Here is a 114,333-nt window from a genome sequence, read left to right as displayed (position 1 = left end):
GGAAGCGTTGCCCAGCCGCACGGTTTCATGCAGTGCAGCCAGGGCCATGGGAACGTTCAGGTCATCATCCATCGCGGTGCCGAAGGCTTCCGGCACCGCGGTGGCTGCGATCGCCTCGGCGGCGGCACCCAGGCGGTAGCGCGCATTGGAGATGAAGGTATCCACGCGTTCCACCGCTGCCCCGGCCTCGGTCAGCGAGTCCGGGCGGTAATCGAGCATCGAACGGTAGTGCGCCTGGCCCAGGAAGTAGCGCACCACGCGGGCATCGGCCAGCGCTAGCATTTCCTCCGGGGAGATGGTGTTGCCGATGGACTTGGACATCTTCTCACCCTCGTAGGTGACCATGCCGTTGTGCATCCAGTAGTTGGCGAAGCCGTGGCCTGCCGCATTGGACTGGGCCATCTCGTTCTCGTGGTGCGGGAAGCGCAGATCCAGTCCGCCGCCGTGGATGTCGAATGCGCTGCCCAGGTATTTGCCGGCCATCGCCGAGCACTCGAGGTGCCAGCCCGGGCGGCCGCGTCCCCAGGGGCTGGGCCAGGACGCGGTCAGCGGATCGGTATCTTTGTGCCCCTTCCAGAGCGCGAAGTCGCGTGGGTCCCTCTTGCCGCGCGGATCCGAATCCGGGGCGTCCTGCATGTCGTCGACCTTCTGGCGGGTCAATGCACCGTACTGCTCATAGGAGCGCACATCGAAGTAGACATCACCAGAGCTGTCGGCTGCCGGGTAGGCGTGGCCTCGGTCGATGAGCTGCTCGATCAGCTCATGCATTTCGGTGATGTGCCCGGTCGCGCGCGGCTCATAGGTCGGCCGGCGCACGCCTAGCGCCTCGTAGGCAAGCGAGAATTCCTGCTCGAAGCGGTACGCCAGGGCGAACCATTCTTCGCGCGGCTTGTAATGGGCATCGGCTTCGAAGTCCGCGGCGAAGGAGTTCGCCGACTTTTCCAGGATCTTGTCATCGATGTCCGTGACGTTGCGGACGGTGGTGACGGCGAAGCCGCGGTATTCGAGCCAGCGCACCAGGATGTCGAAGACGATGGCACTGCGAACATGGCCCACGTGCGGCATGCCCTGCACGGTGGCGCCGCAGTAGTACAGCTTGACTTCGCCTTCCGCCAATGGCTGGAAGTCGCGTACGGATGCTGTTTTGGTGTCATAGAATCGCAGGCTCACGCCTTTAAGGTTATCCGATGGATGCACGCTTTGTGCTTCACTTGTGACGCTCTCGATGAGCTAAGCCCGCGGCAGCGCCGACGGGCCTAGTGCGAAACCGGATAGACCAGTGCGGTGGCATAGGCGGTCACGCCCTTGCCCTCCCCCTCGTACCCCAGCCCGTCGCTGGTAGTCGCAATGACGCTGACTGGGGCGCCGATCGCCGCGCTCAGCACCGCGTTGGCCTCTTCGCGGCGCGCGGCGAAGCGCGGGCGGCGGCCGACGAACTGCACCGAGACATTGCCGATCTCGAATCCTGCCTCGCGCACCAGGCGGGCGGCTTCTGCAATCAGGCTCACACCGCTGGCCCCGGCGAATTCCGGGCGGTCCACCCCGAAGTGCGTGCCCAGATCGCCTATGCCCGCTGCGGAGAACAGCGCATCGCAGGCAGCGTGCGCTACCGCGTCGCCGTCGGAGTGGCCGGACAGCCCGATGTCGTCCGGGAAGTGCAGTCCTGCCAGCCACATTTCGCGGGCCGGGTCGTCGCTGACCGCGTGGACATCGATGCCGTTGCCGACTCGTGGCAGGATCATGGCTTCTTCCTTTGCACTGGGGTTGCTGGCCAGGTGGCTTGCCGCGAGCTTGCCGGCGGCGTCGAGGTCTTCGGGGTAGGTGACCTTCAGTGCTTGCTGCGATCCGGGCAGCACCTGGACTTCGGCGCCGAAAGCCCGCACGATCGACGCGTCATCGGTGACCAGCTCCAGTTCGGCTTCGGTGCAGGAATCCAGCCGGGCGTGCGCCGCGCGCAGCAGCGCCGCGTCAAAGCCCTGCGGGGTCTGCACCGCGCGCAGGGTGGAACGCGCCGGGGTTTCCTTGATGATCTCGTCCTCGCCGGAGGCATCGGGCTGGACCACGCAGATGGTGTCGGTGACGTCCAATGCCGGAATCACCGCGCTGCACTGCTCATCGGCCAGGGCGTGCAGCACCCTTTCATGCAGCTCGGCCGGGGCGAAAGCGCGGGCTGCGTCATGGACCAGGATATTCGCGGCCTCTGAACTGGCGACGGCCAGTCCGGCGCGAACCGACGCGGCGCGGCTTGCACCACCGGGCACGGTACGGACCCGTTCCCCGTACTGGGCCATGGCTGCGGCCAGGCGCTCGTCCTTCGGCGGGGTCACCACAATGATTTCGGTGATCTGCCCAACCCCGAGGATCCGGTCCACTGCGTGTTCTGCCAAGGACTTCCCGGCCACCTGAACCATCGCCTTGGGAATTCCTGCGCCAAGACGGGTTCCCATACCGGCCGCAACTAGGATCAGGCTTGAATTTTGCGCTTCGCTTTGCTTCACAGCGCCCAGCTTATCGTGCCGCGTCATCCTGAATCGGCTGCTTTAACGCCAAAAGCCGTGAAACGCTTGGGAGCGTTTCACGGCGATGCGTTACCGGAACTGGGTTAGGCCGAAGCCAGAACCTCGTCCAAGAGGCCTTCCGCCTTGGCCTCGTCCAGATCCTTGGCCAAGGCCAATTCACTGATCAATACCTGGCGAGCCTTGGCCAGCATGCGCTTTTCGCCTGCCGACAGACCACGGTCGTTTTCTCGGCGCCACAGGTCGCGAACTACTTCTGCAACCTTGATGACATCGCCGGAAGCGAGCTTCTCGACATTTGCCTTGTAGCGGCGCGACCAGTTGGTCGGCTCTTCGGTAAATTCAGCACGAAGGACATCGAACACATGGTCCAAGCCTTCCTGACCTACCACGTCACGTACGCCAACAAGATCAACGTTCTCGGCTGGAACCTCAATGGTCAGGTCGCCCTGAGCCACCTTGAGCTTGAGATACATTTTCTCTTCGCCCTTGATCTTGCGCATCTTGATCTCTTCGATCATTGCGGCACCGTGGTGCGGGTAGACAACAGTCTCGCCAACCTCAAAAACCATGTGGATAAACCCCTTTCCCACGTCCTAGTCTACCATGTTTGCTATTCATGGCCTTGCGACTGTGCCCCATATAACCGCGAATTCATGCGGAATTGCCTCTTCCACTTGCAAGAGAAACATGCTATGAAGAAGATAAGGCAGTCGATTGCACACCTCCCCCTTTCCCAGCGACGGTTGTCTACAACTTGTCGAAAAGCGTGTGTTGCACGTCGCTAAATCGCGTCTTTGCGTGAAAAACAGCTAGGCTTAGAGGTAATCGTGGTCCTTTTCGCGGCTGCCCCTGCCCCAGGTGCAGCCGATTCAACCGGCCACGAACCCGAAGCAACTCATTATTCTCACCGAGGAGTTAGTGTCGTGATCACCGCACGCATGACCGCTGGACGTCGCATCGCCGCGTCCCTCGCTGTGGCTGCCCTGGCATTCGGTGTCACCAGCTGTGGCGCCATCAACGAGCAGGCCACCAACATGGACTACGCCGCCAGCGATGGCGTCAACGTCGATGTCGCAGACGCCAAGGTCCGCAACCTGATGTTCGTCACCAACAGCGACGACACTGAAGCCCGCCTGATCGGCTCCGTAATCAACGCCGGCGATTCCGCGCTGACCCTGTCGGTCAAGGCCGAGAACACTGCACCTGTCTCCATCCAGGTTCCTGCCGATGGCACTATCAAGCTTGAAGATGAAAAGAACGAGCAGATCATCAAGAACTTGGGCATCCCTGCTGGCCAGCACGCACCTTCGGTCTTCACCGTCGCCGGCGAGAACGTGGAATTCAGCGTTCCAGTAGTCGATGGCACCCTTGCCGAATACCGCGACTTCGTACCGGGCGGTGCCGATGAGTCGGTCACCGAGCACCTGACCCCGGAAGAGACCCACTCGACTTCGGGCCACTAGGCTCCGCAAGCCGAAACAGCAGCCCCGGACAGAATCACTGATTCTGTCCGGGGCTGCTGCCGTATCCGGGCTATTAGGCCTTAGACCACGAACTTGTAACCCAGTCCGCGCACGGTCACCAGGCGTTCGGGGACTGCCGGGTCAACCTCGATCTTGGAACGCAGGCGCTTGACGTGCACATCCAGGGTCTTGGTGTCGCCCACATAGTCGCTGCCCCAGACGCGGTCGATCAGCTGTCCGCGGGTGAGCACGCGGCCGGCATTGCGCAGCAGCATTTCCAGCAGTTCGAATTCCTTCAGCGGCATGGACACCTCGGTGTTGTCGACCGAAACCACATGGCGTTCGACGTCCATGCGCACCGGACCGGCAGTGACCACGTTGCTGATCAGCTCCTCGCCTTCGCCCTGGCGTCGCAGCACGGCGCGGATGCGGGCCAGCAGTTCGCGGGAGGAATACGGCTTGGTGACGTAGTCGTCCGCACCGAGTTCCAGGCCCACTACCTTGTCGATCTCCGAGTCCTTCGCAGTGAGCATGATGACCGGGACCTGGCTGTTCAGGCGGATCTGGCGGATCACCTCGGTGCCCGGCTGGCCCGGAAGCATCAGGTCCAGCAACACCAGGTCTGCGCCGTGGCGTTCGAACTCGGTGACTGCCTTCAGGCCGTCGTCGGCGATCCGGACTTCGAAGCCTTCGCGTTCGAGCAGGAAGGACAGCGGGTCTGAGAGCGACTCCTCGTCCTCAACGATCAATATGCGGGTCATCGGCGTCCTCCTTCACGATCGGACGCACTCGCCTCGATCGTTCGTTCCTTCATCGTCTGGCCGGCAAGCGCATTGCTGGTCGCCGGTTCTTCGTCCGCTAGGGGAAGTCTTAGGGTAAATGTTGATCCGTGGCCGGGCTGCGACCACAGGGACACTTCGCCGCCGTGGTTGGCCAGCACGTGCTTGACGATGCTCAGGCCCAGCCCGGTGCCGCCGGTCTGCCGCGAGCGTGCGGAGTCCACGCGGTAGAAGCGCTCGAACACGCGTTCCTGCTCCTCGGGCGAGATGCCCGGTCCCTGGTCGGTCACCGAAATCTGGGCGTAGCCATCGCGCTGGCGGATCCCCACTCCGACCGTGGTGTGCTCCGGCGAATAGCGGATGGCATTGTCGATCAGGTTGCGGATAGCGGTCATCAGCAGGTCCGCATCGCCCAGGATCGGCTCTTCGAGATGGCCGCCCACGGTAATGGTGATGCCCTTTTCCTCGGCAATCAGGTGGCTGCGGTCCACGGCTTCTGCCACGACGCTGTCGATATTCACTTCCTGGCCCTGCACGATCGCGTCGGATGCCTGCAGCCGGGAGAGCTCGATGATGTCCTGCACCAGGGCCGCCAGGCGCCGCGATTCCTTGTCCATCCGGGTGGAGAAGCGGCGTACCGCCTTCGGGTCGTCGGCGGCTTCGGTGATGGCTTCGGCCAGCAGCCCGATGGCGCCGACCGGCGTTTTCAGCTCGTGGGATACGTTGGCCACGAAGTCATTGCGCATCGCTTCGGTACGGGTGATTTCGGTGCGGTCGTCGGCCAGCAGGAGGATGTATTCGTCTCCCAGCGGAGCGACGCGCACGTGGACAATCAGCTGCCCGGCACCGAGCGTGGAGCGCTGCAGCTCGTACTGGCTTTCGGCAATCACGCCATCGGCGCGCACCTGGCGCACAAGCGAGAGCAGTTCGTTGTGGACCAGCGTGTGCCCGCGCACCAGCCCGTAGGCATAGGAGGCAGGGTTGGCCCGGACCACTCCGTCAACGTCATCGAGGATCACGAAAGCTCGCCCGATGACCGACAGGACGGCGGCCGCCCCCTCGGGGAGCACTGGCTCGTCGACTTGCGGCAGCTTCGAAGAGCGGGCCTGGGAGAGCCGGAAGGCGATGACGCCAACGATCCCCAGAGCCAGGCCGAGGACGCCGGCTATAAGAGTCGAGATCACTTCGTTCACATCTTTAGACTAGCTTCACCTGTGGGCGGCTCCAGCCCTAAATGACGTGTTTTAGTCGATTTCGGCGCGCTGTTCACCAAACGTTCACCTTTCGTGGCATATTCGTTAATCACCCGCTGACAAGCTGGAGCAAGACCCTCCACCATGCCACAAAACTGTCTCGTGGCGGGTGGCTGCCACGGCAGTCCACCATCCGGCATGGATACCGACACTCGAAAGGAACTGCTGTGCGTAAGGTATTTCAGGCAGACCTGCAGCAAATTGGCGAAGAACTCATTGAGATGGCCAACCAGGTAGCAACCGCAATGGACCGCGCTTGGGAATCGCTAGCCAACGTGGACGTCGATCTGGCACAGGAAGTCATTGCGGCGGACGCGAAGATCGACTTCCTGCAGAACCAGCTCGACGAACGGGCCATCGACACCTTGGCCCTGCAGGGGCCGGTAGCCAGCGACCTGCGCATGATTGTCGGTTCGCTGCGCATGAGCGCGTCGCTCGAGCGCATGGGCGATTTGGCCCGCCACCTGGCGCAGCTGACTCGTCTGCGGTTCCCCAACCCGGCGATCCCGGCCAAGATTTCCGACACCTTTGCCCAGATGGCAAAGATCGATATCGACATCGCCAAGGCGGTCGCGCGCCTGCTGGACACCCGCGATCTGAAGATCGCCACCGAAATCATCGAACTGAACCACGAGCTGGATCGTTTGCACTCCAGCGTCTTCACCCAGGTCGCGGCCGAGGACTGGGACGCCAACGCGCCAACCACCGTGGATGTGTCGCTGACCAGCCGCTACCTTGAGCGCTTCGGCGATCACGGCGTGTCCGTAGCCCGCAAGGTCACCTACCTGGTGACCGGCGAATGGGATCCAACCGAAATCTAGCTTCTCGGAGCATCGGCTCGATTGCATAGCCATGGCGCCTGCCATCCGGTACCAACGGATGGCAGGCGCCTTTTTTGTTCTTCAATTTTGCTTGGACGGGGCATGGGACTTCCGGCTGGGCGCTCCAGAGAGCACGCTGTGCGTCCTTGTTGGGCCCCGATGAGGAAGCTGGCCCAGCCAAGGATTCCAGCTCGTTAAACGGGCAGAGGGCTGCCCACCGATCGGTGGGCTGCCCTCTGCCCGTTCTCGGCGCACGAATGGCGCCAGTGTCTAGCGGGTTTCTAGCCTTCGCACTCGACGCAGAAGCCTACGTTGCCTTCTTCGCGCACCAGCTGCGAACGGTGGCGGATCAAGAAGCACGAGCCGCAAATGAACTCGTCGTCTTTCTGCGGAATGACCGTAACGGTCAATTCCTCGTTGGAGAGATCCGCGCCCGGCAGATCCATGCCATCGGTATGATCGGTCTCGTCGAGCTCGCGCACCACCGACTTGGCGTCCGGTGCGTTTGCGGACTTCACCGCATCCAGAGAAGCCTTGCGTGCCTCAGCAACGTCTGGGCGGACTTCATCGTAATCAGTTGCCACGAATTGCATTCCTAACGTGAGCCATTGAGCCTATTCGAAATAGGAGATTACAGCATACTAATGCCAAAAATACAATCGTGCGCAGTTGTTTCGCTCACAGCCGGATGCCTGGCGTTATCCCCGCGTTAATAAGCAGACGGCGGCTTCGCGATCACCGGCCCATGGCCGGTCATCGCGAAACCGCCGAAAAGCGTGTCCTACTTGCGACCTTGGTTGGCGACGGCCTTGATAGCGTCGGCCGCGGCCTCTGGATCCAGGTAGGTTCCGCCCTTGGTGATTGGCTGGAAGTTGTCATCCAGTTCATAGACCAGCGGGATGCCAGTCGGGATGTTCAGGCCGGCAATGTCTTCATCGCTGATGCCGTCCAGGTGCTTGACCAGTGCGCGCAGGGAGTTGCCGTGGGCGGTGACCATGACGGTCTTGCCTGCCGACAGATCGGCCTTGATGTTGTTCTCCCAGTACGGCAGCATGCGCTCCAGCACGTCCTTGAGGCACTCGGTACGCGGGGCGGAGTCGCCCAGCGCCGCATAGCGCTCATCATTGATCTGGCTGAATTCCGAGGAGTCGTCCAGTGCTGGTGGCGGGGTGTCGTAGCTGCGGCGCCATTCCATGAACTGCTCTTCGCCGAATTCGGCCAAGGTCTGCGCCTTGTCCTTGCCCTGCAGCGCACCGTAGTGGCGTTCATTCAGGCGCCAGTCGCGGTTCACCGGAATCCAGGAACGGCCAGCGGCTTCCAGAGCCAGGTTCGCGGTGACAATTGCGCGGGTCAGCAAGGAGGTGTGCAGCACCTCCGGCTTGTAGCCTGCTTCGGCCAGCAGCTGGCCGCCGCGGGCTGCTTCAGCACGGCCTTTCTCGGTCAGCGAGACATCGTACCAACCGGTGAACAAGTTCTTTTCGTTCCATTCGCTCTGTCCGTGGCGAAGCAAAATCAAAGTGTGGCTCATGGAATCTATCCTAACCAATGCGCAAGCCCACTCGCGCGAAAGTTAAGGCCCGTGGTTAAAGTGCGAAGACCTGCGCTCCGCCATCAAGCGGATGCAGGTCTTCGTGAAAACTTGGGTGCCTTGGCGCGGCCTAGTAGTTGTACCAGCCGCCGCCCTTGCCGCTCACTGCTGGCTTGACGTCCGCAAGGTACACGCAGGCGATGCAGGCGCCGATTAGCTGCAGGAAGCCGATTCCGCCCTGTCCAAGCATGCCCAGCAAGGCTACAGCGGTGCTGGCCACTGTCAGACCGAGCCAGAAGCCCTTGGTGCGCTTGCCTTCCTGGGCGAAGCGATCCGCGCCATGGCGCAGGCAATCAACCAGAGCCCAAACGGCGAGCGCCACGATGACAACGCTCAGGGCGATCATCATGTAGTACTCGATCAGTCGGGCTACGTGCATCATGTTCATGCCTTCACTCTACCTTTGCGACGCATTTGATGGGCACTGTGCCACGCGCGGAAATTGGCCCCGCGGCATCAGAGCCGGTCCAGGGCCTGCTTCAGATCTGCCCAGAGGTCTTCCACTTCTTCAATGCCTACCGACAGGCGGATCAGGCTGGCAGGGACGCTGGCCGGTTCGGAAGCGTGGCGTGCCCGCCGCTCGGCCAGGGACTCCACTCCTCCCAGCGAGGTGGCACCGGTGATGAGCGTGAATGCATCCAGCACCCGGTCGGCTTCTTCGGCAGAGCCGCCCGCTTCGAAGGCGATCACCGAACCGAACCCGCCCATGAGTTCGGCAGCGCGCGCGTGGCCCGGGTCATTGGCCAATCCCGGGTAGCGCACTGCCTGCACCTTGGGATGCGCCGCCAGCCGTTCGGCCAGCAGCTGGCTGTTCGACTGCGAGCGTTCAAGGCGTACGGCCATGGTGCGCACCCCGCGCAGGGCGAGGAAGGTATCCATCGGTCCGGCGATCGCGCCATGCAAGGTCCGGTATCCGTGCAGTCGGCTGTGCAGCTGTTCGTCGCTGGTGACCAGCGCGCCCATGATCACATCCGAGTGGCCCGAGAGGTACTTGGTCACCGAGTGCACGACAAGGTCGGCGCCGTGGACCAGCGGCTGCTGCAGCAGCGGGGTGGCAAAAGTGTTATCCACGATGCTCAGCACGTTCTTCGCTTTCGCGCCGGCCAGCAGTGCCGGCAGGTCTGCAACTTCCAGCATGGGGTTGGTCGGCGATTCCACCCAGAGCACATCGGCCCCATCCAACGCGGCGAGCACTTCGTCGGTGTTGGCAATGTCCACCGGGCGGATGCTCAGCCGTCCAGCTTCTTGCAGTTCCGAGCTCAGCGCCAGCGAACCGTTATAGGAATGCCGTGGCATCACCAGCACGCCGGCCTCTGGAACGAGGCTCAATGCCGCGGCAATAGCTGCCATGCCGGAGGAGAAGACCAGGGCCGGCAGGGTTGCCGCTTCGAGCTGGCCCAGCACTTCCTCGAAGGGATCCCAGGTGGGGTTGGAGAACCGCGCATAGACGCGTTCGCCGGGCGCCGCCTGGCCCTTGGAATGGTAGGTAGAGGTGAAGGTGACCGGGTGGTTGACTGGAACGTCGTAGCCATGGGCCGGACGCCCACCGGCAACGAGCAATGTCTTCGGGTCCCAGGCCGGGTTGGAGCCTTGTTCTGCGGTGCGGGGGTTCATGGAAAAAACTCTACGCTGGATCGGGTACGGCCAAACGGTGGATTTCACTACATTTCATGTGACTGATCCACCACACTTGACGTATTTCCAATGCCCAACCAGCCGTTGCAGTACGCATCTTTAAATGTCCTTGGATAGGCTAGTGGGGTGAGTAGAGATTCGAGTTCCCCAACCCGTGGCTTGTTCATCGTTTTCGAGGGCGGCGACGGCGCCGGCAAGTCCACGCAGGTCGCGCTGGCCAAGCAGTGGCTGGAATCCCGTGGAGCCAAGGTCGCCACGACCCGCGAACCAGGTGGAACCCAGATCAGCGAAGAGCTGCGTTCCCTGGTGCTTGACCACGGCCACGGCGACATCGATGCGCGTACCGAGGCTCTGATCTACTCGGCGGCGCGTGCCGCCCATGTCCAGCAGGTCATCTCCCCCGCGCTGGAGGCCGGAACCCACATCATCTGCGACCGGTTCGTCGATTCCTCGCTGGCCTACCAGGGCATGGGCCGCGAACTCGGAATTGATGCCGTCGCATCAATCAACGACTTCGCAACCGGCGGTTTGAAGCCAGATGCCACCATCATCCTCGACATCTCCGCCGAGCAGGGGCGCGCCCGGCGCATTGCGGCCAGCGGCGGGGTGGAGCAGTCGGATCGCTTGGAATCCGAGCCGGATGATTTCCATGAACGCATCCGCAACGCCTTCCTCGATTTGGCTGCCCGTGAGCCGCAGCGCTACCTGGTCCTGGATGCCACCGCCAGCGTGGAGCAGCTGCACCAATCGGTTGCGCAGCATCTGGCAGGCCTGCTGTGACCCGGCCGGTCTTCGCGGACCTCGCCGGGCAGGAACGCGTCATTGACACGTTGACCGCCGAGGTTGATCGCGGCAACCCCACCCATGCCTGGCTGGTAACCGGCCCCCCGGGTTCGGGCCGCACCACCGCGGCGCGTGCTTTCGCGGCGGCATTGCAGTGCACCCAGACTCCGGCCGGCTGCGGTGAGTGCGCCAATTGCAAAATGGTGATGAATTCGGAGCACCCTGATGTGTCCTTCGTTTCCACCGACAAGTTCGAGTACCAGATTGCCGATGTCCGCCACCTGATTACCCGTGCGCAGGAAAGCGCTGGCACCGGCCGCTGGCGCATCATCATCATCGAAGATGCAGACCGCATGTCCGAGCGCAGCACCAACGTGCTGCTCAAGGCCATCGAAGAGCCTCCAGCCAAGATGATCTGGATCCTCAGCGCCCCGTCTCCCGCCGATGTGCTGGTGACCATCCGGTCGCGTTGCCGCGCGGTAAACCTCTCCGTGCCTTCCACCCAGGACGTTGCAGATCTCCTGGTGCGCCGCGATGGGCTGGAACCGGATCAAGCATTGTTCGCTGCCCGGGTTTCGCAGTCGCATATCGGTGTGGCCCGCTTGCTGGCTCGTGACGAGCAGGCACGCATCCAGCGCGAGAAGGTCGTTACGCTGCCGCTGCGCACCACGACCTTGCCGCAGGCGATGGCGGCGGCCGCAGAAATCTCCAAGCTGGCCAGCGAGCGTGCCGAAAACATCACCGGCACCGACCTGCAGAACAAGATTGCCCAGCTGCGCCATGCCAATGGCTTGGGTCCGGAAGAGACCATCCCACCTGGATTGCGCGGGCAGTTCAAGGCGCTGGAGGATGATGCCAAGCGATTTGCCCGGCGTGCTGCCTTCGATGCCCTGGACCGGACGCTGACTGACCTGACCACCTTCTTCCGCGATGTCTTGAGCATCCAGCTGAAAACCGGTACCGAGCTGATCAACGAGCACCTGCGCGAGAAGCTGGAGCGGTTCGCTGCGGAACAGTCCAGCGAGAAGTCCTTGGCCCAGCTTGATGCCATCAATGAAACCCGCGGCCGCCTGGCCGCCAACGTCAACCAGCTCATGGCGCTGGAAGCGCTCATGACCCGTCTGCTGCCACAGCCCGGACGCCGCTAACCCATCCCAAGGAGACACGAACAGTGCCTGCACGCTCACCGATGAAGCGCTTGGCCGCAGTAGGGACTGCCATGGCTTTGGGCCTGGCAGGCTGCTCTTCCCCCACAGCGGATTCGCCATCCAGCGCATCGAATGCCCCGAAGCCCGCGCCGAACACCAGTGCGCCTGAAGGATTGGAAACCTTCTATACCCAAAGCCTCGACTGGGAAAAGTGCGGCAGCGTCATCGAATGCGCCACCATCCAGGTTCCGATGGATTACGACAATCCCGAAGGCGAGAGCATCGAGCTGGCCCTGAACCGCCGCGCCGTGGACGGGGCGACGCGCAATATCCTGGTCAACCCCGGTGGCCCTGGTGGATCTGGACTGGACATGGTGTCGTCCACGGTCCCGAGCATGTTCAGCGATGACCTGCAGCGGGCCTACAACGTCATCGGCTTCGACCCACGAGGCGTGGGAGAAAGCTCTCCGGTCACGTGCCAGAGCGCTGCCGAAACCGATAAGGGGCGCCAGGAAAACCTCCGTGCGTGGGTTCCTGAAGACCAGCACGAGATCATCGAGAGCACCGAGGACTATGCGGCTGACTGCGCGTCCAATACCGGCGAACTGCTCGACCACGTCGATACCGTATCGGCCGCCAGGGACATGGACGTGATCCGTGCTGTGCTCGGTGATGCGCAGCTGGACTACCTCGGTGTCTCCTACGGAACCTTCTTGGGCGCAACCTATGCTGACTTGTTCCCGCAGAATGTGGGGCGTTTCGTGCTGGACGGCGCCATGGATCCAACCTTGTCAGCTTCGGACCTCACCTTGGCCCAGGCGGTTGGGTTCGAGAAGGAAATCGACGCTTGGCTCGCCAGCTGCCTTGAAAGCGGCAATTGCCCGTTCACCGGAACCGTCGAAGAGGCCAAGGTGCAGCTGCAGCAGTTCTTTGCTCAGGTGGAGAACGAGCCGATGACCGCCAGCGATGGGCGAGTCGTTCCGATCATCGACTTCGTCAACGGCTTCATTTTGCCGCTCTACGATGATGCCAGCTGGTCCTATTTGACCGACGCCATGAACGCCGCGGTCAACGAAGGGAATGTAGACATCATCCTCAGCTTGGCGGATCTCTCGGCAGACCGCCAGAGCGACGGCACCTATGCTTCGAATTCGAGCGACGCCTACGTAGCCATTGATTGCCTGGATCGTCCAACGGACAGCAGCCAAGAAGCCATGCAGGCCGAAGCGACCGAGCTGATGCGTGCGGCTCCGACCTTGGGCAAGTATCTGGCCTACAGCGGCATCGCCTGCGAGGCCCTGGACTTCGAATCCACTGGCAAGCCTGAGGTGCTCGACGCGAAAGGCTCGAATGAGATCCTCGTCATTGGCACCGTCGGTGATCCAGCCACCCCATACAAGTGGTCCGAGGCCCTGGCCAAGCAGCTGGATAACGCGACCCTGCTGACCTATGAAGGCCATGGCCACACCGCCTATGGGCGTTCCAACGAGTGCATTACCAAGGCGGTGGATGAGTACCTGATCGACGGCAAAGTCCCCGAAGCCGGCACCCGCTGCTGATTGGGCCTGATGATGTCATCGCCGTTTTGACGTTCAGACAATTCCTCGGATAAAGTGACGTGGTGCCTGTTTGCAGGCACAGGCCTCCTTAGCTCAGGGGTAGAGCAGCTCCCTCGTAAAGAGCAGGTCGCCGGTTCAAATCCGGCAGGGGGCTCCACGTGAAGAAAACCCCGGAATCGCGAACAACTCGTGGTTCCGGGGTTTTCGCCATCTTCAGCGGTTCTTGCCAACTGGGTTCGGCCTTTGCACCCCACGGACTTCATTCGCGTCCCATATATGCCCCAACGACAACTTGGGATATGCGAACAGGCCCTGGTTCCAGATGAAACCAAGGGCCCGTTCTTGGGGTCGGTGTTCTATTCGAAGTCGGCGGTGGCCGGGTCAGCCGAGATGCGGCCTTCGGCGCCGCGATCCAGGGTAGCGATGGCTGCCAGATCTTCTTTGTCCAGCTTCACATTCAATGATTCGAAGTTCTCGACGATGCGCGATTCGGTGGTCGACTTCGGGATGACGACATTGCCTAGGGCCAGATGCCAGGCGATGACTACCTGCGCCGCCGATGCGCCATGCTTCTTGGCGATGTCCGCCAGTACTGGGTCGCTCAGCAGTTCACCGCCGTGGCCCAGCGGGGACCACGACTCATGCAGGATGCCGTGCTCGGCTTCGTAGGCGCGCAGCTCGGTCTGGGGGAAGTACGGGTGGGTTTCAACCTGGTTGATGACCGGGCGGACTCCAGTTTCGGTGTAGAGCTCTTCGAGTGCTTCCTTGGTGAAGTTGCAAACTCCAATGGACTTGGCCTTGCCGTCCTTCTGCAACTGGATCAGCGCCTTCCAGGTGTCCACGTAGGTGCCGCGCTTCGGCTGCAACCAGTGGATCAGGTACAGGTCGACGTACTCGAGGCCAAGACGCTGAAGCGAAGCATCCGCTGCGGCCATGGTCTTCTCATAACCCTGGTCCGAGTTCCAGACCTTGGTGGTGATGAACAGTTCTTCGCGCGGCACGCTGCTGGCGGCAACTGCACGGCCGACTCCAGCTTCGTTTCCGTAGATGCGCGCGGTGTCGATGTGGCGGTAGCCAGCGTCGATGGCCTTGCCAACGACCACTTCCGCGTCGGCGTCGGCGACCTTCCAGACGCCGTAGCCAAGCTGGTCGATGGTGTTTCCGTCAAGGAACTTCAGTTCAGGGATTGTTTGGGTCATGCAACTAATTTAGTTCACCGATGCGTGCGGCACGGCGAAAAACCACGCCAGCGATCGGGAAAACCCAATTATTCGCTGGAAGCGAGATTTTGCGCGGCCCGGCTGACGTCTTCTTCCACCAGCTTGGCCCGATGGCGCACCGCCTCGATGTCGATCGGCCGGCCGGCTTCCGCCTGCATCCGCATCATCGCGATCACCTGTGCGGTCGTCGCCAAATCGTTGGCCGCCTTGGTCAGCGAACGGTGCGCCGCCGAGGTCAGCTGCGGGATCGTGTCGTCATTGCTCGGGGTGATCCGCTGCGCCGCGCAGCATAGCTGGCGCACGGTCGGCAGGAGCACTGCCATCTCGTTGGCTTCCTTGACGAGCTCGTTGTACGCCTGGACATCAGTGATGCCTTCAACCACCTGGAAGACCCGGTCCAATGACCGCTGGAAACGGTCATGCGCGCGACGCCAGACGCCCTCGCCGAGTTCGCGAGTAGCAGCACGCTCAGCGCGCAGTCGTGAAAAGAACGCCATTACACTTCTCTGCCGGTGGTTTCCGATGGATTACTGGTTCTAGCCTACCGGGATCACCGCAGTGTTCCCGGCAACGCAGTCGACATAAAACGAAACCGGCCGTGAGGGCCATCCGCTGTCGCGGATGGCCCTCACGGCCGGTTCCAGTCGGGTTCAGCAGCAACGCCCCTCGGGGTTCTTTTCCTGCCAGTCGGTGTAGTCCTTCCAGAACTCACGCTCGGTCATCGGCTTGGCGCCGGGATGATTGCGTTCGTGGTGTTCCAGGTAGTGCTGGTACTTGTCGGCACCGAGCACTCCGTCGACAAACTTCTTGGCTTGCCCCAGGCGTTCCAAAAGCGTAGCCATGGCTAGTGGCCGCCGCGCTGGACTTGGGCTTCGGCAGGGACCTGCTTCCAGGCCTTTTCAAGCTCCTTTTCAGCAGGCGACGAGATCAAGCCGGCAGGTGCGTACATCTTCGATGGCACGGCCGGATCCTCGGTGCTGGTGCCGCCGCCGTTGCGCTTGGCCTTGATGGTTGCGACGACAGCCGAGACCAGCACGATCGCGGTCAGCAGCAGGAAGACCACGGACAGCCAGCCCTGGACACCGGTGTTGCGCACCACGGCCTCCATTGCTTCAACGCTGCCCGCCGAGCCGAGGAAAGTCTCGCCATTGGCCAACGCTTCCTTGTAGGCGTTGTGGTTCGCGAAGTAGCCGACCTTGGTGTCTGCGGAGAAGATCTTCTGCCAGCTGGCCACGAAAGTGATCACCACGGTGAAGGCCAGCGGCAGGGCGACAACCCACAGGTACTTGAAGTTGTTCTGCTTGGCGATGATGGTCATCACCACTGCCAGCGCAATCGCTGCCAGCAGCTGGTTGGCGATGCCGAACAGCGGGAAGAAGGTGTTGATGCCGCCCAGCGGATCGGTTACGCCGAGGATCAGGATGTAGCCCCAGCCGGCGACCATGATCAACGTGCACAGCCACACGCCCGGACGCCACGAGGTGTCCTTGAACTTCGGGATGAAGTTGCCGATGGTGTCCTGCAGCATGAAGCGTGCAACACGGGTACCGGCGTCAACCGCGGTCAGGATGAACAGCGCTTCGAACATGATCGCGAAGTGGTACCAGAAGCCCATCATCGCGGTGCCGCCGAACCACTGGTGCATGATGTGCGCAATGCCCACAGCCAGCGTCGGTGCGCCACCGGTACGCGAGACCACCGAGTTCTCGCCGACGTTATTAGCCAGTTCGGTCAGCTGGTTCGGATCCAGGCTGACGCCGGCCAAGCCCAGCGAGTTCACGAACACCGCGGCGGTTTCCACCGTACCGCCGGTGGCGGCAGCCGAGGAGTTCATCGCGAAGTAGATGCCGCGGTCGATGGAGATCGCTGCAACCAGCGCCATGATGGCCACCATGGATTCCATCAGCATGCCGCCGTAGCCCAGGAAGCGGGTCTGCTTTTCCTTCTCGACCAGCTTCGGGGTGGTACCAGAGGAAATCAGGGCGTGGAAGCCGGAGAGCGCGCCGCAGGCGATGGTCACGAACAGGAACGGGAAGATATGCCCGGCCACGACCGGGCCATCAGCTCGTCCGGCGAACTCGGAGAAGGCAGGAACATCGATTTCCGGGCGGACAACGATGATCGCCACGGCCAGCAGGGCGATGACGCCGATCTTCATGAAGGTCGACAGGTAGTCGCGCGGAGCGAGCAGCAACCAGACCGGAAGCACCGCGGCGATGATGCCGTAGATGATGATCGCCCAGGCGATGGTGGTGCGTTCCAGGTGGAAGAACTCGGCACCCCACGCGGATTCGGCAATCCAGCGGCCGGAGATGATCGCGAACATCAGCAGCACGAAGCCGATGACGGAGATTTCCAGGACCTTGCCCGGGCGGATGAACCGCAGGTAGATGCCCATGAACAGAGCGATAGGAATAGTCAGGCCCACCGAATAGACGCCCCAAGCGGACTCGCCCAGCGCATTGACGACCACCAGCGCCAAGATGGCGGTAATGATGATCATGATGGTCAGGGTGGCGATCAACGCGGCGGTGCCGCCGATCAAGCCCAGTTCCTCGCGAGCCATCTGGCCCAGCGAGCGTCCACCGCGGCGCATGGAGAAGAACATGACCAGGTAGTCCTGGACCGCACCGGCCAGCACCACGCCCACGATGATCCAGATGGTTCCGGGCAGGTAGCCCATCTGGGCTGCGAGGATCGGGCCAACCAGCGGACCGGCGCCGGCGATGGCCGCGAAGTGGTGGCCGAAGAGGACCCGGCGGTCGGTGGGTACGAAGTCGCGGCCGTTATTGACCGATTCGGCCGGGGTAGCGCGGAAATCATCCGGCTTGGCGATCTTGCGCTCGATGAACTTCGAATAGAAGCGGTAGGCAATCAGGTAGGTCGCGACAGCGGCAAAGACGAACCAGATGGCATTGATGGTTTCCCCGCGCGAGAAGGCGAGGATCGACCATGCGATGCCGCCGACCAGTGCAATGGCAACCCAGATGCCGATCTTGGCCGGAGTCCAGCGCTTTTCTTCGCGTTCGGCAACCTCAGGATCGACACCCGCTGGTGGCAAGGTATTTTGGGTCCTCAATTTGAGCAACCTCCTAGGAACGGTGCAAGTGATGTGAGTGACCAGTGGTTATTAAACAAGTCACGTTTTTAATGACTACGCAGTCACCTTACAACCGGTTCCCCCGTTGCATTAAACCTTTATGACAACTTTTCCGGTGTGTTCGCCAGAATCAAAGTATTCATGGGCGGCGGCCAGCTCCGCGAAGTCCATCGTCTTGGTGACATTCAGGGCCAGTTTTCCCTGTTCCAGCAGCGGCAGCACCTTGGTGGTGGTCTGGCGAACGATTTCCGCCTTTTCGCCCAGCGGGCGGGAACGCAAAGTCGTGCCGATGATCCGCGCCCGCTTGTTCATCAGCAGGCCCAAATTCAGTTCCGCCTTGGCACCGCCTTGCAAACCGATGACTACCATCCGCCCGCCGACGGCGAGCGCCTTGACGTTCTCCCCCAGGTACTTGGCGCCGACAACATCCAGGATCAGGTCAACGCCCCTGCCATCGGTCAGTTCCTTGATGCGGGCAGAAAAATCCTCTTCGCGGTAGTTGATCCCTTCATCGGCGCCGAGCGCACGGCAGTAGTCCAATTTTTCTGCCGACGAAGCGGTGACGATGACGCGGGCCCCGGCGGCCTTCGCGAGCTGTATGGCCATGGAGCCGATGCCGCCGGCACCGCCATGGATCAATAGCGTCTGCCCCTGGCCCAGTCCGCCTTCGATGAAGAGGTTGGAAACCACGGTGGCAGCGACTTCCGGCAACCCGGCGGCGTCGATGGTCGATACCGACCCGGGGATTTCTATGAGCAGCTCTGCCGGAACATTGACGTACTGCGCATACCCGCCGCCAGCGAGCAGGGCTGCAACACGCGTTCCGGGTTTCCATCCGCTGACGCCTTCGCCGATGCCCACGATGGTGCCGGCAACTTCCAGCCCAGGGATGTCGCTGGCCCCGGGAGGCGGCGGATACACGCCCTTGCGCTGCTGCACATCCGCGCGGTTCAGGCCGAACGCCTCGACTTTGACCAGCACTTCTCCCGCCGCGGCAACCGGAATTGGCCGTTGCACCAGCTCGAGGACTTCTGACCCACCGGCACCGTTGTAGATATAGGCGTTCATAACGTCGTTCATGGCCTTCAATTCCTTTCGAGCGGGGTTCATGCCGTATACTTTTTCGGGTTGGATGGTTGTCCGAGCGGCCGAAGGAGCTGGTCTTGAAAACCAGTAGGCGGCAACCCCGTCTCATGGGTTCAAATCCCATACCATCCGCGTTCTAAGATTTGGCGGGCTGATCTTCGGATCAGCCCGCCAAACTGCTTAATCCTGTTCTGCGCTCAACCCTCCGTTGCCGTTCAGCCCCGCTAGACGCGCCACTTCGTTCACCACGTTGGCCGCGTCGTGCAAGGTCCGGGCCGCAGGCCTGCGCAGGTCGCCAGCTTGGGCGGCAATTGCCGTTCCCCACTGCGCAGATGACAATTGCAATCCCAGCACAAACAGCCCACGGTGAGCCAGTCCCTCGCTGTTGACCAGACGGTATGGCTCGCCAACCACGTCGAAACCAGATCCGGGCAGGCTTTCGCCTTCCGCATTCTTCCACCTGTGCACGCGCGCCACATGATCACCCAACAGCTGCTTGATCAGCGCAGAGCTATTCTGCAAGACGCGGTTGCTCGGCATCATCGCCTCGCACATGGTCTTCGCGGTGTGCACCTCCGCATCGACCCACGGCGAGGATGCCGTGAACCGCTCCGACACCTCATCGAAGCCGAACTCCGGATCCGGGCCGACGAAGGAGACGATTCCCGCACGCGACAGCGCCAGCAGCTGCTCAATGCGTTCCAGCGGTGGACCGGATGACAACCCTTCGACCAATGGCTCGAAGTGCGCCTGGATTTCCTCGATGCGCGACTGCTCGTCGATCACGCCCGAAGCGATCAATTCCTTGATCAGCATGCGCCCGGCATTCATCGTCATGATCGCGCAGGACAACGGGTCGTCAAGTCCACCGGTGCTGTGCCGGGCATTGTCGACGAGGTAGTCGCGTACGCTCTGCTGGTACTGCTCATCGGAGTTGAATCCGACTTCCTCGAATGGCTTGGCCAGCTTTGGAACGTCGAGCCACTGCAGCTGCGGGAACTGCTCGATGAATTTGCGCAGTCCGCCAAGCCACACCTGGCTTCCTTCATGATGCTCGGCAGAGAGAATCGCTTCGAGCCGCTCAACGAACTCGCGCTCGCCTAAGCCATCAGGGGCGCCATGCACGCGGGCACAGCTGCTGTAGTAGGCGAACAGGATGTCGCGATGCAGTTTCGGCCAAATATGGCGTGAGAACACCAAGGACGCGGCAGGATTGGTGGCGCGGGCTTCGGCGAGGCGTCCAATCAGTTCCGGCGCGTCGAAGTAGCGAAGCTCGATTTCATCTGGAATGAACTGGTCCACCACTGGTTTGCCCCAGTACGGGGTTCCTCGCCGCGAAGCCACGATCAGTGCCGGCTCCCGACCTGAGGCAATGTATTCAAGGCGGTGCCCCGGCTCGGTGCTGGACTCGCGGAAGATTCCGCCACGGCCCGCTGTCAGCTCGGCCATGCCGTCGAAGAAATTCAACCCCAACCCGCGGATCAATGCCGGCTGGCCTTCCTTGAAGCGGGAATAGTCGAGGTCTGCAGGGACGTTCGGCGGCATGTAGGTCGCCCCTGCCTGCGCGGCTGCTTCCTCGAGCTGCTTCTGCCACGGGTTCAGCTCAGCCGGCTGGTGGCCCAGGGCCAGCACCACGGCGTCGGCGTCGAGCTGACGGGTTTCAGCACTGTCCTGGGCACTGCTGAAATCGACCTGGTAGGCGTTGCCTACGGGGCGGACAGCGATCACTTCTGCGGCAACATGCTGGATGCTGAAATTCTCGTGGGCGGCGAGAATGGAGGCGCTGCGGTCATAGACATGCTCAAGGTACTCGCCGTAGATTGCGCGTGAGGGATAGGTCCCGGGTTCAATCCGCTCGATCAGCTTGGCGTGCTCGTCGGTGAGTTTTCGTCCGTCGCCGCGAAGCTCCACGAACTGGCGAAAGCTCAGCCCCGGTTCAGCGCCTTCCCGTTCGGGGGCAACCGTCGGAAATGACGACGGGGTGTTCATCAGGAAATTCTGGGACTGCTTCGGGTTCCACACGTGGCCCGAACCCGGAGTGAATGGGTCGAAAACCGTCACTTTCAGGACGGTGCCTTGTTCCGGGAGGTTCAACGCCAAATTGGCGAGTCGTTCAACCACGCTGGTGCCGCGCGGGCCTGCCCCAACCAGGACCAGGCTGAACTCGTTCTTTGGTGCTGCTTTCTCGCTGTTCACTTCTCTAGGTTATTACCTTTGGACCACGTCATGGGCCAGGCGCATAGACTATGGCCATGACTGAGCATGTTTCTGAGGTTGCAAGCACCGATCCATATTCCTGGCTTGAAGGAATCCACGACGAAACGGCACTCGAATGGGTGCGGAACCAGACCCAGCGCACAGAGTCTGAACTCTACGACGGCACGTTCCACGCAAATGCGCAGCGGATCAAGACGGTTCTCGATGCCCAGGACCGCATTCCGATGGTGACCAAGCGCGGCGAGCACTACTACAACTTCTGGCGCGACTCGGCCCATCGCCTTGGGCTGTGGCGCCGCACCACTTGGGATTCCTACCTCAGCGACAACCCGCAGTGGGAAGTCCTGCTGGATCTTGACCTGCATGCGCGGCAGGAAGGCCACGAATGGCATTTCGCTGGTTCAGCACTGCTGCGGCCCGCCTCCGGTGATACGTATGAGCGTGCGCTGCTTCGTTTGAGCCCTGACGGCGGCGACCAAGTACGCATTCGCGAATTCGATCTGACGTCCAAGAGCTTTGTTCCCGACGGATTCGACCTTCCTGTTGCGAAGACCCAGGCCTCGTGGATTGACCGCGATACCTTGCTGGTCGGTTCCGCAAGCAGCGAGCAATACACCACCCGTTCAACCTACGCGAACACCTTGCGGCGGCTCAGCCGCGGCATGGAAATTGAACAAGCCCCAATTCTCTTCGAAGTCGACAAGGAACATGTCGCAGCATTCGGCTACTACGACTCGACTCCCGGATTCGAACGAATCGTCACCACCGACGCCATCGACTTCTACAATTCCACTGCCGGGGTCTTCATCGATGGGGAACACCATCGGATCGATGTACCAACCGATGTGCAGGTGAGCCTCCACCGACAGTGGGTCCTTTTTGCCCCGCAAACCCAATGGGAACACCAAGGCCAGCAGATCGCTGCCGGTTCATTGGCCATCGCCCGGTTGGACGCATTCCTAGAGTCCGGCAGCATCGAGAAGGTCCTATTCACCCCGGATGCGCACACGGCTCTGGAGTCACTGAGCTTCACCGCCAATTACCTGTTGCTCACCGTCTTGCACGACGTGGCTTCGCAGGTGCGCATCATCGATCTGGCAGACCAGTTCAGCCAGTCCAACATGCCGTTGGAGGATCCAATGCTCAGCGTCTCGGTGGGAGCTGTTGACGATGAAGATCCGGCGCACGGCGATGACTATTGGATGACCATCACCGGCTTCATCACCCCGACGACCCTGTTGCGCGGCACTGTCGGCGCCCAGGCAGAAGTTGTGAAGAAATCACCGGATCGTTTCGATGCCGACGGTTTTGAAGTCACCCAGCACTTCGCGACATCCGCGGACGGAACCAGGGTTCCCTATTTCCAGGTCGCGGCAGCTGATCTGGTGCACGACGGGAAGAACCCGGTACTGATGGATGGCTACGGCGGTTTCCAGCACAGCATGACGCCCGGCTACGCAGCGGCGATGGGCACCGGGTGGCTATCGCGCCGCACCGATGACGGCCGCAAGCCGGTATACGTCATGACGAACATCCGTGGTGGTGGCGAGTACGGCCCAGCTTGGCATCGTGCGGCGCTTCGTGAAAAGCGCCATCGCGCCTATGAGGACTTCGCCGCCATCGCCCAAGACCTTGTGGCCCGCGGGGTAACCTCCCGAGCGCATTTGGCTGCCACCGGCCGGTCCAATGGCGGATTGCTCATGGGCAACATGATCGCCGGCTACCCGCACTTGTTCGGCGCAATCTCCTGCGGCGTTCCGCTTTTGGACATGCAGCGCTATACCCAGTTGGCGGCCGGCCACTCCTGGATTGCCGAGTATGGCGATCCGGAGGTTCCCGGGGACTGGGACTTCCTGCGGACCTTCTCCCCCGTCCATCGGCTCACCGATCAGCCTCATCGAGTCGATGACTATCCGGCCTCATTGATTTGGACCACGACGTCCGATGACCGTGTAGGTCCATCGCAGGCACGCATCATGGCAGCGAAGATGATGGATCTGGGCATTGGCAACGTCAGGTACCACGAGCCGCAGGACGGCGGCCATGCCGGCTCAACGGACAACGAGTCCACCGCGAAAATGCTGGCGACCAGCTACGAATTCCTGTGGCGACAGGTGCGTTAGCTCTCTCGTTTTGGAACACGCACCCATCTTCAGGTAGGCTAGATTCTGCTGGAAACAGCGGATGGACACGTGCCAGAGCGGCCGAATGGACTTCACTGCTAATGAAGGGTCGGGCTAAAACTCGACCGGGGGTTCAAATCCCCCCGTGTCCGCCAAAAAACCCCTAGTCAACTAGGGGTTTTTTCGTTTCCAGGTCAAGGATAAGACCCGTGGGTCAAAACAGTCGGAATACTTCTCCATGCTGTTTTCGTAGCGAACCGCGAGAAATACTCAACACCGCTTGGCCACACCCAATGCAGGGCCAGATGGAGAACAACCGGTGCAGTTCAATTCACCGTCATTCGACATCAACTAAATGCCATGCGGAAGCCTATATTGGCCACAAGATTTGCTGTTTAAATTAGTCCAGCCCCCGCTGATGATGCATCAGCGGGGGCCAGGTGCGAGTTTTGCGCCAAGAAACAGAATCCCCATTCTGTTTCTTCAAGGACTTTCGATTCCCCAAAAACGATTGCCCAGCGTGAAACCTAAGCCTAGGATACGTCGTTAAACCTTTAACGCCTAGCAATTTTTCAAACTGGGAAAAGTATTTAATTTCTTCGTTCCACTTCTAATTTTGCTCTTCTGGTATTACAGTTGCCATTGGCTTATGCCAATCAAAGAATCACCAGTCAGGCATCGAGTTCGCAGCCCCCAAACGCGACCTCGAAATGGTGAAGCCCGTCAGTCTCCCCCAAAACTGGCGGGTTGCCTGCTTAACGAAGAAAATTCCCGACTGGCGCATTGAAAGTTGACCAGCATTTCGTAAAGTGGTCCGTTTCGGCAAACATGCCCTGGGAATCGCTAACAGTCGTTTGGCGCGCCTTAGGCACGTCCATGCGCCACCCGGGCACAAGTACACGTTGGGCATCCTAGGGCACTAGAAGCAATCACCCGAAGCGCCGGCCTGATTGCGGTGACGTTCTTTTTCGCCGTCGCACTGACCTGCAGTGCCAATAGCTTGCGAGCAGAAAACGCGAACGGGCGAGCACACCGCGTCGACTTCGGCCAGTTGCCGGTCCAGTCGGGGGCGCAAATGGCTGACCATCCAACGTCACTGGATTGCCGCTGCTAATCCTCGCGCTTCACGAAAGTCCGCAGCATGTTCTGCACGATATCTTCCGGCAACGACGTATGGCGGACGATAATTTCCGACATCCGTTCCAGATCGGTATCTGCGATGGCATCGAAGAGCGCTTCGCGTTCAGCTTCCGGAAGCTCGGCAGCATCAAAATGCACAGGGCCATCCGGTCCCTGGCCTTCAAAACGGAAGTCTGCGACATTCCCGTTGGCGTTCGCGCCAGACATTGGGGATGTGGAGATCATGCGTTCCAAATCCTCGACCGGCAGGTCCGTATAGCCGTGGAGAATCTTTGCCGCTGCTTCAAAGTTGGAATCCCGCAGCATCGAGAACAGCTGGTCGTATTCATTGGGCGGCAGCTGCTCGCTGGAAAACTCGCGACTCTCGCCATCAAGCTCAAATGCCATCTTGAAATGCGTGGCACTGGGTTCCTGGAGGGAACTGAACTGCTCGCTCCATTCCTGGGGAACAACCCAGGGATCATCGGCCGATGCTGGCGCTGACTCGGCAGCGGCAGTTGCCGCCGCTTCTCGATCTTCGCGCTCAACTTGGGCTTCGAGCTTCTCACCCAGGGCCTTGAGCTCGGTATCATCGTTCGGTATTTCCTTGGCAGGGGCAGTCTGCGGGTACTTGTCGAGGCTGCGGACTGCGATCACGCAATTCTTGACCGAGTCGCCGGTAGCCTCGCGGAAGTCCTTGACCGCGCCCATGATGTCGCCCTTGGCCAAATTGCGGTACACCGAATTGCGGGAAGCATCATCTAGTCTCGCGTTCGCGGCCTGTGCCGCCTCACGGGAAATCGCCTGCGCGATTTGCGCAGTGTTCTTCTTGCGAAGCGCTTGCAGACCGAAGTAGCCCAGGGCAATCACTGCAATGAGGACAACGAGCCAGATGAGAAATTCCATGCTTCCAGACTACTTCGTTTAACTGTGCGATTACCCAGCTACGCCCAAAGTGAAAGGCATGACACCCGGAGCGCCGGCGATCCGCAAAGCCCGTCCAGCCATCGCGATAGACCACCGCGAATCGACCAGGTCGTCAACGAGCAGCACCGGCCCTGGAGCATTGGCAATGAGCTGTTCAAGCTGGGTTGGAAGTTCGAACGCATCAGCTACCGCGGCAACACGGAAAGCCGAGTTTCCTCCGGGACCGTTCTGCGGTCCGGGACCGCGATATTCGAGCTGGCCCAGATAGCGCAGCCGACCTACTTCGGCCAGGCCTTGGGCCAGCGAGGTGATCAGCTGGGGGCGCTTATTCGATGGCATGGCCACCACACCCACCGGGCGTTCCTCCCAGTTCCATTCGGCCAGCACCTTGATGCAGGCCTCGAACATCGCCTTGTCGATCGGGTTGTCGGCAGGGTCGGCGAAGATCTGGCGCAAGCGGTTGCCCCAGCCGAGGTCGGTCAACCGGGCCAGCGCACGGCCCATGGCCACCTGCTCGTCAACAGGGATCTTGCCTTTGAGCGCGTAGCCCAGCCGATCCAGTCCGGAGGGGTACAGCTTGCGCGGCTCGATAGGCACACCCACCCGGCCCAAGGCCGCCTGCGCACTGTCCTTGGAGTCGTCGGGAATATGGTCGTCGAACCACACGCCGGCGCAGTTGTCGCACCGGCCGCACGGCGCGGACTGCGGGTCATCCAACGCATCGGTCAGGAACTGCATGCGGCAGCCACGCGTGTTCTCATAGCTGACCATGAGGTTCTGCTCATGGACCCGGCTCTGCGCCACCCGCTTGTAGCGATCGGCATCATAGGTCCACGGCATGTCCGTGCGCATCCAGCCGCCAGCCACGCGCTCCACTGCGCCGTCCACCGCCAGGACCTTCAGCAGCAGCTCAAGCGGCGAGCGCCGAAGGTTCACCGCGCTTTCCAACGCCGGGACACTCATCGCCCCGTCGGCCTTGGCCAGGGCCTCGAGCACCTGGGTGGCACGCTCTTGGTCCGGCATGGAGCTGGTGGCGAAGTATTCCCAGATTTCCGAGTCGTCGGGCCCGGGCAGCAGCAGCACATCCGCGTTGACGCTTCCACGTCCGGCACGGCCCACCTGCTGGTAGTAGGCCACCGGCGAGCTGGGCGCACCGACGTGCAGCACGAAGCCGAGGTCCGGCTTATCGAAGCCCATGCCCAAGGCGCTGGTGGCGATCAGCGCTTTCACTTCATTGTTCTTCAACGCCTGCTCAAGGCGTTCGCGTTCTTCCAGATCGGTGCGTCCGGTGTACGCGGCAACTTCGTGCCCGGCGTCCTTGAGCAGTCGGGCAATATCCTCTGCGCCAGAAACCGTCAGGGTGTAGATGATCCCCGAGCCCTTGAAGTCCTCGATGTGGCTGAGCAGCCAGGCCAACTGCATCCGCGGCGAAGCCAGGCGCAGGACACCCAGGCGCAGCGAGTCGCGGGCCAGGGTGCCGCGCAGCGTGAAGACCTCTTCGGTGCCTCCGGCCAGCTGTTCGGCCACATCCTGGACGACTCGGCTGTTCGCGGTGGCGGTAGTCGCCAGCACCGGCAGGCCCTGGGGCAACCGGGCAATCAGATCCCGGATGCGGCGGTAGTCGGGACGGAAATCGTGGCCCCAGTCGGAAATGCAGTGCGCTTCGTCGATCACCAGCAGGCCCAGGCGCTGCATCAGCATCGGCAACTGCTGCTCGCGGAAGGATGGATTGTTCAAGCGCTCCGGGGATACCAGCAGCACATCGAGCTCATTGCGCTGCAGCTTTTCGAGAATCTCGCGCCATTCGAGCACGTTGGCCGAGTTGATGGCCGAGGCGCGGACGCCCGCACGCTCCGCGGCCGCGACCTGGTCGCGCATCAGGGCCAGCAGCGGCGAAACGATCAGTGTTGGCCCGTAGCCCTGTTCGCGCAGCAGCAGGGAAGCGATGAAGTACACCGCGGATTTGCCCCAGCCGGTGCGCTGGACGACGAGTGCACGGCGCCGCTGGGCCACCAGCGCGCTGATCGCTTCATACTGTCCGTCATGGAACTGCGCGTCCGGGTTTTGCACCAGGGCGCGCAGCTTCTGCAGTGCCAGCGTTTTCAGATCCACTTGCGTTGAGCCATCCATGCCTCCAGTATTTCAGTTCCCGCCTACGATTTGGCTCGCGGCGCCCGCTGATTGTGGATGGGCTCTGCCCGGCGGAGGTGCGGCAAGGATCCATCAGCAGAAATGTTAGGCATTTCCCACCTGGATTGGCTTGCATCTCAATGATTTGAATCGGCCTAGCCGGTAGGCTGAAAGGCGTGAGTGAACAGATTGACCTGAATCAGAGCTTTAAGGCCTACGACGTGCGTGGCGTGGTCGGCGAGACCCTGGATGCCGAAGCAATTGAAGCTATTGGCGCCGCCTTTGTCGACGTGCTGTCGCTGTCCGGCAAGGACGTGCTGGTTGGCGGCGATATGCGTCCGTCCTCCGCGGAATTCGCCCAGGCCTTCGCCCGCGGCGCCACCTACCGCGGTGCCAACGTGGTCATGCTCGGATTGATTTCCACCGATGAGCTGTATTTCGCCTCGGGCAAGTTCAATGCCGCCGGTGTCGTCTTCACCGCAAGCCACAATCCCGCCCAGTACAACGGCATCAAGATGTCCAAGGCCGGCGCCCGCCCGATTTCCTCGGCAACCGGCCTTTTCGACATTCGCGATCTTGCCCAGCAGTACCTGGACGAGGGCCTGCCGGTCTCCGGCGATGCCCCGCAGGGCAGCATCAGCGAACGCGATGTGCTGGCCGGCTACGCAGCCTACCTGCGGGAATTAGTGGACTTGTCAGCCATTCGCCCGTTGAAGATCGTGGTGGACGCCGGCAATGGCATGGGCGGCATGACCACCCCTGCAGTCCTCGGGGGCACGGTGCTGGCCGAGTTGCCGCTGGAGATCATCCCGCTGTACTTCGAGCTGGACGGCACGTTCCCCAACCACCCCGCCAACCCGCTGGAACCGGAGAATCTCAAGGACCTGCAGGCAGCGGTGCTGGAGCACGGCGCCGACGTCGGCCTGGCATTCGACGGCGATGCCGACCGCTGCTTCGTGATCGACGAGCGCGGCCTGCCGCTGTCCCCCTCGGCCATCACCGCACTGGTTGCGGTGCGCGAAATCGCGCGAGTGCAGGCCGCCGGCGAACAATCCCCGGTGATCATCCACAACTTGATCACCTCCAAGGCTGTGCCGGAATTCGTCGCCAAGGCCGGCGGCACCCCGGTGATGACCCGCGTGGGCCACTCCTTCATCAAGGCCGAGATGGCCGCCCAGGGCGCGGTCTTCGGCGGCGAGCATTCGGCCCACTACTACTTCCGCGACTTCTACAATGCCGATACCGGGATGCTCGCCGCCATGCATGTGCTGGCCGCCCTGGGCGGGCAAGACCTGCCGCTCTCCGAGCTGGGCGCCGAATACGAACCGTACGTTGCCACCGGTGAAATCAATTCCGAGGTGGAGGACAAGGCAGGAGCCACCGCCCGCGTGGTGTCCCACTTCCAGGACCAGCCCGTGGACGTGACGACCATGGACGGCACGACCATTTCGGCGGCCGACGGAAGCTGGTGGATCAATCTGCGCCCGTCGAACACCGAACCGTACCTGCGTTTCAACGGCGAGGGCCGCACCGCGCAGATCATTGAGCCCATTCGCGATGCCGTGCTGGCTATCGTGCGTGAGAACACCGTCGCCAACTAGCAAAGGGAAGACATGAACCTCGAAGAACTGGATGAAGGCGTCAAGGACGCGCTGAACAAGGTCTTGGGCACCGCCCTGGGCGTAGCCCGCGAACAGCTCGAGGAGCAGGGCGTGTTCCTGCCTTTCGCCATCGCGCTGGAACCGCAGGAAGGCGAAGATGAGCCGGAGCTGCGCCTGATTGCGGTTCCGCCAACGGATGATCCCGAGGATCCGGAAGCCGACATCGACACCGAAGCCATGGTTGCCGACCTGATGCAGGTGCTGAACCAGCAGGGCACCCACTTCCAGGCCATCGCCGTCGCCTCCGACGTGCTGCTCCAGGACAATGACCAGGACGCCATCCACATTGTTGCCGAGCACCGCATCGGTGCCGCGCTGGCCATCGTGCAGCCGTACACCATGCCTGCCGAGCCAGGCGGAGAATGGCACTTCGATGAGCCGGCGGCGGAGTCGGCGGAAGCCATCTGGGCCAACGCGCTCTAGCCCGCATCGGGTGCTTTCGGGGTCGGCATAGTCACTATGCCGACCCCGAGGCGCTTTTCCCGCGTAGAGTGGGAAGCATGAAACTCAGTGCCTTCACCGACGTGTGCCTGCGGACCGTGATGGTCCTGGCAACTCCCGGCACCGGGCAACTGACCAGCCGCGAGATCGCCGATTCGGTCGGGGTTCCCTACAACCACGTTGCCAAGGCAGTGCTGGAACTGCGCACGCTGGGCATCCTGCAGGTCACCCGCGGCCGCAACGGCGGCGCCGCCTTGAGCGGAGAAGCGCTGGATTTTTCCCTCGGCGGGCTGCTGCGCAAATTGGACAAGCGCACCGATATCGTGGACTGCACCGATCATGACGCGCAATCCAACTGCCCGCTCTCGGGCAACTGCCGCCTGCGGGCGGTCTTCCGCCAGGCACGCGAAGCCTTCTACGCCTCGCTGGATCCGCTGACTATCAGGGATATCTGCCCGACGTCAGCAGCGGAGCCCATCACGCTGCTCCCCTTCCCTACGGTGCGCAGCATTTCCTAGTTCCACTTCACCCATGAAGTGATACCGGTCACTTCTGTTGCGAAACCGGCCAATTGATTTGCAATCCTTTTCTACTGAGCGTAGAAATGAATCATAAATCTTGTATTTCAGATACAAGTAATCACCTACGCCCAAGGAGACCCGATGCTGTCCACCAAGTCCTTCCCGGTCATTGAAGCCACGCTGCCGATCATCGCAGAGCGCATTTCCAGCATTACCCCGAACTTCTACAACCGCCTGTTCGCCGCCCACCCTGAACTGCTCGACGGAATCTTCTCCCGCTCGAACCAGAAGAACGGCACCCAGCAGCAGGCCTTGGCAGGATCCATCGCGGTCTTCGCAACCTACCTGGTCAAGCACCCGGGCGTCACCCCGGAAACCATGCTCGCCCGCGTGGCCCACAAGCACACCTCCCTCGGTGTCGTCGAGGAGCAGTACCCGATCGTCTACAAGCACCTCTTCGATGCCATCGCCGAAGATCTGGGCGATGCACTGACCCCGGAGATCGCCGAGGCCTGGACCGAGGTGTACTGGCTGATGGCCCATGCGCTGATCAAGATCGAGAAGGGCTTGTACGCGCAGCAGGCCAACGCCGAGATCTACACCCCGTGGAAGCTTGTCGAACGCACCGAAACCGGTGTCGATTCGGTCAGCTTCAGCTTCGAACCAGCTGACGACACCCCGGCAACGGTCGCCAAGCCAGGGCAGTTCGTTTCGGTCCGCATGCCGATGGCCGACGGCATCCGCCAGGTTCGCCAGTACACCCTGAGCGGCGATATCGAGCAGACCAACCGCCGCACCATCACCGTCAAGCTGGATGTGAACGGCGAATTCTCCCCGGTCATCCACAACGACCTGAAGCTCGGCGACGTGCTCGAGCTGTCGAATCCGTATGGCGATCTGGTCATCGATGAGGAGGGCGCGCCGCTGGTGATCGCTACCGCTGGCATCGGCTGCACCCCGAGCGCCGCCGCGCTGCAGACCCTGGCCGCACGCGGCTCCAACCGCAAGGTCACCGTGCTGCATGCAGACCAGGAAGTGGGTGCCTGGCCATTGCGTGAGCAGATGCTCGATTCCATCGCCAAGCTGCCCCAGGCCACCCTGGGCACCTGGTTCGAACGCGGCGAACTGCCGGAAGAGCTGAACGCCAAGGCCGGCTACATGGATCTGACCGATGCACTGGCCGAGGACGCCGAGGTGTACCTGTGCGGCCCGCTGCCATTCATGCATGCCGCGCGCAGCCAGGCACTGGAAGCCGGCATCCCAGCCGAGCGGATCCACTATGAGGTCTTCGGCCCGGATGTGTGGCTGGCCGCCTAGCATCCAGGTCTTGCAACTGCGCTGCAGGTGGAATCATGGGGGATCCACCTGCAGCACTTTTTTGCCGCTATTTTCCGGTATCCGCGGCAGATTCCGGGTGATCACCCTTCTGCGGGGCCTTCTTCTTGAAGTCGAGTTTCTTCGGATCCAGCTTCCGCGGATCGATTTTGCCGCCGAGCTTTCCAGGCTTCTTCGCCTCCGCCTCCTGGACTGGCGGTGCCGGCAGATAGGCATCGCGGTCTTCGGATTCCGGAGCTTCGGCAGGCTGCTCGGCTGGCGCAGCCTTGGCGCCGCGTGCCGGTTTCGCGGCCTGCGGGTCCACCAGGATCTGGTGCAGCCCTTCCTCTGAGATCCACTTGCGCAGCACCGAGTTGAACAGGATCGGGTTCTCGATGTTCCATTGGTGGTGCATGCCAGGGACCACGCGCGTGATCACCTGCGGGAGCTTGGCGCGCAGCGCCTCGAAGGATTTCTGCACCACCTTCGGCTCCTTGGCTCCGACCAGGGCCAGCACCGGACCTTGGTAGGAGTCGAGCTTCTCCGGAAGTCCCCCGGGATCCATCTCGTCCATGATGGCCCGCAGGTTCTCGGCCTTCAGTTTCACGCCATGCTCGGTGAACAGCTCCCGCTCGTCATCCACCATGCCGTAGGCTCCGGCCTGGAATCGCCAGTACCACTCGCTGCCGATGAGCTTGAGCTGCATCCGCTGGAAAGCCCTGGCCGCCTGGCCCACGCCGGTCACCGGTGTTCCGGTGATCATCACGGAGTCAACCAGTTCCGGATGCCGTGCCGCCACGTGCAGCGCGATGACGCCGCCGAGGGACATGCCCACCAGGTGCACGCCGCCTTCGGAAACTTCGTCGGCGATCAAGGCCGCGACGTCATCGGCGGCGGATTCCAGTCCTTCCCAGGTTTCCTCGAACCGGGCGCCGAAGGCCGGCAGGTGGAGGGTCAGGATGTTGTAGTCGCCAAAGGCCAGCACCTGCGGGTCCCAGCTCCAGTTGCCGACGTTTCCGCCATGGAGGAACACCAGCGTCTGCATCGAACGCTGGGCATCGTGATGCCGGCCGGGATGCACTTCGGGATAATCGGTGGCATCGCGTGATGCATCGCTTGTAGGGGTCTTGTTCTGGTCTTTGGCTGCAGTCATGGCAAGTACTCCAATACCGCGTCGAGCCATTCCAGCTCTGCGGCTTGTTGTCGGATTGCATGGTCAAGTGTGGCGGCCATCAGGAAGCTGCGACGATCCGCAGCGGCGCGCATGTCAATGCCTTCGCGCTGGGAGAGGTAGTCATCGAGGGTGTACTGCGTGGCTTGGCGGCGTTCCTCCAGCAGATTCTGGATCTCATCGCGCTCGAGTTCGGCGGCAAAGAACACCTGCCCCATGAAGGGGTCGCGTTCGGGAGACTGCACTGCCCCGGCAGAAAGCCACTGGGCCAAGGCCTCGCGTCCTGCTTCGGTGATGTGGTGCTCCTGGCGGTCCGGGTAGTTCGACTGCGCGACGGTGCGCACGGTGGCGTATCCCTTGTCCACCAGCTGCGCCAACGTGCGGTAGATCTGCGCCTTGTCCGCGTTCCAGAAGTGGTTGATAGAGGAGTCAAAGTGCTTCTTGAGCTCGTAGCCGGTCATGGGCGACAAGCACAGCAGCCCGAGAATCAATCGTGCCAAAACCATAGGGCAATCTTTTCACACATAGTTGATTTTGCACCCACTTCGGCCCGGCGTGTGGAAACTGTACCCAGATTGTGACAATTCCCTGGCTGCGCATGAAAATACCCCGGCCACTGGAATTCCAGTGGCCGGGGCGTTCCCAAGTGCGGATCTGCGGGAGAACCAGTTTTGCTAGGCGCTCAGGCGGGCCTTCAGGCCGTCGAGCTCGGCGCGCAGGGAAGCAGGCAGGGCGTCGCCGAACTTGGCGTACCATTCCTCGATGCCTTCGACTTCCACGGCCCATTCGTCCTTGTTCACAGCAACGGCCGCTTCGACGTCGGCTGGGGTGTAGCCTTCCAGGCCGGTCAGGTCCAGGGACTCGCCGGTCGGGACGTTGCCGATGATGGTTTCGCGGGCGTCAGCGGTGCCTTCGATGCGCTCGATGGCCCACTTGAGCACGCGCGAGTTGTCGCCGAAGCCTGGCCATGCGAAGCCGCCGTCAGCGGTGCGGCGGAACCAGTTGACCAGGAAGATCTTCGGCATCTGCTCCGGGTTGAGCTTGTCCGAGATCTTGTCCCAGTGGTTCAGGTAGTCGCCTGCGTTGTAGCCGATGAATGGCAGCATCGCCATTGGGTCGCGGCGGATCACGCCGGTTGCGCCGGCAGCGGCCGCGGTGGTCTCCGAGGACAGGGTCGAACCCATGAAGATGCCGTTGGTCCAGCTGCGGGCTTCGGTCACCAGCGGAATGGTGGTCTTGCGGCGGCCGCCGAAGAGGATCGCGTCGATCTTCACGCCGTTTGGCGAGTAGTAGTCGTCCGAGAGCATGTCGACCTGGTCGATCGGGGTGCAGAAGCGCGAGTTCGGGTGCGCTGCAGGACAGCCGGACTCCGGAGTCCAGTCGTTGCCCAGCCAGTCGGTCAGGTGCGCTGGAGCCTCGTCGGTCATGCCTTCCCACCAGACGCCGCCCTCATCGGTCAGCGCAACGTTGGTGAAGATGTTGTTGCCCTTGGAGATGGCGCGCATGGCGTTCGGGTTGGTGGACCAGCCGGTGCCTGGAGCCACGCCGAACAGGCCGTACTCAGGGTTGACGCCGCGCAGCTCGCCGTCCTTGCCGATGCGCATCCAGTTGATGTCATCGCCCAGGGTTTCGGCCTTCCAGCCTTCGATGGTTGGATCCAGCAGCGCCAGGTTGGTCTTGCCGCAGGCCGATGGGAAGGCCGCGGCAATGTGGTACGACTTGTTCTGCGGGCTGGTCAGCTTCAGGATGAGCATGTGCTCTGCGAGCCAGCCTTCATCGCGGGCCATGGCCGAGGCGATGCGCAGCGAGTAGCACTTCTTGCCCAGCAGCGCGTTGCCGCCGTAGCCCGAACCGTAGGACATGATGGCGCGCTCTTCAGGGAAGTGCACGATCCACTTGTCTTCGTTGCATGGCCATGGAACATCTTCCTGGCCTGGTTCCAGGGGTGCGCCGACCGAGTGCAGGGCCGGAACGAAGAAGGCGTTCTCGGCTTCCATCTTGCGCAGCACTTCATTGCCGATCTTGGCCATGATGCGCATCGAGGCGACAACGTAGGCGGAATCGGTGATTTCCACGCCGTAGGCAGGTACTTCTGCGTCCAGCGGTCCCATGACGAACGGGATAACGTACATGGTGCGTCCGCGCATCGAGCCATCGAACAGGCCGTTGAGCATGGACTTCATTTTGGTCGGGTCTTCCCAGTTATTGGTGAAGCCCGCATCTTCTTCCTTTTCGGAGCAGATGAAGGTGCGCTCTTCGACTCGGGCCACGTCCTTGGGGTCCGAGAAACCGGCGTAGGAGTTGGGGAAGTTCGGATCGGTCAGCTTGACCAGGGTACCGGCTTCAACCAGCTCGGCAGTCAGGCGATCATTCTCTTCGACAGACCCATCAACCCAATAAACACGATCCGGCTTCGTCAGTGCGGCAACTTCCTCGACCCAGGATGCCAACTTCGCGTGCGAAGTAGGTGCTGCGTCGATAACGTTCTGATCCGAGCTCGTGCTCATTATCCATTCCCTCCATTGGGCTGAACTTGCAATAAATCAAGGCTAGGGTGTGCTCGATGCCCGCGCCGTGTGATCGAAACCTCATGAAAGTGAAACCCCGGGGACCAAAAAGAGGAAACTCCCGTAATTCCGGGGGTTAGGCTAACCAGCGCACCCGCATTAAGTGACTAAGGTCACGTAGACCGGTACCCTTTCAATGTCTTCACATAACCTTCTGTTCACCTGGGCCCAGTAGCTTTGCCCGTCGATTTGTACAGCGCGAAATCGACCTGTATAGTTATTCGAGGTTCGTGAGAACGAGCTGGACAAAAGAATATGCGCCCATAGCTCAGCTGGATAGAGCGTCTGTCTACGGAACAGAAGGTCAGGGGTTCGAATCCCTTTGGGCGCACAAATTGAAATTCCCACTCGGTCGAGTGGGAATTTTTTGTTTCCCGCAAGGAATGAGCCGATGAACCACGTCGCCTTGGATGGCCAACTCAGCCTGTGCCCGTTGGAAATTGCCGACGCGCGGCAACTCGCCGAGGCCTACCGGCGCAATCGGCAGCACCTTCAGCCCTGGGAACCGGCCCGTCCCGCCGAGTTCTTTACCGAAGCCCATCAGGCGGCAAGCCTCGCCGCAGCCGCAGAAGCGCGGCGGAGCGGACTAGCCTTCCCTTTCGGACTCTTCGAGCACAAGAAGCTCATCGGTCGCTTCAACATCAGCGGCGTGGTCCGCGGCGCATTCCAAAGCGCCAGTTTGGGCTACTGGATCGATCATGAGCACACCGGCCGCGGCTTGGCTTCCCGGGCCGTGGCCAAATTGCGCACCGCTGCGCTCAACGACCTGGGGCTGCACCGGCTGGAAGCCAGCACCCTCCCCTACAATCGCGGGTCGCAGCGCGTTCTCGAGAAGAACGGCTTCGTCCGCATAGGGATGGCACCGAACTACCTGAAGATCGCCGGACTCTGGCAGGATCATTACCTCTACCAGGCGATCTTGCACGATTAGCAGGCTTCCAGCTCCGTCGATTCCGAAGTCGACTAGTTATTTTGTGAAACACCGCACTTTTGGCCGTTTTGGTTATTGCTCCCGGAAAATCTCGTGTAAAGTTATTCAAGTCGTCAAGACGGCAAGCAATTGAATAAGCGCCCATAGCTCAGCTGGATAGAGCGTCTGTCTACGGAACAGAAGGTCAGGGGTTCGAATCCCTTTGGGCGCACAAGTTGAAATTCCCACTCATTCGAGTGGGAATTTTTTTGTTATTCCTGCTGATTCAACGCAGGCACCGCGAGGGACTAGTGCGAGGCGCGCAGCACCAATTTCGTGTCCATGATGCTCCACTCGGGTACCTGTTCCCCGTTGATGCGCTTGATCAGCAGCTCCGCCATGATCTCGCCCTGGCGCTCCGGGTTCTGCGCAATGGTCGTCAACGGCGGGGTCGAGCTCCGCGCGAAGGAATCATCATCGACCGACGTGACCGAAATGTCCTCGGGAACTTTCACGCCGGCCTCGGCCAGGGCCTGCAGGGCGCCGAAGCCCATCTGGGCGCTGGCGGCAAACAGGCCGTCGACCGCGAGATTAGCATCCAGCAGCTGCTGCATGATCCGCCGTCCGCTCGCCGGGGTGAAGTCGCCGATCTCGATAGCTACAGGTTCCAGCCCGGCGTCCTCAACCGCCTGCCTGAAACCCACCAGCCGGTCCAGTCCCGCACCCATGTCCTGCGGCCCGGCAATCGTTGCCAGCTTGGTGCGGCCCTGGCCAATGACGACCTCCGTCGCCTGCCTGGCGGCGGCAATGTTGTCGATATCGACAACATAGATGTCCTTCTGGTCGGTGCTCATGGTGCGACCGCCATAGACCATGGGCAGCACGTTTCCGAGATCAGCATAGGAGCGGTCATCTGCGTGGTGCGAAAGCACCAGTGCGCCATCCACGTTGCCGCCTTGCAGGTAGCGGGTGGTCTTTGCCGGATCCGCTTCGGTGGACAGCAGCAAGGTGAGCATGAATTCGGTGCCGGCCAGGTACCGGGCCACGCCCTGGACCACCTTGGCGAAGTAGGGATCGGCAAAGAACTTCGCGGTGTTCTCGGGGACAACCAGTGCAACGGAATTGGTCCGGCCCTGCGCGAGGGAACGGGCAGCGCGGTTGGGCACATAATTCAATTCGCGGATCGCCAATTCAACGGCCTTGCGGGCCGCGGGCTTCACCCGATCCGAGCCGTTGACCACGCGGGAAACCGTGGCGCGCGAGACACCTGCGCGTTCTGCCACCAACTCTAGGGTCGGCTTCGGACTGCGCGCTTCGTGCATGCTCATGTTCTGTACCCAGGTGCCTTGCAGTAGTTCGTCGTGGAAACGCGATGGTGGCCCGCAGCACCGGCTGCGGGCTGCGGGCCACCATGCTCAGGTGTTATGCCATTGTACGGTTCGCGGCAATCAACCCCGCGTAGGTCCGGCCGCTATTCTTGATCGTCCGTTCCTGCGTCTGGTAATCGACGTGGATGATTCCGAAGCGCTTGGCGTAGCCCCAGGCCCATTCGAAATTATCCAGCAAGGACCAGAGAAAGTAGCCGCGGACATCCACGCCATCGCCGATCGCGCGGGCGACGGCATCGAGGTGGTTGAGGATGTATTCCTCGCGTTCGGTGTCTTCGATGGTTCCGGCCTCGGTGACCGTATCCGTGTAGGACGCGCCGTTCTCCGTGATGTACAGCGCCGGCATATTGCTGTAGTCGCGCTTCAGGCGGTTCAGCAGCACGCGCAGCCCCTCGGGATTCACCTCCCAGCCCATGGCCGTGCGCGGCAGGTCGCGGGCCGGGAAGCTCACGTACTCGCTGCCGACAAACGGCGAGGACTTCGGCGCATCGGTGGGCACGATGGCCGGCGGCTGGCCGGGTGGCAGCGGATGCCCCGAGACGTTGTCGTCGTGGTAGTGGTTCACGCCCAGGAAGTCGATTGGCTGCGCGATGATTTCCAGGTCCCCGGGCTCGATGGCTTCGGCCAGCCCCAGTCCCTTGACGTCCTCGAGCAGGTCTTCCGGGTAGGCGCCGCGCAGGATCGGATCCAGGTACATCCGGTTCCACAGCGCGTCGATGCGGCGCGCGGCTTCCAGGTCCACAGGATCTTTCGGGTCGTTCGGCACCGCGTTGGTCAGGTTCAGCGTGATGCCGATCTGCTCGGCGCCCAGTTCGCGCAGCCGGGATGCGGCCAGCCCGTGGGCCAGGTGCTGGTGGTGCACCGCGGCCAGCGCGGCCTCGGGCTCCTGGCGTCCCGGGGCGTGCTCGCCGGCGGCGTAGCCGATCAGCGAGGAGCACAGCGGTTCGTTGAAGGTCGTCCAGTGCTTCACCCGGTCGCCGAGCTTTGCATGCACCGCTTCGGCGTAGTCGAGGAACTTGTACGCGGTCTCGCGGTTGGCCCAGCCGCCGCGCTCTTCCAGGGCCTGCGGCAGATCCCAGTGGTACAGGGTCAGCCACGGCAGGATGCCGTTCTCCAGCAGCTCGTCGACCAGCCGCGAGTAGAAGTCCAGGCCCTCGGGGTTCACCGTGCGCCCGCCCGGAACGATGCGGGCCCAGCTGGTGGAGAAGCGGTAGGAGTCCAGGCCCAGTTCGCGCATCAGCTGCACATCTTCGCGGTAGCGGTGGTAGTGGTCCACCGCAACGTCGAGATTATCGCCGCCTGCGATGGCCCCCTGCTTGCGGGCGAAGGCGTCCCAGACGGAATCCTCCTTCCCGTAGGAGTGCGCCGCCCCTTCGATCTGGGCTGCCGCGGTGGCCGAGCCCCACAAGAAGTCCTTCGGCCATGCGAATTGCTGGGATAGGTGGTTCATCATCAGCCCTTTACAGCTCCTGCCATAATTCCGGATACAAGTTGCTTGCCTGCAAGAATGAAAAGCACCAGCAGCGGGATGGTCGCCATCAAGGCTCCGCTCATCACGATGGTGTAGTCAACGTATCGTGCAGACTGCAGCTGGCTCAACGCCACCTGCAAGGTCGGGTTCTGCGGCGCCACCAGCATCGGCCACAGGTAGTCGGTCCACGCGGTCATGAAGGTGAACAGCGACAGGATCGCCATCGCGGGCCGGGCCGCTGGAACACCGACATGCCAGAAGGTTCCGATCATGGAGGCGCCGTCCACTCGGGCAGCCTCGATGAGCTCGTCGGGGATATTATCCACCAGATACTGGCGCATGAAGAAGACGCCAAAGGCTGTCACCAGGGTTGGAATCATGATCGCTCCCAAAGAACCGGTCCACCCCAGTTCCTTCATCATCATGAACATCGGGATAATCCCGAGCTGAGTCGGCACCGCCAGTGTTGCAATGACAAAAACCAGCAGTCCCTGGCGCCCGCGGAAGCGCAGCTTGGCGAAGGCGTAACCGGCAAGGGTAGAAAACATCACCACCGAGAAGGTAATAACTGAAGAAACAATCAAGCTGTTACCCAGCGCAGCCCAGAACTCCACCGAGTCAAAGACCTCAGCCACGTTAGTCCAGAACTGTCCGCCCGGAAGCAGCGGTGGCCATGCCGAAGAAAAGACTGCACCAGTAGAAGAACCAATCACAAAGGAATACCACAGCGGATAGGTACTTCCGATAAGGAAGGCCAGCAGGATACCGTAGGTGAGAAATCCTGGACGCCGGTCGGCAGAAAAGTTCTTGTTTCGGGCCTGGCGCATCAACTTGGGTCTAGCAGTTGATTGCAAGGTAGCGTTACTCATCGTTGGCACTTTCTCTGAGTGAACCGGAAGGATGGGATTTGATACGTTTGGCTTTTCGGCCTGGAATCCGTCGAGGTCCGCGCTTATCTGAAGACGAGGCGATGGTGCCGGAGATCAAGAAGTTGATCACTCCGATCACGATGATGATCAAAAACAGCATCCAAGCCACGGCCGAGGCCCGCCCAAAGTCCCCGCGGTTGAAGGCCAGATCCCACAGATAAAGCACCGTGGTTTGATACTGCCGATCAGGTCCGCCCGGAACCGAACTACTGGGGTTAAAGAGTTTGGGCTCGGTAAAGATCTGTAAACCGCCGATGGTCGCTGTGATGATCACGAAGATCATGGTGGGACGGATACTTGGCAGGGTAATGGAGAAGAAACGGCGAATCATTCCTGCCCCATCGATCGCCGCCGATTCGTGTAATTCGCGAGGTACGGCCTGCATGGCCGCCAGCAAGATCAACGCGTTGTACCCAGTCCAACGCCAGTTCACCATGGTGGCAATAGCCATGTGGGAGGGGAACACATCGGTTTTCCAGGCAATCGTGTCCAGGTTCAGTGCACCGAGCAGGTTGTTGATCAGTCCGTATTTCTCGTCGAAGGCAGTGGAGAAGATCAGCGTGACAGCCACCGGAGTCACCACGTAGGGAACCAGCACGCTCATCCGCCAAAAAGTTTTGGCCCTGATATTTTGATCAAGCATCGCTGCGATGAAGGTGGCGACCACCAGCTGCGGGATCGCAGAGAGCAGGAAGATGCTGAAAGTGTTGAACAGCGAATTCCAGAACAGCGGTGAGGCTAGTTCTGCCTGGTAGTTTTTCAGCCCCACCCAGTCACCGGCTCCACCTAGCAGGTCCCAGTCGTTGATTGATACCACGAAGGTGTAGATCAGTGGGAAGAGCCCAACCAGCGCGAAGAGGATGAAAAAGGGCGAGATATAAAGGTATGGGGAGTACTTAAAATCCAGTCGGCCACGCAGGTGCTGGCGTCGCATTTTGCGTTCTGCCTTGGCTTCCTGCAGCCTTTCTGGGGTGGGCGTACTGGGTTTTTCGGCCCGTAGTTTCGGCCGTGACATGGGTGTCGTGGTGCTCATCGGTGTCTTCTTTTCTGCTGCAGTTGCGCTCTGTGGGGCCAGGTCAGTGATGAACGCTGACCCCACAGGGCGCTATGTCGGCCAATCCGATTACTTGATTTCCAGTTCCTGCAGCGTTGACAGAGCCGTGTTCCACGCGGTGTCCCCGTCAGTGCCCTTGTCAATGGCGATAGTTGCTGGACCGAAGACCTGCTCCTGAATCACCGAATCATCCGCGCCCTTGTACTGTGCCTTTACGCCCTCGGCACGGTTCGAGAGAATTTCACCGATCGGTGCACCATTGAAGAACTTGGTCAGGTCGTTCTCACCGGTCACAGCCTTGGACTTCTGTGCTTCGATGTTGCTTGGGAAGGCTCCTGCTTCTTCGAAGGAAGTCGCCTGCGAGGTGGCGTTGGTCAGGTACTGCGCGAGCTTGGCCGCCTCAGCGGGATGCTTGGAAGTGCTTGGCACCGTCAGGAATGCACCGCCCCAGTTGGCTGCGCCGCCAGGGAAGACATCGGCAAAGTCCCAACCGTCCGATGCGTCGCCACCGGCGCCTTCAACCTGACCCTTGACGTTGCCCAACATCCAGCCTGGGCATGGCATCACTGCGAAGGAGCCGTCGACAAATGCTTGTCCCTTGCCCCAGTCCCATTGGGTCTGCGCCGAGGACAGGCCCTTGGACGCTGCAGCCGACAGTTGATCCCACCGCTCACGCAGTGCCGTGTTTCCCTCAATGTTCAGTGAGCCATCAGCCTTGTAGTAGCCTTCATCGAGCTGGTTGACCATGGCGTTCCAGACGAAGCCGGACTGGTCATAGAAGGCCTTTTCGGTTTTCTTCACGTAGTCCTCGCCCACGGAGAAGAAGTCATCCCACGTCGAGTCGGCGCCGCCGAAGAGTTCTGCAACCTGTTCACGATCGCTGGGCAGACCGGCTGCCTTGAAGAGCTTGCTGTTGTAGCACAGGCCCATAGGTCCGATGTCGGTGCCGTAGCCGATGGTGCGACCATCGGCGTCGGTGGCCTGCTGTACTTTCCAGTCCACCCAGTCGCCGGCGATATCTTTGGCACCGTATTCGTTGAGGTCGGTGAAGCTATCTGAAACGGTCATGACTTGGCCGAGCCAGCCTTCTTCCACAGCTTGAACATCCGGCAGGCCTGCGCCCGCGGCTTGTTTGGTTTTCCAGTCGGTCAGTGCGTTGCCACCGGTGTCGATGTTGGTGGCTTCAATGGTGATGCCTGGGTTATCGGCTTCGTACTGCTTGTACAGAGAATCCAAACCCTGGGTGCCGAAGGTGGTGATGGTCAGGGTGACAGGATTATCCGCGGAGGCTGGCTGGGCGGCGTCCTTGCTATCGCCCGATGCGCAGCCTGCTGCGAGCAGGGCAATACTTGAGCTCAGGGCTACAACCTTGGCTAGCCGAGCTGTTTGTGAGGGGTTCACGGTGACTCCATTCAAGTCTTGTTTGTGCGAGTGAGGTGAGACCAACATATTTTGAGAGCGCTCTCAAAATGTGGCAAAAATATGAGGGTTCTTCCTGAACCCCATTTGCCATAGCAATGACAGCAACTCCGCTTAGCTATTTTGTGAGCGCTCTCACAAAACTTCTTCCATAATTCTCCACAATAGATTCTGCTTGTCAACCCTTAACGAAAGAATCGGCCAGACAACTGCCCCATTGGGAGTTGCCTGGCCGATAAAACTAGCTGAAACTAGCCCTTCTTGTTCAACTGCAATCCAACCAGAACCGGATCATGATCCGATGAACGGTACTGGTTCGAGCTAAACAGGTTGGTGATGTTGTAGTTGTAGCGGCTGTATTCATAGCCGACGGATTCGATGGCGTTGATATTCCAGATATCCTGGCCGGTGACCTTGGAAGCCAGCTCTGGGGAAGCCAGAATATGATCCAAGGAACCGCTCAGCCCACCATAAACGTAGCTCTGCGAGTCAGCCTTGGCACCGAGATCAACGTAGCCCGCCTCGGCGAGCACTCGAATTGGATCTTCGGCAGCGTAGGAATTGAAGTCGCCAGCGAGCAAGACCTTCTGGGTGTTGCGTGACTTCTTCAGCTGATCAGCAAAACTGACCAGCGCCTTAGCCTGATCTACTCGATCGGCGTTCCAGGCACCCTGGCCATCGCCGGAGTCAGCGTTGCCCGAACCGTCTTTCGGGTCTGAGCCCTTCGACTTGAAGTGATTGGCTACGACCACAAAACGAGTCTTCTGATTTCCGCCGACCTTCTGGAAGGCTTGACCCAGTGGTTCGCGCGCATTATCAAAGGCCTCGTCTTCGAGAATGACCGATTCGCCGATCGGCTTCACAGCTTTGTTGCGGTAGATGATCGCGGTGCGGATCACGTCTTCATCAGCCGGGGTAGCATCCGGGCTTGGGACAAATTTCCAGATCTTTGAACCGGCTGCCGAATTCAACTGATCAACCAGATGAGCTAGGGCAGCATCACGATCCTGACCAAAACGGGCCGAGTTTTCAATTTCTTCAAGTACCACGACATCCGCGGTAAATTTGCTCAACGCAGCAACAATTTTGGACTGCTGACGTTCAAAACTGGCCTGGTTGGCAGCTCCACGAGCGTCGCATCCTCGACGGACGGTCACTGGATTACCTTCGCGGTCCGAGTAGTAGCTGCAACCGGAAAGTTCATCGCCGGTAGTGGTGAAGTAGTTCAGTACGTTGAAGCTGCCTACGGACACGTTGCCGCCGACATCCTGTGGGGCACTATTATCGATCTGCTCAAAGTGCAAGGCGATATCTGCGTCATCGGAGCCGATCACCTGCCCCTGAGGCTGTAGTCGCCACAGGTCATACCGGTAGTCCAGAATCATCGGTCCGGTGAAAGTGGCTTCCGCTCCAACACTGACGCGATGGGCAGAATCAATATATGGCAGGGCAACGGTGGTGTTTTTGGCGGTGCTGAAATTCAAGGTGGCACCATCGTCCACCACGATCGAGCGCTGCTCGTTTTCTTTCCCTAACTCAGCGGCCTGCGCACTGCCCGGAGCAAAGACGTCGGTGGGCTGACGCAGCAGCTTTTCGCCTGGGAGGATCGAGCTTGTTCCCATGGCTAGGGTCAGTTCACCATATTGGTTCAGCGAATAGTTATCCGAGACAGTGAACTCACCCTGAGGTTCAATGAGCATGGATTCGATCTGCTCGCGCCCGGCTTCGTCGCTAGGCAAGGTGATGGCCAATGGCTTAATGCTTTCGGCCGGCTCACTCAGGGACTTCACACTCTGGGCTTTGATCTGGGTGAGCCCGTAGTACTCACTGACCGTTCCAGAGACCTGCAGGTGGTCCCCGACCTCAACTGAAGCTACATCGTCCGGGGCGTAAATGAACACCGCCGAGCTTCCTTCTGTTGGAATCTGTGCCCCACTACCGGCGCTTTGTAGGTAGAATCCGCGAATTCCACCCTCTGCATAGGCGGCGGTCACCACGCCACGCACGGTGGTCTTTTGGCCGACCAATGGGGAGGTATCCCCCGTACCTTGCACCTGCTCGATGGGGGTGATCTCCACCGTGTCAGCCTGAGCTGCGGTGAAGGTGGATGCAACAACAGCCCCGGACAGCAGAACTGCCGCAATACTGGTAGTTCGTCTCTTGCTCATAGTTTCCCTCGGTTGATGATCGTTGGGCGGTAGTCAGAACCGCCAATGGCGACTAGGCTTCGAGGTAATCAGAGCTCAGTGAACTACTCGTGAACTCCACACCGCGTTTATAAGGCTTAGCCAAGAACCATCCAAGAGCATCAAGCGGTTTACGTCTAGACGTGATTAAAGGAATATTTTCCCTATTTGAACTGACCGGTCAGTTCAATTAGTCTTGTTTTGTGCTTATCGCAGATTCAGTTTCCGTCAAGGGACGCCACGATTTACTGGTGTCCCCCACCTCGCTTCAAGTAACTCGCGGAGAGGTACACCTTGTGGTGGCCGACCCGCAAATCTCACGTACCGCCTTGGCCCTAGCCCTGAGCGGGCGCATGAAACCATCTACGGGGACCGTCTCGTGGGGTCACGCTGACTCCCTGAAAACCCTGCGCCAGCACACTGCCCTCCTGGATTCTCCAGAGGTCAACGAACCTGAATCACATATGAAGGTCCGCGATCTCATCGCCGAAGACCTCGCCCTTCTGCCGGGCCCGATCTGGAAAAAACCACGCAATAAAAAGTGGACGGCACTGCACGGATTCGATGATGTGGCCAAGGATTGGGCAGATTCCCTAGATCCCGCCCGCCGGTTGGAACTGCAACTTTTACTGGCCGCAGAAGACTCCCGCATCGAACTTATAGTCCTTGACTCCCCTGATCGCCACGACATGCAAGATGATGTCTGGCTGGATCTCCTGCTTGAATTTGCTGGCTCGAACCGCGCATTCGCGATCGTCGCCATTGTCAGTAACGCCCCTTACGAGTGGGATGGACCGATCACTTACCTGGGATCCAACGAGTACGAAGAATTTGAATCACCGGAAGAAGCCACCGCGCTCATCTCCGGAGAACCTCTGGTTGAAGAGCCAGAAGAACCCGAAGAAGTAGAAGAGCCAGAAGAGCCCGAAAATTCTGAAGCGCCTGCAGAACTAGAGGAACCCGATAAAACAGAGGTTTTGTCGCAAGAATCTGTTCAAGATGAGCTGGATCTAGACGTTCCAGAAACAGTGGAGCCCAAGTCCGCGGAGCAAGAATCCACACCGGCAGAACACAGCGACGCAGTACCAACTGTCGCAGAGGATAGCGACGCGAAGGAAAAAGAATGACCACTTTGCAACTTGCGCTCTCCGAGCTAAAGCGCATGACCCGTGGCACCCTGCCAAAGCTGGCGCTCATCGCGGTGACCTGTGTACCTCTGCTTTATGGTGCCCTCTACCTCTACGCCAACTGGGACCCCCAGGGAAACTTAGACAAGGTCACCGCGGCCGTCGTTAATCTCGATGACGGCGGGGAAAAGGACGGCAAATTCACCCGTGTCGCCGACGATGTCGTTGAGAACCTCGAAGACGATGGAACCTTCAGCTGGGCGCATCTCGATTCGAGAGACGAAGCCGCCGACGCGGTGGCCAGCGGCAAATACGCCTTCGCCCTCGTTCTACCCGATAATTTCACCGCTGCGCTGCTGTCCCCCGGCGACTTCAAAGATGCCAGCCAGGCCAATATTGAGTTGCTGACCAATGACGCGAATAACTTCATGGTCTCCAACTTCGCACGGACCCTGACCACCTCGGTGCGCACTTCGGTCTCCGAAGAAGTCGGCACCGAAACCGCGTCGGCGATGATCGCCGGCTTTGTAGACATTCACAGCTCTATGGATAAAGCCGCGGACGGCGCACAACAGCTCTACGACGGCACGATCACCCTAGGTGATGGCATCGTGACCCTGGCCGATGGCACCACCAAGCTTGTTGATGGCAGTAGTGAACTCTCCGACGGTGCTGTCCAGCTCAAGGATGGAACCAGCGAACTTTCCAGTGGCCTTTCTCAGCTGGTCACAGGTCAGAAGAAACTGCTCGATGGCAGCAATTCTCTGGCCGATGGCACCGGAGAGCTAGCCACCGGTGCAGATACGCTCAGCGATGGTTTGAGCGCCATGAAATCCAAGACCAAGACCCTGCCAAGCTCGGTCAAACAGCTCAACGATGGCGCCCAGAGCGCCAAGAGCGCTGCCGACCAGTTGGCCACCGGCGCACGTCAAGTCGCCGATGGAAATAAGCAGCTCTCCGACACCGCCGATGACGCCATCTCGGTGATCAACGAGCTGCAGGACGAAACCGACAAGCAACTGCAGAACGTCAAGACCGATACGCAGGCCGAGCTGGACAAGCTGGTGGCCGACGGTGTGTTGACCCAAGAGCAAGCAGACACCATCAAGTCCAAGGTCAGCGATAGCGTGGAGAACTCGACGCTGAGCAACACCTTGAAGAACAAGGTGGACAAGGTCAACACCGGCCTTGCAGGACTGCAAGATAACCTGCACACACTCTCGGATGGTGCCGACAAGGTCGCCGATGGTAACGAACAGCTAGCTACCGGTCTGGGCACCCTTGCCCAGGGCACCAAGACGCTGAACGCTGCGGTACCAAGCCTCGTGGACGGAATTTCCTCGGCCGCTGACGGCTCAGCGAAACTTGCCACCGGCGCGGACAGTGCCCACGACGGTGCCAAGCAGTTGGCCGAAGGCCAGAAGTCCGCACTGACCGGTGCGACCCAGGCCTCCGAGGGTGCCAAGAAGCTGGATTCCGGAGCCGGTTCCCTGGTGACCGGCGCCGACCAGCTCCACAGCGGTTTGGTCCAGCTTTCCGATGGTGTCGGCGATCTGTCCGACGGTACCACCAAGCTCCAAGATGGCTCCAACGAGCTGGCCACGGGCCTGGATGACGGCGTCAAACAGGTTCCTAACCCCGATAAGAAGACCAGTGAAGAGCTCTCCGATGTGATCGGTAACCCGGTGACGGTGGAGAACACCAAGCAGTCCGAAGCCCAAGTCTATGGTGAGGGTCTAGCCCCATTCTTCATGACGCTGGCGACCTTTATCGGTGTACTGATCCTCACGCAGGTGATGCGCCCCATTACCAAGCGCGCACTGCTGTCCAACGGCAGCAACTGGAAGATCTCGCTCGGTGGTTGGATACCATTCGCGGCCGTTGCCGTGATCCAGACCAGCTTGCTCTACGCAGTGGTGCACTTCGGACTGGGTCTACACACGGCGCACCCATGGATGGCATGGTTCCTTCTGGTACTCGCCGCCCTGTGCTTCAGCGCCCTCATCCAAGGCTGCTTCGCCCTGCTAGGAACTGCCGGCAAGTTTGTGGTGCTCGTCTTGATGGTGCTTCAGCTGGTCACCGCCGGCGGTACCTTCCCGTGGGAGACCCTGCCAGCGCCATTGCACTTCCTGCACCAGATCTTGCCGATGGGTAATGTGGTCGTCGGACTGCGTCACCTGGTGTACGGAGCGGAATTGAATGTGCTCTCCGCGGTCGCAGGCTCATTGCTCATCTACACCGCCATTGGACTAGTCTTGAGTATGCTTGCGGTACGCAAGAACAAGACTTGGCGCCTGGCAACACTGCAACCGGAGCTGAAAGAATGACAACGCTAACCGGCCAGCGCCGCCGCGTGCGCGCCACGGATTCGAAGGAAAAGCTCTTCGAAGCGGCCATGAGGCTGCTCGGTTCGCGCTCCCCCGAGTCCGTCTCGGTGGACGAGATCGCCGCGGCCGCCGGCGTTTCCAAGGGCACCGTCTACTACAATTTCGGTTCCAAGGACGAGCTGGTCAGCCAGCTGCTCAGCTACGGCGCGCAGAAGCTCATGGGCGAACTGGCACGCGTTGCTTCCGCGGAAGACCCCTACCTGGCGCTGCGCCAGATGCTGGAATTCGCCATGGATTTCGTGGCCAGCTACCCGGCCTTCGCCCATCTGTGGATGCAGGAGCAGCTGGATGCCGACACCGCCAATGCATTCGCCGGGACCCCGCTGAATACGCAGGTGACCGGGCTGATCATCGAGGTCCTCGAACGCCTCGTGGTGCTCGCCCCGGAGCAGAAGCTGTCGGTAGCCACCAGCATTTTCGGCGCCGCCTTGTTCACCGCCCGCATGCGCGCCTCGGGACGGACCGATCTGGACCGCGAGCAGACGGTGCGCGCCGTGCTGCTCACCGTGGACGGGCTGCGTGCCACCCGTCCACCAGCCAGCAATTAGGCCCGCGCTTCCCAGCTGGCGGTTTCGCTGATGCCCGGCAGTTCGCCGCTGAAGATCAGCACCCCGGGATAGTCGTTGAGCAGTTCGGCCACCGTGGCATAGGCAGCATCGGGCAGGCGGGCCAGCAGCGAATCGAGCACCAGCAGCGGCGGTTCGCGCAATAGCGCCCGCGCCACCAGCAGCGAGGCCTGCTGCGCGGAATTCAGCGGTTCTCCGCCCCGGCGCAAGCGGGTTTCCTCCGCATCGGGCAGGTGGGCCATCTGCAGCCCGCAGGTTTCCGCCAGTGCCACTGCCTTGCGCAGCGACGCGCCCGGATGGCGGTAGCGCAGCGCGCGGGCAACGCTGCCGCGCTCGGGAACCATGGACTCCAATGCGGCGCCGATCAGCTTGCGGCGGCCGGTCGCAGGCAAATCCTCGCTTCGCCCCTCGGCGATCCACACCCCGGCCTGCGGGTCGGCGTCATGAGCCAGGCTGCCGGTGGCGATGGCCGCGAGCAATGCGGCGCAGTCCCCCTGGTTTCCGCGCACCGCGATGCGCTGCCCGGGCTGGGCTCGCAGCATGGGAAACTTCCCGGCCATCGATTCCGGAAGCTGGATGCGCACTGAGGACGGCTGGAGCATCAGCTCCTTCGCATCGCGGGTGCTCGCCGGCGATGCTTCGCTGGCCTGCCAGCGTTCCTGCTCGGCCAGCAGCGGCGCGATGATGCGCCGGCCGGCCTTGTAATTCTGCCGGTACTCCACCACGCGGCCCCACTCGCCCAGGGTTCCGGCGCAGATTCCCATCAGCGTCAGCGCGGTCGCCACGGCGGCTGCCGGAAGCTGTGCCTGCGCGGCCGCGGCCACGAGAAGCGCGGTACCCAGCAGCGGAATGGCCAGCGCCCCGCCGCGCAGGGCCGCGGCGAACCGGGCGCGATGCACCGACGCGTCAATCACCTTCTGCGAGGTGTCCTGAACCCTTTGCACTTCCCGCTCGATGCCGCCCCCGGCGGCAATCGCGGTCCGCGCGGCCACGGTATCGGCAATGCGCGCAGCCAGGTTCCCGCGGTGCCGGCGCAGGGTCCGGGCGCTGAGGAACGTCCCGCCGGCCAGGCCCGCCAGCAGGATGCCTTCCAGCACCAGCGTCGCGCCCAGGCTGAGGGCCAGCAGCGGATGCAGGAACCACAGCCCCGTGCCGCTGACGATCAGCAGCGGCAGGCCGGCCACCAGCGGGACCATGCCCTGCACAATCCAGTTGCGGATCGAGGACAGGTCGTTGGTGGAGCGGGCAATGGTGATGCCCATGGACGGGCCGCGGGCGCTGCGCAAAGCGTGGGCCACCAGCCCGCGGCGCAGCTGGGCCACATAGTGCTGGCCCAGCTTCTCGGCCAGCACCCGTTCAGCGTATTTGGCCAGGAAGAAGCAGCCCACCAGGCCCAGCACCGCGGCTAGCGCCCCGGCGCTGAGGCTGGCCGAGAGCTGCCCGATCAGCCAGCCAATGGCAATCGAGAGCAGGCCGGCGAGAATGCCTAGGCTGAGCAGTCCGGCCAGGAGCATCCGCCGGCCGGGCGCCACCAGTGGCGGCAGGCGCTCGGGCTGGGCCACCGGCGCGGCGGCGGTCTTCTGGTCCAGCATTGCGGCTCCTAGCGGGTTGGCAGCAGCGCGGCGGCAACCTCGGCCTGGCACAGGTCGAAGGTCCCGATGACCGGGGTGGCCAGCTGCGCCTGGGCTTCCTTCGCGGCCAGCGGGGAGGCGGTGAGCACTCCGGACACCGCGGCAACATCCAGGCCTGCTTCGCGCAGGATGCGTTCGCCGGCCAGCGCGCCCAGCGCGTCCTGGGCGCTGAACAGCACGCGGTCCACGTGCTCGGAGAAGACCGGGTCGAGCAGCAAGCGGGAGGTCTCGCCCTGGAACAGGCCGTCGGCGATCTCGATGACCACTGCGTCCGCGCCGGTGGCGCTCTGCTCGCGGATCATCGCCACCAGCAGGTCGCGGACGGTTTCGTAGTCCAGGCGGTAGGTGGTCGGGAAGCCGAAGTCGGTGAAGTCGCAGACACTGAAGGCGCCGGCATCGGTGAACAGGTCCGGGTCGTTGCCTGCTCCGGTGCCGGTGGCCTTGCCTGCGGCAACTGCCATGCCGGAGTTGACCAGGCCGTTGACCAGGCATCCGAGCGTGGTGGACTTGCCGGAGTTCATCGAGGTGCCCAGCACCGCGATCACCGGCGGGCGCTGGGCGCCGGCCTGCGCCGGGCGCGGGGAATCGTCCTCGATGCCCAGCGGTGCGAAGTCCGCCAGGTTCACGACCTTGCCGTGGCGCATCAGCAGGCCGGTTGGCTGCAGCTGGGTCGCCATGTCGATCGAGGCGTGCTGCTCGATGACTTCGCTGGCGACGCCGCCGCCGGCCACCAGCTGGCAGGGGCCCAGGTTCTGCGGCACATGGGCAAGGAACTGGTCCGGTGCGTAGCGGTCGCCGTAGGCGACCATGATCTCCTGGCCGACGAACATCAGCTGGCGGCGGGAAACCGGGGACTGCAGGCGCGTGTGCTTGCCCAGCTCGGTGACGGTGGCAATCACGACGTCGCCGGCACGAGGCGCCATGTTCGCGCGGCGCACGACCTGGAAATCCTGGGGGTTGCGCTGCAGCTCGGCTGCGACAAAGCGGGTGGTGTAGGCGGCGCGGATGGTGCGAGCACGCTGTGCATCGATCTGCTGCTGCACTTCATTGCGGGCTGCGGTGGTCTGCGTTGGAAGCGATTCTGCGATGATGGCCATTTGCCTGTTCCTCTTTCACTGTTTCCGGCCTGCGTTTGCCGTGCGCCGGTGCTGGCTGTGCTGCCAACGATTCCTAGTGAAACGAGCAATAGTGAACTCAAAGTGAACGGTTCATGAGACGACGAGGTGGATTCGATGAGAGGGTTATCATCTGCTTCTCATACATCCAGATCATCACTTATTTACATGCTGACTAGTGCGTTAGAAAAATCTTGATGAGACTTCTCTCATGCAGGCCGAGGTGCGGTGAAATGCGTGACGCGCGCATCACGGGCATCCAAATGCGAGTACGGGTGCGAAGTTTCCAGCACCGTGGTTCCCAGGGTCGGATAGTTCATCGCCAGCTCGTAGACGGCTTCTTCATCCGAGTCCATAGCGGCCAAGCGCAACGCCAATTCCTGCAGCACCGGCTGATGCCCGATCACCAGCAGGCAGCTGACCGTATCCGGGACCTCATTGATGATGGAGCACAGCTGGGAGACGCCCGCGGTGAAGATGCGCGAGTCGATGTAGGGGGTTGGACCCTTTTCACCAAGCTCGGACAGCACCCACGCGCAGGTGGCGCGCGCACGCAGCGCATCGGAGCAGATGATGTAGTCCGGGATCAGGCCATTCTCTACAAGCCAGGCTCCGGCGGCGGGAGCCTCGCGGTGGCCGCGGGCTGCCAGCGGCCGGTCGTGATCCGCGACGCCTAGCGGGTAGTCGGCCTTGGCGTGGCGCATCAGAATGAGCTTGCGGGAGTGAATGGTGTTCATTGTCCAAGCTTAAGACAGCAGTGGCGGGCAAACCGAACCCGGTTTGCCCGCCACTGCTGGCAGCAACTGCTAGATGGAGTATTCCGGAGCAGCCCAGACGACCACTTCTGGGTGCTCGTAGAAGCGGTAGCCCTGGCCGCGCACGGTTCGCACGGTGTTGGCCAGGCGTCCCAGCTTCGAACGCAGGCGACGGATATGCACGTCGATGGTGCGTTCATTGGGGACTTCTTCGGCGTTGCGCCACAGGTTTTCCAGCAGCTCTTCACGGCCTACGGTGCGGGTGCCGTTTTCCACGAGGAAGTTCAGCAGCTCGAATTCCTTGAAGGTCAGGTTCAGGGTTTCGCCATCCAGGTAGACTTCGCGGCGCGAGAGGTCAATCAGCACACCCGATGGGCGCGGGGTGGACGGGCGGGCTTCAGCGCGAGGCCGACGGGAAATCGTCGGGTCGCCCAGTGCCTGGCGAACAACATCGATTGGCTCGCCCTGCGCACTGGTTGGTGCCAGCGCTACGGCGGCGTGGGTCTGTGCCTGCGGCGACAGGGTGGCCAGGAAGGCGCGCACCTGGGTGGCAAGCTTGCCCAGCGAGGTGCCCTGCGCCTGGGCTGCGGTTTCATCCAGGCCTACGTAGAGCACGAAGCCGCGTGCTGAGGTATCGGCGCTCGGCTGGCCGGTTGGCTGCACTGGAGCCTGAGCTGGCTGATGCGATGCATCACGAGTTTCATGAACATTGGAAACTGCGCGCAGTGGGCGATAGCCCGCTGGTGCATAGTTGCCAGAAGCTGCACGCTGGGCAGCTGCTGCGCGGTTCTGCGCATTGCGAATTGAAACGTGGACGTATCCGGAACCAGCCGACATAATCTTTTTCCTCTTTTAGTGCGAAGGCCAAGTGGTTTGGCGCTCATGCTTCGGGTTTTGCTTGCGCTGTCCGCGGCCTTCGTCCACGTTCAGCAGTTGGGTTTCCCGTCAATAACACCCAAAATCCGGATTGCGAATCACTCGCAATTCGATCTGGACGCCAAGGACGCCGAGCATTCGTTGAGAACAATCACGGGCAATTCGAGGTCGTTATTCGAGGTGCCTTTGCTGTTCTGCGCCGTACTCACACCTCTAGTTTCCTCGTAACATTGACAACTTGCAAGTAACAATGGACACCCATGTCCACATAGTGAGACGAATGTTTCCAAACGTGACGCACGCCACTTTAGGCAATTCTGGACTGTCTAAGCGCTTAACTAAACAATATGCTCAAGCTATCAATTGAACTTCGTCATTTCGCCTAGTCCATTCAGAGGCCTGAATATCCATTCATCACTCCCGCTTGTCCACGCTTCAATCATTCGTCGTTCTTAGGGGTTGACCAAATTAACCACTATCGGTTTCGGTTTTCTCCGCATAAAATCGACTTGCAGTCATAGCTTGCACACAGCAAAAACATATTCTCGGCCCATGGCAATAGGACAAGCTGATAAACATGAATGAATCTCGATTTTCACCTTCGCAATTGCCTCGGCTGACCCACCCTGACGGCACGGCAATCAAAGTTCTCGTGGTCGATGATGAACCTTCGCTGGCAGAATTGGTCGCCATGGGAACCCGCATGCTCGGCTGGGAAGCCACGATGGCCCACGATGGGCCGGAAGCCGTGGCGACCGCCCGCTCCTTGGCCCCTGACGTCCTGGTCCTCGACTGGATGCTGCCCGGATTCGACGGCCCGGAAGTGCTGCGCAAGGTGCGCACCCATTTCCCGGAGATCCCAGTTCTCTTCCTGACCGCCAAGGACGCGGTCGAGGATCGCATCGAAGGCCTGGGCGCGGGTGCAGACGACTATGTCGCCAAGCCTTTCAGCCTCGAAGAGGTCTTGATCCGGTTGCACCGTCTCGTGGAACGTTCAGGCGCGGCCACCGCAGATTCCGCTGAACTAGTGGTCGGCGACCTGGTGCTGAACATGGACTCGCACGACGTATCGCGTGCAGGCCGCGAAATTTCGCTGACCGCCACCGAATTCGACTTGCTCAGCTACCTGATGAGCAATGCCCGCCGAGTGGTGTCCAAGTCGCAGATCCTGGACAACGTCTGGCACTACGATTTCGACGGGCAGGCGAACATTGTCGAGTTGTACATCTCGTACCTGCGCAAGAAGATCGATGTTGATGCTGAGCCGATGATCCATACCGTGCGTGGTGTCGGCTACGTGCTGAAGCCGGCTGCATGAGCTTCTTTTCCCCGAATACCAGGGTGAGCTCGCCGCACGCGCTGCAGCGCAAGCTGCTGCTCATCCTGCTGACCTCGGTCACCGCAGTATCCGTATTGCTCGGCCTGCTCTACAACGCCGGCATGCGCCAGACGTTGATGGACCAGCTCAACAGCCAGCTGCGGCTCACCACCGAACGCGCGCTGAATTATTCGCAGGGCGCGCCAGCGGTGAACTCCCGGTTGGATGCTCCGGGCCAGTCAGCCGGCACGCTGACCGCCCGATTCGTCGACAAGTACGTCTTCAACGGCGGCGTGCTCGATGAACGCACCGGCGAACTGAAGCAGCTGAGCCAGGAAGACGCCATCCCGATGGTGGATCTCGAATTGAGCACGCTGCGTGCCGGCGGGCAGTTCAAGCCGGTACGCGCCCATCTGACCGTGGGTGACTACTACCTGGTCGCAGTCAAGGACTCCGGCTCCAACGGCATCCTGATCGTCGGCTTGCCCCTGCACGGCACCGACCTGGCGCTGCGCGGCATGGCGTGGCTGACGCTGTTCATTGCCTTGATCCTGATCGCCGGTGCAGGCCTGGCCGGCTCATGGCTCATCTCGCGTTCGCTGGCCTCGCTCAAGCGTGTGGCCGCCGTGGCAGGTTCGGTCGCCGCCGAAGATCTCGATTCGGGCAAAGTGGACCTGACCCAGCGCGTGCCTGCACGCGATGCCATCCCCGGCACCGAGGTGGGCAATGTCGGCAATGCGCTGAATGCGATGATCAGCAACGTCGCCACCGCACTGACCGCCCGCGAGAAATCCCAGGCCCAGATGCGCCAGTTCGTCGCCGATGCCTCGCACGAGCTGCGCACGCCGCTCTCGGCGATCCGTGGCTACACCGAACTGCTCTCCGCTACCGAGCATTTCTCTCCTGACGGGCAGCGCTCGGTGGATCGGGTGCTGCAGCAAAGCAGCCGGATGAGCTCGCTGGTGGAGAATCTGCTGCTGCTGGCCCGTCTGGATGAAGAGAATGCTTTCAAGCGCAGCAAGATCGATTTGTGCTCGCTCACCGCGGATATCACCGAAGACTTCAAGCTCACCGCGAGCGACCACCATTGGGAGTTCGACTGCCAGGCGCCGCAGACCTTCGTCTACGGCGATTCGTCCTCGCTGCGCCGGGTGATTACCAATCTCCTGGCCAATGCACGCAAGCACACGACCGCCGGGAACACCGTCACCGTATCGGTGGACCGCGACGAGGACGCCGATGAAGCCGTCATCCGGGTGCACGACACCGGCGAAGGCATTGCCCCCGAATTCCTGCCCCGGGTATTCGAGCGTTTCACCCGAGCCGACAAGGCGCGTTCTGGCTCCGATGGCACCACCGGGCTGGGCCTGCCGATCGCCAAGAGCATCGTCGAAGCCCATGGCGGCAGCATTACGGTGGCGTCCACGCCAGGAGACACCGTCTTCGAGGTCCGCCTGCCACTGGACGAACCCGAAACCGATGAAGAAACGCCGGAGGCTGCGGTGTAATCACCGCAGCCTCCGGGCGCAAGGCTTAGCTGATGCTAGGCAATCGGCGGGGTCACGCCATACAGGCGGTCGCCGGCATCGCCCAAGCCTGGGATGATGTAGGACTTCTCGTTCAGCTTCTGGTCCATCGCCGCCAGCACGATGTGCACGCGGTCGTCGCCACCGTGGATTTCCTTCAGGCGCTCGACGCCCTCAGGAGCTGCGATCAGGCAGATGCAGGTGACGGATTCCGCGCCTCGCTCGAAAATGAACTTGATGGACTCGGCCAAGGTGCCGCCGGTGGCCAGCATCGGATCCAGCACGAAGACCTGGCGACCGGTCAGGTCGTTTGGCACGCGGTCGGCGTAGGTGATGATGTCCAGGGTTTCCTCGTTGCGGGCCATGCCCAGGAAGCCGACTTCAGCGGTTGGGACCAGGCGGGTCATGCCTTCGAGCATGCCCAGGCCTGCACGCAGGATCGGGACAACCAGCGGGGTTGGCTTGGCAATCGAGGTGCCGGTGGTGGTGGCGACCGGGGTCTGCACCTCAACGTTTTCGGTTTTCACCTCGCGGGTGGCTTCATAAGCCAGCAGGGTGACCAGTTCGTCGGTCAGCTGGCGGAAAATCGAGGAGGGGGTGTTCTTATCACGAAGAACCGAAACCTTGTGTGCCACCAGTGGGTGGTCGACTACCTGTACGCGCATAAGTAGAAATCTATCAGCACCGCCTCGGCCAAATCGAGAGAAATCCTCGATTTCACGCTGTTAAAGGTCTTTGGTGTGCCCAAGGAAACAGCAAACTTCAGTGCAGTGGGCGGTGATCCACGCTCCCGGAGCCCGGCAGCCGTCGCAAAACACGTAAAGTGAAAGCACTATGGTGCACGAATTTGATGCTTGGATGGACCTCGCCTTGGCTGAAGCGCGCAAAGCGCTAGCCACCGATGACGTGCCCATCGGCGCCGTTATCCTCTCCCCCGAAGGCGAAGTGCTGGCCACCGGCCGCAATGAGCGCGAGGCCGTCAAGGACCCTACAGCGCATGCCGAGGTGGTCGCCATCCGCAATGCGGTCAAGGCACTGGAAGCCACAGGGCAAGACGATGGCTGGCGCCTATCGGACTGCACGCTGGTGGTGACCTTGGAGCCCTGCGCCATGTGCGCCGGGGCCATCGTCCTTTCGCGCATTCCCAAGCTGGTCTTCGGGGCCTGGGACGAGAAGGCCGGGGCCTGCGGCTCGGTTTTCGACATCGTCCGTGAACCGCGCTTGAACCATTGGGTCGAGGTGTACTCGAGGGTCAAGGAAGACGAATGCGCAGAGCTGCTGCGTGAATTCTTCCGGGGCAAGCGCGGCTAGGAGCCGACGTTGATGTGTTTCGGAACACTTCAAGCCAAAAACAGCGTTCTCGTTTTTGTTTTCACCTGATGTTCGTTATAGAGTTATCAGGTCTGGTGACGTGTCCGAGCGGCCGAAGGTGCAACACTCGAAATGTTGTGTACGGTAACCCCGTACCGTGGGTTCAAATCCCACCGTCACCGCCAGAAAAACCCCGGTAATCAGTGATTACCGGGGTTTTGCCTTGTCTAGCGCTAGTTCGCGAAGGTATCGGTGAGCTTGCCCTTGGCATCCCACAGTGCCAGCGAATCACCGGCATTGTTCAAGATGCCCGGACCGTCCACGTAGAAAGCTTCGTCGCTGTTGGTGCCCGGACCCGAGTACACGCGCAGCTGCTCGTCTGGCTCTAGCTCGTATCCCTGGCCGATTTCCAAGATGTTGTTGGCGGCATCGCGAATGATGTAGCCGCTGACATCGATGGTGCGTTTGCCGGTGTTCTCCAGGATCACGTGCTCGCCATTTTCCGGAGCGACGTCGTTTCCAGGCACGTCGTTGACCACGTCGGCAATCACCACGCCGTTGTTGGCCGGGAAGTCCTTCTGTCCACCGATATGGCGGTTAATCTGTGTTGGGAAGTCGCCGGTGATCCGCTCGACGCCCAGAGCCATGGCATCGTCAGCAGCTTCGGTGGCGTTGACTGTGTAGACGCCCAAGCCCAAGCCTGCGTCCTTCACGCGCTGGGCACCGGCGGCATCAAGCGTGCGGTAGTTGGTGCCGAAGGAATCAGCGTAGGTCGCGTAGTTTGCCAGTTCCGCGGCAGTTGGCACGGTTCCCGTCAGCTGCTGCAGAGGCACTTCCGGAGCCAATTGGGCGAACATCTGGTTGGATGCCGCGTCGAAGCTGAGCACCTCGATCTTGTTCGCGTCGGCGAGCGCCTTCCACTCCGGATCCTCGGCCAGCGCGTCCGCTACCAGCTTCTCCACGCCTGGGGACTTGGCCGGATCCTTGATTTCGATGAAGACGCCGGTACCGCCGGCCAGTGCACCTGGGACCTCATCGAAATGGGGAATCTTGGTTCCCTTGAACTCGTCCGAGAAGTAGGAACCGGCATCGAGCTGCTGCAGTTCGTCCCAGGTGAATGACGTGATGGGGTCATTCACGCGGTCAGGGAATACCTCTGCCACGTTCGTGGTGCGCGAAGGAGTTCCGTCATGGAAGATGAACGGCACCCCGTCCTTGGACAGCTGCACGTCGATTTCAATGAATTCGGCGCCAGACTGGCTGCCTGCCTTGATGGCTGGCAAGGTGTTCTCCGGAGCCACACCGGCTGCTCCGCGGTGGCCGATGATCAGTGGATCGGAACCAGTCGGTTCAATCGGTGCGGCTCCTGCAGGAGCGGCCAAGGTGAAGGCCAAAGCCAGGGTTGCTGTGCCGAGGATGATTTTGCGCAGTTTCATGGAGCTCTTCCGTTGGTGTCATTGATGTACACCGGCCATGCTTCCGCTCGCTGATGACGGCGGCGGCACACTGAGCTAAATCAGAGATTAACCTTTGCTACTCAATCTCATGCAAGCTGAACTGCGTTTCCAGATTCGTTCCATTCAATTCAAGATAGATTTGCCCCTCGGTCACCGAGACGGACATGGTGTTGCGGCGTGTCAGTGCCTGGGTTGCCGCATCGACGAACTGGGGGTCGAAGGAACGCACCATGATCTGTTCCGACTGGTGGATCGTCTTTCCACGCCAGGAGGCCAGAAGCTTGGCAGGGTCGCGATGCGTGTAGACGGCGGTGCGCCCTGCCCGCTTGCTTCCCGTATGCAGCCGCTGGGCATCAGGAGCACCCACTTCAATCCACGCGGTGATCAGGCCGGTCAGATCCTTGACCAAGATGGCAGGCTCTTCCCCGGTGGAAACTCCGCCGGCCGAGAAGGAGATGCCTTCCTCGTATTCGAGGCAGTATGCCAGCACGCGGGTAACCAGATAGGCATCGGTTTCCGAAGGGTGCTGCGCAACCCGCAGGGAAAGATCCTCGTACACCCCGCGATCCACATCAGCAAGCTGGATTTCAAAGGTGTGCATAGTCGCGCCGATAGCCATAGTCATCGAGTTTACCGCGAATGCCATGGCCCGTCCGACGAGCAGCCGGCTTTCTAGGCTTTCGCCCCGCGGCTTCGAACTACGAAGAAACCTGCCAGCGAAGACAAGCTGGCCACGGCTGCAACTATGCCAACCAGCAGATTCCCGCCAATTGATAGTATCGAAAACGCAGCAAAAAGGATCGCGGAAACAATGAACAGGGTTTTCATAACTAGACCCTAACTGACCCAGCGCGCAAATGATTGATCTATCCAGCAGGTGGGAACTTTCCATCCAGGTCTTTGAGCCATTGGCCAAAGAGCTCAACAGCATCGGGCATATAGCTGCCGGGATTCCGCTCAATGTCTGCCAGCAGCTCACGATGCTCCATCCAGCGTCCGCTAGCGACTTCCTCAGCTTGCAGGCTGAGCTCCCCGCGGGCAACCGTCCAATACCGAAAAGCCCGGTACCGGGTATGCGCATCTGCGTAGTTCTCTGGTTCCAAGCGCACGAGCTCACTGTCGATGCCCAATTCTTCCTGGGCTTCGCGTATTGCTGATTCGTCGGGATCTTCGCCTGCTTGAATCACACCGCCAGCGGTGAAATCGAAGAGTCCGGGGTACACGTCTTTGGTCATCGTGCGCTGATGCACAAAGACCTCGCCCTGCGGGTTGAACACCAGAATCCCGGTAGCGCCATGACGCAGATTTTCCGCTCTGACGCGTGAGCGCGGGGCTTGCCCGATTACCTGCCCGTGCTCATCAAATAACGCTGCTTGTTCTTCCACGATTCATTTTCCATCACGGGCCCTGGTGCCGCGCAGCATGCCGGCAACCACCAAGGCGAAAGTTCCCACGAGCACCAGCAGCCAGAGACCTAAAGCGTAGGAGTTGGATTCGGCATGGTAGGTGGCGCCCATGGCCAGCGGCGGGAAGTAACCGCCCAGGCCACCGGCAGCCGCCACGACACCGGAAACGGCGCCAACCTTTTCCGGAGGTGTCGACGGGCCTATCCAAGCAAAGACCGCGCCCATTCCAAGGCCCATGGCCGAAGCCATCAAGATGAAGGTAACACCGGTCAGGATGCCTTCAGCAGGTTGCTGTCCAACAATATAGGCGAGCGAAACGATGCCGGCCAGCGAGATCAGCGCAATGACTTTCGGACCGAATTTGTCGGCCAGCACGCCGCCGACAGGTCGAGCAATCACTGCGGCCACAGCAAACAACGCCGTACGGGTACCGGCACCGATCGGGTCGACATTCTCCGGGTAGATGGTCATCAGGTATTTGGGCAAGAAGGTCGAAAATGCGACAAAACCGCCAAAGACTATTCCGTAGAGGAAGGACATTTCCCACGTAATAGCCAGCTTCAATGCACCGAAAACCTTTGGGAACAGCGGTTGGCTGCTCGGCTTCCATGCCGGAGACTCGCGCATCAAGAACCACACCAGGATCGCGGCGGCGAGCAGAAGACCGGCCAGGAACAGGTGGGTTCCCCAGTAGCCGAAATCTTGCAGCAGACGAGGTGTCTGGAAGGCCGAAATGGCGGTGCCAATCATTCCCATGCCAAAGATGCCGTTGGCGAAGCCGCGCCTATTGGCCGGATACCAGGCACTGGCGAAAGGGACGCCCACTGCAAAGATCGAACCGCCAACACCAAGGTAAGTTCCTGCGATAATCAACAGCGCAAAACTGCCTATGCTGCCGGCGAGCGCCACCAGCAGCACCGCCGGAATCGTCGCCAGCAGCACGGCGGTGAACATTTTCCGGGCACCAAAGCGGTCGGTCAGCGCACCGGTGAAAATGCGTCCGATAGCGCCTACGAGCACCGGTGTTGCCAGCATCAGGGACACCTGTCCCTCGCTCAGATCCATCCCCTCGGCATAGAAACGCTGGATCGGTGAAATCAGCATCCATGCCCAGAAGCCCACGGCGCTTGCGAAGGTGGCCAGCAGCAGTTGGAAGAACCCTCCCCGCAAATCGGGCTCATTCACAGTGGTGTTTGCGTCAGATCCTGCGCTCATTGGACCCCCTGGTCGCACGGTTCAAGTAACGTCGAAGAGCCTTTTAAGCCAGTAGTATATTCCTTTCCATCACGGAATTGGAAGAGTTGATCCGGTTAATTATTTACCGAATGACAGGGAAAAACATTAACGGATAATTCTGGAAAATACTCTTGAAACTCGCGATCCAAAAGACGAAGCTAGGGATACTAGCCACAGTTGGAGGAGATCCGGCAATGAGCGATAGTCCAAACCACACTCAGCCTGCCACTGATGGACCGATTGCTGATTCACTGCTTTCGATGGGAAAGTTCCTGCGCCGCGGTGACACCAGTGACGACCTGCGTGCCATGTTCCTCCAGGGAGGGCGCAAGGGCGATGTCTTCTACCGGGACCGATGGTCCCATGACAAGGTGGTGCGCTCGACCCACGGGGTGAACTGCACCGGCTCCTGCTCCTGGAAGGTCTACGTCAAAGACGGAATCATCACTTGGGAAACGCAGCAGACCGACTATCCCTCGGTTGGCCCGGACTCCCCCGAATACGAGCCACGCGGCTGCCCGCGTGGCGCGGCGTTCAGCTGGTACACCTACTCCCCGACCCGCGTGCGCTTCCCCTACATCCGCGATGTGCTCGCCGAGCTGTACCGTAGCGCGAAGCAGGAGCACCCGGATCCGGTCGATGCCTGGGCATCGATTGTCGAGGACCCTGCCAAGGCCAAGCGCTACAAGAAGGCCCGCGGCAAGGGCGGGCTGATCCGCACCACCTGGGATGAAGCACTGGAAATCGCCAGTGCGGCGCAGGTCTATTCGGTGAAGAAGTACGGGCCGGACCGCATTGCAGGCTTCTCCCCCATCCCAGCCATGTCGATGGTCTCCCATGGGGCCGGCTCGCGCTACATGAATCTGGTCGGCGGCACCATGCTCTCCTTCTACGATTGGTACGCAGATCTTCCGGTCGCCAGCCCGCAGGTCTTCGGCGACCAGACCGACGTGCCGGAATCGGCCGACTGGTGGAACTCGCAGTACCTGATCATGTGGGGCTCCAATGTGCCGGTGACCCGCACCCCGGATGCGCACTTCATGGCCGAGGCTCGCTACAAAGGCACCAAGGTGGTCACGGTATCACCGGACTACACGGACAACACCAAGTTCGCCGACGAATGGGTGGCCCTGCAGCCCGGCACCGATGCGGCGTTGGGCTTGTCCATGGGGCATGTGATCCTCAAGGAGCACTACGTCGACAAGCGCACCAAGGCCTTCGAGGACTACATGCTGCGCTTCACCGATTCCCCGTTCCTGGTGGAAATCGATGCGGCCACCGGCACCCCGGTGCCTGGCAAGTTCCTCACCGCCACCGACCTCGGGCTGTCCGAGGAACAGAACGCCGACTTCAAGCCTGCCCTGCTGGACATGGATGGCAACGCCCGGGTTCCGCGCGGCACCCTGGGCCACCGCTACTCCGAACAGGACAAGGGGCAGTGGAATCTGGACCTGGGCGATATCACCCCTGCCCTGTCGGTCATGGACCTGGAAAGCTGGGATGGCGCAACGGCAGAAATCAACCTGCCGCGCTTCGATCTGGCCCCGGAGGCCGGCCAGGAGCATGCCGGAGGCTCGGGCGTCGTGCAGCGTGGTGTCCCGGTGGTGCAGCTTGCCGGCAAGACGCTGACCACGGTCTTCGATTTGATGCTCGCCCAGTATGGTGTGGGCCGCGAATCCCTTCCCGGCCAGTGGCCAACTGATTTCATGGACGCCTCCACCGTCGGCACCCCGGCCTGGCAAGAAGAGCACACCGGGGTCCCGCCAGAGCAGGCCATCCGCATTGCCCGCGAATTCGCCGATACCGCAGAGAAATCCGGCGGCCGCTCGATGATCCTGATGGGTGCCGGCACCAACCACTGGTTCCATTCGGACACGATCTACCGCACCTTCCTGGCGCTGACCATGATGACCGGCTGCCAGGGCGTGAACGGCGGCGGCTGGGCGCACTATGTGGGCCAGGAAAAGGTCCGCCCGCTCACCGGCTACCAGCAATATGCTTCGGCCGGAGACTGGAACCGCCCGCCGCGCCACACCATCGGCACCGCCTTCTGGTACCTGGCAACCGACCAGTGGCGCTACGACGGCCTGCCGGCCAACCAGCTGGCCTCGCCGCTGGCCAAGGGCCAATTCGACGGGCGCACCACCGCGGACTGCCTGGTCGAGTCGATCAAGCGCGGCTGGATGCCGGACTACCCGACCTTCAACCGCAATCCGCTGGACCTGGTGGATGAGGCCGAAGCGGCCGGCAAGGATCCGGCGGCGCATGTCGTCGATTCGCTGAACGACGGCTCGCTGTCCTTCGCCTGCGAGGACCCCGACGCTCCGGAGAACTTCCCGCGGGTCGTGCTGATCTGGCGGGCTAACATCCTCGGCTCCTCCGGCAAGGGCAATGAGTACTTCCTCAAGCACCTGCTGGGCACCGATGCGTCGGTACGCGCCCCGGAAGCTGCCGTTGGCCACCGCCCGGCGGACATCGCCTGGCACGATGAGGCGCCGGAAGGCAAGCTGGATCTGCTGGCCACCGCGGATTTCCGGATGACCAGCACGACGCTGTTCTCCGACTTGGTCTTCCCGGCGGCCACCTGGTACGAGAAATACGATTTGTCCTCGACGGACATGCATCCGTTCATCCACTCCTTCAACCCGGCCATTGCTCCTCCATGGCAGACGAAGACCGACTTCGAGCTGTTCGGGTCCATGGCCAAGCGCTTCGGCGAGTACTCCGCCAAGCACCTGGGTGTGCGCAAGGACCTGGTGGCGTCCCCGCTGCAGCATGACACCCCCGATGCCATGGCCACCGTCAAGGGCAAGGTGGCGCAGGGCGCTCCGCTGGTTCCGGGACTGAGCATGCCCAAGCTGAAGGTCGTGGAACGCGACTACCCGAACCTCTACCGGCAATGGAGCACATTAGGTCCCCTGACGCAGGAACTGGGCATGGTCACCAAGGGCATCAATTACCGCGTGGGGCCTGAGATCGAGGCGCTCAAGCACGCCAACGGGGTCTCGGCCACCGGCGCGGTGCTGCTGGACACCGACAAGAAGGCCTGCGAAATGATCCTCGCCTTCTCCGGCACCTCCAACGGGCGCCTGGCCACCGCGGGCTTCAAGCAGCTCGAAGAGCATACCGGGCAGAAGCTGGCCTTCCTGGCCGAGGAGCATGAGGGCTCGCGGATTTCCTTCCACGATGTGCAGGTCCAGCCCCGCAGCGTCATCACCTCACCGGAGTGGTCCGGCTCGGAGCACGGCGGCCGGCGCTACACCGCGTTCGCGATCAACGTCGAGCAGCTCAAGCCCTTCCACACGCTGACCGGGCGGATGCACTTCTACCTGGACCACGACTGGATGCAGGAACTGGGCGAGTCGCTGCCGGTCTACCGGCCGCCGCTGGACATGCACCGGCTGTTCAACGACGCCAAGCTGGGCGCCACCGGCCAGCATGAGTCGGGCAATGCCGAGGTCTCCGTGCGCTACCTGACCCCGCACTCGAAGTGGTCCATCCACTCCGAGTACCAGGACAACCTGTTCATGCTCTCGCTCTCCCGCGGCGGGCCCACCATCTGGATGTCCCCGCAAGACGCGGCGAAGATCGGGGTGAAGGACAACGAGTGGATCGAGTCCTACAACCGCAACGGCGTGGTGGTGGCCCGCGCGATCGTCTCGCACCGCATGCCCGAGGGCACGGTGTACATGTACCACGCCAAGGACCGCACGGTGGATGTGCCGATCGCGGAAACCAGCGGCAAGCGCGGCGGCATCCACAACTCGCTGACCCGCATCCTGATGAAGCCCAGCCACCTGATTGGCGGCTACGGCCAGCTGGCCTGGGCGTTCAACTATCTCGGACCCACCGGAAACCAGCGCGACGAGGTCACCACGATCCGCCGCCGCAACCAGGAGGTGCAGTACCGATGAAGGTCATGGCCCAGATGTCCATGGTGATGAACCTGGACAAGTGCATCGGCTGCCATACGTGCTCCGTGACGTGCAAGCAGGCATGGACCAACCGCACCGGCGTGGAGTACGTCTGGTTCAACAATGTCGAGACGCGTCCCGGCGTGGGCTACCCGCGCACCTACGAGGACCAGGAGAAATGGCGCGGCGGCTGGACGCTGAACAAGCGCGGCCGGCTGACCCTGCGCGATGGCGGGCGCTTCAAGAAGATCAGCCGCATCTTCTCCAACCCGAAGCTGCCCGAGATCCACGACTACTACGAGCCGTGGACCTACGACTACGACATGCTGCTGAACTCGCCCTCCGGCGAGCACACCCCGGTAGCCACCCCGAAGTCGCTGCTCACCGGCAAAGACATGAAGATCGGCTGGTCGGCGAACTGGGACGACAACCTGGGCGGCTCGCTGGAGACCATGGACCAGGATCCGCTGCTGGCCAAGATGAGCGAAGAGGTGAAGGCCGAATACGAGAAGGCCTTCATGTTCTACCTGCCGCGCATCTGCGAGCACTGCCTGAACCCCTCCTGCGTGGCCTCCTGCCCCTCGGGCGCGATGTACAAGCGGGCCGAGGACGGGATCGTGCTGGTGGACCAGGACGCCTGCCGCGGCTGGAGGATGTGCGTCTCCGGCTGCCCGTACAAGAAGGTCTACTTCAACCACCGCACCGGCAAGGCCGAGAAGTGCACCTTCTGCTACCCGCGCGTGGAAGTCGGGCTGCCGACCGTCTGCGCCGAAACCTGCGTAGGCCGCCTGCGCTACCTCGGACTGGTGCTCTACGATGCCGACGCGGTAGCCGCCGCGGCCAGCGTCAAGAACGAGCACGAGCTGCTCGACGCCCAGCGCAATGTCCTGCTGGACCCGAACGACCCGGCAGTCATCGAGGCCGCCCGCGCCGAAGGCATCCCGGAAGACTGGATCGCCGCCGCCCAGGCTAGCCCGATCTGGAAGCTGATCCGCGACTACCAGGTGGCCTTACCGCTGCACCCTGAGTACCGCACCATGCCGATGGTCTGGTACATCCCGCCGCTGTCCCCCGTAGTGGACGTGGTCACCAATACCGGCAACGACGGCGAGGACGCCAACAACCTCTTCGCCGCCATCGACAAGCTGCGCATCCCGATCGGCTACCTGGCCGAGCTGTTCACCGCCGGGGACACCGCCCCGGTGGACCTGGCCCTGCGCAAGCTTGCAGCCATGCGCTCCTACATGCGCGGCGTTTCGCTGGATGATGTCCGTGACGAGTCAATCGCGCTGGCGGTGGGAATGGACGGGCCGGCCATGGAGGAAATGTACCGGCTGCTGGCCATCGCCAAGTACGAGGAACGCTACGTGATCCCGCCGGCCCACGCCGAGCAGGCGCACGACCTGGAGGAAATGGGCTGCTCGCTGGACTTCGAGGGCGGCCCCGGCATGGGCGGGGCAGGCCCGTTCGGCTCCTCGTCGGGCGAGTCGGTGCCGGTGGCGGTGGAGAATTTCCACTCGCTGAAGAACCGGCAGACCGCGGACCGGCCTTCCAGCCCGGGACGCGTGAACCTGCTGAACTGGGACGGCAACGGCCGGCCCGAGGGACTCTTTCCACCGGAGGATGAAAAGTGATTCCACGACTGTTCAACCGGGGCACCCCGCGCCGCCGGCTGCCGGGCGCCCTCGAACCGGTTCCCATGGCCCGCGGGGAACGCGCCCAGGTGCACATGCTGGTCTCCCTGCTGCTGGATTACCCGGACGCTGCATGGTTCGCCCGGCTGCCGGAGCTGGAGCGCCATCTGGGTGCGGTGCCGAAGCCGCTGGCCGGCCTGCTGGCCGAGTTCATCGATGCCTCCACCGAGCTGGGTGCCGCCGAGGTGCAGCGCCGCTACGTGCAGACCTTCGATTTGAAGCGCAAGTGCAGCCTGTACCTGAGCTATTTCGCCACCGGGGATACCCGCAAGCGCGGCACCGCGCTGGTGACCTTCATCGAGGCCTACCGGGCCGCGGGCTGGGAATTCGAGGCCGAGGAGCTGCCGGACTATTTGCCGGCCGTGCTGGAATTCTCCGCACGCAGCGATGACCCGATCGCCGAGGCACTGCTCGCGGCGCACATCGAGGGCATCGAGGTGCTGCGCGCGGCGCTGGAATCCATGGACAGCCACTGGGCGCCGCTGGTCCGCTGCGTCACCCTGTCCTTGCCGCCAGTCGACCAGGAAACCCAGGAACGGGTGCTGGCCCTGGTCAGCGAGGGACCGCCGACGGAAACCGTCGGATTGTCCTTCCTGGGAAATCTTCCGCCATTCAGCCCGAGGGGGAACGGATGAGTACGTCAGCGATTCTGCTCTGGGTCGTGCTGCCCTATGCCTGCGCGGTGGTGTTCATCGTCGGCCATATCTGGCGCTACCGCTACGACAAATTCGGCTGGACCACGCGGTCGAGCCAAACCTATGAGAACCGGCTGCTACGCTGGGGCTCGCCCATGTTCCACCTGGGCATCCTGATGGTGATCGCCGGGCACGTGGTCGGCCTGCTGATTCCACGCGAATGGCTGTACGCCATCGGGATCAACGAGCACATCTACCACCTCGGCGCCACCTGGCTCGGTACCGCGGCGGCCATCCTGACGCTGGCCGGCCTGGCGATCCTGATCTACCGCCGCCGCACGGTGGGCCCGGTCTTCCTCGCCACGACCCCGATGGACAAGATCATGTACGTGTTCCTGGGAGCCACGCTGTTCTTCGGCACCTTGGCGACGGTCGTGTACCAGGTCTTCGGGCCAGGCTATTCCTACCGCGAATCGATCTCGCCGTGGATCCGGCAGATGATCATCTTCCAGCCGCACCCGGAAATGATGCTGGAGGTGCCGCTCTTCTTCCAGCTGCATGTGATCACCGCTTGCTTGTTGTTCGCGCTGTGGCCGTTCACCCGGCTGGTGCACGTGTTCTCGGCGCCGATCCCGTACTTCTTCCGCCCCTACATCGTGTACCGCTCGCGGGATGATTCCCGTGGCGCCGGCAGCCGTCCGATCCGCCGCGGCTGGGATCCAATCACCACGCCGCCGCAGACCCGCGGCCGGCGCAGCCGGTAGCACCGCGGGTTGCCGGCTGTCCGGAGAATTGCGATTCCGGGGAGGCTGCGAGCAGCCGGACTAGGCTATTCGTCCGGGTGCTCGTCAGCCCAGCGGTGGGCGCGCGAGACCAGCTGCTCGGATAAGCCAGAAAGCTCACCCTTGCCGCTGCCCATGGCCAGTCCGAGCAGGAAGGTGCTCAGCGGGGCTGCTGGCCGGGCAACCTCGTGGGCTACATGCTTGGCAACATCAAGCACGGTGGCGATGTCCACCTCGCCGGAGTCCAAGCCCAATTCCTTGGCGGCTGCTTCCAGCCAATCGTTCAATGCTTCTGGCGGCAGATGCTGTGCCATGGCTTCCCTTCGGTTCATGCGGGCGCTTTCCAGCGCCTGCGGCGTATCGATGTCACTGCTGATTCCATCATCCACCTGCACCCGCGCCAACTGCAGCTGATTCAAAGCCCGGCGCACCGGGGCATTGACCAGGTCCGCGCCCAGCTGGGCGCAGATGGCCGCCAGTGCCGAAGTGCGGTAGATTCCTGCCAGCCATTGGGTGTGTCCTTCCGCGTCAACCAGCAGCAGGCCGTCGTCTGCGCGTTGCCCGAAGCCCGTCAGCAGCGCGCTGGCCACAGCGGCCGGCCGTTGCAGGTCGCAGGCCAGAACCATGGTCCATTCCGCGTGGACGCTGCCAGCAAGTTCGGCAAGTCCAGCGGCGATTCCCGCCAGCGGACCGGCAAATGGCGGGTCCTCGCGGATCACGGAATCGGCCTGGGTACCGGTGGATTCCGGGCCAACCACAACCACCCGTCGTGCGCCGGTTTTGCGGGCTGCGGCAACCACGCGGTCAACCAGGCGCTGGCCGTGCAGCTGGATTTCGGCCTTGGCCTCGCCCCCGAGACGCGTGCCCCTGCCGCCGGCCAGCACCAGGGCGTTGAAGCCGGGAAGCTGTGCGGCGCTCATGGAATCATCCTCAGTACTTCGACTTCATCGCCCGGGTTGACCCGGTCGACGCCAGCCGGAACCAGTGCATAGCCTTCGGCGGCGCCGAAGCCGCCCACCGAGTGGGAGATGCTGCTGGCTTGGACTGCCGGGGCGCACCGCAGTTGTTCCCCGTGCTCGAAGATGACGGGAATGACTTGCAGGCGTCCGGCCGCCGCTTTCCAGCCCACCGCGGCGATGGCGCGCAAGGTTGGGCGCAGCACCTCGCGGTGCCCTTGCATGGCCCGCAGGCAGGGGCGCACGAATAATTCGAAGCTGACCGCTGCGCTGACCGGGTTGCCGGGCAGGGCGAAGACCATCGCTCCGGCCTGCAAGCGTCCAGCGCATTGCGGCTGGCCGGGGCGGATCTTCACCCGGGCCGCCTGCACCCCGGGTTCGGCATCCAGCACCTGGCGCATCACGTCATAGGCGCCCGGGCCGACTCCCCCGGTGCTCAGGATGGCGTCATGCGTGGAGCCGAGCACCTCAAGCTGTTCGCGGACCGCTGCGGTGTCATCCACGCAGTGCACCACGGTGGTTGCCTGGATGCCGGATTCGGCCAGCAGCCCTGCCATGAGCAGCGAGTTGGTTTCCGGGATCTGCCCGCGCGACAGCGCTGTGCCGGGTTCAAGCAATTCCGCTCCGGTGATCAGCACCGCCACCCTGGGAGCGGTGCGCACCGGCAAGCGGCTGGCCCCGGCGGCCGCCAGGGCCGAAAGACGGGCGGCGGTGAGCTGCTCGCCGGCATGGGCCACCGGCTGGCCTGCGGCCTTGTCCTCGCCGCGGCGGCGCAGGTCCTTGCCCGGCTGCACCGGCACGTGGATCTGCACGGTCGCCGCATCCCAGCCGGTCACCGCGGCGGAGGTGTCCTCGATGCGCACCACCGCATCGGCATCACTCGGGATCGGGGCACCGGTCATGATCTTCACGCACTGGCCCGGTTCCAGTTTCGGGTCCCAGCCGCTTCCGGCCGGCACTTCGCCAATGACGTCCAGCGCAACCGGCGCTGCAGCGGTATCCACCGAGCGCACCGCATAGCCGTCCATTGCCGAGTTGTCCCATAACGGCAACGGATGCGTGGAGCACACATCCTCGGCCAGCACCGCACCGTGCAGGGCGGCGAAGCCTCCAGCCACCTCGATCTGCCGCGGGGCCAACGGCACAGCCTGCGACAAAAGCCGCTCACGGTGCACTTCAAGTTCCACTGGTTGGATGCCGGTACTCATGGTTGCTCTTCCTGGATGCTCATCGGATGCTGTGCTGGCAAGGTGGCCGCCACCGCACGCACAAAGCGGTTGGCAGGTTCAGCGAAAACCTGCTGCACCGTTCCCTGCGCAATGATTCTTCCGCGCTCCAGCACCAGCAGGTCATCGGCGAGCGCCAGGGCGTCGGCGGCCGAATGCGAGACGACAATGGCGCTGGTTCCGGTGCGTTCCAGCTCTTCGCGCACCAGCGCGCGCATGTCCATGGCGGCTTCGACATCCAGCGAAGCGAACGGCTCGTCGATAAGCAGGATCTTGGGCGCGGCGGCCAAGGCCCTCGCCAGCGCGATGCGCTGGCGCTGGCCGCCGGAGAGGGCCTCGGGCCGGTGCGTGGCGATTTCTTCCAGGCCCAGCCGCGCGATCCATTCGGCGGCCGCGGCCTTGGCGGCAGCCTTGTCCAGTCCCCCGGCCCGGGCGCCGAAGGCGATGTTCTTCAGCGCATCCAGGTGCGGGAACAGGTGCGGGTCCTGGCCCAGCAGGCCGACCTCGCGCAGGTGCGGCGGGCGGTGCTGCTTCGCATCGGCCAGCACGGTGCCGGAGAGCTCGATGCGCCCGGCGGCAATCTTCTGGATCCCGGCGATGGCATGCACGATGGTGGACTTGCCTGAGCCGCTGGGTCCCATCATCGCCAGCGTGCTGCCGGCAGGCACCTGGAATTCGACGTCCACGTCGAATCCGGTGCGCGGCACGCGCAGGGCAACCTCCAGTGTCATTTCAAGGCCCCCGGACGCCAGGCGCGCACCAGCAGCAGCACCACCACGGCGGTGGCCAGCAGCAGCAGCGACAGGGCGACCGCGGAATCCCGTCCGGTGCCGGCCCCGTTGAATGCGGTGTAGATGGCCAGCGGCATGGTCTGGGTAATGCCCGGCGCGTTGCCGGCGAACAGCGCGGTGGCCCCGAATTCGCCGATGGCCCGCGCGAAGCACAGGATCACCCCGGCTACCAGGCCCGGGGCGGCCAGCGGCAAGGTGATGCGGGTGAGCACCATCCAGCGTCCGGCACCCAGGGTGGCGGCGGCTTGCTCGTAGCCGGCCCCGGCGGCTCGCAGCGAGCCCTCCACGGAGAGCACCAGGAAAGGCAGGGCCACGAAGCTCTGGGCGATGACCACCGCCGCGGTGGAGAAGGGCAGGGTGATCCCCCACAGGGAATCGATGAATTCGCCGATGGGGCTGGTGCGTCCGAAGAGGAAGAGCAAGGCGACACCGCCTACCATCGGCGGCAGCACCAGCGGGACGGCGATCAGCGCGCGCAGCAGCTGGGCTATCCGGGCTGGGCTGCGGGCCATCAGCACCGCCAGCGGCACGCCAAGCAGCACGCACAGCACGGTGGCCGCCACCCCGGTGCGCAGGCTCAGCCACAGCGCCGAAAGGGCCTGGGGGCTGGTTGCATCGTCCACCAGCGTGGCCCAGCTGGCGCGCGTGATCAGCGCCAGCAGCGGAAGCACCAGCAGCCCGACGCCCAGCAGGGCCGGAGCGATGGCGAAGCCGGGAACCCGTACCCCGGTATCGCTAGCCATTGGCCTGCTCAGCGCCGGTGCCGAAGCCGTGCTCGGCAAGGATCTGCTGGCCGCGCTCGCTGATCACGAAATCCATGAACGCCTGCGCGCCGGGATTCTCGCCGAGCGTCGTAATCGGATAGGTGTTCACTACGTCCTCGGCTCCGTCCGGGACAATCGAGGCGACGTTCTCTTCGTTGAGCACATCGGTGGCGTAGACCAGCCCGGCATCCGCTTCACCGGCGGCCACCTTCTGCAGCACCGCGGTGACGTTCTGCTCCTCGCTGGCCGGGGTCACCTGAACCCCTTGGTCTTCGAGCAGCTGGCGGGAGGCCGAGCCGCATGGCACCTGCTGCGCGCACAGCACCGTGGTGGCCTGCGCCAGGTCATCGAGCGAATCGATATCCGCCGGGTTGTCCTGCGGCACCGCGATCACCAGGGTGTTGCTGGCGAAGATCACCGGCTCGTGGCCGAACCCGGCCTCGGTTACCTCGGACATGTTGCGTTCATCGGCCGAGGCGAAGACGTCCACGTCGGCGCCTTCGAGGATCTGCGTGGCCAGGGTCGAGGAGCCGTCGTAGGAGATGCTGGAAATCTGCACCTCCGGGTGTTCTGCGCTGAATTCTTCGGAGATCTGCTCGAAGGCGCTTTGCAGGGAGGCCGCCGCGGAGATGGTGATGGGTTCGGCTGCTGCATCCTCGGATGGGGTGCTGGCCGAACAGCCCGCCACCGCCAGCACGGCCACCGCCAGCCCGGCAAGGGCTCGGAACCGTGGGAAAGGGCGGTGCTGCATGGGTTCTCCTTGAAATCGGGGCTGGTGCCAATGCTACCGTCGCACCTGCCATGCCGATCCATTTGCGTAGCTGATTTGTTACTTTCAGGTTAACCGTCTTCCACGCGAGGATGCCGGAAGCTACTGTGGAGAGTATGAAAGCACAAGCGGCCGGCGCTCTGGGCGATGCCCGTGGACGGCCCCTGCACGACCTGCGGATCTCGGTGACTGACCGCTGCAATTTCCGCTGCGTGTATTGCATGCCCAAGGAGATCTTCGGGCGCGATTTCGTCTTCCGCGAGCGCTCCGAGCTGCTCAGCTTCGAGGAAATCGAGCGGCTGGCTCGTATCAGCGTTTCGCTGGGGGTCACCAAGCTGCGCCTGACCGGAGGCGAGCCGCTGCTGCGCCGCGGAATCGTGGACCTGGTTAGCATGCTTTCGAAGCTGAAGACCCCCGAGGGACAGCCGGTGGATTTGGCGATGACCACCAACGGCTCGGCGTTGCCGGTCATGGCCCAGAAGCTCAAGGACGCGGGGCTGCGCCGTGTCACCATCTCGCTGGATTCTCTGGATGACGAGAAGTTCAAGGCGATCAATGACGTGGATTTCCCTGTCTCCCGGGTGCTGCACGCCATCGATGTGGCTCAAGAGGTGGGCCTGGGCCCGGTGAAGATCAATACGGTGGTCAAGCGCGGGGTCAACGATTCGGAGATCCTGTCGCTGGCCGAGCATTTCCGCGGCACCGGTGCGATCCTGCGCTTCATCGAATACATGGATGTGGGCACCACCAACGGCTGGAAGCTGGACGAGGTGCTGCCCTCTTCCGAGGTTGTGGCCATGGTCAATAAGCGCTGGGCGCTGGAACCGGTCAGCAAGACCGAGCCGGGTGAAACCGCCAACCGCTGGCGCTACACCGACGGCGCCGGGGAAATCGGCGTGATCTCCAGTGTCACCAATGCCTTCTGCGGCAATTGCTCGCGCGCCCGGGTCTCGGCCGAAGGCCAGCTGTACACCTGCCTGTTCGCCGGCTCCGGTTATGACCTGCGCGCCCTGATGCGCGACGGCATCAGCGATGAGGAGTTGGCCAACGCACTGGCCGGACACTGGCGCAAGCGCAACGACAACTACTCCGAGCTGAGGGCCGCGCTGACCCCGGGGAACCGCAAGCGCATCGAAATGTCCTACATCGGGGGCTAGCCCATCGATTTCTGCCCGTCCAGGGATTCGCGGATGATGTCCGCATGCCCGGCGTGCTGGGTGGTTTCCGCAATGATGTGCAGCAAAGTGCGGCGCACCGACCAGTGCGTGTCGGTGAACCACGGGGCAGAGGGCAATTCGTAAACCGTGTCCAGATCGATTTCTGCCAGCAGGGCATCGGTGCGCTCGGCTATCAGGGCGTAGTTTTCCAGGAGCTCGTCCAACGTCTCGTGTGGCTGCATGTTGAATTCATTCTGGAAGGCTTCGATCATCTCCGAGGTCGGTTCGGAGAAGTCGATGCCGTCCCAGGCCATGGCGGCCCGCCCTTTGACCATGAATTCCTGCCATTGCTGCTCGACTCCGGTCACATGCTTGATCAGCCCGCCGAGGGTCAGCTCGCTGGCGGTGGTTCGAGTAGCTGCCTGCTCATCGGTGAGGTTCTGGGTGGTGAACCGCAGGAAATGCCGGGCATTGGCAAGGGCCTGGAACAGGTCGGCGCGTTCCCCGGTGAGGGTGGTGTTGGTGTTGGCCATGGTGCTCATGGTTTCCTCCTGGCATAAGCTGCAGCGGGTATTTCCAGCTGGTAGTAACCAGAGTAGAAGCCAAAAGTGCCATTTTTTGTCCTAAATCAAGGCAGACTTGTTGCATGAGTACCAGCACCAGATTCCTGCGTTTGCTGTCCCTGCTGCAGACCCACCGCTACTGGTCCGGGGACGAGCTGGCTGAACGCTTGGACGTCAGCCTGCGCACCGTTCGCCGCGACATCGACCGGTTGCGCGACTTGGGCTACCCGGTGCAGGCGGATCGCGGTGTGGGCGGCGGCTACCAGCTGTCTTCTGGCGCCGCACTGCCTCCGTTGGTGCTTGACGACGAGGAAGCGGTCGCGCTGGTTGTCGGACTGCAGTCGACGGTCCACGGCGGCGAGGATGCGCTTGCGGAGGCGGGGCTGCGTGCCCTGTCCAAGGTGGTCCCGGTGCTGCCGTCCAAGCTCCGGCAGCGGGTGCAAGCGCTGGCTTCCAGCACCGTCCCGCTGAACTCCCCGTCGTCCTCACCTGATTCCGTGGACCCGGCAGTTCTGGTGGCTTTTGCCCAGGCATGCCGCGACCATGAACGAATCGCCTTCGACTACAAGGATGCCAAGGGAGTTGCCAGCTCGCGCAGGGTCGAGCCGGCCCAGTTGGTGAATGTCGGCAACCGCTACTACCTGGTGGCCTTTGATCTGGATCGCGATGATTGGCGCAGCTTCCGCGTGGACCGCGCCGAGAACGCAGATCCGCGGGCGTTGCGCTTTGCGCCGCGGCAGATCCCCGGCGGCGATGCAGCCCAGTTTGTCCGCAATGGGCTGCGCGGCTCCGGAGTGCAACCAGTCAGCGCACGGGTGCACTCCAGCGCGAAAGCGCTGGCACCCCTCATTGGCCGGTGGTTCGAGATCGATCCGATCGATGACCGCAGTTGCATGGTGCGCACGGAGAATGCCGACTTGCGGTGGGCGGCTTTCGGGCTGGCGCTGAGCGAAGCACCGGTCAGCGAGGTGCAGCCAAAGGAATTGCGGGAGTTGCTGTCGGAATGGTCGGCCAGACTTGCACAAGAGCCTGGCACGTAGAATTCCAGCTGTCGAAACCAGCTAGCTGCTGTGCTCGCCGAAAAATGCCGTACGATTGCTCGCTGGCCTGGAGGCCGCGCGCAATGAACAGACCACGAAACGTGGGCTTGTTGAACCGTGAAGCGTCAACCTGGTGACTTGGCTCGGCTGCTGGTCGATTCAATTGCGCCGTTGCCAAGATTAAATGCTTTCGAAGCTGGCCATGGCCACGCCCCCGCGAAGTCCGGATCTCCACGTGCTAGCGCACGGAACCAACCGAATTGTTAAAGCCCCACCCATTCGGAGCTGCCGGAAGTGAAGTGCTGCTTTTTCCAAATCGGCACCTCGGCCTTGATGCGTTCCACCAGGTTCTCGATGGCGTCGAAGGCTTCCTTGCGGTGCGCCGCGGCCGAGGCAGCTACCAGCGCCGCATCACCAATCTTCAACGGACCCACGCGGTGAACTGCCGCAAGCTTCAGCCCTGTGCGTTCTTCTTCCTCGGCGATGATCTGTTCCAGGAACTCCTGTGCCTGCGGGTGGTGGGAGTAGTCCAAGGAATTCACCGACTGGCCACCATCATGGTTGCGGATGATGCCATGGAACATCACCAAGGCTCCCGAAGTATCGGATTCCACGGCAGCTTTCACCGCAGCTTCATCAATCGGCTCTTCGGTAATCAGTGCGTAGCTCATGCTCAAGCTCCTTCAATGTTTGCTGGTTCAGCCAGCAAGTTCGGGTCAACTTCGGCCAGGGCCGGCAACCCGCCGTCAAGATAATTTGCCTTGATGCCTCGTGTGGCGAGCAAGGAGGCCGCGCGCAGCGAACGCGGTCCGCGTGCGCAATAAACGGTGACATGTTCCGGGATCTGCTCCAGCTCTGCCCCGGATTCGATCGCGGATTCCAGCAGGGGCAACGGCAGGTGCAAAGAACCAGAAATGTGCTGCTGCGCGCGTTCATCCTCGTTGCGCACATCCAGCAGCACCGGTGCATCTGCACCGGCCAGTGCTTCGGCGAGCGCTTCGGCTCCGATGGCCTCGGCCTCAGGCAGTGATCCCGCGCAGAAGAGCACGTAGTCGATCAGCTCGGTGACTTCAGCTGCTTGGGGATCCCGGGAGAATCCGAGGGTGCGGGTGCTGGCGGCCAGCGCATCATAGATCAGCACCTTGCCCACCAGCGGCTGGCCCAGTCCCGCGATGAGCTTCAGCGCTTCGGTGGCGAGCAGCGAACCGATGGTTCCGCATAATCCGGGCAGCACTCCCCCGGCCGCGCAGTCCGGGATGGTGCCCGGGGCTGGAGGAACCGGGAAGAGATCGCGGTAGCCCGGACCTTGCTCATGCCAGGCCACGGAGACCTGGCCGTGGTGCTGCAGGATGGATCCCCAGATCAGCGGGATGCCGGTGAGCTGCGCAGCATCATTGGACAGGTAACGGGTCGGGAAGTTGTCGCTGCCGTCGATCACGAGGTCATAATTCGCAAAGATCTCCAGCGCATTGGAGGAATCCAGGCGCAGGTTGTGCTCGATGATCTTTACGTTCGGATCCAGCGCGGTGGCCGCCTGGGCCAGCGACGCGGTCTTGGATTTGCCGATATTCGCGGTGGTATGGGTGACCTGGCGATGCAGGTTGGACAGTTCCACCACGTCGTCATCCACGATGCCAATGGTGCCTACCCCCGCCCCGACCAGATACGGGATGCAGGCGCTGCCCAGGCCTCCGGCGCCGATCACCAGCACGCGGGCGGCGGCCAAGCGGCGCTGGGATACCTCATCGAATCCGGCCAACGAGAGCTGGCGTGCGGCCCGCTTAGCCTGTTCGCCGCTGAGTTCCGCACCGGGTGCGACTAGGGCTGGGAAGTAGCCTTCGCTCATCATCGTGTCCTGTTCGCTCTAGCGCGATAGCATGAAGTCATGTCGAAGATCACGATACGCTACTTCGCTGCCGCCGCGGCGGCGGCGGGCACCGAGCAGGAAACCTGGGATCGGCCGGAAACCCTGGCGCAGCTGCGCACGCAGCTCATCGACACCCACGGGACCGAGATGGCCCAGGTGCTGCGTGCCGGAAGCTTCCTGGTCAACGGTGTGGTGCGCCGCGATGCCGGCGAGCTGGGTCCGACCGGGGAGCTCACCGTGGACGTGCTGCCGCCTTTTGCAGGCGGATAGCCCATGACCTGCACCCTTGAAAACCATCGCGCCGAGCTGGCTAGCCTGCTCAAACCGGTCTTCGATTCGCTGGGCACGCAATGGCTGCCCGTAACCAGCGAGCAGCTGTGCGACCGGATCACCAGCGAGGACACCTTCGCCGTGCTGCCCATCCCAGCGTTCACGAATTCGCAGATGGACGGCTACGCCGTACGCAGCGCAGATCTGTTGTCCGCGGCACCCGATGCCCCAGTCTCCCTGCCCTTGGGCTTCACCGCTGCCGCCGGGGATCCGCAGCTGGAACTGCAACCGGGCACCGCCATCCCGGTGATGACCGGGGCAATGATCCCGGCCGGAGCCGACACCGTCATTCCCGTGGAGGAAAGCGCCGCCGGAACCTTTCCCGAACTCGTGCGCAGCGGCCACGGCACTCCCAGCGGCCAGGCAGCATTCACCGCACCGAGTCCCGAAGGGCGCTTCATCCGCCCGGCCGGCGTGGATCTGGCAGCAGGCGCCCTCGTGGCACCGGCCGGCACCCGCTTGGCCCCTGCCATGATCGCGGCCCTGGCTTCCAGCGGGCTGACCGAAGTCCCAGTGCGCCGCGCCCTGAAGGTGGCGCTGTGCACCACCGGCGATGAGCTGAGCAATGGCCAGCTGGCCGAAGGGCAGATCCCGGATGCCAATTCGCCGATGCTCGCGGCCCTGCTGCGCCGGCACCAGGTCGAGGTCCGCACCATCCAGCTGCCCGATGATCCGCAAGGCTTCGCCACCGCAATCGACAGGCTGCAGGCAGAAGTGGACCTGATCCTGACCGTCGGCGGCATCAGCGCCGGCGCCTACGAGGTGGTCCGCCAGGCCCTGGCCGAACGCGGCGGCAACTTCCACCACGTGGCCATCCAACCCGGCGGACCGCAGGGCTATGCGCAACTGGAAGACGCAACGGTGCTGTGCTTCCCGGGCAACCCGGTCAGCGCGCTGCTCTCTGCCGAGCTGTTCCTGGTCCCGTTGCTGCGGGAATTCAATGGCCTGCCGGAACCCCTGCCCGATCATTACCCGCTGGCAGCCGATGCCAGCTCCCCCGAGCACAAGCACCAAGTGCGCAGGGCAGTGATCCGCGATGGACAGGTCACTATCCTGGATCCGGGGTCCCATCTGGTCCACGACCTGGCCCGCGCCGATGCGCTGGTGCACATCCCGGTTGGTGTCAGCCAGCTGGCCGCCGGCCAAAGCATTGAAACTTGGAGCATGAATGTCTGAAAAACTCACCCACCTGCGCGAAGATGGCAGCGCCCACATGGTCGACGTCAGCGACAAGGCGGTCACCAAGCGCGTGGCTACCGCCGAGGCCATCTTTGCCACCCGCCCGGATGTCGTCCCGATGCTGATGACCGGAGACCTGCCCAAGGGCGAGGCGCTGGGTACCGCACGCATCGCCGGCATCATGGCGGCCAAGCGGACCTGGGAACTGATCCCGCTGTGCCATCCTCTGCCGATTTCCAAAGTGTCCATTGATTTCACCGCCGAGGAATCCGCAGTGCGCGTCACCGCCCAGGTGACCACCAAGGGTGTCACCGGAGTGGAGATGGAAGCGTTGACCGCCGCCAGTGTCGCCGCGCTGACCCTCTACGACATGGTCAAGGCCGTGGACAAGCACGCCGAGGTCCGCTCGGTGAAGGTGCTGTCCAAGTCCGGAGGCAAGAGCGGAGACTGGGTTCGTGGAGACTAGCCGCACAGCGGCGGTGGTGGTCGCCTCGACCAGCGCCGCGGCCGGCAAAGCAGAAGACAAGACCGGCCCGCTGATCACCCGGTGGCTGTCCGAGCGCGGTTTCGACACCGGGCAACCGACGGTGGTAGCCGACGGGCAGCCGGTGCGTTTCGCCGTGGATGAGCTGCTGGCCAATGGCAGCCAGGTAGTGATCGTCACCGGCGGGACCGGGGTCTCGCCCGATGACCAATCCCCCGAAATGGTTGCCCCGCTGCTCGATGTCCAGCTGCCCGGTATCATCGAGGCCATCCGCCGGCGCGGAGAGGCCTCAACCCCGATGTCCATCATTACCCGCGGGGTGGCAGGATTCGCTGGCAGCAGCTTCGTGATCACGCTGCCCGGATCCACCGGCGGAGTGAAGGACGGGCTGGCGGTCCTGGAACCGATCCTTGAGCACCTGCTGGCCCAGCGCAGCGGCGTCGGTGCCGGGCACGGCTCGCGCTGAAGTTTTCCTGCATCCCAATTGACCAGAAAGGCCGCCACGGTGAGCATCGAACCCGGCATCTACCAGCATTTCAAGGGACAGCGCTATGAGGTGCTGGCCGTGGGAAAGCACAGCGAGACCGAAGAGCCGCTGGTCTTCTACCGCAAGCTCTACGATGACTACAGCTTCTGGGCCCGGCCGCTTCAAATGTTCGCGGAACACGTTGAACGCGCAGGCTACAGCGGACCGCGGTTCGCCAGGATCGCATAGGTCCGGTCGCGGAATTCCCTGGCTCTACTGCGAGTCGGCCTCGTTATAGCGTGCCAAGGCTTCGGCAAAGGTGGAGATCTGCTCTTCGCTCCAGCCATCCAGGCGGTCGGCTACCGCGGCGCGGTGCACTGCGGCGGATGCCTGAAGCCGATCGCTTCCCAGCTCAGTCAGTTCCAGTACGCGCCCGCGCCCTGATTCGGCAGCGTCATAGGCGATGTATCCCAACTCCAGCAGCGTGCCCACTTGCCGGGAAACTGTCGACCGGTTCAGCGAGAATGCCTCGGCAATGTCGGTAGCCCGGGTTCCGGGAGTATCGGCAATGAAGCGCAGCAGGGAATGCTCCACGAGCGTCAACGGCTCGGCCAGCTGGCGGGAGCGCGAATTTGCCCGCCGGGTAATCAGTTGCATGTGGTGGAAAATCGATTGGATGTCGGCTTCGCGCTGTTCCTTGCCCATGTACCGAGTCTAGTACCCAGGGCTTCATCGGAATCTTAAAGTTGCATCATGCAACATTAAGAGTATTCTTGGGTGCTGATGACTCTCACCGACACCGCCCCGCGCCCATCCTCCGACTCCACGCAGACCGTCTCCGTGGACGCAAAGCCGTCCCCTGCACCCAAGCGGGCATCGCTGGGCTGGGGAAAGCTGGCCTTGACCATGCTGATCCCGTTCTTCCTGTGCGCAATCATGGGCTTGTTCTATCTGGGCGCGTTCCATGCGCCCAGTCCGCACAACGTGCAGGTAGCAGTCGTCGGCGGTTCCGCGCAGTCCAAGGTCTTCGCCCAAACCTTGCAGGATGAATCCGACGGCGCCTTGGGAGTGCGCACCGTCGCTGATGCCGCGCAGGCTCGGAAACTGGTCGGACAGCGCGAGCTCGCGGCCGCCTACGAAACAGGCAACGGCACCGCAACGCTGTACATTTCCAGCGCAGCATCGGAAACGTCGGCGAATATCGCCCAGAAGATCTTCATGGACGTGGCCTATGAGCAGGACCTGCCCTTGCGCATCGAGGATGTCGTGCCCACGGGAGCGCAGGACACCACCGGGCAGGGCCTGTTCTTCCTGCTGGTTGCATTGAGCATTGGCGGCTATGCCAGCGCCGTTCCGCTGGCCGGGTTCATGGGCAAGGTCAAGCTGCCGGTGCGCCTGGTCCTGGCGGCGGTCGCCGCCGCAGTGGTTGCCACGATCGCAGTGATCATCGCAGGCCCGGTCTACGGGATCATCGAGTCCCGGTTCACGGGCATCTGGTTGACTTCCTGGGTTTATGCCGCCGGCATCACCTTGCTGGGTCTGGGCCTGCATCCGCTGCTGCGCCACTGGACCACCCCAGTGCTGACGCTATGCTTCGTCGCGTTGAACTTCACGAGCTCCGGCGGCATCTTCCAGCCCCAGATGCAGCCCGGCTTCTATGGTGCACTGAACTCGTTCTGGAATGGCGCAGGGTGGCTGCATGCTGTGCAGACCCTGGTCTACTTTCCCAAGCAGTCCATTAGCATGGATATCCTGCGGCTGCTGTTGTGGCTCATTCCCGGGATCCTGCTGGTGATCCTGACCCACGCCTGGAGCGTGCGCAGAACCCGCATCGCGAACGAGCATGCCGCGATCCAGGACGTCGAAGAGGCTGTCGCGGCCTAGCCGGCAGGCAGTCTTGATCGTGCTTTGGCCAGCGCGCGCCGCAGTCCGTCGACCGCATCACCCATCGCCGGGGTGCCGGCATCCTGGAATGATCCCATGCCGCCTTGGTAGTGCCGCATCGCCTGCGCGGCGGCCTCACGCAATTCCTCACGGGTCGAGACCTGCCCGAACAGCTCGCCGAGCGACTGTGCCACGCCCGCCCGCTGCGCATCGCCGTCCATTGCCGCCGCCTCGCGCAGATTCGAGATGGCTTGCCGGATCTCGCGCAGGCGCTTCTCTACTGCGTGCATGCTTCTAGGCTAGCCGCCGCCTTGCTGCCGGCGCAATTGGCCGACGTGCCTCACCTAATATGCCCGCGAAACAGTTCCGGTGACTCACATAAATATGCCCGCGAAACGGAATCATCTATTTCATGGGAAGTGGGCTATCAATGCGAGCCAAACACGAGATAACCAGGAAGTTCGCGCGGCAATACTCGGCCGCAGAAAAAGGCACCAAGAGCAAACTACTCGACGAGGTGTGCGCGATCACGGGCTGGTCCAGAGATAACGCACGCAGACAGTTGAAGCTCGCATTGCAGCCGCGCCGGGTCAACGCGAAGAAACGCAAGCCACGCGCGCTGAAGTACACCGATACGGCGATCGCGGTGTTGCATCGGGTGTGGGCGTTCGCGGGTGGAATCAGCGGGAAGTACCTCGCCGCCACGATGGAACTGCAGCTGATGCTCCTCGAAACACACGGGGAGTTAGTCCCCGGCAAGGGCGGCTACTCCGACGGAGTGCGTGACGAGTTGCTGGCGATGAGCCCCGCCACGATCGACCGCTATCTCGCACCCGCCCGCGCGAAGGACCCGCTGCGCGGCATCACCACGACCACACCAGGACCTTTGCTACGCAACTCGATCACCGTCCGGAAAGCTGGGGACGAGATCGAAGCCGTGCCCGGGTTTTTCGAGGGCGACACCGTCGCTCACTGCGGGCCTGTGCTCAAGGGCGAGTTCGCGAGGACCCTGGACATGACAGACATGCACACCGGGTGGACCTACACCCGGTCGATCAGAAACAACGCGCACCTACACCTGCGTGACGCGCTCGACCGGTTTATCGCCGACACCCCGTTCGAGGTCACCGGGGTGGACTTTGATAACGGGAGCGAATTCATCAACTACGACGTCATCGGGTGGGCCGCCGAACTCGACATCTACTTCACCAGATCACGCCCCTACAAGAAGAATGATCAGGCCACGGTCGAGTCCAAGAACAACCAGATCGTACGCAGGTATGGCTTCTACTGGCGGTACGACACTCCCGCACAGTTGCGGCTTCTGGGCGAGCTCTGGCCGCTGGTAAACGACCGGCATAACTTCCTCACCCCGACGAAGAAACCCATCGGCTGGGACACCGACGGCAAAGGCCGACGCAGACGTGTCTATGACACGCTTGCGACCCCGTTCGACCGGCTCTTACGTTCCGGTGTCCTCACCAGCGAGAGAACTGCAGAGCTCACCGCGTACCGGGACAGTTTGAATCCCGCGCATATCGCCCGTGAGATCGACCGGATCCAGCAGCGCCTCACCTGGCTCGCCGCCGACAAGACCCGCAAACTCGAAGCCGCCGAACTTGCGAAGCAGCCCGACCCGACCGCCGGGGTCAAACCCGCCCGAACAAGGAAGAAACAAGCCAGCTAAACTCAGGGATTACGCGGGCATTCCTTCGTGAGTCACCGGGGCTGTTTCGCGGGCATATTTAAATGAGTCCCCTCGTTGGCCCAACGCGGCGCGCACTTGTGGCAGGACTTCTGTGGCCAGCAGCTCGATGGAACGCAAGGTCTGCGCCTGCGACAGGCCGCCCAGACCCACCTGCGCCAGGAAACGGGTGTGGCCCAGGATCTCGTACTCCCACAGGATCTTGTCCACGATTTCTGCCGGGCTGCCGGCAAAGAGCGCCCCGCGCGGGGAGGCCCATGCCTCGAAGGATTCGCGATCCAGAAATCCTGCACGCGGCATGTTCTGCCCGATGTAGGAGCTGTAATGCGGGTAGAAGCTGTTCCGGGCGCCCTGCGAGGTTTCCTCGGCATAGAAGTGCGAAGTTACCCCGATGCGTCCTGGCTCGCGCCCGGCTTCGTGCGTGGCACGGCGATAGAGCTGGGCCAGCGGCCCGAAGCGTTCAGGTGCGCCGAGGATCGCCAGGTACAGCGGCAACCCTAGCCGGCCGGCACGCACCGCCGAGGCCGGCGTGCCGCCCACGGCTGCCCAGATGGGCAGTTGCTCCTGAACCGGACGAGGCCAGACCCCCGCCTCATCCAGCCGCGCGCGGGTGTTGCCGCTCCAGGTCACGGGGTTTTCGTCGCGGATCTTCAGCAGCAGATCCAGCTTTTCCTCGAAGTACTCGTCGTAGCGTTCCAGCGACTGGCCGAAGAGCGGGAAGGATTCCAGGTACGCCCCGCGGCCGGCGGTGATTTCGGCGCGGCCGCCGCTGATCAGGTCCACGGTGGAGAAGTCCTCGAAGACGCGTACCGGGTCGGCTGAGGAAAGCACCGTGACGGTGCTGGTCAGCTTGATGTTCCTGGTTTGCGCCGCGGCGGCCGCGAGCACTACCGGAGGGACGGACACCGCGAAGTCCTCGCGGTGATGCTCGCCCACGCCAAAGACGTCCAGTCCGGCCTGGTCTGCGACCCGCGCCCATTCAAGGATGTCGCGTATCCTGGTGGCCGCATCGATGGGCTTGCCGTCGGTATCCCTGGTCAATTCCCCGAAGGTGAAGATGCCGATTTCAAAGTGCGCGCCCTGGCTCATGCGTTGCCTGCCGCCATCTCATCCAGCTGCGCGGAAATATGGCTGCGCACGTCGTACAGCTCATCCATGTTGATGCCGTGGGCCAGCCCCGTGTAGGTCCGTTCATTCAGGGTCGAGTGCTCGGGCAGGAACCCGGCGGTCCGTTCGATGGCGACCGGGGCGATGACCCGGTCTTCGGTGCCGCGGCCCCAGAAGACGGCGGGTCGCTGGGCGGCGATGATTTCATCGGCTGGCTGGGTGCCGCCAAGCACGAAACCGCCGAGGATCGTGGTGGCCAGGACGCGCTCGGGACGGGTGCGCAGCAGCTGGCTGGCCATCAGCCCGCCCTGGGAGAAACCGACCGGAATAATCTTGGTGGAGGCGTCCGCATTTGCGTCGATCCAGGCCCAGATGGCTGCGGTGGCCGCGTCCACCGGTGCCGCGTCGGGGACGCCCGGTGTGGTGATCTGGAACCAGGCGGCCCCGCCGTGGCCCAATTCCAGCGGTGCGCGCAGCGAAGCCCACGGCAATTGAAGGCCCAGCGGTTCGGCCAGCGAAGCCAGGTCGTGCTCATTGGAGCCGAAGCCATGCAGGAAGACCAGCACGGCGCCGGATTCCCCGGCGTCATCCCAGTTGGAAGAACGCACATCGCTCAACAGGTTGCTCATGGCAGGTCAGCTCCTCATCAGTTGCCGGGGGCAGTGCCGGAGGCGGAAGTTCAGCTTTCACGGCAGCCTTCCCGGCAAAGTTCATAGTCCAAGCATACTGGAATTGATTGAAGGTACAAGTAAATTTTTTCCATCCAACTCGTCACATACACCCGACCAGGCCCATTCGGAATTTCTGAAGCGAGCTACACTGCGATCCAGTTCACCCTCTGCCAAGAGCCGCGCGGCAGCAGTACGAACCTGCTGGTCAACAAAGCTAATCCCGGCCCGGAATCGGCCCGAAGCGAATGCGAAAACTCGGGGATTCGCCTTGGCGGAATCATTGAATCCGGAGGTATCCCATCCCACTTCACGCAAGAATTCGGCGGCAGAAAACTCTGGACAGAGATCAAAATTACTGTGATCATTTCGTTTTACTACTGGCCGGTAGCAAGTTTCTTCCAACTTTTACCCGAAGGACAACCATGCAACGACGCATACTCTCCGGTCTGGGCGCACTGTGCCTGGCCGCCGCAGCACTCGCCGCTCCGGCCGTCGCGCCAAGCCCGGCAAGCACCGCGCAAGCCGGCACGGTTTCCACTCTTGGCATCAGCCCAGTGGGAGCCAACGACTGGGACTGCACGCCCGATGCAGAACACCCCTACCCCGTAGTCCTGGTTCACGGCACCTTTGAAACGATGGACCTCAACTGGATCTCCCTGTCTCCCAAGCTCAAGCGCAACGGCTATTGCGTTTTCGCACTGAACTACGGCTTTGAAAACGGGCTTTCCGGGGCCGCGCATGTCCCCGACTCGGCGGCCGAACTGGGCGATTTCATTGACCGCGTCCGCCAGGCCACCGGTGCCAAGAAAGTGGACATCGTCGGGCACAGCCAAGGCGGAATGATGCCGCGCTGGTACATGGGCCACATGGGCGGTGCGAAGTACGTCAACGACCTGGTGTCGATCGCCCCATCCAGCCACGGCACCCAGGGCATCCTGGTCCCGACCGCCACTGGTGTGGCAATTGCCAACAGCATTGACACTTGGATCTGCGATTCCTGCGCCGACCAGGTGTCCGGCAGCGACTTCATGACCGAGCTGAATGCCATCGGCGACACCGTTGCCGGCCCGGACTATACGGTAATTGCCACCAAGTACGACGAGATCGTCATGCCCTACAAATCGCAGTTCCTGAAGGGAGAGAGCGAACAGGTGACCAACGTCCTGCTGCAGGACAAATGCCCATTGAATATCTCAGGACACCTCGGCGTGAACGTTGATCCGGTGGTCCATCGCTGGGTGCTCAACGCCCTGGCCACCGATGGCCCGGCAGACCCCGGCTACCGCCCATCCTGCTACCTGTAAGCAGGCCAGTACGCGTCCCGGCATCGGCTCCCGGTGCCGGGACGCACCCGGAGCACCCCTAGGCAGTGCGCCAGCCAGCTACTAGATTGGTGGCCATGGACGTACTTTCCAGCAGGGTGCTGCTGCGGCCGGTGGATCTGGCCGCAACCCAGCGGTTCTACCGCGAAGTGCTGCAGCTGGCCGTGGCCCGGGAATTCGGTCCGGCCGAGCAACCAGGCATGGTGTTCTTCCTGGGCAATGGCCAGCTGGAAGTCTCCGGGCGCAGGGCGCCTGGCATGCCCTCCACCTTGGTGCTCTGGATGCAGGTGCGGGATGTGCGCGCGGAACTGGAACAACTGTCCGCCCGCGGCGCGAAGGTGCTCCGCGAGGCATGCCAGGAGGACTGGGGCCTGGTCGAGGCATGGATCGAGGATCCCGACGGAACCAGGATCGTGCTGGTGCAGGTGCCGGCAGATCATCCGCTGCGCCGGGACGTGCGCGGGCCGCGAAAATAAAAGCTGGCGTGCGTGCCGTGCCCGTGGCAAGCTGAAACCGAGCGCCGCTGAGGAGGTCGGCGGCCCGTGGAAAAGGGGCATGCCATGCGTTTCGACCCGTCCAGGACTGCAGTGGTGTCCATCCACAATCAAAGGGACATCATCGGGCCCGATGGCGCCTTCGCGCACCTGTTCCACGAGCAGATCACCGCCCGGAACGTGGTGGGCAAACTGTCCGGGCTGCTGGACCAGGCCCGCACGGCCGGCGCCACCATCATCTACACCCGTATCGCCTTCGCCCCGGACTACAGCGACCTGGTGCCCAATTCCCCGCTGCTGCAGCTGGTGCAGCAGGCAGGCGCCCTGGTGGACGGCACCGAATCGGCGGCCATCATCCAGCCGCTGCTGCCTGGCCCCGGCGACGCGGTGATCACCAACCAGCAGGTCGGCGGCTTCGGCACCGAATTAGCTGGGCTGCTAGAATCCGGTGGCATCGACACCCTGCTGATTGCCGGGGTGGCGACGAATATCTCGGTGGAAAGCACCGCCCGGGCGGCTGTGGACCACGGCTGCCGGGTAGTGATCGTGGAAGATGCCTGCTCGGCGGCCGCCGAGGCCGCCCATGCGGCGAGCATCGAATCGCTCGGGCTGCTCGCCACGATCACCGGCTGCGCCGACATCCAATGGGATCCGGCCGCTGGCTGATCCACGGCGGCCGCTAGCGGCTGGCGGCCAGCGCCTCGCGCACCTGCTGCGCGGCTTCGAGAAGCCGCGGCAGCACCGCCTGGGCGGCATCCTGCGCAGTATCAGCGGTATTCGGATGCACGCTCATCGACACGTTCATCGCGGCCACTACGGTGCCATCGGCGCTGAATACCGGCACCGCCACCGAGCGCAGCCCGATTTCCAGTTCCTGGTCCACCACCGCATAGCCCTGGGCGCGGATCTTCTCCAGTTCCTCGCGCAGCGCAGCCGCATCTCCAATGCCCAATCCGGTCATCGACTGCACCCCGGCGGACAGCACCTCCTGCTGGATTTCCGCCGGCTGGTGGGCCAGCAGCACCCGGCCCATGGAGGTATTGGCCGCAGGGAAGCGGGTGCCCACCGAAATGCCTACCCGCATGATCGAACGGGTATGCACGCGGGCGATGTAGACGATATCCGAACCGTCAAGGATGGAGGCGGAAGCCGATTCGTGCACGGCGGCCGAGAGTTCCTCGAGCACCGGCTCGATCAGCTGCGGCAAGGTGGCGCTGGACAGGTAGGCATAGCCCAGCTGCAGGACCTTGGAAGTCAGCTCGAAGTGCTTGCCGTCGGTGCGCACATAGCCCAGATCCACCAAGGTCAGCAGGAACCGCCGGGCGGTGGCCCGGGACAGGTTTGTGCGGGCGGCGACCTCGGAGAGGGTCATCGACGCGTGTTCTGCGTCGAAACTGCTGATGACCGCCAAGCCCCGGGCCAGTGACTGGACCGATGCGGTTGGTGCTGCCTGCTCGCTCACCGTGCTCCTTGCGCGTGCTCAAATGATTGCGGGGTGCGCGTCCGGGTTCCCCGATGCGCACCCCACTAATCTACTGTGTCTGCTATGCCTTGGTCAGTTCCACCGGAACCTTGGCCGCCAGCTGATCGAAGCTGATGCCATGGGTGGACCGCACGAAGACCTTGGAATCGCGCAGCTCGAAGACCGCGACTTCGGTGTAGATCCGCGAGACGCAGCCCAGGCCGGTGACCGGGTAGCTCAGCGCCTCGACGAGCTTGGATTCACCGGCCTTGGTGAACAGGCTCATCATCACCCAGGTCGCCTTGGCGCCGATGGCCAGGTCCATGGCGCCGCCCACTGCGGGGATGGCGCCTTCGGCACCGGTGTGCCAGTTGGCCAGGTCGCCGGCCTTGGAGACCTGGAAGGCGCCGAGCACGCACACGTCCAGGTGCCCGCCGCGCATCATCGCGAAGGAATCAGCGTGGTGGAAGAAGGAGGCGCCGGGCAGCTCGGTGACCGGGATCTTGCCTGCATTGATCAGGTCCTCGTCGATGTCCTCGCCGGTGGCGACCGGGCCCATGCCCAGCATGCCGTTCTCAGTGTGCAGGGTAACCCCCTGCTCCTTGGTGAGGTAGTTCGAGACGTTGGTCGGCTGGCCGATGCCCAGGTTCACGAAGGCGCCAGCCGGGATGTCGGCGGCCACCAGCTGCGCCATTTCATCGCGGGTGAGCTTCGCCTCGGTGGTGCTGAATGCGCTCATTACTTTTCCCCTCCCAGTTCCACCACGGTATCCACGAAGATGCCCGGGGTGATGACGTTTTCCGGATCGATGGAACCGGCCTGCACGACCTCGTCCACCTGCACGATGGCCGCCTTGGCCGCGGTGGCCATGATCGGGCCGAAGTTGCGTGCGGTCTTGCGGTAGACCAGATTGCCCAGCGTGTCGGCCTTCAGCGCCTTGATCAGTGCGAAGTCCGCGTGGATCGGGGTTTCCAGCACGTAGCCCTTGCCATCGATGATGCGGGTTTCCTTGCCTTCGGCCAGCAGCGTGCCGTAGCCGGTGGGAGTGAAGAACCCGCCAATGCCGGCCCCGGCGGCGCGGATGCGCTCGGCCAGGTTGCCCTGCGGCACCAGTTCCAGCTCGATTTCCCCGGCCCGGTAGGCCGCATCGAAGTGCCAGGAGTCGGACTGGCGCGGGAAGGAGCAGATGATCTTCTTCACCCGGCGCTCCTTGATCAGCAGGGCCAGGCCGGCATCGGCCTGCCCGGCGTTGTTGTTGACCACCGTCAGGTCGGTGGCGCCGCACTGCATGAGCGCGTCGATCAGTTCCATCGGCTGCCCGGCGTTGCCGAAGCCGCCGATCAGCACGGTGGATCCGTCGGTGATCTCGGCGACGGCGTCCGCGGCCGAGGTGGCAATACGTGGTGCCATGATGCTGCCTTTCTACAAGCTACTTGGTTGCGTTCACGTTCTCGACGACGACTGCCAGCCCCTGGCCCACGCCGATGCAGATCGCGGCGATGCCGTATCGTTCGCCGGATTCCTGCAGCCGGCGGGCGACGGTGCCCAGGATGCGCAGGCCCGAGGCGCCCAGCGGGTGGCCGATGGAGATGGCCCCGCCCCAGGCGTTGACGATCGCCGGGTCGATATCCCAGGCGCGGATGCAGGCCAGCGACTGGGCGGCGAAAGCCTCGTTCAGTTCTACCGCGGCGATGTACGACCACTTCAGGCCGGCCTTGGCCAGCGCCTTGTTGGCCGCCTCGACCGGTGCGAAGCCGAAGAACTGCGGGTCCAGGGCGGCAGCGCCGTTGGAGACAATGCGGGCAATCGGGTCTGCGCCCAGCAGTTGCCCGCCGCGCTCGGAGCCGAGGAAGGCGGCCGAGGCGCCGTCGCTCATCGGCGAGGCGTTGCCGGCGGTGACCGTGGCGTTCTCCCCGGTGCGGAAGACGGTGCGCAGCTTGGAGAGGGTTTCGGTGGTGGAATCTGCGCGGATGGTCTCGTCGCGGGTGACTTCCACCCCGCGCTTGGTTGCCGGCGGCACCGGAACCACCAGGTTCTCGTACTTGCCGGCCTCCCAGGCGGCCGCCGCCTGCTGGTGCGAGCGGGCCGAGAACTCGTCCTGGTCCTCGCGGGAGATGTTGTGCTTCTCGCGCAGCTGCTCGGTGGCCTCACCCAGCGACACCGTCCACTGACCCGGCATGGCCGGGTTGACCAGGCGCCAGCCCAGGGTGGTGTTGGCAAGTTCCATATTGCTCATCGGGAACGGGCGCTCGGTCTTGGGCAGCACCCAGGGGGCGCGGGACATGGATTCGACGCCACCGACCAGAACCAGGTCCGCGTCGCCGGTGGCGATCTGCCGGGAGGCGGCGATGGAGGCATCCAGCGAGGAGCCGCACAGGCGGTTCATCGTGGTGCCCGGCAGCGAGGTGGGCAGGCCAGCGAGCAGGGTGGCCATGCGGGCCACATTGCGGTTTTCCTCGCCGGCGCCGTTGGCGTTGCCGAAGATCGACTCGTCGATTTGCGCACTGTCCAGCTGCGGAGCGCGGGCTACCAGTTCGCGCACCACGTGGGCGGCCAGGTCGTCGGGACGGTGGCTGGACAGGGAGCCGCCGATTTTGCCGAATGGCGTGCGGATTGCGTCGTATAGGTAGGCCTGCTGCATCGTCTCACTGCTCCATCGCTATAAGATGTTCACATTGTGAACTTATGTTCGTATGTTGAACTTTACCAGTTTCCACCCATCGGACACAAGGGTTTGGCCAGTCCCACCTGTTCGCTGTGCGAACTTTTGGTCACTATGCGAATGAGGTGCTAGTCTCACTTGGTCATGAACTGCATCACTGCCATGGCGTCGCGTCTTCGAAAGGATCAAGATTGTCCGCGCCCACCACTAGCACCTCCCCACAACGACTCGGTGGCTGGATCGCCGCCCTCTGCTTTTTCATCGTGGTCTTCGAGGGCTACGACATCGTCGCACTGGGCGCCACAATCCCAATGCTCACCGACCCGGATGTCGGCGGCTTCAGCGTCGGAGCCATGAACTGGGTCAACACCTTCTCGCTGATCGGCGTGGGCGTGGGCGCCGCATTCATGGGCCGCTTGGCCGACCGTTTCGGTCGGCGCCGCCCACTGCTGCTCGCAGTGCTCGTCTTCTCGATCTTCACACTGGTCTTCCCGCTCATGCCCTCGGCGTTCCTGATGGGCCTGGTGCGCTTCATCGCGGGCCTCGGGCTGGGCGGCTGCATGCCGGTAGCGCTGGCGCTGATGCAGGAGAACGCGCCGGTGGGACGCCGCGCGCTGGCCAACAACTTGCCGATGGTCGGCTACCATCTCGGCGCGGTGCTGGCCTCGCTGGCTGGCAAGGCCGCCGGCGTGCACTGGTCGCTGCTCTACTACCTGGGCGGCGGCCTGGGCCTGGCGCTGCTGGCGCTGCTGTGGTTCAAGCTGCCGGATAGCGAAGTGGCTGCCGCGGATGAGCGGACCTCGGCAATGGATGTGCTCAAGCCCAAGTACCTGCGCAGCTCCATCGGCTTGTGGATTGCCGCCTTCATGGGCCTGGTGCTGGTCTACGGCCTGAATGCCTGGCTGCCGAAGATCATGGGCGCTGCCGGCTACCCGGTGGCCGATTCGCTGACCATGCTCTTCGTGCTGAACCTCGGCGCGATTGCCGGCCTGATCATCAGCGCCTACGCGGCGGATGCCAAGGGCATCAAGCTCATCTCGCTGCTCTGGTTCGCCGCGTCCGCGGTGTTCCTGCTGCTGCTGGCCGTGCCATTCGGCAGCCAGGTGCTGCTCACCGCGATCCTGTTCGTCACCGGCATCTTCGTGTTCAGCGCCCAGTGCCTGATGTATGTCTATGCCGGGCACGTGTACCCGCGCGACATGGTGGCTACCGGCATCGGCCTGGCCTCGGGCATCGGCCGCTTCGGCGCCATCATCGGCCCCTACGTCACCGGCCTGATGGTTGCCGCGGGTACTGCCTACCCGGGCGCGTTCTTCCTCTATGGCGGTGCGGCTCTGATCGCAGTCTTGGTCATCGCGCAGATCCCGAAGCCGAAGAGCGCGTAGCCGCGCGCAGCAGCTGTTCCCTGCACGCAACGCCGGGCCCCTTCCCAAGGGGCCCGGCGTTCTTCATGCTGCGATCGAGGCGCCTTTCACCTGTGCACTGCTATTGGGCGTTGAAAGCGACATCCAGCGGCTGCCACCCGGTGGTTTCGTCGAACTCCGGCTCCTGCAAAGCCAGCCGGCAGATCGATCCGATGAAGTTCCCATCCTTGTCGTAGGCGACCTCGTCCCAGGTGCTGTCGATGCCCTGGCAGGACACCGGCTCAATCTGGCCGCTCTCCTTACCCTCGGAATCGAGCACCTCGCCGGCGGCGCGTTCCATCCCGAAGTTGGCAAAGGCCACCTTGTCATCGCCATCTTCTTCCTGGAACTGGTCCAGGCTGCTGGAGATCTCGACGATGCTGAACTGCCCGTCGGCAATGCTCCCGCCCTCGGCGTACACCCGGTCGATTGCGGCGATCTGCTCCTGGCACAGCGAGCAGTCCGGAGCGGAGAATTCCTTGAGCGACGCAGTGTCTCCGGTGGCCACCGCATGGTTCAGCAGGGCTACCCAGTAGTCGACAGCGGCTTCAAGGCCCTCCTCGGTTTCCTCCTCCAAGCCCGCAGGCGGTTGCGGCGCCTCGGCAGCCTGCTGCGCAGAATCCGAGCCGGATGCCGCCGTGGCGTCCGGCTGATTGCCGGCACCCTCCTCGGACACTCCGACGCAACCGCTGGCGGCCAGCGCCACGGCAGCCGACAGCGCAACCAGTTCCACTTTATGAATTCGAACCATGTCCACCCGCTCCTCAATAGGTACGCCCCCACCTGCAACCGACAATACATCAATCGGTTGGAAAATAGGATGCCGAGAGGCTAATTCATTCTCCGCTTCTTCGGCCTACTGGCCGCGGCCTGGAGTGGGAGGCGTTGGAGGCTGCTCATCGGGCGGATTGCCGGCACCCGGGTCGGGCTCCGTTCCCGGCTCCGGGACGCGCGGCGCCATGCCCGTGGCGGGACGCGGCGGGGTGAGCACCGAGGCATAGTCGTGCTCGTCCGAGTACCGCAGGAAGGACAGGTGCGTTTCGTAGCGGTCCAGCACATCGTTGATGACCTGGTCGCGTTCCAGGCCCATCAGGTCGTAGCCTTCGGGGCCGGTCTGGGTGAAGACCTCGAGCCGGAAATACACGTCGATTTCGCGGGACATCGAACGCGCGCCGAACATCGGCACAGGAGCTTCCACCGCGGCCACCTGGTAATGGAAATCCCGGTGGTCCGGGATGTGGATGACCAGAGCATGCTCGGGGATCTTCGTCTGCTCGTTGGGCGTGGTGGACAGCTCGGCCTGGTAGCCGAGTTCCTCGAATTCCTTCGCCACTTCCACCAGCGCCGGGTGGATGACCTTCTCCACGTAGCGGGCCACCTGCTTGTTCGACGGGTAGGAGCGCAGCTGGGCCAGCCGCTGGCGCCAGGTCTTGTCCGGGGCCGCTCCGCCATGCGCGGCGGTGGCCTTGCGCCGGTTCATCCGGCCCTCGCGTTCGGCGCGCTCCATGCGCAGCACCTTGGAGAAGGAAGCCATCACCAGGTAGGCGATGATGGTCACCGGCAGCGCGAAGATCAGCGTGGCGTGCTCCATGGTGGTCACCCCGCCGGCCACCAGCATGGCAATGGTCAGCATCGCGGTGGCCAAAGCCCAGAAGATGCGCAGCCACTTCGGCCCGTCCTGCGACGGGTCCGGGATGGTCGAGGATAAGTTGGACATCACCATCGCGCCGGAGTTCGCGCTGGTCAGGTAGAACAGCAGGCCGGAAAGAGTGGCCAGGCCGATGAGGAAGGGCGCGCCAGGGAACATTTCCAGCAGCGCATACCATCCGTGCTCCGGCTCCGCCATGGCCCGCTCGGCGAAGCCGGTATTGCCGTCCATGACCACCTTCAGCGCGCTGTTGCCGAAGATCGAGACGATGAAGAAGTCGCAGAGCACCGGGGCGGTGATCGCCGCGATGACGAATTCGCGCAGGGTGCGCCCGCGCGAGATGAGCGCTAGGAACATGCCGACGAACGGCCCCCAGGCCAGCCAGAAGGCCCAGAAGAACAGCGTCCAGCTGGCCATCCAGTCGGGCCCGTCGGCCTCGTAGGCGAAGGTCTGCAAGGTGCGTTCGGGCAGGGTGAAGATGAACCGGCCGATGTTCTCCACCAGCGCGCTGAGCAGGAAGGAGGTCTTGCCGGTGACCAGGATGTAGAGCATCATGGCGGCCGCGGACCACAGGTTCAGCTCGGAGATGATGCGGATGCCCTTGTCCACCCCGGAGGTGCAGGCAGCGATGGTCAGCACCACTGCCACCCCGATCAGGGCGATCTGCAGGGCCAGCCCCTCGGGCAGCCCGAAGATCATCGAGAAGCCCACATTCAGCAGCACGACGCCGATGCCCATGGAGGTCGCGACGCCGAAGACGGTGCCCACCAGGGCGAAGATGTCGATCACGTCGCCGGTGCCGCCGCGCACGCGCTTGCCCAGCAGCGGGTAGAGCGCCGCGCGGATGGACAGCGGCATGCCCCAGCGGTAGGCGAAGTAGCCCATGGCCATGCCCAGCAGCGAGTACATGGACCAGCCGGCGATGCCGTAGTGGAACATCGTCCAGACCACCGCGTCCTGGGCGGCCGCGGCGGATTCGGGATCAGCCGCCGGCGGGGCGATGTACTGGGTAATCGGCCCGGTCACCGAATAGAAGAGCATGTCGATGCCCACGCCGGCGGCGAAGAGCATCGCCACCCAGGTGACCAAGTTGTATTGCGGCCGCGAATGGTCCGGGCCCAGCCGGACGCTGCCTTCCTTGGAGAAGGCCACCCAGAGCACGAACAGCACCACCGCGGTCACCGCCAGCACGTAGAACCAGCCCAGGTTCGTGGAGATCCACGATACCGCCGAGCGCATCGCCGAGGCCGCGGCATCCGGGCGAGCATCGCCCACAGGGAGAATCCCAGAATGACCGCGGCGGCAATCACGAACACCCGCCAGTTGACCTTGGTGCCGGGGTGCTCGATGAGTTCCCCGGGGCCCTTGCTCAGTTCAGTACTGGTGATCGGCGCCCTGAATTCCTCGGCTTCGGGGTTCCTCGGCTTCTTGCTGACACCGAACTTGCTGCGTCCAACGGTAAGATTCGGCTTCTCATCTGGATCCGGCGACGTACCGCTGCGCTCTGCCACCATGATCTCCCTGAAGTCCAGGTGCAATCACGGCTCCGGTCCCCTCGCCCGCCTATACTGCGCCACTCGCCCGGCGGGCGCGTGACCCCCTCCGCAAGGCCGTGGTCATCGGTGTACCTGTGCTCAGCCTAGGCACGTTGCGATTCGCGGGTCTAGCATCCCGGGAGTTGAATCGCTCTCTTTCGCCTGCCGCCAGGCCGCTGGCCTGCTGGTCTAGAGTAGTGCCATGGCCAATTCGCCCAGCGGGGATTCGATGCTGGACCGCCTGGTGCGGATCCTTGACGCCTTCGACGCGCACAACCCGCAGCTGACCGTCAGCGCGCTGTCCCGCCGGGCGGATGTCCCGCTGGCCACGGCCTACCGGCTGGTCGAATCGCTGGCTGCCCACGACCTGCTCTCCCGCGACGCGGACGGGCAGGTGCGCCTCGGCTTGCGGCTCTGGGAGCTGGCCAATCGCAGCGCGTCCACGCTTGGCCTGCGCCAGGCGGCCCTGCCCTTCATGGAGGACATCAACCAGCTCATCGGCCAGAATACCCAGCTCTCGGTGCTGGACCGGGACGAGGTGCTCATTATTGAGCGGCTCTCCCGACCAGGTTCCGTGGTGAACCAGGCCAACGTGGCAGGCCGGATGCCGGTGCACCGCACCTCGATGGGCATGGCCCTGCTGGCTTTTGCCCGGCCGGATGCGATCGCCGGGTATCTTGCCCGCCATCAGGCATCGATGGATGCAACCCACCCGGACTTCCGTGCCGAGATCGCGGAGATCCGCCGCAACGGCTACGCCTCCTTCGATGGTTTCATCGACCCGCAGACCACGGGCGTCGCCGCCCCGATCCTCGACGAGTCGGGCTACCAGATCGCGGTAATCTCGGTCGTGGTACCCAGGGATTCGGGAATCCTGCACTCCGCCGCGCTGGCGCTGCGCACCGCGGCCCGGGGCATTTCCCGCGCGCTGGCTCCGACCACCTGATTCCGCCGGTTCCCTGCCCAGCTAGGCCCATTGGCCCTGCAGGGCCGCCAGCGTCTCCACGACTATGGCGCTGCGGCTGACCGATTTCGGCATGGCCGCCACCAGCGAATTGGGCTCGGTGTGCTCGGCGAGCGGCCGGAAGACCAGCGGCCGGTCCTCCATGCTGCTCTGCGTGGGTTGCATCAGCAGCGAGTACGCCAACCCCCGGCCCACCACCGCATGAATGGAGGGCACATTCGACAGCAGCCAGCTGACCTGCGCCGTAGCACCGTGGCGCTTGAACTCGTCCAGCGTATGCTGCAGCGCCGGCTCCAAATCAAGGAATGCGGCCGGATACTCGGCCAGCTGGGCGAAACTGATCTGCTCATGCCGGGCCAGCGGATGTTCCGGGCTCACCACCACCTGCCGGTGGAATTCCTTGAGCACCACCAGCGCGCAGTCGGGACCGAATTGGGTTTCATAACCGAGGGACAGCTGCGTGCGTCCGGAGAAAAGTGCCTCCTGTATTTCGGGGCCGCTGCCTTCGATGAAACTGAGCTGCAGTTTCGGATGCCTGCTGCTGAACCACTCGATGAGGTGCGGGATGACATGGACCGCCAACGTGGTGAAGACTCCCACGGTCAGCCGCCCGGCCAGCCCGGTATGCACCTGGGAGACCGCATCTCGCAGATGCTCCACCTGATCGGTAATAATCCTCGCCCGGGTGGCAACCTCCTGGCCCTCGGCGGTCAGCGCGACGCCGCGGCCACGCTGGCGCATGGCGAGCGTGACTCCCAGCGCCTGCTCGAGCTGACCGAGGGCCAGGCTGACCGCACCCTGGCTGACGTGGCACAACCGCGCTGCCTGGGTCACAGATTGGGTTTCGGCGATTGCCGCGAAGTATTCGAGCTGCCGCAATGTCAGTTCGCTCATTAGTTCTCCTTATGTCAGTCTGCAGTAATTCTAGCTAGGCAAATGTGACGGCGGACACCAAACTGGAGTGAGCGTCCCGGGAAACCAGTCCATCCCCGGCATCATCCGTTGAAAGCGAGAGATCCAGCATGAGCCATTCCGAGCCCGCCGACCTGATTCCATACGTCGTCACCTTGGGCACCGCCGGCGGCCCGCGCTGGTGGAAAGACCACCGCGGCACCCCGAGATTCGGCATCGCCACTGCGGTGGTGGTCGGCGAGACTTGGTACCTGGTCGATTGCGGCCAAGGGGCTGGGCGCCAAGCCAACGCGGCAGGGCTGCAGATGTCGCAGCTGGGCGGAATCTTCATCACCCACATGCACTCGGACCACACCGTGGATCTGCCTTCGCTGCTGCTCTTCGGCGCCTTCGAGCTGAAGAACGCCACTCGCGGGCCAATTCCCATCATCGGTCCAGGCGACCGCGGCAAGCTGCCGCCGCTCTCTCCCCGGGCGACCTCCGTGCCCGAGCCCATCGCCCCGACGCGTCCGACCCCCGGAATCGATGGCCTGGTCTCAGGAATCCTTTCCGCCTACGCCACCGACTGCAATGACCGGATCTTCGATTCGCTGGCACTCTCCCCCGCCACGCAATTCGAGCCGCGAGAAATCCGCCTGCCCGAATCGATTGGCTTCGACCCCGACACCGAAGTGGCTCCACCGATGGAACCCATCGAAGTCTTCCGCGATGGCAACGTCACCGTGACAGCCATCTTGGTCTCCCACCACCCCACCGCCCCGGCTTACGCCTTCCGCTTCGATACCACCGGCGGTTCGGTGACGATTTCTGGGGATACCGCGCCCTGCGCCAACATGGCGGCCCTGGCCCGCGGCACCGACCTGCTGCTGCACGAGGCCATCAATCTGGACATCCTGGCAGCGCAGTACTCCGACGCGCAAATGCTGCAGGCCACCATGGACCACCACCGTCGGGCGCACACCACGGCAGCCGAGGCGGGGCAGATCGCTGCCGAAGCGGGGGTCGCCCATCTGGCCCTGCACCATCTGGTCCCCAGTTACAGCCCGCCAGAGGCTTGGCAGGAGGCGCGCTCGCGCTTCAGCGGGCAGCTCTCAATTCCCGATGACCTCGACGTGATCCCCTTCGGACCGGCTGCCCGCGCCTCCTTGGCGCCGGCAACAGCCCGCACCAGCAACAACTAGCATCCCCAGCACGCACCGAAAGGACAGAGCCATGAGCCAGAACCCGCAGGCAATGCCACCCACACCGGCACCACAAGGCACGACCTACCATGCCAACCCCAAGGAGATGCGCAGGATCCTGTTTTCCAGCTTCCTGGGCACCGCCGTGGAGTACTACGACTTCATCCTCTATGCCACCGCCGCGGGCATCGTCTTCAACCAAGTGTTCTTCGCCGGCCTGGACCCGAACGCCGCACTGTTCGTTTCCTTCGGCACCTTGGCCGTGGGCTACATCGCCCGCCCATTGGGCGCGTTCATCTTCGGCAACCTGGGCGACAAGATCGGGCGCAAGGCCATCCTGATCACCACGGTGCTGGCCATGGGCATCGCTTCCACACTCATGGGACTGCTGCCCACCACCGCGCAGATCGGTGTCTGGGCACCGATTCTGCTGGTCAGCTTGCGCGTTTTCCAGGGCCTTGCCGTGGGCGGCGAATGGGGCGGCGCGATGCTGCTGGCCTTCGAGAACTCGAAAAAGAGCTCACGCGGCTTCGCCTCGGCCTTCGCCTACATGGGCGCGCCTGCGGGCACCATCCTGGGCACGCTGATCCTTTCCGGGATGTCGCTGCTGCCCAAAGCCGAATTCCTTGCCTGGGGCTGGCGGGTGCCGTTCCTCTTCTCCGCTGTGCTCATGATGCTGGCGATCTTCATCCGCATGCGCGTTTCCGAGTCGCGGATCTTCACCGAGGTCTCGGCAGCGGCTAAGAAAACCAAGAAGCGCATCCCCCTCGCCGAGCTGTTCCGCGATCACCGCACGCCGCTGCTGACCGCCGTGGTGGCCGGACTATCGGGCCAAATGGCACAGGGATTGATGGGTGCGTGGGCGATTTCCTTCGCCGTGCAGCAGGCCATCCTCGCTCAGACCGAAGTGCTGAACATCAAGGCCATTGGCGGGGTATTCACCGTGCTGGCCATCATCACTGCTTCCAAGCTCAGCGACCGGCTAGGCCGCCGCCGCATACTCATCTGGGGCAATATCGCAGCGATCCTGCTGGCCTTCCCGGTGATGGCCTTGCTGGAGATGGGCAGCACCGTGGCCTTCATGCTTGCGATCGTGCTGGGACTGAGCTTGGTACAGGGCTTTACGTCCGGGCCTTACGGCGCCTTCGCCGGCGAGCTGTTCCCAACCGCAGTGCGCTATTCCGGAACCTCGGTGGGCTATCAGCTGGCGTCCACCCTCGGTGCCGGTTTCACCCCGATGATCGCCACCGCCCTGGTGATAGCTGGCGGCGGGAAGCTCTGGCTGGTAGCGATGCTGTGGATGTCATTCTCCGGCATGTCCCTAGTTGCCTTGCTGCGCTCGCAGGACCGTTCCGGTTCAGAGATCCAGAATTTGGACGCTGAGATGGGCTCGGCCGTGGCGGTCGGCAAATCCAGCGAGGCCCAAAGCCAGGAAGCCGCCGCAATGCGAAGCTGATTCCATCACTGCCGAGGAAAGGGCGAAGCCCGGGGCGATCCATCAGTGCGGATCACCCCGGGCTTCGCCCTGCTCCTGCGCGGCTCTTGGTTGACGCCGGGAATCTTCGCGCAGCTGTTCCAGCGCATCGGCCACTCACCGTGGCGACATGCGCCAGGCGACCAGACCACTTCCAAATTCTGCTCCATGTCATCAGCCACCAGCATGTGGGCGACTCCAGCCCGTCGAAGGTGTTCCGCGTGGCCGAAACGCCATGGGCACATGTGCCGACAATTCATACCGGGCCCGAACTTGCTAGCTGCTTCAGCAGGAGCCGCAGCAAGGGAACAACCTGCCGTCGAAAGCCAGAGTAAGCCCACTGACGAGCCGCACGGCGTACCCCAGCATCAGTTCCTATTTCGGGATGCGCGCCATGGCGGAATGGCTGCCGGATTCGCTAGATCTCTGGGTGAAATTGCGTTGGCTTCAACCTGCGGGACGCCCTAGCGCACCCTGAAGACATCGATGCGCACGCCGTCGGGACGCCGCTCGCCCACGCCGAGGAACAGCGTGCGGTTCATCCAGGCATGCGGACCCGACTCATCGGCCGAGAGCTGCGGGACGCAGCGGAAGTAGACCCGGGACGGATCCACGCGTTCCCCGGCCATCATTTTCTCCAGGTCCGCAGGGGCCGCTACGCGCACCGCCCGGTTCTCCACCAGGATGCGCTGCCCGTCCTGAAGCTCTAGCACGTAGTTCGCTTCCAGCAGGGCCAGATCCGCGGATGGGTAGCGCTGGAAGTCGGCTCCGGCGTCCAGCACCTTCCCGGCCAGCCCGGGGCCGGCGACGCGTCCGCCCCGGATCGGGGCCACCCTGCGGATGCCTTGGGCCGTGCTGCCGATCTGGATGGTTTCGCTGACCTCGACATCGATGCTGGCCACGAACTCAAGTGCCGGCGGGGTTGGGATGTGCGGCATTCCGTCTCCTTCCAAGAGCGCTTGCCTGCGGTTTTCGGCAGGCACAGCCTATTCTGCCTTGGCAGGCTGAACTGCGGCTTGCGCGGGCGCTGGCTGCTGCGCGTTGCCTGTTCCCGGCGAGCGCAGCAGCGCCAGGGCCACCGCGGCAACCAGCACCACGACGCCCACGCCCAGGTAGAGCTGGCCCGCGGTCCACGAGGCGTCGAGCAGCGTGCCTGCGGCCAGCGGGGCGAGGATGGCGCCGAACCGGCCGATGCCAATGGCCCACCCAACGCCCGTGCCGCGCGACTGCGGGGCGTAGGAGGCCGGGGCCAGGGTGTACAGGCCGGCAACACAGCCGTTGATCAGCATGCCGACCAGGACACCGAGCACGAAGGCCAGGGCGAGGATGCCAGCTGCCGAGATGAAGACCACCATGAGCACCGAAGACAGCACGGTGAACGCGATGAGCACCTTGCGCACCGCCCACTTGGCAGTGAGCGCACCGAAGAGCAACGAGCCGAAGGTGCCGCCCAGGGTCAGCATCAATCCGCCGACCACGCCTTGGCTTTCGGTCATGCCCGCGGTGACCAGCAGCTTCGGGGTCCAGCTGTTCACGAAGTAGAAGCCGAACATCACGGCGAAGAAGGCCACCCAGATCACCGTGGTCACCCGTCGGGTCTGCGGGGAGAACAGCGCGAAGACGGCATTGCGGCCCGAGCCGGACGCGGTGCCGCCCTGCTCGGGCAGCACGACATCCTCGGTTCCCAGGCGCATCTTGCGGGCCAGCCGGCCCAGCTTCTGGGTAGTGCGCACAGTGCGCCGGGTGAGCAGGAAGTCCACGGATTCGGGGACGACTGCCAGCAGCGCGAGGAAGGCGACCATGGTCAGCACGCCGCCGAAAATGAAGACCGAACGCCAGCCGTAGTGCGCCTGCAGCCAGACCGCTGCCATGCCGCCCAGGGTGGCGCCGACGCCGTAGCCAGCGGTGTAGATGCTCACCGCCATGCCGCGCCAGCGGCCATTGGAGTACTCGCTGGTGATCACGTTGGTGCAGGCCAGGATGCCACCGACGCCCAGCCCCGTGACGATGCGCCAGATGGCAAGGCTCGTCATGGAATCCGCGGTGGATGAGAGGAACATGCCCGCGGCGGCGAGCGCGGTGGTGCCCAGCAGCATCGGCCGGCGTCCGAACAGGTCCGCAAACGGGGCCAGGAACAGCGACCCGGCAGCCATGCCGAACAGGCCGGCACTCAGCAGCACGCCCAGCTGCGCTCCGTTCAAGGAGAACTCTTCGGAAACCTGGTTCGCGGTAAATGCCATCGCCAAGACGTCGAACCCGTCGAGGGCGTTGAGGAAGGTGCAGACTGCGACGACCAGCCATTGGAAGGCCGACATCGGCGAATTCTCGATTCTCTGCTTGATGTCCATGGGGAGCTGTCTCCAGTTTCGGGGTGCACCGAGCCGCCCGCGGGCCAATAACGGTGCGCGGGCGGAGGTGCCAGGATAAAATGTCCGGCTAGTTCGGTTCGATGGTCACCACGGCGAGCCCGCTGCCGGTGGCGGCATCGGCCTTGGCGCCCGTGGGTGAGGTGATGGCGCGCGAGACGCAGCAGTTCATCTTGCTCGACTGGCGTTTCTGGCGTTCGGAGTAGAACACGTCGCGGTGGTCGATGCGCCCGGTGATCTCGGTGATGCGCACCTCGCACAAGCCGCACTCGCCCTTGCGGCAGTCGGACATCATGTCCGCGCCGGCATCTTCCAGGGCTTCGAGCATGGACCGGCCCTGCGGGACCCTCACTTCCAGGTCCAGCTTGGGAACGCGGACTATGAATTCTTCCGGGTCATGCCAGCCCGAGTTGCCAAAGGTCTCATAGCGCAGCGCCGAAGGTTCCAGCTCGCGCTCGAGCCAGCCCCGGCGCACCGCATCCATGAGCCTGATCGGCCCGCACATGTACAGTTCGGTCTCTTCGCCGGCGCGGGCCAACAGCTGATCGACCTTCAGCGAGGTGTCTTCGTCATCGACGTGCACCTCCAGCCGGGAACCGTGCTCGGCCTGCAGTTCCGGAAGGTAGGCCATGGCCGAACGCTTGCGTCCGGCGAAAACCAGCGTGTAATCGGCATTCAGCCGCTTGAGCACCGACGCCATGTTCACCATGGCGGTGATGCCGACCCCGCCGGCCAGCAACAGGTAATGGCCGGCTCCCACGCGCAGAGGGAAGTTCTGCAACGGCTGGGTGATCTGCAGCCGGTCCCCCACCTCCAGCTCATGCATGTAGGACGAGCCACCGCGGGACAGCGGCGCCTTGAGCACACTGATCACCAGGGTGCTTCCGTCCGCGCTGGACTCCACCACGGAGTAGGAACGCTTGGCTTCATCGCCGTTGATCCGCACCATCACATCGATGTGGGATCCCGGCTCGGCGCGCTTAGGCAGTTGCGGGGCGAGCTCAATGCGCTTGATCCCGTCGGCCACCTCCACGATGCGGGTGACTTCTGCGTCCTGCCAGACTTCAATATTTGTCGCTGCCACGATCGAGGCACCAACCTTTCATCTCGGGGGAAGGGCGCGCTAGGCGTTGGCCAGCTGAGTCGTTTCGGCGGCGATCATGGATTCGAGGATCCGGCGCACCCACATGCCTCCGGCGTCGATGTTCAGGTTGTAGAACTCGTAGTCCGGGTTCGCATCAATGGCTTCCTGCTGGGCCTTGAGCATCGCTTCGTCTTCGCCGAAGACGCCATGCACGCCATCGCGCAGCTGGGTGGTGATCAGCTGGCTGTCCAGGCAGTAGTTGCGCATGAACGCCCAGAAGTAGTGCGAGCTGCGGTCGGTTTCGGGGGTGATGGTGTTCATCACGAAACCGTTCACCCCCTGGCTGCGGTCTCCTTCAGGCGCCCCGGTGCCGGCCTTGGCGACGCCCACGTCGATGGTGATGGTTGCCGGTGCCTCGAAGTGGATGATCTGCCAGCGGTCCACCTTTCCTTCGAAGCCGGGGAATTTGTCGCGCATGTTCTTCAACCAGAACGGCGGGGCATCGATGTTATGCATCCAGCGGGTCACGGTGACCTTGTTGCCCTCATGGGTGGTGATGAATTCCGAGTCGCTGAGCTCATCCTGGCCAATCGAGGAGGAATGCACGAATTCCTCATGGGTCAGGTCCATCAGGTTGTCGAGGATCAGCTGGTAGTTGCAGTCCGCGGCGATGGTCATGCCATCCCCTGCCCACTGGTCGGAAGTCATCTGGTGCATATCCGGGACCAGCTGCGGGTCGGCCAGGGTCGGGTCACCCATCCAGACCCACACGTAGCGGTAGCGCTCGACCACGGGGAAGGACGGAACCGTTGCCGAAGGGTTGATGGTTTCCTGGGCGGGCATGGAGACGCAACGGCCGGCGGAGTTGTAGACGATGCCGTGGTACGGGCACTGCAGGCCGTCCTTGCCCACGGTCTTGCCCATGGACAGCGGGGCCAGTCGGTGCCAGCAGGAGTCGGCCAGCGCGACAGCCTTGCCGTCCTCGGTGCGGTACAGCGCCACCGGACGCTTGGCGATGGTGCGGGACATCGGCTTGCGAGTGACCTCGTGGTCCCAGGCAGCGACATACCAGGCGTTCAGCGGATGGCCCATGATCTTGGCGGTGGTGGTGCTCTTGGCTGCAACCTCGGTCATGACGGTCCTCTCGGTCATGGATCCGGCAGTGCGCGGCTGCGGCAGATCCAGCGTGTGATTTGCTCAGGGTGGAATGTGGGAAACTATCTATGTACATAGATAGTTCGCATGCCATTAGACTAGCTATACGGATAGTGATGTGCAATACATTTCTGGAAAGAGACGAATTTGAGTCTTCGCAACGCGCTGCTTTCGCTGCTGGTTGTTGAGCCGATGACCGGCTACGACCTGTACAAAGTGTTCGAATCCTCGGTAGGCCACGTCTGGCACGCGCCGGACTCGCAGATCTACCCCGAGCTCAAGCGCATGGAATCCGAAGGCCTGATTACGGGCCAAGATGTCCCGTGGGGCCAGCGTGGCAAGAAACGCCAATACACCATTACCAACGAGGGCATTGCCGAGTTCAAAGGCTGGATGAACACGCCGTTGGAGTACGCGCGCACCCGCGACCCCGCCCATCTCAAGGCGGCCTACCTGGAGTGGGCGGACCCCGAGGCCGCACGCGAGCAAATGCGCGGGCATATCACCCATTACCAGTCCCTGCTCAAGCAGTGGCAGGAGCGGATTGATGAATTGGAGCAAGGAACGAACTCCATGCTTGCCAAGCGCCTGAAAAGCACGCCGCGCAAGGATTGGGACGCCACCATCGCCTTTAAGCGCTTCACCTATGAGGGCCTGGTGTCCCGGGCAGAGGCCGAAATCCAGTGGGCCGAGCGCGGGCTTCAGCTCATTGACCGCTTGAACTCCTAGCAGCTGCCTGCAGATACAGGAAAGCCGCCGGCCCAGCAAGGACCGGCGGCGTTCTCGTGCTACTTGGGATTCGTCAGGAACTTCGTCTTGGCTTCCTCCGGGCGATGACCCTGCTTGGCCTTCTGGATTTCGGCATAGACGTGGTGGCGCAGCTCGGTGAACCGCGGCAGCGACCGGGTCTCCAACTGGTCGCGCTCGTCGGGCAGATCAATCAGGATATCCTCCTGCACCACGGTCGGCGACGAGGAAAGGATAATCACCCGCTGGCCCAGGTAGATCGATTCGTCGATGTCATGGGTGACGAACAGGACCGTCACGCCCAGCTTCTTCCAGACGTTGCGGATCAAGTCCTCCAAATCGGCACGCGTCTGCGCGTCAACTGCCGCGAACGGCTCATCCATCAGCAGCACTTCCGGCTGGTAGGCCACCGCGCGGGCGATGGCGACACGTTGCTGCATGCCGCCGGAGAGCTGCCACGGGTAGGACTTGGGCACATGGGCCAGCCCCACGGCCTCCAGCGCCTCGTCGACCAGCTTCTTGCGCTCGGTCTTGGGCACCCCCGCATTCTTCAGCGGCAGCTCGACATTGTCCGCCACGCGCAGCCACGGGAACAGCGAACGGCCGTATTCCTGGAAGACCACAGCCATTTTCTTCGGCGGACCGGTGACCTTCTGGCCATCGAGCAGCACCTCGCCGCTGGTCGCACCCAGCAGCCCGGCAATGCACTTGAGCAAGGTGGTCTTGCCCGAACCCGAGGGGCCGACCAGGCAGACCAGCTCGCCATGCCCCAAGTCGAAAGTCAGGTCGCGGACGGCCTCGATATCGCCGCCGTCGGTGTGGTAGACCTTCTTCAGCCCGCGTACCGACAGCAATGCTTCGCCATCCGGCAAGATGCGGCCGCCGGTAGTCCCATTCTGATTAGACAGCATTTTCAACCTCTTTCAGACCGTTGTACCAGCGCAGGACGCGGCGTTCGATCCACTGGAAAATAAATGACATGATGACACCGATCAGACCCAGCACCACGATGCCGGACCACATTTCGGGGACGGCGAAGGACCGCTGGAACTGGACGATGGCGAAGCCCAGGCCGGAGGAGGATGCGAACATCTCGGAAATGACCATGAGGATCAGGCCGATCGACAGGCACTGGCGGATGCCGGCCATGATGGTCGGTGTGGCGCTGGGCAGCACTTGGTAGCGGATCCGCGAGATGCCGCTGATCCCGTAGGAACGGCTTGTCTCGTTCTGCACCGGGTCGATGGCGCGCACGCCCTCGATGGTGTTCAGCAGCACCGGCCAGATGGCGCCGGAGATGATGACCGCAATCTTCATTCCGTCGTTGATGCCCACCAGCAGCATCAGCACCGGGATCAGCACCGGCGGCGGCAAGGCGCGGAAGAATTCGAAGACCGGCTCGGTAATGGCCCGCGCGGTGCGGTTCATACCCACCAGCAGGCCCAGCAGCACGCCGATCACGATGGCCCCGAGCACGCCGAAGACCAGCCGCTGGATGCTTGGCAGCACATCGGTGAACATGCGTTCGCCAATCCAGGTGTCGATGAACGTCGCAACCAAATCCGCAGGGGTGGGCACGAAGAAGCTCGCTCCGCCCGCGGTGGCGGCAACCCACCAGAGCACCAGCAGCACAGGCAGGGCCACGATGAAGATCAGTGACTTCACGGTTTTCATGCGATAATTTCCCCTCGAACCGAGGCGTGCCAGGACAGCACGCGCTTCTCGACCACGCGCATGCACAGGTTGATCACCACGCCCAGCAGGCCGGTGGCAACGATCAGCGCATACATTCCGGCAATGGCGCCGCCGGACTGCGCCAGCTGGATTTCCTTGCCCAGACCCGGGGAGCCGATGATCAGTTCAGCCGTGATCGCAAGGATCAGTGCCACCGCGGCACCCAGGCGGATGCCGGTCATCAGGTAGGGCAGCATGGTGGGAAAAATGACGTCACGGATGCGCTGGAAACGGGAGAACCCGTAGGAACGCGCGGTCTGCATCGCCACGTTGTCCACGTCCGCCACGCCGTAGAGCACCTGGATCAGCACCTGCCAGAAGCAGGCGTAGATGATCAGCATCAGCGAGGACTCGATCTTGGTGCCGAACAGCAGCACCGCGAGCGGGATCAGCGCCACCGAAGGAATCGGGCGCAGGAATTCAATCGTGGAGTTGGTGGCGCGGCGCAGGAAGGGCGACATGCCGATGACCAGTCCGAGCACCAGCGCCAGCAGCACGGCAGCCAGCAGGCCGATGAACCAGGCCAGCAAGGTTTCGCCCACGGCCACCCAGAAGACGGTCAGCGTGAGGTCGAAAGCCAAGGTCGCCAGCACTTCCGAGGCTGGCGGAAGGTACGCGGCCTGGACGATCCCCAGGGCCGGGAGCAATTCCCAGATGCCTAAGAAGACCACGATGCCGATCAGCCCCCACACGGCGTTGGGAACAGCTGAGCCGGTCCTAGCGCGCTTGGCCCTGCGCACCCGTGCCGGTACTGCGCTTGCGGCACTCATGGCAGCAGCTTCTCGATGTCAACCGGCTTGGACAAAGTTCCGTAGCTTTGCGCCGCGTCGCCGAGCTTCTGCACTGCTTCGCGGTTGAAGTCCGCGCGGAAGCGCGGGAGCACCATCCCGGCGCGGACGTCCTCGCTGATCTTGGTGTAGGTGCCCACGATGTCGCGGACCTCATCGGGGTGCTGTTGCGCGTAGTCCAGCGACTTGTTCATCGCCGTGGTGAATTTCAGCGTCACCTCGGGGTTCTCCTGCGCATACTGCGCGGAGGTGAAATATCCGGCAACATCGAGCTCCGGATCGAACTCGGCGAAGTTCGCCGAGAGCATCTTCGCCCCTGCGTCCATGGCCGAGCTCTGGAATGGCTCCAGGATCCAGGCCGCATCGACAATGCCGTTCTCCAGCGCCGCCGGGGCATCAGGGAACGGGACCTCGACGAATTCAATACTCTCCGGGTCTCCCCCGTCAGCCTCGACGATCGACTTGATGGTGGTGTCGCCGATATTCGACAGGTTGTTGACCGAAACCTTCTTGCCGGCCAGGTCCTTCGGCGAGGAGATCTTGGAATCGCCCTTGACCAGCACGGAACCGACATCGGAGCTTTCATCTCCCGTCGTGGAGATGCCATTGGCCACGAATTCCATGTCCAAGCCCTTGTCGTTGGCAACCATCACGGAAATGAGGTTCGAGAAGGCGAAATCGTAGCTGCCGGACTGGATCCCCGGCACTATGGCCGAACCGCCGGTGGCGGTTTCGATTTCCAGGTCCAGGCCTTCCTCGGCAAAGAAGCCTTTGGCTTCCCCGAGCCAGATGGGTGCGGTGTCCACGATCGGGATCACGCCGACGGTGATCTGCTCCAGGGATCCCTGGGCATCGGCGGAGCTGTCCGCCCCGCCACTGGGCGAGCCGGAGCCGCAGGCGGCCAGTGCGAGAACTGAGATGGAAGCGAGCGCGAGCTTGAACGAGTGTTTCATGGCAAATTCCCCCATTGAGGTGCGGTTGCTGCCGCGGACCCGGCTTCTGGGTCCGCGGCAGCGCGAATGCGAAGCGGTTGGATTACTTGATGACCAGCTGGTCCATGTCCGGGGCCTTGTCCAGGAATCCGAACTTGGCTGCCAGATCGCCGAGCTTGGTCAGTTCGGGAATCGGGGTCTCGGCGTTCCAGGTTTCCATTACCAGGCCTTCGGCCACCTTGGCGTCCATGTTGATGAAATCCGGGAGCATGGCGCGTGCTGCGTCCGGATCGCCTTCAGCCGTGTCGAGCACTTCTGCCATTGCGGCCTTCCAGTTCGTGATGACTTCGGGGTTCTCCGCGGCGAATTTGCCGCTGGTGAAGCTGACCATGGTCGGCATGCCGACAATGGCGTCCTGGTTCGGGTAGCCCACCAATTCGTTGTCCTTGTTGGCCAGCGCACGGGAGAGGAACGGCTCGGGAACCCAGATCGCGTCGACATTGCCGCGGTCCAGCTGGGCTTCCATATCCGGGAACGGCATTTCACTGAACTTCAGGTCCTCGGGATTGGCACCGTCCATTTCCGCCGATTCCATGATGGTCAGATCCCCTTGGGTGCGCAGCGCGTTGACCGACGTGGTCTTCCCGGCCAGGTCCTTCCAGCCGCCGATATTCGAGCCCTTGCGGGCAACTACGCCGTTGACGTCTTCGCCGGAGGAGCGGGAAGCGGAGTAGCCGGTGACGATCTTCATATCCAGGCCTTTGTCCGCGGCGGTCATCACCGACAGCGGGTTGCCTACGGCAATCGCCAATTCGCCGGTGGACACTGCTGGCAGCATCGCCGCGCCGGCATTGGAGGTGCTCAGCTCTACATCCAACCCGTGCTTCTCGAAGGTGCCGGCATCGATGCCCTGCTGCACTGCTACCGACGGCGCGATGGGCAGGATGCCCACGGTAATCTTGGTCAACGAGCCGTCTTCAGCAGCTGCCGAATTACTTCCCTCGGATCCCTCCGAGCCGGAGAGCGACCCTCCGCCGCAGCCAACCAGGCCCAATGACAGGACCGCCGCACCTGCGAGCAATGTAGACCAGCGCTTATTCATGTTTCCCCCTAGAAAGCCAGTGCCCCGGTCCCCATTGGCGGACCGCGAATTGCGTGTGATTTGAGACACATATCCAGACTAGATCAATCATTGAAAAAGTCAATGGTTGATCTTATAACGATTTAACTTCAGGGATTCCTGGCCAGATCCTGTCCGATGGCCAACGCGTTCCAGCCCGAGCGCTTCCGGAAGCGCCCGGGCTGGGAATCCTCAGCTGTACTGCTTGCGCAGATCCGCTTTGCGGATCTTGCCGCTGGCCGTGCGAGGCAGTTCCTCGAGGAATACTGCTGTACGCGGAATCTTGTAGCGTGCCAACCGACCATCGAGATGTGCCATGATGCCTTCTTGGGACATTGAGCTGCCGGGCTTGAGCACGACGATTGCGCGCGGCACTTCGCCCCATTTGTCATCCGGGATCCCGATGACAGCGACAGACTCGACTTCGGGCAGCTCCATGATGGCTTGCTCGACTTCTGCCGGATAGATGTTCTCTCCGCCGGAGATAATCATGTCCTTCAGGCGGTCCGAGATGAACAGGAAACCCTCCTCGTCCACATGCCCGATATCCCCTGAACGGAACCAGTCGGGTTCGTAGAATGACCCAGCCGTCGCTTCGGGACGGTTCCAGTATTCCTTGATGACGTTGGGACCGCTGATCAGGATTTCGCCGACCTCGCCGGCGGACAATTCATTGCCCAGTGAATCGGCGATACGGATATCGGTGAAGAAGTGCGGCAAGCCGGCCGAACCCATTTTCGGACGCGAATGCACCGCCTGCAGCAACGTGGCCCCCGGCGCGGTTTCGGTCAGCCCGTACCCGCCGCTGAATCCCAGTCCGCGGGCTTCGTAGGCTTCCAGCACGCGCAGCGGCACGGCCGAGCCACCGCAGGTGAGCATCTGCAGCGAGGATAAGTCCGTGTTCGCCCAATTCTCATGCTCGGCCAGCAGCTGGAAGGTGGTTGGCACTCCCGAAAGCTGAGTGACCTGATAGCGTTCCACAGCATCCAGGACCGCCGCTGGTTCGAAGCGTTCCTGCAGCACTACTGTTCCGCCCTTGAGCAGCATCGGCAGCGCGCCCATGCCAAGGGCCGCCACATGGAACAGCGGAGCGATGAGCAGGACCACCGATGTGCTGGTGATGTCGTAGTCCACGATGACGTTATAGGAATTCCAGGTCATGTTCGCGTGGGTGAGCACCGCACCCTTGGGGGTGCCTGTGGTGCCCGAGGTATATAGGATGATGGCCGGGTCTTCGAGTTCCACGGCCAGATCCCGGTGCGTGGCGTCGCCAGACTGCAAAGCCAGCTCGTAGGAGCTGTCTTCGCAGGGGACCAGCGCAACGTCCCATGCCTGGGCCACCGGGCTGCCCTCGATGGCTGCATGCGCTTCTGCGGCGAAGTTCTCGACATAGATCAGCACCTCACTGCCCGAATCGCGCAAGGCGAAGTTAAGTTCCCTCGGAGCCAAGCGCACGTTGAGCGGAACGAACAGCGCTCCAAGCTGCGTGGCGGCGAACATGGTCTCCAGATAGGCGGCGTGGTTGGCCCCGAGGAACGCCACCCGGCTGCCCCGGGTGATCCCCTGGGCGGCCAAGGCGCTGCTGAGCTTGTCGATGCGTTCGGCGAGCTGAGCGTAAGTCAGGCTGACTCCCGCATGGATCACTGCAACCTGCTGCGCGGACTTCACCCGGCGCCGGTGGATCCAGTTGCCAAACCCCTTATTCAACATCTGTCACTCTTTTCGTTAGGTCGATCGATGCGGTGCAGCACAGGCCCAGCAGTGCTGCGCGCTAGGCGTAGAAGCGGTAGATCCCGCGGGAGACGACGGCCGGCTTCGTGCCGCCCTCCACCTCAACCACCTGGTCTACGGCGATCTGGTAGCCGCCCTTGACCTCTTCCACCTCGGCGATTTGAGCCTTCATGCGGACCTTGGAGCCCACTGGCACGGGCGATGGGAAACGGACTTTTTCCAGGCCGTAGTTGACCTTGGTCTTCACGCCGGTGACGTCGAAGAGCTCGCTCCAGAAGGCGATCTGGAGGCTCAAGGTCAAGTAGCCGTGGGCGATCGGACCGCCGAAGGGGCCGTCCTTGGCCTTTTCCGGATCGGTATGGATCCACTGATGGTCATCGGTTGCGTCAGCGAAGGTGTTGACCTGCTCCTGCGTGACCACGCGGTATTCGCTGTACCCCAAGTCCTTGCCCTCGGCGGTGGCGAGGTCTGCGTAATCCAAAATGGTCGGTGCCATGGTATTTCTCCTGATGTTGTAATGGTTGATTGCTAATGAGCTGTGCTGCAGAAGTCAGCGGAAGGCGCTGACGCCGGTAATGGCCCGGCCGATGATCAGCGAATTGATCTCGTGGGTGCCCTCGTAGGAATAGATGGCTTCGGCATCCGCGTGATGGCGGGCCACGCTGTTCTCCAGCAAGATCCCGTTGCCGCCGCATACTTCCCTGGCCAGCGCCGCGGTCTCGCGCAGCATCCGGGCCGTGAACATCTTGGCCATCGCCGAGTTCTCGTCGCGGTAGATGCCTGCTTCCTGCTGCTGGGTCAGCCGCACCACCATGGCCAAGCTGGCGGTGGCATTGGAGAGCATATGCGCCAGTTTTTCCTGGACGAGCTGGAAGGAGCCCAGCGGCTTGCCGAACTGGCTGCGCTTGGCGACATAGTCGCGGGCCGATTCATAGGCCCCGAAGCACACGCCGGTGGCAATCCAGGCGACATCCGAGCGCATATTGCGCAGGCAGGCCGCGACATCCGCGAAGGAGTTGATCTTCTCCAGACGGGCGGAGGCCGAAACCCAGACTCCGGACAGCTCGATATCCGCGTTCTGCATGATGCGCAGGCTGGTCTTGCCCGGGATTTTGCTGATCTTCACGCCCGGCGCATTCGTTGGCACCAGGAAGCACTTGACCTGGGAGTCAGCCTCGTCGCGGGCGAAAACCGCCAGAACATCTGCCTGGCCGGCGCCGCCGATCCAGCGTTTTGCCCCGTTGATCAGCCAGCCGTCTTCCCCGTCGCGCTGTTCCCGCTTGGCTGAGGTTGCCAGCCCGCCGGCGATGTCCGAGCCGTGCTCCGGCTCGGTCAGGGCAAACACGCCCTTGTAGGTGAAGGACGTGATCTGCGGTTCCAGCTGCGCCACCTGCTCTGGGCTTCCGCCGAGATTCACAGTGGTGCGGAACAGTCCCGATTGCGCGTTGTAGAAGGTGGCGACCGAGGCATCCATACGACCCAGTTCGAAGTTGCGGAAACCGGCGTAGAGGCCCGTGGGCCGCTCGCCAGCCTGGAGCACTTCGGCTGGTTCCATCAGCTGGGCGTCGACCAGCGGCGCGACGATCTGCTCCGGGAATTCCCCGCGTTCCCAGTACTCATCGAGCACCGGGCGCACGTACTCCTGAAGCAGGCCACGCAGACGCGACAACGCGCTGCGCTCGGCCTCGCTGAGCAAGTCCGTGAATCCGTAGAAGTCACTGGTGGCTACGGCTTCCATCAGCCCTCCACCCCCAGCACGCGCAGTGCATTGCCCTTCAGGATTCCCGGCCGGACCTCGTCCCTCAGCTCCAGATCGGCAAATGCGCCCAGCCATTTCTGCGGGGTGATCAGCGGGAAGTCGGTGCCGAACAGCAACTTGCGCGAAAGCACATTATTCCCCATTTTCACCAGCGAGGCCGGGAAGTACTTGGGGCTCCAGCCCGAGAGGTCGATGTAGACATTCGCCTTGTGCGTGGCAATCGAGTTCGCCTCGTCCTGCCACGGCACCGAAGGGTGCGCCATGATGATGACCAGGTGAGGGAAGTCCGCGGCAACATCGTCCAGCAGCAGCGGATTGGAATAGCGCAGCTTGATGCCTCGGCCGCCGGGAAGCCCTGCGCCCATTCCGTTCTGCCCGGTGTGGAAGATGCAGGGCAGGCGCAGTTCCTGCAGCGTCTCCCAGAGCGGGTAGAAGCTTTCATCGCTCGGGTCGAAACCCTGCAATGACGGATGGAACTTGAAGCCGCGCACGCCCAAGGTCTCGGCCTGGTACCGTGCGTCTTCAATTGCCTGCTTGCCGCGGCGCGGATCCACCGAACCGAAGGGAATCAGCACGTCATTGTTCCGCGCGCACCCTTCCACCAGGTCCTCGATGGAGTTCGGCTCATGGCCCAGTGCGGTGCGCGCATCGACCGTGAAGACC

Annotated in this window: 105 protein-coding genes, 6 tRNA genes and 1 pseudogene (2 of these 112 cut by a window edge); 44 read left to right on the top strand and 68 right to left on the bottom strand. The window is 62.8% G+C overall.

Annotated features, from left to right (window positions below):
• The 3 genes from cysS to BKX98_RS12665 all read right to left on the bottom strand — a co-directional run.
• Positions 1-1,170: the 5' portion of a cysteine--tRNA ligase gene (cysS, locus tag BKX98_RS12675; RefSeq protein ID WP_073707487.1), read on the bottom strand. 282 nt of this gene lie to the left of the window's left edge; the window shows 1,170 of its 1,452 coding nt (coding positions 1-1,170); the start codon lies at positions 1,168-1,170; the stop codon falls past the left edge of the window.
• 86 nt (positions 1,171-1,256) lie between these two features.
• Complete coding sequence (gene ispD / locus BKX98_RS12670) at positions 1,257-2,525, bottom strand: 2-C-methyl-D-erythritol 4-phosphate cytidylyltransferase (protein WP_073707486.1); 1,269 nt, start codon at positions 2,523-2,525, stop codon at positions 1,257-1,259.
• A 77-nt stretch (positions 2,526-2,602) separates the two neighbouring features.
• Entirely contained in the window at positions 2,603-3,088 is a 486-nt protein-coding gene (locus BKX98_RS12665; RefSeq protein WP_038993823.1) for a CarD family transcriptional regulator, read from the bottom strand.
• Positions 3,089-3,442: 354 nt separating this feature from the next.
• Here BKX98_RS12665 and BKX98_RS12660 point away from each other — a divergent pair, with 354 nt between their 5' ends.
• The gene (locus BKX98_RS12660; RefSeq protein ID WP_073707485.1) at positions 3,443-3,982 is read left to right on the top strand and encodes a hypothetical protein; all 540 of its coding nucleotides are present in this window, start codon (positions 3,443-3,445) and stop codon (positions 3,980-3,982) included.
• A gap of 80 nt (positions 3,983-4,062) precedes the next feature.
• Here the strand turns inward: BKX98_RS12660 and BKX98_RS12655 are convergent, their stop codons facing one another.
• Both BKX98_RS12655 and BKX98_RS12650 read right to left on the bottom strand, forming a co-directional pair.
• A complete protein-coding gene (locus BKX98_RS12655) occupies positions 4,063-4,743 on the bottom strand; it encodes a response regulator transcription factor (protein WP_038993821.1) in 681 nt (226 codons plus the stop codon).
• Complete coding sequence (locus BKX98_RS12650; protein WP_038993820.1) at positions 4,740-5,954, bottom strand: cell wall metabolism sensor histidine kinase WalK; 1,215 nt, start codon at positions 5,952-5,954, stop codon at positions 4,740-4,742. Before BKX98_RS12650 ends, BKX98_RS12655 begins: the two co-directional genes overlap by 4 nt.
• 227 nt (positions 5,955-6,181) lie before the next feature.
• Between BKX98_RS12650 and phoU the strand changes: the two genes are divergently transcribed.
• A complete protein-coding gene (gene phoU, locus BKX98_RS12645; protein WP_038993819.1) occupies positions 6,182-6,835 on the top strand; it encodes a phosphate signaling complex protein PhoU in 654 nt (217 codons plus the stop codon).
• Positions 6,836-7,116: 281 nt separating this feature from the next.
• On the opposite strand, the gene BKX98_RS12640 is transcribed toward phoU, so the two are convergent.
• The 4 genes from BKX98_RS12640 to BKX98_RS12625 all read right to left on the bottom strand — a co-directional run bounded on the left by BKX98_RS12640 (position 7,117) and on the right by BKX98_RS12625 (position 10,037).
• Positions 7,117-7,419, bottom strand: a complete 303-nt coding sequence (locus BKX98_RS12640; protein WP_038993831.1) for a DUF4193 domain-containing protein — start codon at positions 7,417-7,419, stop codon at positions 7,117-7,119.
• 197 nt (positions 7,420-7,616) lie between these two features.
• Entirely contained in the window at positions 7,617-8,363 is a 747-nt protein-coding gene (locus BKX98_RS12635; protein ID WP_066144097.1) for a phosphoglyceromutase, read from the bottom strand.
• 130 nt (positions 8,364-8,493) lie between these two features.
• Positions 8,494-8,811: a DUF2516 family protein gene (locus BKX98_RS12630; protein WP_038993817.1), complete on the bottom strand. Its 318-nt coding sequence runs from the start codon at positions 8,809-8,811 to the stop codon at positions 8,494-8,496.
• A 68-nt stretch (positions 8,812-8,879) separates the two neighbouring features.
• Positions 8,880-10,037 (bottom strand): PLP-dependent aspartate aminotransferase family protein, encoded by a 1,158-nt coding sequence (locus tag BKX98_RS12625; protein WP_073707484.1) that lies wholly within the window; start codon positions 10,035-10,037, stop codon positions 8,880-8,882.
• 147 nt (positions 10,038-10,184) lie between these two features.
• Between BKX98_RS12625 and tmk the strand changes: the two genes are divergently transcribed.
• From tmk to BKX98_RS12605, 4 genes are all read left to right on the top strand, one after another.
• Entirely contained in the window at positions 10,185-10,838 is a 654-nt protein-coding gene (gene tmk, locus BKX98_RS12620; protein WP_073707483.1) for a dTMP kinase, read from the top strand.
• Positions 10,835-11,989, top strand: coding sequence for a DNA polymerase III subunit delta' (locus BKX98_RS12615; protein WP_038993815.1), 1,155 nt, complete (start codon positions 10,835-10,837; stop codon positions 11,987-11,989). The genes tmk and BKX98_RS12615 overlap by 4 nt, the downstream gene beginning before the upstream one ends.
• 23 nt (positions 11,990-12,012) lie before the next feature.
• On the top strand, positions 12,013-13,548 hold the full coding sequence (locus tag BKX98_RS12610) for an alpha/beta hydrolase (protein WP_233125378.1): 1,536 nt from the start codon (positions 12,013-12,015) through the stop codon (positions 13,546-13,548).
• An 82-nt stretch (positions 13,549-13,630) separates the two neighbouring features.
• Positions 13,631-13,705: transfer RNA gene (locus tag BKX98_RS12605), tRNA-Thr, on the top strand.
• A 199-nt stretch (positions 13,706-13,904) separates the two neighbouring features.
• On the opposite strand, the gene BKX98_RS12600 is transcribed toward BKX98_RS12605, so the two are convergent.
• From BKX98_RS12600 to BKX98_RS12580, 5 genes are all read right to left on the bottom strand, one after another.
• Complete coding sequence (locus BKX98_RS12600) at positions 13,905-14,747, bottom strand: aldo/keto reductase (protein ID WP_038993813.1); 843 nt, start codon at positions 14,745-14,747, stop codon at positions 13,905-13,907.
• A 68-nt stretch (positions 14,748-14,815) separates the two neighbouring features.
• Entirely contained in the window at positions 14,816-15,265 is a 450-nt protein-coding gene (locus BKX98_RS12595; RefSeq protein WP_073707481.1) for a hypothetical protein, read from the bottom strand.
• A gap of 153 nt (positions 15,266-15,418) precedes the next feature.
• On the bottom strand, positions 15,419-15,610 hold the full coding sequence (locus tag BKX98_RS12590) for a YbdD/YjiX family protein (protein ID WP_073707480.1): 192 nt from the start codon (positions 15,608-15,610) through the stop codon (positions 15,419-15,421).
• Between the two features lie 2 nt (positions 15,611-15,612).
• On the bottom strand, positions 15,613-17,847 hold the full coding sequence (locus BKX98_RS12585) for a carbon starvation CstA family protein (RefSeq protein WP_233125377.1): 2,235 nt from the start codon (positions 17,845-17,847) through the stop codon (positions 15,613-15,615).
• A 111-nt stretch (positions 17,848-17,958) separates the two neighbouring features.
• On the bottom strand, positions 17,959-18,936 hold the full coding sequence (locus BKX98_RS12580) for an NAD(P)H-quinone oxidoreductase (RefSeq protein WP_073707520.1): 978 nt from the start codon (positions 18,934-18,936) through the stop codon (positions 17,959-17,961).
• A 62-nt stretch (positions 18,937-18,998) separates the two neighbouring features.
• Between BKX98_RS12580 and BKX98_RS12575 the strand changes: the two genes are divergently transcribed.
• Positions 18,999-19,086, top strand: a tRNA-Ser gene (locus BKX98_RS12575).
• A 48-nt stretch (positions 19,087-19,134) separates the two neighbouring features.
• Here BKX98_RS12575 and BKX98_RS12570 read toward each other — a convergent pair.
• A complete protein-coding gene (locus BKX98_RS12570) occupies positions 19,135-21,150 on the bottom strand; it encodes an FAD/NAD(P)-binding domain-containing protein (protein ID WP_073707478.1) in 2,016 nt (671 codons plus the stop codon).
• A gap of 56 nt (positions 21,151-21,206) precedes the next feature.
• On the opposite strand from BKX98_RS12570, the gene BKX98_RS12565 reads away from it, so the two are divergent.
• Positions 21,207-23,294 carry a prolyl oligopeptidase family protein gene (locus BKX98_RS12565; protein WP_073707519.1) on the top strand — a complete coding sequence of 696 codons (2,088 nt, stop codon included), beginning with the start codon at positions 21,207-21,209 and terminating at the stop codon, positions 23,292-23,294.
• 63 nt (positions 23,295-23,357) lie between these two features.
• Positions 23,358-23,449 (top strand) — tRNA-Ser (locus BKX98_RS12560).
• 955 nt (positions 23,450-24,404) lie between these two features.
• Here BKX98_RS12560 and BKX98_RS12555 read toward each other — a convergent pair.
• Together BKX98_RS12555 and BKX98_RS12550 are read right to left on the bottom strand one after the other, a co-directional pair.
• The gene (locus tag BKX98_RS12555; protein ID WP_073707477.1) at positions 24,405-25,319 is read right to left on the bottom strand and encodes a hypothetical protein; all 915 of its coding nucleotides are present in this window, start codon (positions 25,317-25,319) and stop codon (positions 24,405-24,407) included.
• A 30-nt stretch (positions 25,320-25,349) separates the two neighbouring features.
• On the bottom strand, positions 25,350-27,470 hold the full coding sequence (locus BKX98_RS12550; RefSeq protein WP_073707476.1) for an ATP-dependent DNA helicase RecQ: 2,121 nt from the start codon (positions 27,468-27,470) through the stop codon (positions 25,350-25,352).
• A 176-nt stretch (positions 27,471-27,646) separates the two neighbouring features.
• Between BKX98_RS12550 and BKX98_RS12545 the strand changes: the two genes are divergently transcribed.
• The 4 genes from BKX98_RS12545 (at position 27,647) to BKX98_RS12530 (ending at position 31,410) form a co-directional block, all read left to right on the top strand.
• The gene (locus BKX98_RS12545) at positions 27,647-29,071 is read left to right on the top strand and encodes a phosphomannomutase/phosphoglucomutase (protein ID WP_073707475.1); all 1,425 of its coding nucleotides are present in this window, start codon (positions 27,647-27,649) and stop codon (positions 29,069-29,071) included.
• Between the two features lie 12 nt (positions 29,072-29,083).
• Positions 29,084-29,554, top strand: a complete 471-nt coding sequence (locus BKX98_RS12540; RefSeq protein WP_038993806.1) for a hypothetical protein — start codon at positions 29,084-29,086, stop codon at positions 29,552-29,554.
• 77 nt (positions 29,555-29,631) lie between these two features.
• On the top strand, positions 29,632-30,090 hold the full coding sequence (locus BKX98_RS12535) for an Rrf2 family transcriptional regulator (RefSeq protein ID WP_073707474.1): 459 nt from the start codon (positions 29,632-29,634) through the stop codon (positions 30,088-30,090).
• A 144-nt stretch (positions 30,091-30,234) separates the two neighbouring features.
• The gene (locus tag BKX98_RS12530; RefSeq protein WP_073707473.1) at positions 30,235-31,410 is read left to right on the top strand and encodes a globin domain-containing protein; all 1,176 of its coding nucleotides are present in this window, start codon (positions 30,235-30,237) and stop codon (positions 31,408-31,410) included.
• A gap of 67 nt (positions 31,411-31,477) precedes the next feature.
• On the opposite strand, the gene BKX98_RS12525 is transcribed toward BKX98_RS12530, so the two are convergent.
• The 3 genes from BKX98_RS12525 to BKX98_RS12515 all read right to left on the bottom strand — a co-directional run bounded on the left by BKX98_RS12525 (position 31,478) and on the right by BKX98_RS12515 (position 35,085).
• The gene (locus tag BKX98_RS12525) at positions 31,478-32,560 is read right to left on the bottom strand and encodes an alpha/beta fold hydrolase (RefSeq protein ID WP_073707472.1); all 1,083 of its coding nucleotides are present in this window, start codon (positions 32,558-32,560) and stop codon (positions 31,478-31,480) included.
• A complete protein-coding gene (locus BKX98_RS12520) occupies positions 32,557-33,084 on the bottom strand; it encodes a PadR family transcriptional regulator (RefSeq protein WP_038993803.1) in 528 nt (175 codons plus the stop codon). Before BKX98_RS12520 ends, BKX98_RS12525 begins: the two co-directional genes overlap by 4 nt.
• A gap of 168 nt (positions 33,085-33,252) precedes the next feature.
• Positions 33,253-35,085 carry a phosphoenolpyruvate carboxykinase (GTP) gene (locus BKX98_RS12515; RefSeq protein ID WP_073707471.1) on the bottom strand — a complete coding sequence of 611 codons (1,833 nt, stop codon included), beginning with the start codon at positions 35,083-35,085 and terminating at the stop codon, positions 33,253-33,255.
• 317 nt (positions 35,086-35,402) lie between these two features.
• Between BKX98_RS12515 and BKX98_RS12510 the strand changes: the two genes are divergently transcribed.
• From BKX98_RS12510 to BKX98_RS12500, 3 genes are all read left to right on the top strand, one after another.
• Positions 35,403-35,476, top strand: a tRNA-Arg gene (locus tag BKX98_RS12510).
• 60 nt (positions 35,477-35,536) lie between these two features.
• Entirely contained in the window at positions 35,537-36,076 is a 540-nt protein-coding gene (locus BKX98_RS12505) for a GNAT family N-acetyltransferase (RefSeq protein ID WP_073707470.1), read from the top strand.
• A gap of 137 nt (positions 36,077-36,213) precedes the next feature.
• Positions 36,214-36,287, top strand: a tRNA-Arg gene (locus tag BKX98_RS12500).
• 76 nt (positions 36,288-36,363) lie between these two features.
• Here the strand turns inward: BKX98_RS12500 and BKX98_RS12495 are convergent.
• From BKX98_RS12495 to BKX98_RS12470, 6 genes are all read right to left on the bottom strand, one after another.
• A complete protein-coding gene (locus tag BKX98_RS12495) occupies positions 36,364-37,383 on the bottom strand; it encodes a LacI family DNA-binding transcriptional regulator (protein WP_038990245.1) in 1,020 nt (339 codons plus the stop codon).
• A 94-nt stretch (positions 37,384-37,477) separates the two neighbouring features.
• Positions 37,478-38,896 carry a GH1 family beta-glucosidase gene (locus BKX98_RS12490; RefSeq protein ID WP_083586855.1) on the bottom strand — a complete coding sequence of 473 codons (1,419 nt, stop codon included), beginning with the start codon at positions 38,894-38,896 and terminating at the stop codon, positions 37,478-37,480.
• On the bottom strand, positions 38,896-39,741 hold the full coding sequence (locus tag BKX98_RS12485) for a carbohydrate ABC transporter permease (RefSeq protein WP_073707469.1): 846 nt from the start codon (positions 39,739-39,741) through the stop codon (positions 38,896-38,898). The genes BKX98_RS12490 and BKX98_RS12485 overlap by 1 nt, the downstream gene beginning before the upstream one ends.
• Positions 39,742-39,775: 34 nt before the next feature.
• Positions 39,776-40,876, bottom strand: a complete 1,101-nt coding sequence (locus tag BKX98_RS12480; RefSeq protein ID WP_121866123.1) for a carbohydrate ABC transporter permease — start codon at positions 40,874-40,876, stop codon at positions 39,776-39,778.
• A gap of 90 nt (positions 40,877-40,966) precedes the next feature.
• Positions 40,967-42,298 carry an ABC transporter substrate-binding protein gene (locus BKX98_RS12475; RefSeq protein WP_233125376.1) on the bottom strand — a complete coding sequence of 444 codons (1,332 nt, stop codon included), beginning with the start codon at positions 42,296-42,298 and terminating at the stop codon, positions 40,967-40,969.
• Positions 42,299-42,567: 269 nt separating this feature from the next.
• Positions 42,568-44,484 carry an ExeM/NucH family extracellular endonuclease gene (locus BKX98_RS12470; protein ID WP_073707467.1) on the bottom strand — a complete coding sequence of 639 codons (1,917 nt, stop codon included), beginning with the start codon at positions 44,482-44,484 and terminating at the stop codon, positions 42,568-42,570.
• A gap of 221 nt (positions 44,485-44,705) precedes the next feature.
• Between BKX98_RS12470 and BKX98_RS12465 the strand changes: the two genes are divergently transcribed.
• Genes BKX98_RS12465 through BKX98_RS12455 form a run of 3 tightly spaced genes read left to right on the top strand, consistent with a single transcriptional unit; the run spans position 44,706 to position 48,564 of the window.
• Positions 44,706-45,629, top strand: a complete 924-nt coding sequence (locus BKX98_RS12465; RefSeq protein ID WP_143181114.1) for an ABC transporter ATP-binding protein — start codon at positions 44,706-44,708, stop codon at positions 45,627-45,629.
• Positions 45,626-47,956: a YhgE/Pip domain-containing protein gene (locus BKX98_RS12460; RefSeq protein WP_073707465.1), complete on the top strand. Its 2,331-nt coding sequence runs from the start codon at positions 45,626-45,628 to the stop codon at positions 47,954-47,956. The genes BKX98_RS12465 and BKX98_RS12460 overlap by 4 nt, the downstream gene beginning before the upstream one ends.
• Positions 47,953-48,564, top strand: a complete 612-nt coding sequence (locus BKX98_RS12455; protein ID WP_073707464.1) for a TetR/AcrR family transcriptional regulator — start codon at positions 47,953-47,955, stop codon at positions 48,562-48,564. The genes BKX98_RS12460 and BKX98_RS12455 overlap by 4 nt, the downstream gene beginning before the upstream one ends.
• Here BKX98_RS12455 and BKX98_RS12450 read toward each other — a convergent pair.
• The 4 genes from BKX98_RS12450 to BKX98_RS12435 all read right to left on the bottom strand — a co-directional run bounded on the left by BKX98_RS12450 (position 48,561) and on the right by BKX98_RS12435 (position 52,920).
• Positions 48,561-50,174 carry an ABC transporter ATP-binding protein gene (locus BKX98_RS12450; protein ID WP_073707463.1) on the bottom strand — a complete coding sequence of 538 codons (1,614 nt, stop codon included), beginning with the start codon at positions 50,172-50,174 and terminating at the stop codon, positions 48,561-48,563. The genes BKX98_RS12455 and BKX98_RS12450 overlap by 4 nt on opposite strands.
• Positions 50,175-50,182: 8 nt before the next feature.
• A complete protein-coding gene (locus tag BKX98_RS12445) occupies positions 50,183-51,310 on the bottom strand; it encodes a DUF1611 domain-containing protein (protein WP_073707462.1) in 1,128 nt (375 codons plus the stop codon).
• Between the two features lie 227 nt (positions 51,311-51,537).
• Positions 51,538-52,065, bottom strand: a complete 528-nt coding sequence (locus BKX98_RS12440; RefSeq protein ID WP_066144017.1) for a histidine phosphatase family protein — start codon at positions 52,063-52,065, stop codon at positions 51,538-51,540.
• Positions 52,066-52,134: 69 nt separating this feature from the next.
• Positions 52,135-52,920: a winged helix-turn-helix domain-containing protein gene (locus BKX98_RS12435; RefSeq protein ID WP_066144014.1), complete on the bottom strand. Its 786-nt coding sequence runs from the start codon at positions 52,918-52,920 to the stop codon at positions 52,135-52,137.
• 616 nt (positions 52,921-53,536) lie between these two features.
• On the opposite strand from BKX98_RS12435, the gene BKX98_RS12425 reads away from it, so the two are divergent.
• The gene (locus tag BKX98_RS12425) at positions 53,537-54,277 is read left to right on the top strand and encodes a response regulator transcription factor (RefSeq protein ID WP_038992352.1); all 741 of its coding nucleotides are present in this window, start codon (positions 53,537-53,539) and stop codon (positions 54,275-54,277) included.
• Entirely contained in the window at positions 54,274-55,785 is a 1,512-nt protein-coding gene (locus tag BKX98_RS12420) for a cell wall metabolism sensor histidine kinase WalK (RefSeq protein WP_073707460.1), read from the top strand. Before BKX98_RS12425 ends, BKX98_RS12420 begins: the two co-directional genes overlap by 4 nt.
• 35 nt (positions 55,786-55,820) lie before the next feature.
• Here BKX98_RS12420 and upp read toward each other — a convergent pair whose 3' ends face one another.
• On the bottom strand, positions 55,821-56,468 hold the full coding sequence (gene upp / locus BKX98_RS12415; protein ID WP_066144007.1) for a uracil phosphoribosyltransferase: 648 nt from the start codon (positions 56,466-56,468) through the stop codon (positions 55,821-55,823).
• A gap of 169 nt (positions 56,469-56,637) precedes the next feature.
• Here upp and tadA point away from each other — a divergent pair, with 169 nt between their 5' ends.
• Positions 56,638-57,114: a tRNA adenosine(34) deaminase TadA gene (gene tadA, locus BKX98_RS12410; protein ID WP_073707459.1), complete on the top strand. Its 477-nt coding sequence runs from the start codon at positions 56,638-56,640 to the stop codon at positions 57,112-57,114.
• Between the two features lie 94 nt (positions 57,115-57,208).
• Positions 57,209-57,299: transfer RNA gene (locus BKX98_RS12405), tRNA-Ser, on the top strand.
• Between the two features lie 48 nt (positions 57,300-57,347).
• Here BKX98_RS12405 and BKX98_RS12400 read toward each other — a convergent pair.
• From BKX98_RS12400 to BKX98_RS12385, 5 genes are all read right to left on the bottom strand, one after another.
• Positions 57,348-58,550: a glycerophosphodiester phosphodiesterase family protein gene (locus tag BKX98_RS12400; RefSeq protein WP_073707458.1), complete on the bottom strand. Its 1,203-nt coding sequence runs from the start codon at positions 58,548-58,550 to the stop codon at positions 57,348-57,350.
• A gap of 97 nt (positions 58,551-58,647) precedes the next feature.
• Positions 58,648-59,190, bottom strand: coding sequence for a YaeQ family protein (locus BKX98_RS12395; RefSeq protein ID WP_073707457.1), 543 nt, complete (start codon positions 59,188-59,190; stop codon positions 58,648-58,650).
• 53 nt (positions 59,191-59,243) lie between these two features.
• A complete protein-coding gene (locus BKX98_RS17040) occupies positions 59,244-59,399 on the bottom strand; it encodes a hypothetical protein (protein WP_158024695.1) in 156 nt (51 codons plus the stop codon).
• A 38-nt stretch (positions 59,400-59,437) separates the two neighbouring features.
• Positions 59,438-59,956, bottom strand: a complete 519-nt coding sequence (locus BKX98_RS12390; protein WP_073707456.1) for an NUDIX domain-containing protein — start codon at positions 59,954-59,956, stop codon at positions 59,438-59,440.
• A 3-nt stretch (positions 59,957-59,959) separates the two neighbouring features.
• Positions 59,960-61,192 (bottom strand): MFS transporter, encoded by a 1,233-nt coding sequence (locus tag BKX98_RS12385; RefSeq protein ID WP_083586853.1) that lies wholly within the window; start codon positions 61,190-61,192, stop codon positions 59,960-59,962.
• Positions 61,193-61,407: 215 nt separating this feature from the next.
• Here BKX98_RS12385 and BKX98_RS12380 point away from each other — a divergent pair, with 215 nt between their 5' ends.
• Genes BKX98_RS12380 through narI form a run of 4 tightly spaced genes read left to right on the top strand, consistent with a single transcriptional unit; the run spans position 61,408 to position 68,220 of the window.
• A complete protein-coding gene (locus BKX98_RS12380; protein WP_073707455.1) occupies positions 61,408-65,127 on the top strand; it encodes a nitrate reductase subunit alpha in 3,720 nt (1,239 codons plus the stop codon).
• Entirely contained in the window at positions 65,124-66,761 is a 1,638-nt protein-coding gene (gene narH, locus BKX98_RS12375; protein WP_073707454.1) for a nitrate reductase subunit beta, read from the top strand. Before BKX98_RS12380 ends, narH begins: the two co-directional genes overlap by 4 nt.
• Positions 66,758-67,456: a nitrate reductase molybdenum cofactor assembly chaperone gene (gene narJ / locus BKX98_RS12370; protein WP_073707453.1), complete on the top strand. Its 699-nt coding sequence runs from the start codon at positions 66,758-66,760 to the stop codon at positions 67,454-67,456. Before narH ends, narJ begins: the two co-directional genes overlap by 4 nt.
• Entirely contained in the window at positions 67,453-68,220 is a 768-nt protein-coding gene (gene narI, locus BKX98_RS12365; protein ID WP_073707452.1) for a respiratory nitrate reductase subunit gamma, read from the top strand. The genes narJ and narI overlap by 4 nt, the downstream gene beginning before the upstream one ends.
• A gap of 65 nt (positions 68,221-68,285) precedes the next feature.
• Here the strand turns inward: narI and BKX98_RS12360 are convergent, their stop codons facing one another.
• From BKX98_RS12360 to modA, 5 genes are read right to left on the bottom strand one after another with little or no spacing between them, the layout of a single operon-like run.
• Entirely contained in the window at positions 68,286-69,158 is an 873-nt protein-coding gene (locus BKX98_RS12360) for an NTP transferase domain-containing protein (RefSeq protein ID WP_073707451.1), read from the bottom strand.
• Positions 69,155-70,402, bottom strand: a complete 1,248-nt coding sequence (gene glp / locus BKX98_RS12355) for a gephyrin-like molybdotransferase Glp (protein WP_073707450.1) — start codon at positions 70,400-70,402, stop codon at positions 69,155-69,157. Before glp ends, BKX98_RS12360 begins: the two co-directional genes overlap by 4 nt.
• Positions 70,399-71,151, bottom strand: coding sequence for an ATP-binding cassette domain-containing protein (locus BKX98_RS12350; RefSeq protein ID WP_052253896.1), 753 nt, complete (start codon positions 71,149-71,151; stop codon positions 70,399-70,401). The genes glp and BKX98_RS12350 overlap by 4 nt, the downstream gene beginning before the upstream one ends.
• Entirely contained in the window at positions 71,148-71,954 is an 807-nt protein-coding gene (locus tag BKX98_RS12345) for an ABC transporter permease (protein ID WP_038992369.1), read from the bottom strand. Before BKX98_RS12345 ends, BKX98_RS12350 begins: the two co-directional genes overlap by 4 nt.
• Positions 71,947-72,726, bottom strand: a complete 780-nt coding sequence (gene modA, locus BKX98_RS12340) for a molybdate ABC transporter substrate-binding protein (protein WP_073707449.1) — start codon at positions 72,724-72,726, stop codon at positions 71,947-71,949. Before modA ends, BKX98_RS12345 begins: the two co-directional genes overlap by 8 nt.
• A gap of 134 nt (positions 72,727-72,860) precedes the next feature.
• On the opposite strand from modA, the gene moaA reads away from it, so the two are divergent.
• Positions 72,861-73,901, top strand: coding sequence for a GTP 3',8-cyclase MoaA (gene moaA / locus BKX98_RS12335; protein ID WP_073707448.1), 1,041 nt, complete (start codon positions 72,861-72,863; stop codon positions 73,899-73,901).
• Here the strand turns inward: moaA and BKX98_RS12330 are convergent.
• On the bottom strand, positions 73,898-74,443 hold the full coding sequence (locus BKX98_RS12330; protein WP_198934378.1) for a DinB family protein: 546 nt from the start codon (positions 74,441-74,443) through the stop codon (positions 73,898-73,900). The genes moaA and BKX98_RS12330 overlap by 4 nt on opposite strands.
• Positions 74,444-74,547: 104 nt before the next feature.
• Here BKX98_RS12330 and BKX98_RS12325 point away from each other — a divergent pair, with 104 nt between their 5' ends.
• Positions 74,548-75,504, top strand: coding sequence for a YafY family protein (locus tag BKX98_RS12325; RefSeq protein WP_073707447.1), 957 nt, complete (start codon positions 74,548-74,550; stop codon positions 75,502-75,504).
• A gap of 263 nt (positions 75,505-75,767) precedes the next feature.
• On the opposite strand, the gene BKX98_RS12320 is transcribed toward BKX98_RS12325, so the two are convergent.
• Positions 75,768-76,175 (bottom strand): molybdenum cofactor biosynthesis protein MoaE, encoded by a 408-nt coding sequence (locus tag BKX98_RS12320; RefSeq protein ID WP_198934377.1) that lies wholly within the window; start codon positions 76,173-76,175, stop codon positions 75,768-75,770.
• Between the two features lie 2 nt (positions 76,176-76,177).
• Complete coding sequence (locus tag BKX98_RS12315; protein ID WP_073707445.1) at positions 76,178-77,350, bottom strand: ThiF family adenylyltransferase; 1,173 nt, start codon at positions 77,348-77,350, stop codon at positions 76,178-76,180.
• Between the two features lie 39 nt (positions 77,351-77,389).
• Between BKX98_RS12315 and BKX98_RS12310 the strand changes: the two genes are divergently transcribed.
• The 5 genes from BKX98_RS12310 to BKX98_RS12290 are packed head-to-tail and all read left to right on the top strand — an operon-like array spanning position 77,390 to position 80,079.
• Positions 77,390-77,641 (top strand): MoaD/ThiS family protein, encoded by a 252-nt coding sequence (locus BKX98_RS12310; protein ID WP_073707444.1) that lies wholly within the window; start codon positions 77,390-77,392, stop codon positions 77,639-77,641.
• Positions 77,642-77,644: 3 nt separating this feature from the next.
• Positions 77,645-78,877, top strand: a complete 1,233-nt coding sequence (locus BKX98_RS12305) for a molybdopterin molybdotransferase MoeA (protein WP_073707443.1) — start codon at positions 77,645-77,647, stop codon at positions 78,875-78,877.
• A complete protein-coding gene (gene moaC, locus BKX98_RS12300; protein ID WP_073707442.1) occupies positions 78,870-79,346 on the top strand; it encodes a cyclic pyranopterin monophosphate synthase MoaC in 477 nt (158 codons plus the stop codon). The genes BKX98_RS12305 and moaC overlap by 8 nt, the downstream gene beginning before the upstream one ends.
• Positions 79,336-79,830, top strand: coding sequence for a molybdenum cofactor biosynthesis protein B (locus tag BKX98_RS12295; RefSeq protein WP_038992429.1), 495 nt, complete (start codon positions 79,336-79,338; stop codon positions 79,828-79,830). The genes moaC and BKX98_RS12295 overlap by 11 nt, the downstream gene beginning before the upstream one ends.
• A gap of 39 nt (positions 79,831-79,869) precedes the next feature.
• On the top strand, positions 79,870-80,079 hold the full coding sequence (locus tag BKX98_RS12290; RefSeq protein WP_073707441.1) for a DUF1653 domain-containing protein: 210 nt from the start codon (positions 79,870-79,872) through the stop codon (positions 80,077-80,079).
• A 24-nt stretch (positions 80,080-80,103) separates the two neighbouring features.
• Here the strand turns inward: BKX98_RS12290 and BKX98_RS12285 are convergent, their stop codons facing one another.
• On the bottom strand, positions 80,104-80,535 hold the full coding sequence (locus tag BKX98_RS12285; RefSeq protein WP_038992432.1) for a MarR family winged helix-turn-helix transcriptional regulator: 432 nt from the start codon (positions 80,533-80,535) through the stop codon (positions 80,104-80,106).
• Between the two features lie 78 nt (positions 80,536-80,613).
• Here BKX98_RS12285 and BKX98_RS12280 point away from each other — a divergent pair, with 78 nt between their 5' ends.
• Positions 80,614-81,714, top strand: a complete 1,101-nt coding sequence (locus BKX98_RS12280) for a hypothetical protein (RefSeq protein WP_143181112.1) — start codon at positions 80,614-80,616, stop codon at positions 81,712-81,714.
• Here BKX98_RS12280 and BKX98_RS12275 read toward each other — a convergent pair.
• A complete protein-coding gene (locus tag BKX98_RS12275) occupies positions 81,711-82,004 on the bottom strand; it encodes a hypothetical protein (RefSeq protein ID WP_038992433.1) in 294 nt (97 codons plus the stop codon). The two genes, BKX98_RS12280 and BKX98_RS12275, sit on opposite strands and share 4 nt — an antisense overlap.
• A 140-nt stretch (positions 82,005-82,144) precedes the next feature.
• Here BKX98_RS12275 and BKX98_RS12270 point away from each other — a divergent pair, with 140 nt between their 5' ends.
• Positions 82,145-83,401: a DDE-type integrase/transposase/recombinase gene (locus BKX98_RS12270; protein WP_014317774.1), complete on the top strand. Its 1,257-nt coding sequence runs from the start codon at positions 82,145-82,147 to the stop codon at positions 83,399-83,401.
• Between the two features lie 9 nt (positions 83,402-83,410).
• Here BKX98_RS12270 and BKX98_RS12265 read toward each other — a convergent pair whose 3' ends face one another.
• Positions 83,411-84,508: an LLM class flavin-dependent oxidoreductase gene (locus tag BKX98_RS12265; RefSeq protein ID WP_073707439.1), complete on the bottom strand. Its 1,098-nt coding sequence runs from the start codon at positions 84,506-84,508 to the stop codon at positions 83,411-83,413.
• Entirely contained in the window at positions 84,505-85,155 is a 651-nt protein-coding gene (locus BKX98_RS12260) for an alpha/beta hydrolase (RefSeq protein WP_073707438.1), read from the bottom strand. Before BKX98_RS12260 ends, BKX98_RS12265 begins: the two co-directional genes overlap by 4 nt.
• A gap of 464 nt (positions 85,156-85,619) precedes the next feature.
• Between BKX98_RS12260 and BKX98_RS12255 the strand changes: the two genes are divergently transcribed.
• The 3 genes from BKX98_RS12255 to BKX98_RS12245 all read left to right on the top strand — a co-directional run bounded on the left by BKX98_RS12255 (position 85,620) and on the right by BKX98_RS12245 (position 87,679).
• On the top strand, positions 85,620-86,501 hold the full coding sequence (locus tag BKX98_RS12255; protein WP_038992436.1) for an alpha/beta fold hydrolase: 882 nt from the start codon (positions 85,620-85,622) through the stop codon (positions 86,499-86,501).
• A gap of 95 nt (positions 86,502-86,596) precedes the next feature.
• Positions 86,597-86,995 carry a VOC family protein gene (locus tag BKX98_RS12250; RefSeq protein WP_073707515.1) on the top strand — a complete coding sequence of 133 codons (399 nt, stop codon included), beginning with the start codon at positions 86,597-86,599 and terminating at the stop codon, positions 86,993-86,995.
• 66 nt (positions 86,996-87,061) lie between these two features.
• Complete coding sequence (locus BKX98_RS12245) at positions 87,062-87,679, top strand: cysteine hydrolase family protein (protein ID WP_233125375.1); 618 nt, start codon at positions 87,062-87,064, stop codon at positions 87,677-87,679.
• Between the two features lie 13 nt (positions 87,680-87,692).
• Here BKX98_RS12245 and BKX98_RS12240 read toward each other — a convergent pair whose 3' ends face one another.
• From BKX98_RS12240 to BKX98_RS12225, 4 genes are all read right to left on the bottom strand, one after another.
• Positions 87,693-88,475: an IclR family transcriptional regulator C-terminal domain-containing protein gene (locus tag BKX98_RS12240; RefSeq protein ID WP_073707437.1), complete on the bottom strand. Its 783-nt coding sequence runs from the start codon at positions 88,473-88,475 to the stop codon at positions 87,693-87,695.
• 82 nt (positions 88,476-88,557) lie between these two features.
• Positions 88,558-89,214, bottom strand: a complete 657-nt coding sequence (locus tag BKX98_RS12235; protein ID WP_073707436.1) for a 3-oxoacid CoA-transferase subunit B — start codon at positions 89,212-89,214, stop codon at positions 88,558-88,560.
• Positions 89,214-89,885 (bottom strand): 3-oxoacid CoA-transferase subunit A, encoded by a 672-nt coding sequence (locus tag BKX98_RS12230; protein ID WP_073707435.1) that lies wholly within the window; start codon positions 89,883-89,885, stop codon positions 89,214-89,216. The genes BKX98_RS12235 and BKX98_RS12230 overlap by 1 nt, the downstream gene beginning before the upstream one ends.
• 19 nt (positions 89,886-89,904) lie before the next feature.
• A complete protein-coding gene (locus BKX98_RS12225) occupies positions 89,905-91,116 on the bottom strand; it encodes a thiolase family protein (RefSeq protein ID WP_073707434.1) in 1,212 nt (403 codons plus the stop codon).
• Positions 91,117-91,328: 212 nt separating this feature from the next.
• Here BKX98_RS12225 and BKX98_RS12220 point away from each other — a divergent pair, with 212 nt between their 5' ends.
• On the top strand, positions 91,329-92,522 hold the full coding sequence (locus BKX98_RS12220; protein ID WP_073707433.1) for an MFS transporter: 1,194 nt from the start codon (positions 91,329-91,331) through the stop codon (positions 92,520-92,522).
• Between the two features lie 100 nt (positions 92,523-92,622).
• Here the strand turns inward: BKX98_RS12220 and BKX98_RS12215 are convergent, their stop codons facing one another.
• On the bottom strand, positions 92,623-93,291 hold the full coding sequence (locus tag BKX98_RS12215) for a DUF6318 family protein (RefSeq protein WP_143181111.1): 669 nt from the start codon (positions 93,289-93,291) through the stop codon (positions 92,623-92,625).
• 105 nt (positions 93,292-93,396) lie between these two features.
• Positions 93,397-95,702, bottom strand: a pseudogene (gene betT / locus BKX98_RS12210) (choline BCCT transporter BetT).
• Between the two features lie 223 nt (positions 95,703-95,925).
• Between betT and BKX98_RS12205 the strand changes: the two are divergent.
• Positions 95,926-96,669, top strand: a complete 744-nt coding sequence (locus BKX98_RS12205; RefSeq protein WP_073707431.1) for an IclR family transcriptional regulator — start codon at positions 95,926-95,928, stop codon at positions 96,667-96,669.
• Positions 96,670-96,690: 21 nt separating this feature from the next.
• Here the strand turns inward: BKX98_RS12205 and BKX98_RS12200 are convergent, their stop codons facing one another.
• A complete protein-coding gene (locus BKX98_RS12200) occupies positions 96,691-97,581 on the bottom strand; it encodes a LysR family transcriptional regulator (protein WP_073707430.1) in 891 nt (296 codons plus the stop codon).
• A gap of 128 nt (positions 97,582-97,709) precedes the next feature.
• Here BKX98_RS12200 and BKX98_RS12195 point away from each other — a divergent pair, with 128 nt between their 5' ends.
• Positions 97,710-98,780, top strand: a complete 1,071-nt coding sequence (locus tag BKX98_RS12195) for an MBL fold metallo-hydrolase (protein WP_073707429.1) — start codon at positions 97,710-97,712, stop codon at positions 98,778-98,780.
• A gap of 31 nt (positions 98,781-98,811) precedes the next feature.
• Positions 98,812-100,236 (top strand): MFS transporter, encoded by a 1,425-nt coding sequence (locus tag BKX98_RS12190; protein WP_233125373.1) that lies wholly within the window; start codon positions 98,812-98,814, stop codon positions 100,234-100,236.
• Positions 100,237-100,718: 482 nt separating this feature from the next.
• On the opposite strand, the gene BKX98_RS12185 is transcribed toward BKX98_RS12190, so the two are convergent.
• The 4 genes from BKX98_RS12185 to BKX98_RS12170 form a co-directional block, all read right to left on the bottom strand.
• Complete coding sequence (locus BKX98_RS12185) at positions 100,719-101,192, bottom strand: DUF3237 domain-containing protein (RefSeq protein WP_073707428.1); 474 nt, start codon at positions 101,190-101,192, stop codon at positions 100,719-100,721.
• Positions 101,193-101,240: 48 nt separating this feature from the next.
• Positions 101,241-102,602: an MFS transporter gene (locus tag BKX98_RS12180; protein ID WP_073707427.1), complete on the bottom strand. Its 1,362-nt coding sequence runs from the start codon at positions 102,600-102,602 to the stop codon at positions 101,241-101,243.
• A gap of 88 nt (positions 102,603-102,690) precedes the next feature.
• The gene (locus tag BKX98_RS12175) at positions 102,691-103,704 is read right to left on the bottom strand and encodes a PDR/VanB family oxidoreductase (RefSeq protein ID WP_073707426.1); all 1,014 of its coding nucleotides are present in this window, start codon (positions 103,702-103,704) and stop codon (positions 102,691-102,693) included.
• Between the two features lie 39 nt (positions 103,705-103,743).
• Positions 103,744-104,838 (bottom strand): aromatic ring-hydroxylating dioxygenase subunit alpha, encoded by a 1,095-nt coding sequence (locus tag BKX98_RS12170; protein WP_073707513.1) that lies wholly within the window; start codon positions 104,836-104,838, stop codon positions 103,744-103,746.
• A gap of 168 nt (positions 104,839-105,006) precedes the next feature.
• Between BKX98_RS12170 and BKX98_RS12165 the strand changes: the two genes are divergently transcribed.
• Positions 105,007-105,588, top strand: a complete 582-nt coding sequence (locus tag BKX98_RS12165) for a PadR family transcriptional regulator (RefSeq protein WP_073707425.1) — start codon at positions 105,007-105,009, stop codon at positions 105,586-105,588.
• 59 nt (positions 105,589-105,647) lie between these two features.
• Here BKX98_RS12165 and BKX98_RS12160 read toward each other — a convergent pair whose 3' ends face one another.
• From BKX98_RS12160 to BKX98_RS12120, 9 genes are all read right to left on the bottom strand, one after another.
• On the bottom strand, positions 105,648-106,517 hold the full coding sequence (locus BKX98_RS12160; protein ID WP_073707424.1) for an ABC transporter ATP-binding protein: 870 nt from the start codon (positions 106,515-106,517) through the stop codon (positions 105,648-105,650).
• Positions 106,507-107,280, bottom strand: a complete 774-nt coding sequence (locus tag BKX98_RS12155) for an ABC transporter permease (protein ID WP_083586849.1) — start codon at positions 107,278-107,280, stop codon at positions 106,507-106,509. Before BKX98_RS12155 ends, BKX98_RS12160 begins: the two co-directional genes overlap by 11 nt.
• The gene (locus BKX98_RS12150) at positions 107,277-108,110 is read right to left on the bottom strand and encodes an ABC transporter permease (RefSeq protein ID WP_073707422.1); all 834 of its coding nucleotides are present in this window, start codon (positions 108,108-108,110) and stop codon (positions 107,277-107,279) included. The genes BKX98_RS12155 and BKX98_RS12150 overlap by 4 nt, the downstream gene beginning before the upstream one ends.
• Positions 108,107-109,081, bottom strand: coding sequence for an ABC transporter substrate-binding protein (locus tag BKX98_RS12145; protein WP_073707512.1), 975 nt, complete (start codon positions 109,079-109,081; stop codon positions 108,107-108,109). The genes BKX98_RS12150 and BKX98_RS12145 overlap by 4 nt, the downstream gene beginning before the upstream one ends.
• 82 nt (positions 109,082-109,163) lie before the next feature.
• Positions 109,164-110,162, bottom strand: coding sequence for an ABC transporter substrate-binding protein (locus BKX98_RS12140; protein ID WP_073707421.1), 999 nt, complete (start codon positions 110,160-110,162; stop codon positions 109,164-109,166).
• 210 nt (positions 110,163-110,372) lie between these two features.
• Positions 110,373-111,890, bottom strand: coding sequence for a long-chain fatty acid--CoA ligase (locus BKX98_RS12135; protein WP_073707420.1), 1,518 nt, complete (start codon positions 111,888-111,890; stop codon positions 110,373-110,375).
• A 61-nt stretch (positions 111,891-111,951) separates the two neighbouring features.
• Complete coding sequence (locus BKX98_RS12130; RefSeq protein ID WP_073707419.1) at positions 111,952-112,407, bottom strand: MaoC family dehydratase; 456 nt, start codon at positions 112,405-112,407, stop codon at positions 111,952-111,954.
• A 54-nt stretch (positions 112,408-112,461) separates the two neighbouring features.
• The gene (locus tag BKX98_RS12125) at positions 112,462-113,649 is read right to left on the bottom strand and encodes an acyl-CoA dehydrogenase family protein (protein WP_073707418.1); all 1,188 of its coding nucleotides are present in this window, start codon (positions 113,647-113,649) and stop codon (positions 112,462-112,464) included.
• Positions 113,649-114,333: the 3' portion of an amidohydrolase family protein gene (locus BKX98_RS12120; RefSeq protein WP_168201925.1), read on the bottom strand. The gene runs 206 nt beyond the window's last position; the window shows 685 of its 891 coding nt (coding positions 207-891); its start codon lies off the right edge, out of view — the gene reads right to left on this strand; it ends in the stop codon at positions 113,649-113,651. The genes BKX98_RS12125 and BKX98_RS12120 overlap by 1 nt, the downstream gene beginning before the upstream one ends.

It is taken from the genome of Glutamicibacter sp. 0426 (assembly GCF_001906485.1).
Taxonomy (GTDB): domain Bacteria; phylum Actinomycetota; class Actinomycetes; order Actinomycetales; family Micrococcaceae; genus Glutamicibacter; species Glutamicibacter nicotianae.
This window is presented reverse-complemented; position numbering and strand designations above follow the sequence as displayed.

Coding starts and splice junctions, on each gene's coding strand:
- BKX98_RS12425 (WP_038992352.1), top strand. CDS start 53,537: ATGAATGAATCTCGATTTTCACCTTCGCAATTGCCTCGGCTGACCCAC.
- BKX98_RS12320 (WP_198934377.1), bottom strand. CDS start 76,175: ATGAGCTACGCACTGATTACCGAAGAGCCGATTGATGAAGCTGCGGTG.
- BKX98_RS12215 (WP_143181111.1), bottom strand. CDS start 93,291: ATGGTTCGAATTCATAAAGTGGAACTGGTTGCGCTGTCGGCTGCCGTG.
- BKX98_RS12505 (WP_073707470.1), top strand. CDS start 35,537: ATGAACCACGTCGCCTTGGATGGCCAACTCAGCCTGTGCCCGTTGGAA.
- BKX98_RS12275 (WP_038992433.1), bottom strand. CDS start 82,004: ATGCACGCAGTAGAGAAGCGCCTGCGCGAGATCCGGCAAGCCATCTCG.
- BKX98_RS12235 (WP_073707436.1), bottom strand. CDS start 89,214: ATGAGCGCATTCAGCACCACCGAGGCGAAGCTCACCCGCGATGAAATG.
- BKX98_RS12580 (WP_073707520.1), bottom strand. CDS start 18,936: ATGAACGCCTATATCTACAACGGTGCCGGTGGGTCAGAAGTCCTCGAG.
- BKX98_RS12395 (WP_073707457.1), bottom strand. CDS start 59,190: ATGGCTATCGGCGCGACTATGCACACCTTTGAAATCCAGCTTGCTGAT.
- BKX98_RS12555 (WP_073707477.1), bottom strand. CDS start 25,319: ATGGAATTTCTCATCTGGCTCGTTGTCCTCATTGCAGTGATTGCCCTG.
- BKX98_RS12125 (WP_073707418.1), bottom strand. CDS start 113,649: ATGGAAGCCGTAGCCACCAGTGACTTCTACGGATTCACGGACTTGCTC.
- BKX98_RS12350 (WP_052253896.1), bottom strand. CDS start 71,151: ATGACACTGGAGGTTGCCCTGCGCGTGCCGCGCACCGGATTCGACGTG.
- BKX98_RS12590 (WP_073707480.1), bottom strand. CDS start 15,610: ATGGCTACGCTTTTGGAACGCCTGGGGCAAGCCAAGAAGTTTGTCGAC.
- BKX98_RS12135 (WP_073707420.1), bottom strand. CDS start 111,890: ATGTTGAATAAGGGGTTTGGCAACTGGATCCACCGGCGCCGGGTGAAG.
- BKX98_RS12480 (WP_121866123.1), bottom strand. CDS start 40,876: ATGAGCACCACGACACCCATGTCACGGCCGAAACTACGGGCCGAAAAA.
- BKX98_RS12665 (WP_038993823.1), bottom strand. CDS start 3,088: ATGGTTTTTGAGGTTGGCGAGACTGTTGTCTACCCGCACCACGGTGCC.
- BKX98_RS12325 (WP_073707447.1), top strand. CDS start 74,548: ATGAGTACCAGCACCAGATTCCTGCGTTTGCTGTCCCTGCTGCAGACC.
- BKX98_RS12140 (WP_073707421.1), bottom strand. CDS start 110,162: ATGAATAAGCGCTGGTCTACATTGCTCGCAGGTGCGGCGGTCCTGTCA.
- narI (WP_073707452.1), top strand. CDS start 67,453: ATGAGTACGTCAGCGATTCTGCTCTGGGTCGTGCTGCCCTATGCCTGC.
- BKX98_RS12540 (WP_038993806.1), top strand. CDS start 29,084: ATGAACCTCGAAGAACTGGATGAAGGCGTCAAGGACGCGCTGAACAAG.
- BKX98_RS12270 (WP_014317774.1), top strand. CDS start 82,145: ATGCGAGCCAAACACGAGATAACCAGGAAGTTCGCGCGGCAATACTCG.
- BKX98_RS12330 (WP_198934378.1), bottom strand. CDS start 74,443: ATGAGCACCATGGCCAACACCAACACCACCCTCACCGGGGAACGCGCC.
- BKX98_RS12230 (WP_073707435.1), bottom strand. CDS start 89,885: ATGGCACCACGTATTGCCACCTCGGCCGCGGACGCCGTCGCCGAGATC.
- BKX98_RS12625 (WP_073707484.1), bottom strand. CDS start 10,037: ATGAACCCCCGCACCGCAGAACAAGGCTCCAACCCGGCCTGGGACCCG.
- BKX98_RS12420 (WP_073707460.1), top strand. CDS start 54,274: ATGAGCTTCTTTTCCCCGAATACCAGGGTGAGCTCGCCGCACGCGCTG.
- BKX98_RS12265 (WP_073707439.1), bottom strand. CDS start 84,508: ATGAGCCAGGGCGCGCACTTTGAAATCGGCATCTTCACCTTCGGGGAA.
- BKX98_RS12535 (WP_073707474.1), top strand. CDS start 29,632: ATGAAACTCAGTGCCTTCACCGACGTGTGCCTGCGGACCGTGATGGTC.
- glp (WP_073707450.1), bottom strand. CDS start 70,402: ATGAGTACCGGCATCCAACCAGTGGAACTTGAAGTGCACCGTGAGCGG.
- BKX98_RS12195 (WP_073707429.1), top strand. CDS start 97,710: ATGAGCCATTCCGAGCCCGCCGACCTGATTCCATACGTCGTCACCTTG.
- BKX98_RS12305 (WP_073707443.1), top strand. CDS start 77,645: ATGACCTGCACCCTTGAAAACCATCGCGCCGAGCTGGCTAGCCTGCTC.
- BKX98_RS12655 (WP_038993821.1), bottom strand. CDS start 4,743: ATGACCCGCATATTGATCGTTGAGGACGAGGAGTCGCTCTCAGACCCG.
- BKX98_RS12180 (WP_073707427.1), bottom strand. CDS start 102,602: ATGGACATCAAGCAGAGAATCGAGAATTCGCCGATGTCGGCCTTCCAA.
- BKX98_RS12485 (WP_073707469.1), bottom strand. CDS start 39,741: ATGCGCCAGGCCCGAAACAAGAACTTTTCTGCCGACCGGCGTCCAGGA.
- tadA (WP_073707459.1), top strand. CDS start 56,638: ATGGTGCACGAATTTGATGCTTGGATGGACCTCGCCTTGGCTGAAGCG.
- BKX98_RS12515 (WP_073707471.1), bottom strand. CDS start 35,085: ATGAGCACGAGCTCGGATCAGAACGTTATCGACGCAGCACCTACTTCG.
- BKX98_RS12250 (WP_073707515.1), top strand. CDS start 86,597: ATGGACGTACTTTCCAGCAGGGTGCTGCTGCGGCCGGTGGATCTGGCC.
- BKX98_RS12150 (WP_073707422.1), bottom strand. CDS start 108,110: ATGAGTGCCGCAAGCGCAGTACCGGCACGGGTGCGCAGGGCCAAGCGC.
- BKX98_RS12200 (WP_073707430.1), bottom strand. CDS start 97,581: ATGAGCGAACTGACATTGCGGCAGCTCGAATACTTCGCGGCAATCGCC.
- BKX98_RS12145 (WP_073707512.1), bottom strand. CDS start 109,081: ATGAAACACTCGTTCAAGCTCGCGCTCGCTTCCATCTCAGTTCTCGCA.
- BKX98_RS12385 (WP_083586853.1), bottom strand. CDS start 61,192: ATGAGCGCAGGATCTGACGCAAACACCACTGTGAATGAGCCCGATTTG.
- BKX98_RS12490 (WP_083586855.1), bottom strand. CDS start 38,896: ATGATGAACCACCTATCCCAGCAATTCGCATGGCCGAAGGACTTCTTG.
- BKX98_RS12160 (WP_073707424.1), bottom strand. CDS start 106,517: ATGCTGTCTAATCAGAATGGGACTACCGGCGGCCGCATCTTGCCGGAT.
- BKX98_RS12360 (WP_073707451.1), bottom strand. CDS start 69,158: ATGAGCGCCGCACAGCTTCCCGGCTTCAACGCCCTGGTGCTGGCCGGC.
- BKX98_RS12595 (WP_073707481.1), bottom strand. CDS start 15,265: ATGGCGTTCTTTTCACGACTGCGCGCTGAGCGTGCTGCTACTCGCGAA.
- BKX98_RS12495 (WP_038990245.1), bottom strand. CDS start 37,383: ATGAGCATGCACGAAGCGCGCAGTCCGAAGCCGACCCTAGAGTTGGTG.
- BKX98_RS12315 (WP_073707445.1), bottom strand. CDS start 77,350: ATGAGCGAAGGCTACTTCCCAGCCCTAGTCGCACCCGGTGCGGAACTC.
- narH (WP_073707454.1), top strand. CDS start 65,124: ATGAAGGTCATGGCCCAGATGTCCATGGTGATGAACCTGGACAAGTGC.
- BKX98_RS12225 (WP_073707434.1), bottom strand. CDS start 91,116: ATGCAGCAGGCCTACCTATACGACGCAATCCGCACGCCATTCGGCAAA.
- BKX98_RS12255 (WP_038992436.1), top strand. CDS start 85,620: ATGCAACGACGCATACTCTCCGGTCTGGGCGCACTGTGCCTGGCCGCC.
- BKX98_RS12130 (WP_073707419.1), bottom strand. CDS start 112,407: ATGGCACCGACCATTTTGGATTACGCAGACCTCGCCACCGCCGAGGGC.
- BKX98_RS12345 (WP_038992369.1), bottom strand. CDS start 71,954: ATGGCTAGCGATACCGGGGTACGGGTTCCCGGCTTCGCCATCGCTCCG.
- BKX98_RS12455 (WP_073707464.1), top strand. CDS start 47,953: ATGACAACGCTAACCGGCCAGCGCCGCCGCGTGCGCGCCACGGATTCG.
- upp (WP_066144007.1), bottom strand. CDS start 56,468: ATGCGCGTACAGGTAGTCGACCACCCACTGGTGGCACACAAGGTTTCG.
- BKX98_RS12310 (WP_073707444.1), top strand. CDS start 77,390: ATGTCGAAGATCACGATACGCTACTTCGCTGCCGCCGCGGCGGCGGCG.
- BKX98_RS12445 (WP_073707462.1), bottom strand. CDS start 51,310: ATGGCCATCATCGCAGAATCGCTTCCAACGCAGACCACCGCAGCCCGC.
- BKX98_RS12185 (WP_073707428.1), bottom strand. CDS start 101,192: ATGCCGCACATCCCAACCCCGCCGGCACTTGAGTTCGTGGCCAGCATC.
- BKX98_RS12155 (WP_083586849.1), bottom strand. CDS start 107,280: ATGAAAACCGTGAAGTCACTGATCTTCATCGTGGCCCTGCCTGTGCTG.
- BKX98_RS12450 (WP_073707463.1), bottom strand. CDS start 50,174: ATGCTGGACCAGAAGACCGCCGCCGCGCCGGTGGCCCAGCCCGAGCGC.
- BKX98_RS12435 (WP_066144014.1), bottom strand. CDS start 52,920: ATGTCGGCTGGTTCCGGATACGTCCACGTTTCAATTCGCAATGCGCAG.
- BKX98_RS12170 (WP_073707513.1), bottom strand. CDS start 104,838: ATGACCGAGGTTGCAGCCAAGAGCACCACCACCGCCAAGATCATGGGC.
- BKX98_RS12205 (WP_073707431.1), top strand. CDS start 95,926: ATGGCCAATTCGCCCAGCGGGGATTCGATGCTGGACCGCCTGGTGCGG.
- BKX98_RS12550 (WP_073707476.1), bottom strand. CDS start 27,470: ATGGATGGCTCAACGCAAGTGGATCTGAAAACGCTGGCACTGCAGAAG.
- modA (WP_073707449.1), bottom strand. CDS start 72,726: ATGCAGCACCGCCCTTTCCCACGGTTCCGAGCCCTTGCCGGGCTGGCG.
- BKX98_RS12635 (WP_066144097.1), bottom strand. CDS start 8,363: ATGAGCCACACTTTGATTTTGCTTCGCCACGGACAGAGCGAATGGAAC.
- BKX98_RS12460 (WP_073707465.1), top strand. CDS start 45,626: ATGACCACTTTGCAACTTGCGCTCTCCGAGCTAAAGCGCATGACCCGT.
- BKX98_RS12280 (WP_143181112.1), top strand. CDS start 80,614: ATGACTCTCACCGACACCGCCCCGCGCCCATCCTCCGACTCCACGCAG.
- BKX98_RS12440 (WP_066144017.1), bottom strand. CDS start 52,065: ATGAACACCATTCACTCCCGCAAGCTCATTCTGATGCGCCACGCCAAG.
- ispD (WP_073707486.1), bottom strand. CDS start 2,525: ATGACGCGGCACGATAAGCTGGGCGCTGTGAAGCAAAGCGAAGCGCAA.
- BKX98_RS12530 (WP_073707473.1), top strand. CDS start 30,235: ATGCTGTCCACCAAGTCCTTCCCGGTCATTGAAGCCACGCTGCCGATC.
- BKX98_RS12380 (WP_073707455.1), top strand. CDS start 61,408: ATGAGCGATAGTCCAAACCACACTCAGCCTGCCACTGATGGACCGATT.
- BKX98_RS12525 (WP_073707472.1), bottom strand. CDS start 32,560: ATGACTGCAGCCAAAGACCAGAACAAGACCCCTACAAGCGATGCATCA.
- BKX98_RS12565 (WP_073707519.1), top strand. CDS start 21,207: ATGACTGAGCATGTTTCTGAGGTTGCAAGCACCGATCCATATTCCTGG.
- BKX98_RS12400 (WP_073707458.1), bottom strand. CDS start 58,550: ATGAAACTGCGCAAAATCATCCTCGGCACAGCAACCCTGGCTTTGGCC.
- BKX98_RS12630 (WP_038993817.1), bottom strand. CDS start 8,811: ATGAACATGATGCACGTAGCCCGACTGATCGAGTACTACATGATGATC.
- BKX98_RS12600 (WP_038993813.1), bottom strand. CDS start 14,747: ATGACCCAAACAATCCCTGAACTGAAGTTCCTTGACGGAAACACCATC.
- BKX98_RS12285 (WP_038992432.1), bottom strand. CDS start 80,535: ATGGGCAAGGAACAGCGCGAAGCCGACATCCAATCGATTTTCCACCAC.
- moaC (WP_073707442.1), top strand. CDS start 78,870: ATGTCTGAAAAACTCACCCACCTGCGCGAAGATGGCAGCGCCCACATG.
- BKX98_RS12260 (WP_073707438.1), bottom strand. CDS start 85,155: ATGAGCAACCTGTTGAGCGATGTGCGTTCTTCCAACTGGGATGACGCC.
- moaA (WP_073707448.1), top strand. CDS start 72,861: ATGAAAGCACAAGCGGCCGGCGCTCTGGGCGATGCCCGTGGACGGCCC.
- BKX98_RS12190 (WP_233125373.1), top strand. CDS start 98,812: ATGAGCCAGAACCCGCAGGCAATGCCACCCACACCGGCACCACAAGGC.
- BKX98_RS17040 (WP_158024695.1), bottom strand. CDS start 59,399: ATGAAAACCCTGTTCATTGTTTCCGCGATCCTTTTTGCTGCGTTTTCG.
- BKX98_RS12520 (WP_038993803.1), bottom strand. CDS start 33,084: ATGGTTTTGGCACGATTGATTCTCGGGCTGCTGTGCTTGTCGCCCATG.
- BKX98_RS12470 (WP_073707467.1), bottom strand. CDS start 44,484: ATGAGCAAGAGACGAACTACCAGTATTGCGGCAGTTCTGCTGTCCGGG.